At 39.2% G+C, this 115343-nt stretch carries 103 protein-coding genes and 1 tRNA gene (1 of these 104 running past the window's edge); 24 read left to right on the plus strand and 80 right to left on the minus strand.

Features of this window, described 5'->3' with window-relative positions; genetic code table 11:
- The 8 genes from AC0VYV_RS17055 to garR form a co-directional block, all read right to left on the minus strand.
- A protein-coding gene (locus tag AC0VYV_RS17055; RefSeq protein WP_475374006.1) for a GH32 C-terminal domain-containing protein crosses the window boundary here: on the minus strand, nucleotides 1–1550 show its 5' end (the start). The gene continues 4432 nt to the left of window position 1, outside the view; the window shows 1550 of its 5982 coding nt (coding positions 1–1550); its start codon is at nucleotides 1548–1550; its stop codon lies beyond the left edge, outside the window.
- Between the two features lie 93 nt (nucleotides 1551–1643).
- Nucleotides 1644–3860: a LamG-like jellyroll fold domain-containing protein gene (locus AC0VYV_RS17060; RefSeq protein ID WP_475374007.1), complete on the minus strand. Its 2217-nt coding sequence runs from the start codon at nucleotides 3858–3860 to the stop codon at nucleotides 1644–1646.
- An 80-nt stretch (nucleotides 3861–3940) separates the two neighbouring features.
- Nucleotides 3941–5539 carry an ABC transporter substrate-binding protein gene (locus tag AC0VYV_RS17065; RefSeq protein WP_475367851.1) on the minus strand — a complete coding sequence of 533 codons (1599 nt, stop codon included), beginning with the start codon at nucleotides 5537–5539 and terminating at the stop codon, nucleotides 3941–3943.
- Between the two features lie 105 nt (nucleotides 5540–5644).
- A complete protein-coding gene (locus AC0VYV_RS17070; protein WP_404681227.1) occupies nucleotides 5645–6562 on the minus strand; it encodes a carbohydrate ABC transporter permease in 918 nt (305 codons plus the stop codon).
- 13 nt (nucleotides 6563–6575) lie between these two features.
- The gene (locus AC0VYV_RS17075; RefSeq protein ID WP_394176328.1) at nucleotides 6576–7532 is read right to left on the minus strand and encodes an ABC transporter permease; all 957 of its coding nucleotides are present in this window, start codon (nucleotides 7530–7532) and stop codon (nucleotides 6576–6578) included.
- 357 nt (nucleotides 7533–7889) lie between these two features.
- Entirely contained in the window at nucleotides 7890–9239 is a 1350-nt protein-coding gene (locus AC0VYV_RS17080; RefSeq protein ID WP_475374008.1) for a GntP family permease, read from the minus strand.
- Nucleotides 9240–9258: 19 nt separating this feature from the next.
- Nucleotides 9259–10686 carry a four-carbon acid sugar kinase family protein gene (locus AC0VYV_RS17085; protein WP_475372809.1) on the minus strand — a complete coding sequence of 476 codons (1428 nt, stop codon included), beginning with the start codon at nucleotides 10684–10686 and terminating at the stop codon, nucleotides 9259–9261.
- Entirely contained in the window at nucleotides 10679–11587 is a 909-nt protein-coding gene (gene garR, locus AC0VYV_RS17090) for a 2-hydroxy-3-oxopropionate reductase (RefSeq protein WP_475374009.1), read from the minus strand. Before garR ends, AC0VYV_RS17085 begins: the two co-directional genes overlap by 8 nt.
- Before the next feature lie 205 nt (nucleotides 11588–11792).
- Here garR and AC0VYV_RS17095 point away from each other — a divergent pair, with 205 nt between their 5' ends.
- The gene (locus AC0VYV_RS17095; RefSeq protein ID WP_430241659.1) at nucleotides 11793–12413 is read left to right on the plus strand and encodes a GntR family transcriptional regulator; all 621 of its coding nucleotides are present in this window, start codon (nucleotides 11793–11795) and stop codon (nucleotides 12411–12413) included.
- Between the two features lie 65 nt (nucleotides 12414–12478).
- Here AC0VYV_RS17095 and AC0VYV_RS17100 read toward each other — a convergent pair whose 3' ends face one another.
- Nucleotides 12479–13348: an alpha/beta fold hydrolase gene (locus AC0VYV_RS17100; RefSeq protein WP_475374010.1), complete on the minus strand. Its 870-nt coding sequence runs from the start codon at nucleotides 13346–13348 to the stop codon at nucleotides 12479–12481.
- A 293-nt stretch (nucleotides 13349–13641) separates the two neighbouring features.
- Between AC0VYV_RS17100 and AC0VYV_RS17105 the strand changes: the two genes are divergently transcribed.
- On the plus strand, nucleotides 13642–15003 hold the full coding sequence (locus tag AC0VYV_RS17105; protein WP_475374011.1) for a trypsin-like peptidase domain-containing protein: 1362 nt from the start codon (nucleotides 13642–13644) through the stop codon (nucleotides 15001–15003).
- Between the two features lie 137 nt (nucleotides 15004–15140).
- Here the strand turns inward: AC0VYV_RS17105 and AC0VYV_RS17110 are convergent, their stop codons facing one another.
- The 11 genes from AC0VYV_RS17110 to AC0VYV_RS17160 all read right to left on the minus strand — a co-directional run bounded on the left by AC0VYV_RS17110 (nucleotide 15141) and on the right by AC0VYV_RS17160 (nucleotide 33613).
- Nucleotides 15141–17303 carry a GDYXXLXY domain-containing protein gene (locus AC0VYV_RS17110; protein WP_475374012.1) on the minus strand — a complete coding sequence of 721 codons (2163 nt, stop codon included), beginning with the start codon at nucleotides 17301–17303 and terminating at the stop codon, nucleotides 15141–15143.
- Between the two features lie 510 nt (nucleotides 17304–17813).
- Entirely contained in the window at nucleotides 17814–18578 is a 765-nt protein-coding gene (locus AC0VYV_RS17115; RefSeq protein WP_430241667.1) for a DeoR/GlpR family DNA-binding transcription regulator, read from the minus strand.
- Nucleotides 18579–18805: 227 nt separating this feature from the next.
- Nucleotides 18806–20152, minus strand: coding sequence for a sulfatase family protein (locus tag AC0VYV_RS17120; RefSeq protein ID WP_430241669.1), 1347 nt, complete (start codon nucleotides 20150–20152; stop codon nucleotides 18806–18808).
- Between the two features lie 243 nt (nucleotides 20153–20395).
- Nucleotides 20396–21022 carry a YesL family protein gene (locus AC0VYV_RS17125; RefSeq protein WP_430241671.1) on the minus strand — a complete coding sequence of 209 codons (627 nt, stop codon included), beginning with the start codon at nucleotides 21020–21022 and terminating at the stop codon, nucleotides 20396–20398.
- A gap of 262 nt (nucleotides 21023–21284) precedes the next feature.
- Entirely contained in the window at nucleotides 21285–23996 is a 2712-nt protein-coding gene (locus AC0VYV_RS17130; protein ID WP_430241673.1) for a glycosyl hydrolase, read from the minus strand.
- Nucleotides 23997–24137: 141 nt separating this feature from the next.
- Nucleotides 24138–25658 carry a sulfatase family protein gene (locus AC0VYV_RS17135; RefSeq protein WP_475374013.1) on the minus strand — a complete coding sequence of 507 codons (1521 nt, stop codon included), beginning with the start codon at nucleotides 25656–25658 and terminating at the stop codon, nucleotides 24138–24140.
- A 160-nt stretch (nucleotides 25659–25818) separates the two neighbouring features.
- The gene (locus AC0VYV_RS17140; RefSeq protein WP_475374014.1) at nucleotides 25819–28476 is read right to left on the minus strand and encodes a family 78 glycoside hydrolase catalytic domain; all 2658 of its coding nucleotides are present in this window, start codon (nucleotides 28474–28476) and stop codon (nucleotides 25819–25821) included.
- A 51-nt stretch (nucleotides 28477–28527) separates the two neighbouring features.
- Complete coding sequence (locus tag AC0VYV_RS17145; RefSeq protein WP_224882546.1) at nucleotides 28528–29355, minus strand: carbohydrate ABC transporter permease; 828 nt, start codon at nucleotides 29353–29355, stop codon at nucleotides 28528–28530.
- Nucleotides 29355–30266 carry a carbohydrate ABC transporter permease gene (locus AC0VYV_RS17150; protein ID WP_224882545.1) on the minus strand — a complete coding sequence of 304 codons (912 nt, stop codon included), beginning with the start codon at nucleotides 30264–30266 and terminating at the stop codon, nucleotides 29355–29357. The genes AC0VYV_RS17145 and AC0VYV_RS17150 overlap by 1 nt, the downstream gene beginning before the upstream one ends.
- A gap of 80 nt (nucleotides 30267–30346) precedes the next feature.
- Nucleotides 30347–31690: an ABC transporter substrate-binding protein gene (locus tag AC0VYV_RS17155; RefSeq protein ID WP_430241679.1), complete on the minus strand. Its 1344-nt coding sequence runs from the start codon at nucleotides 31688–31690 to the stop codon at nucleotides 30347–30349.
- 420 nt (nucleotides 31691–32110) lie between these two features.
- Nucleotides 32111–33613 carry a hypothetical protein gene (locus AC0VYV_RS17160; RefSeq protein WP_475372818.1) on the minus strand — a complete coding sequence of 501 codons (1503 nt, stop codon included), beginning with the start codon at nucleotides 33611–33613 and terminating at the stop codon, nucleotides 32111–32113.
- A gap of 140 nt (nucleotides 33614–33753) precedes the next feature.
- On the opposite strand from AC0VYV_RS17160, the gene AC0VYV_RS17165 reads away from it, so the two are divergent.
- A complete protein-coding gene (locus AC0VYV_RS17165; protein WP_475372819.1) occupies nucleotides 33754–34617 on the plus strand; it encodes an AraC family transcriptional regulator in 864 nt (287 codons plus the stop codon).
- 386 nt (nucleotides 34618–35003) lie between these two features.
- On the opposite strand, the gene AC0VYV_RS17170 is transcribed toward AC0VYV_RS17165, so the two are convergent.
- Entirely contained in the window at nucleotides 35004–35885 is an 882-nt protein-coding gene (locus AC0VYV_RS17170; RefSeq protein WP_430241685.1) for a LysR family transcriptional regulator, read from the minus strand.
- A 41-nt stretch (nucleotides 35886–35926) separates the two neighbouring features.
- Complete coding sequence (locus AC0VYV_RS17175; protein WP_283153774.1) at nucleotides 35927–36904, minus strand: formylglycine-generating enzyme family protein; 978 nt, start codon at nucleotides 36902–36904, stop codon at nucleotides 35927–35929.
- Nucleotides 36905–37088: 184 nt separating this feature from the next.
- Here AC0VYV_RS17175 and AC0VYV_RS17180 point away from each other — a divergent pair, with 184 nt between their 5' ends.
- Nucleotides 37089–37880 carry a sulfite exporter TauE/SafE family protein gene (locus AC0VYV_RS17180; RefSeq protein WP_475372820.1) on the plus strand — a complete coding sequence of 264 codons (792 nt, stop codon included), beginning with the start codon at nucleotides 37089–37091 and terminating at the stop codon, nucleotides 37878–37880.
- A 963-nt stretch (nucleotides 37881–38843) separates the two neighbouring features.
- Here the strand turns inward: AC0VYV_RS17180 and AC0VYV_RS17185 are convergent.
- The 13 genes from AC0VYV_RS17185 to AC0VYV_RS17245 form a co-directional block, all read right to left on the minus strand.
- Complete coding sequence (locus AC0VYV_RS17185; protein ID WP_224882753.1) at nucleotides 38844–39608, minus strand: DeoR/GlpR family DNA-binding transcription regulator; 765 nt, start codon at nucleotides 39606–39608, stop codon at nucleotides 38844–38846.
- Between the two features lie 81 nt (nucleotides 39609–39689).
- Nucleotides 39690–41171, minus strand: coding sequence for a rhamnulokinase (gene rhaB / locus AC0VYV_RS17190; RefSeq protein WP_475374896.1), 1482 nt, complete (start codon nucleotides 41169–41171; stop codon nucleotides 39690–39692).
- Nucleotides 41168–42394, minus strand: a complete 1227-nt coding sequence (gene rhaI / locus AC0VYV_RS17195; protein ID WP_283153771.1) for an L-rhamnose isomerase — start codon at nucleotides 42392–42394, stop codon at nucleotides 41168–41170. The genes rhaB and rhaI overlap by 4 nt, the downstream gene beginning before the upstream one ends.
- 31 nt (nucleotides 42395–42425) lie before the next feature.
- Complete coding sequence (locus AC0VYV_RS17200) at nucleotides 42426–42791, minus strand: sensory rhodopsin transducer (RefSeq protein ID WP_283153770.1); 366 nt, start codon at nucleotides 42789–42791, stop codon at nucleotides 42426–42428.
- Nucleotides 42792–42813: 22 nt separating this feature from the next.
- Nucleotides 42814–44880: a bifunctional aldolase/short-chain dehydrogenase gene (locus tag AC0VYV_RS17205; protein WP_475372822.1), complete on the minus strand. Its 2067-nt coding sequence runs from the start codon at nucleotides 44878–44880 to the stop codon at nucleotides 42814–42816.
- Nucleotides 44881–44972: 92 nt separating this feature from the next.
- On the minus strand, nucleotides 44973–46292 hold the full coding sequence (locus AC0VYV_RS17210) for an MFS transporter (protein WP_224882532.1): 1320 nt from the start codon (nucleotides 46290–46292) through the stop codon (nucleotides 44973–44975).
- A gap of 410 nt (nucleotides 46293–46702) precedes the next feature.
- Complete coding sequence (locus AC0VYV_RS17215) at nucleotides 46703–47212, minus strand: pyridoxamine 5'-phosphate oxidase family protein (protein ID WP_475372823.1); 510 nt, start codon at nucleotides 47210–47212, stop codon at nucleotides 46703–46705.
- Nucleotides 47213–47308: 96 nt separating this feature from the next.
- Nucleotides 47309–48058 (minus strand): SDR family NAD(P)-dependent oxidoreductase, encoded by a 750-nt coding sequence (locus tag AC0VYV_RS17220; protein WP_475372824.1) that lies wholly within the window; start codon nucleotides 48056–48058, stop codon nucleotides 47309–47311.
- A gap of 367 nt (nucleotides 48059–48425) precedes the next feature.
- Nucleotides 48426–49901 (minus strand): argininosuccinate lyase, encoded by a 1476-nt coding sequence (argH, locus tag AC0VYV_RS17225; protein ID WP_475372825.1) that lies wholly within the window; start codon nucleotides 49899–49901, stop codon nucleotides 48426–48428.
- Between the two features lie 17 nt (nucleotides 49902–49918).
- On the minus strand, nucleotides 49919–51604 hold the full coding sequence (locus tag AC0VYV_RS17230) for an ABC transporter permease (RefSeq protein WP_303535400.1): 1686 nt from the start codon (nucleotides 51602–51604) through the stop codon (nucleotides 49919–49921).
- A gap of 3 nt (nucleotides 51605–51607) precedes the next feature.
- A complete protein-coding gene (locus tag AC0VYV_RS17235; protein WP_475372826.1) occupies nucleotides 51608–52690 on the minus strand; it encodes an ABC transporter ATP-binding protein in 1083 nt (360 codons plus the stop codon).
- A gap of 26 nt (nucleotides 52691–52716) precedes the next feature.
- Entirely contained in the window at nucleotides 52717–53808 is a 1092-nt protein-coding gene (locus AC0VYV_RS17240) for an extracellular solute-binding protein (RefSeq protein ID WP_159784216.1), read from the minus strand.
- A gap of 18 nt (nucleotides 53809–53826) precedes the next feature.
- Nucleotides 53827–54990: an ROK family transcriptional regulator gene (locus AC0VYV_RS17245; protein WP_475374015.1), complete on the minus strand. Its 1164-nt coding sequence runs from the start codon at nucleotides 54988–54990 to the stop codon at nucleotides 53827–53829.
- A gap of 349 nt (nucleotides 54991–55339) precedes the next feature.
- On the opposite strand from AC0VYV_RS17245, the gene AC0VYV_RS17250 reads away from it, so the two are divergent.
- Entirely contained in the window at nucleotides 55340–57874 is a 2535-nt protein-coding gene (locus tag AC0VYV_RS17250; RefSeq protein ID WP_475374016.1) for a PIG-L family deacetylase, read from the plus strand.
- Nucleotides 57875–57970: 96 nt separating this feature from the next.
- On the opposite strand, the gene AC0VYV_RS17255 is transcribed toward AC0VYV_RS17250, so the two are convergent.
- The 16 genes from AC0VYV_RS17255 to AC0VYV_RS17330 all read right to left on the minus strand — a co-directional run bounded on the left by AC0VYV_RS17255 (nucleotide 57971) and on the right by AC0VYV_RS17330 (nucleotide 72380).
- Nucleotides 57971–58822: a DegV family protein gene (locus AC0VYV_RS17255; protein WP_475365709.1), complete on the minus strand. Its 852-nt coding sequence runs from the start codon at nucleotides 58820–58822 to the stop codon at nucleotides 57971–57973.
- Nucleotides 58823–59307: 485 nt separating this feature from the next.
- Nucleotides 59308–59931, minus strand: a complete 624-nt coding sequence (locus tag AC0VYV_RS17260; protein WP_475365710.1) for a DUF421 domain-containing protein — start codon at nucleotides 59929–59931, stop codon at nucleotides 59308–59310.
- A gap of 206 nt (nucleotides 59932–60137) precedes the next feature.
- Nucleotides 60138–61073, minus strand: a complete 936-nt coding sequence (locus AC0VYV_RS17265) for an aldo/keto reductase (RefSeq protein ID WP_475374017.1) — start codon at nucleotides 61071–61073, stop codon at nucleotides 60138–60140.
- A gap of 230 nt (nucleotides 61074–61303) precedes the next feature.
- Nucleotides 61304–61376, minus strand: a tRNA-Ala gene (locus AC0VYV_RS17270).
- Between the two features lie 269 nt (nucleotides 61377–61645).
- Nucleotides 61646–62194: a tyrosine-type recombinase/integrase gene (locus AC0VYV_RS17275; RefSeq protein ID WP_475374018.1), complete on the minus strand. Its 549-nt coding sequence runs from the start codon at nucleotides 62192–62194 to the stop codon at nucleotides 61646–61648.
- Between the two features lie 775 nt (nucleotides 62195–62969).
- Complete coding sequence (locus tag AC0VYV_RS17280) at nucleotides 62970–64580, minus strand: hypothetical protein (protein WP_475374019.1); 1611 nt, start codon at nucleotides 64578–64580, stop codon at nucleotides 62970–62972.
- Nucleotides 64581–64732: 152 nt separating this feature from the next.
- On the minus strand, nucleotides 64733–64942 hold the full coding sequence (locus AC0VYV_RS17285; RefSeq protein WP_475374020.1) for a hypothetical protein: 210 nt from the start codon (nucleotides 64940–64942) through the stop codon (nucleotides 64733–64735).
- A 55-nt stretch (nucleotides 64943–64997) separates the two neighbouring features.
- Nucleotides 64998–67637: a phage tail tape measure protein gene (locus AC0VYV_RS17290; protein WP_475374021.1), complete on the minus strand. Its 2640-nt coding sequence runs from the start codon at nucleotides 67635–67637 to the stop codon at nucleotides 64998–65000.
- A gap of 83 nt (nucleotides 67638–67720) precedes the next feature.
- Complete coding sequence (locus AC0VYV_RS17295) at nucleotides 67721–68503, minus strand: helix-turn-helix domain-containing protein (RefSeq protein WP_475374022.1); 783 nt, start codon at nucleotides 68501–68503, stop codon at nucleotides 67721–67723.
- Between the two features lie 99 nt (nucleotides 68504–68602).
- Nucleotides 68603–69169 (minus strand): hypothetical protein, encoded by a 567-nt coding sequence (locus AC0VYV_RS17300; RefSeq protein ID WP_475374023.1) that lies wholly within the window; start codon nucleotides 69167–69169, stop codon nucleotides 68603–68605.
- 23 nt (nucleotides 69170–69192) lie between these two features.
- Complete coding sequence (locus AC0VYV_RS17305) at nucleotides 69193–69693, minus strand: hypothetical protein (RefSeq protein WP_475374024.1); 501 nt, start codon at nucleotides 69691–69693, stop codon at nucleotides 69193–69195.
- A 1-nt stretch (nucleotide 69694) separates the two neighbouring features.
- Complete coding sequence (locus tag AC0VYV_RS17310) at nucleotides 69695–70078, minus strand: hypothetical protein (RefSeq protein ID WP_475374025.1); 384 nt, start codon at nucleotides 70076–70078, stop codon at nucleotides 69695–69697.
- Nucleotides 70079–70125: 47 nt separating this feature from the next.
- Nucleotides 70126–70341 (minus strand): hypothetical protein, encoded by a 216-nt coding sequence (locus tag AC0VYV_RS17315; protein ID WP_475374026.1) that lies wholly within the window; start codon nucleotides 70339–70341, stop codon nucleotides 70126–70128.
- Between the two features lie 3 nt (nucleotides 70342–70344).
- Nucleotides 70345–71034: a hypothetical protein gene (locus AC0VYV_RS17320; protein WP_475374027.1), complete on the minus strand. Its 690-nt coding sequence runs from the start codon at nucleotides 71032–71034 to the stop codon at nucleotides 70345–70347.
- The gene (locus tag AC0VYV_RS17325; protein WP_475374028.1) at nucleotides 71034–71285 is read right to left on the minus strand and encodes a helix-turn-helix domain-containing protein; all 252 of its coding nucleotides are present in this window, start codon (nucleotides 71283–71285) and stop codon (nucleotides 71034–71036) included. Before AC0VYV_RS17325 ends, AC0VYV_RS17320 begins: the two co-directional genes overlap by 1 nt.
- 261 nt (nucleotides 71286–71546) lie before the next feature.
- Nucleotides 71547–72380 (minus strand): hypothetical protein, encoded by an 834-nt coding sequence (locus AC0VYV_RS17330; protein WP_475374029.1) that lies wholly within the window; start codon nucleotides 72378–72380, stop codon nucleotides 71547–71549.
- A gap of 1020 nt (nucleotides 72381–73400) precedes the next feature.
- Here AC0VYV_RS17330 and AC0VYV_RS17335 point away from each other — a divergent pair.
- Nucleotides 73401–73607, plus strand: a complete 207-nt coding sequence (locus AC0VYV_RS17335; RefSeq protein WP_475374030.1) for a helix-turn-helix domain-containing protein — start codon at nucleotides 73401–73403, stop codon at nucleotides 73605–73607.
- Nucleotides 73608–73883: 276 nt separating this feature from the next.
- Here the strand turns inward: AC0VYV_RS17335 and AC0VYV_RS17340 are convergent, their stop codons facing one another.
- The 5 genes from AC0VYV_RS17340 to AC0VYV_RS17360 form a co-directional block, all read right to left on the minus strand.
- The gene (locus AC0VYV_RS17340; RefSeq protein WP_475374031.1) at nucleotides 73884–74702 is read right to left on the minus strand and encodes a hypothetical protein; all 819 of its coding nucleotides are present in this window, start codon (nucleotides 74700–74702) and stop codon (nucleotides 73884–73886) included.
- Between the two features lies 1 nt (nucleotide 74703).
- Nucleotides 74704–75135: a hypothetical protein gene (locus AC0VYV_RS17345; protein WP_475374032.1), complete on the minus strand. Its 432-nt coding sequence runs from the start codon at nucleotides 75133–75135 to the stop codon at nucleotides 74704–74706.
- Between the two features lie 66 nt (nucleotides 75136–75201).
- Nucleotides 75202–75972, minus strand: a complete 771-nt coding sequence (locus tag AC0VYV_RS17350; protein WP_475374033.1) for a helix-turn-helix domain-containing protein — start codon at nucleotides 75970–75972, stop codon at nucleotides 75202–75204.
- 166 nt (nucleotides 75973–76138) lie between these two features.
- Nucleotides 76139–77047 carry a tyrosine-type recombinase/integrase gene (locus tag AC0VYV_RS17355; RefSeq protein ID WP_475374034.1) on the minus strand — a complete coding sequence of 303 codons (909 nt, stop codon included), beginning with the start codon at nucleotides 77045–77047 and terminating at the stop codon, nucleotides 76139–76141.
- Between the two features lie 370 nt (nucleotides 77048–77417).
- The gene (locus AC0VYV_RS17360) at nucleotides 77418–77594 is read right to left on the minus strand and encodes a hypothetical protein (RefSeq protein WP_430241709.1); all 177 of its coding nucleotides are present in this window, start codon (nucleotides 77592–77594) and stop codon (nucleotides 77418–77420) included.
- Between the two features lie 184 nt (nucleotides 77595–77778).
- Between AC0VYV_RS17360 and AC0VYV_RS17365 the strand changes: the two genes are divergently transcribed.
- Nucleotides 77779–78372 (plus strand): Crp/Fnr family transcriptional regulator, encoded by a 594-nt coding sequence (locus AC0VYV_RS17365; protein ID WP_430241711.1) that lies wholly within the window; start codon nucleotides 77779–77781, stop codon nucleotides 78370–78372.
- Here the strand turns inward: AC0VYV_RS17365 and AC0VYV_RS17370 are convergent.
- Nucleotides 78369–79079, minus strand: coding sequence for a DUF4386 domain-containing protein (locus AC0VYV_RS17370; RefSeq protein ID WP_430241712.1), 711 nt, complete (start codon nucleotides 79077–79079; stop codon nucleotides 78369–78371). The two genes, AC0VYV_RS17365 and AC0VYV_RS17370, sit on opposite strands and share 4 nt — an antisense overlap.
- A 243-nt stretch (nucleotides 79080–79322) precedes the next feature.
- On the minus strand, nucleotides 79323–79631 hold the full coding sequence (locus tag AC0VYV_RS17375; RefSeq protein ID WP_098444795.1) for a YggT family protein: 309 nt from the start codon (nucleotides 79629–79631) through the stop codon (nucleotides 79323–79325).
- 123 nt (nucleotides 79632–79754) lie between these two features.
- Here AC0VYV_RS17375 and AC0VYV_RS17380 point away from each other — a divergent pair, with 123 nt between their 5' ends.
- On the plus strand, nucleotides 79755–80747 hold the full coding sequence (locus tag AC0VYV_RS17380; protein WP_430241715.1) for a potassium channel family protein: 993 nt from the start codon (nucleotides 79755–79757) through the stop codon (nucleotides 80745–80747).
- Here AC0VYV_RS17380 and AC0VYV_RS17385 read toward each other — a convergent pair.
- The 3 genes from AC0VYV_RS17385 to AC0VYV_RS17395 all read right to left on the minus strand — a co-directional run bounded on the left by AC0VYV_RS17385 (nucleotide 80738) and on the right by AC0VYV_RS17395 (nucleotide 84244).
- A complete protein-coding gene (locus AC0VYV_RS17385; protein ID WP_283153760.1) occupies nucleotides 80738–81148 on the minus strand; it encodes a YugN-like family protein in 411 nt (136 codons plus the stop codon). The genes AC0VYV_RS17380 and AC0VYV_RS17385 overlap by 10 nt on opposite strands.
- Before the next feature lie 183 nt (nucleotides 81149–81331).
- Entirely contained in the window at nucleotides 81332–82693 is a 1362-nt protein-coding gene (locus AC0VYV_RS17390; protein ID WP_475372830.1) for a glucose-6-phosphate isomerase, read from the minus strand.
- A gap of 387 nt (nucleotides 82694–83080) precedes the next feature.
- On the minus strand, nucleotides 83081–84244 hold the full coding sequence (locus AC0VYV_RS17395; protein WP_404683130.1) for an iron-containing alcohol dehydrogenase: 1164 nt from the start codon (nucleotides 84242–84244) through the stop codon (nucleotides 83081–83083).
- A gap of 309 nt (nucleotides 84245–84553) precedes the next feature.
- On the opposite strand from AC0VYV_RS17395, the gene AC0VYV_RS17400 reads away from it, so the two are divergent.
- Complete coding sequence (locus AC0VYV_RS17400) at nucleotides 84554–84784, plus strand: DUF378 domain-containing protein (protein ID WP_194219039.1); 231 nt, start codon at nucleotides 84554–84556, stop codon at nucleotides 84782–84784.
- A 41-nt stretch (nucleotides 84785–84825) separates the two neighbouring features.
- Here AC0VYV_RS17400 and yugI read toward each other — a convergent pair whose 3' ends face one another.
- On the minus strand, nucleotides 84826–85242 hold the full coding sequence (gene yugI, locus AC0VYV_RS17405) for a S1 domain-containing post-transcriptional regulator GSP13 (RefSeq protein ID WP_098444801.1): 417 nt from the start codon (nucleotides 85240–85242) through the stop codon (nucleotides 84826–84828).
- 312 nt (nucleotides 85243–85554) lie between these two features.
- On the opposite strand from yugI, the gene AC0VYV_RS17410 reads away from it, so the two are divergent.
- Nucleotides 85555–86895, plus strand: a complete 1341-nt coding sequence (locus AC0VYV_RS17410) for a sodium-dependent transporter (RefSeq protein ID WP_475365714.1) — start codon at nucleotides 85555–85557, stop codon at nucleotides 86893–86895.
- Between the two features lie 202 nt (nucleotides 86896–87097).
- The gene (locus AC0VYV_RS17415) at nucleotides 87098–87925 is read left to right on the plus strand and encodes an alpha/beta fold hydrolase (RefSeq protein ID WP_475365715.1); all 828 of its coding nucleotides are present in this window, start codon (nucleotides 87098–87100) and stop codon (nucleotides 87923–87925) included.
- A gap of 24 nt (nucleotides 87926–87949) precedes the next feature.
- On the opposite strand, the gene AC0VYV_RS17420 is transcribed toward AC0VYV_RS17415, so the two are convergent.
- Entirely contained in the window at nucleotides 87950–88279 is a 330-nt protein-coding gene (locus tag AC0VYV_RS17420; RefSeq protein ID WP_430241725.1) for a hypothetical protein, read from the minus strand.
- Between the two features lie 414 nt (nucleotides 88280–88693).
- Between AC0VYV_RS17420 and AC0VYV_RS17425 the strand changes: the two genes are divergently transcribed.
- The 6 genes from AC0VYV_RS17425 (at nucleotide 88694) to modB (ending at nucleotide 93628) form a co-directional block, all read left to right on the plus strand.
- Complete coding sequence (locus AC0VYV_RS17425; protein ID WP_475365716.1) at nucleotides 88694–89413, plus strand: LiaF domain-containing protein; 720 nt, start codon at nucleotides 88694–88696, stop codon at nucleotides 89411–89413.
- Between the two features lie 17 nt (nucleotides 89414–89430).
- Nucleotides 89431–90477, plus strand: a complete 1047-nt coding sequence (locus tag AC0VYV_RS17430) for a HAMP domain-containing sensor histidine kinase (RefSeq protein ID WP_430241729.1) — start codon at nucleotides 89431–89433, stop codon at nucleotides 90475–90477.
- Nucleotides 90464–91102 carry a response regulator gene (locus tag AC0VYV_RS17435; protein WP_430241730.1) on the plus strand — a complete coding sequence of 213 codons (639 nt, stop codon included), beginning with the start codon at nucleotides 90464–90466 and terminating at the stop codon, nucleotides 91100–91102. The genes AC0VYV_RS17430 and AC0VYV_RS17435 overlap by 14 nt, the downstream gene beginning before the upstream one ends.
- Before the next feature lie 94 nt (nucleotides 91103–91196).
- On the plus strand, nucleotides 91197–92078 hold the full coding sequence (locus tag AC0VYV_RS17440; protein WP_475374035.1) for a vanadium-dependent haloperoxidase: 882 nt from the start codon (nucleotides 91197–91199) through the stop codon (nucleotides 92076–92078).
- Nucleotides 92079–92217: 139 nt separating this feature from the next.
- Nucleotides 92218–92976 carry a molybdate ABC transporter substrate-binding protein gene (gene modA, locus AC0VYV_RS17445; protein ID WP_475374036.1) on the plus strand — a complete coding sequence of 253 codons (759 nt, stop codon included), beginning with the start codon at nucleotides 92218–92220 and terminating at the stop codon, nucleotides 92974–92976.
- Nucleotides 92969–93628: a molybdate ABC transporter permease subunit gene (modB, locus tag AC0VYV_RS17450; RefSeq protein ID WP_475374037.1), complete on the plus strand. Its 660-nt coding sequence runs from the start codon at nucleotides 92969–92971 to the stop codon at nucleotides 93626–93628. Before modA ends, modB begins: the two co-directional genes overlap by 8 nt.
- 22 nt (nucleotides 93629–93650) lie before the next feature.
- Here the strand turns inward: modB and AC0VYV_RS17455 are convergent, their stop codons facing one another.
- Nucleotides 93651–94370, minus strand: coding sequence for a hypothetical protein (locus tag AC0VYV_RS17455; protein WP_475374038.1), 720 nt, complete (start codon nucleotides 94368–94370; stop codon nucleotides 93651–93653).
- Nucleotides 94371–94538: 168 nt separating this feature from the next.
- Between AC0VYV_RS17455 and AC0VYV_RS17460 the strand changes: the two genes are divergently transcribed.
- Nucleotides 94539–95123: a YiiX/YebB-like N1pC/P60 family cysteine hydrolase gene (locus tag AC0VYV_RS17460; RefSeq protein ID WP_475367882.1), complete on the plus strand. Its 585-nt coding sequence runs from the start codon at nucleotides 94539–94541 to the stop codon at nucleotides 95121–95123.
- Between the two features lie 154 nt (nucleotides 95124–95277).
- Nucleotides 95278–96648: an N-acetylmuramoyl-L-alanine amidase gene (locus AC0VYV_RS17465; RefSeq protein ID WP_475374039.1), complete on the plus strand. Its 1371-nt coding sequence runs from the start codon at nucleotides 95278–95280 to the stop codon at nucleotides 96646–96648.
- 46 nt (nucleotides 96649–96694) lie between these two features.
- Here the strand turns inward: AC0VYV_RS17465 and AC0VYV_RS17470 are convergent, their stop codons facing one another.
- The 3 genes from AC0VYV_RS17470 to AC0VYV_RS17480 form a co-directional block, all read right to left on the minus strand.
- Nucleotides 96695–97432, minus strand: coding sequence for an STAS domain-containing protein (locus AC0VYV_RS17470; protein WP_430241742.1), 738 nt, complete (start codon nucleotides 97430–97432; stop codon nucleotides 96695–96697).
- 246 nt (nucleotides 97433–97678) lie between these two features.
- A complete protein-coding gene (locus AC0VYV_RS17475) occupies nucleotides 97679–98275 on the minus strand; it encodes a sulfite oxidase-like oxidoreductase (protein ID WP_475374040.1) in 597 nt (198 codons plus the stop codon).
- A gap of 122 nt (nucleotides 98276–98397) precedes the next feature.
- Nucleotides 98398–99720, minus strand: coding sequence for a Na+/H+ antiporter family protein (locus AC0VYV_RS17480; RefSeq protein WP_475372836.1), 1323 nt, complete (start codon nucleotides 99718–99720; stop codon nucleotides 98398–98400).
- A gap of 359 nt (nucleotides 99721–100079) precedes the next feature.
- On the opposite strand from AC0VYV_RS17480, the gene AC0VYV_RS17485 reads away from it, so the two are divergent.
- On the plus strand, nucleotides 100080–100562 hold the full coding sequence (locus AC0VYV_RS17485) for a divergent PAP2 family protein (protein WP_194219610.1): 483 nt from the start codon (nucleotides 100080–100082) through the stop codon (nucleotides 100560–100562).
- A 16-nt stretch (nucleotides 100563–100578) separates the two neighbouring features.
- Nucleotides 100579–101388, plus strand: a complete 810-nt coding sequence (locus AC0VYV_RS17490) for a cobalamin-binding protein (protein ID WP_475374041.1) — start codon at nucleotides 100579–100581, stop codon at nucleotides 101386–101388.
- 46 nt (nucleotides 101389–101434) lie between these two features.
- Here the strand turns inward: AC0VYV_RS17490 and AC0VYV_RS17495 are convergent, their stop codons facing one another.
- The 5 genes from AC0VYV_RS17495 to AC0VYV_RS17515 all read right to left on the minus strand — a co-directional run bounded on the left by AC0VYV_RS17495 (nucleotide 101435) and on the right by AC0VYV_RS17515 (nucleotide 104948).
- Nucleotides 101435–102022: a 3D domain-containing protein gene (locus AC0VYV_RS17495; RefSeq protein WP_430241796.1), complete on the minus strand. Its 588-nt coding sequence runs from the start codon at nucleotides 102020–102022 to the stop codon at nucleotides 101435–101437.
- A 123-nt stretch (nucleotides 102023–102145) separates the two neighbouring features.
- Nucleotides 102146–102463: a YuiB family protein gene (locus AC0VYV_RS17500; protein ID WP_194219021.1), complete on the minus strand. Its 318-nt coding sequence runs from the start codon at nucleotides 102461–102463 to the stop codon at nucleotides 102146–102148.
- 227 nt (nucleotides 102464–102690) lie between these two features.
- A complete protein-coding gene (locus AC0VYV_RS17505) occupies nucleotides 102691–102831 on the minus strand; it encodes a YuiA family protein (protein WP_194219020.1) in 141 nt (46 codons plus the stop codon).
- 217 nt (nucleotides 102832–103048) lie between these two features.
- Nucleotides 103049–103531 carry an NUDIX hydrolase gene (locus AC0VYV_RS17510; RefSeq protein WP_475365725.1) on the minus strand — a complete coding sequence of 161 codons (483 nt, stop codon included), beginning with the start codon at nucleotides 103529–103531 and terminating at the stop codon, nucleotides 103049–103051.
- A gap of 214 nt (nucleotides 103532–103745) precedes the next feature.
- Nucleotides 103746–104948: an NAD(P)/FAD-dependent oxidoreductase gene (locus AC0VYV_RS17515; protein WP_194219018.1), complete on the minus strand. Its 1203-nt coding sequence runs from the start codon at nucleotides 104946–104948 to the stop codon at nucleotides 103746–103748.
- Between the two features lie 371 nt (nucleotides 104949–105319).
- Between AC0VYV_RS17515 and AC0VYV_RS17520 the strand changes: the two genes are divergently transcribed.
- Both AC0VYV_RS17520 and AC0VYV_RS17525 read left to right on the plus strand, forming a co-directional pair.
- Nucleotides 105320–106327 (plus strand): NAD(P)/FAD-dependent oxidoreductase, encoded by a 1008-nt coding sequence (locus tag AC0VYV_RS17520; RefSeq protein ID WP_475374042.1) that lies wholly within the window; start codon nucleotides 105320–105322, stop codon nucleotides 106325–106327.
- Nucleotides 106328–106351: 24 nt separating this feature from the next.
- Entirely contained in the window at nucleotides 106352–106480 is a 129-nt protein-coding gene (locus tag AC0VYV_RS17525) for a hypothetical protein (protein WP_276511800.1), read from the plus strand.
- Between the two features lie 49 nt (nucleotides 106481–106529).
- Here the strand turns inward: AC0VYV_RS17525 and AC0VYV_RS17530 are convergent, their stop codons facing one another.
- Nucleotides 106530–106721, minus strand: a complete 192-nt coding sequence (locus AC0VYV_RS17530) for a hypothetical protein (protein WP_430241755.1) — start codon at nucleotides 106719–106721, stop codon at nucleotides 106530–106532.
- Nucleotides 106722–106912: 191 nt separating this feature from the next.
- On the opposite strand from AC0VYV_RS17530, the gene AC0VYV_RS17535 reads away from it, so the two are divergent.
- Nucleotides 106913–107734, plus strand: coding sequence for an SDR family oxidoreductase (locus AC0VYV_RS17535; protein WP_194219015.1), 822 nt, complete (start codon nucleotides 106913–106915; stop codon nucleotides 107732–107734).
- 55 nt (nucleotides 107735–107789) lie between these two features.
- On the opposite strand, the gene AC0VYV_RS17540 is transcribed toward AC0VYV_RS17535, so the two are convergent.
- From AC0VYV_RS17540 to AC0VYV_RS17570, 7 genes are all read right to left on the minus strand, one after another.
- On the minus strand, nucleotides 107790–108758 hold the full coding sequence (locus AC0VYV_RS17540) for a sugar phosphate isomerase/epimerase family protein (protein ID WP_475372838.1): 969 nt from the start codon (nucleotides 108756–108758) through the stop codon (nucleotides 107790–107792).
- Between the two features lie 21 nt (nucleotides 108759–108779).
- On the minus strand, nucleotides 108780–109820 hold the full coding sequence (locus tag AC0VYV_RS17545) for a Gfo/Idh/MocA family protein (RefSeq protein WP_430241761.1): 1041 nt from the start codon (nucleotides 109818–109820) through the stop codon (nucleotides 108780–108782).
- A gap of 4 nt (nucleotides 109821–109824) precedes the next feature.
- Complete coding sequence (locus tag AC0VYV_RS17550; RefSeq protein ID WP_475372840.1) at nucleotides 109825–110853, minus strand: Gfo/Idh/MocA family protein; 1029 nt, start codon at nucleotides 110851–110853, stop codon at nucleotides 109825–109827.
- A 24-nt stretch (nucleotides 110854–110877) separates the two neighbouring features.
- On the minus strand, nucleotides 110878–111597 hold the full coding sequence (locus AC0VYV_RS17555; RefSeq protein WP_430241764.1) for a ThuA domain-containing protein: 720 nt from the start codon (nucleotides 111595–111597) through the stop codon (nucleotides 110878–110880).
- A gap of 22 nt (nucleotides 111598–111619) precedes the next feature.
- Nucleotides 111620–112447, minus strand: a complete 828-nt coding sequence (locus AC0VYV_RS17560; RefSeq protein ID WP_098444829.1) for a carbohydrate ABC transporter permease — start codon at nucleotides 112445–112447, stop codon at nucleotides 111620–111622.
- Nucleotides 112448–112483: 36 nt separating this feature from the next.
- A complete protein-coding gene (locus AC0VYV_RS17565; RefSeq protein ID WP_430241766.1) occupies nucleotides 112484–113830 on the minus strand; it encodes a carbohydrate ABC transporter permease in 1347 nt (448 codons plus the stop codon).
- A gap of 150 nt (nucleotides 113831–113980) precedes the next feature.
- The gene (locus tag AC0VYV_RS17570; RefSeq protein ID WP_226615069.1) at nucleotides 113981–115294 is read right to left on the minus strand and encodes an ABC transporter substrate-binding protein; all 1314 of its coding nucleotides are present in this window, start codon (nucleotides 115292–115294) and stop codon (nucleotides 113981–113983) included.
- Nucleotides 115295–115343 lie beyond the last annotated feature (49 nt).

The raw sequence follows: 115343 nt of genomic DNA on the forward strand, positions 1-115343 counted from the left end.
CCATTCTGGTATAAAACAGCTTCTCCAGTGGTGCTATCGTACGTTGCGACAATGTAAGACCACTCATTTAAAGGGAGTAGTGTATCTGACATCACTTCATGCCAATCCTCACCAGTACCAAACTGTAACCCCCACGTGCCATGTCGGAAATTCCCTAGTATGAATCCTTCTTTCTTTTCCCGGTTATGCTGATTCACGATTGCAGATAACCGACCTTCGTCTCCATGTTCAAAATTTCTTGGAGCTACCCAGGCTTCAACCGTTAGCGCTTCTTTAGGCACTGGTAGTTTCGTAGGGCTATGCGTAATCCAGGTAGAGTACCCATCAAATAATAAAGAACCGTTTGAAATGCCGTCTTTCCACAGCGGATCCTTGGCTTCCTGAAAGACTCCCTTACTGAGATGGTAATCAATTAAGTTGGTTTCTCCTGTGACTTGCTCTACAGTATCCTGACCAGTACCTTCATCTAAACTCCAGTGAGCCATTAACCCATCAGTGAAAGGAGAATTGGTTGTTCGAAAGTCATCAACATTGATATGTCCAAACGCCCCTTTAGCATTATCGACGATTTTGATAACCACTTCTTCACCAATGTATTCTGAAACATCCCAATAAACGCGCTGGTACTTTTCCGTATCTCGTCCGGTTTCTTTTCGCAACTCTTTTCCATCAGAAGTTCTTACGAGAGCAACATATAGATTCTCATCGTCATTCCCTCCTCCAATAAGAAAATCGATTCCGCCATTTTGATCGATCGTAAATGGCTCTGAGTGCAGCTCACCTACTTGATCGTCTCCACCATCGTTAAAATTCCATAAATGGTAGCGCCCCTCATGCAAAAATTCATCGCCTTCACTCCATTCATCTTCATGAACAAGGCTTTCTGGGCCAAATGCATCTCCGCTTACAATTTCCCATCCCCTTATTTCGTACGGAGTTAGTGCCGTATATTCGAAATCATGATTATAAATAGAAGGCTCCACATGGTCATGTAAAGAAGGGGTCGCAGGAACATTCACATCATCAAGATTGATATGCCCCGTTGTCGTTGAATCAACAACTTTAATCCTAACAACTGTGCCTATATGAGCTGAGGCATCCCAACTCTTCTTGGAATATGTATCTGTCCCAGTCCCTGTTTCCTTCATTAATTCTTCTCCGTCTGATTCTCTAACGAGAGAGATCGATAAGTGATCCGCGTCCGAATCTCCCCCTGTAAGAAAATCAATCTGACCATCTCCACCAAGAGTAAAGGTTTCAGACTGCATGATCCCAACTTTAGTGTCGTCTCCCCGCCCTCCCCATATATGCCAGAAGTTCTTTTGATCAAACGTTTGCTTATCCCAATACTGCGATTCATCTGTCACATCTTTCTCATTGAATGCATTACCGCTTATAATTGTCCACCCGGTTAAATCTCCAGTTTCAAAACTTGGATTTGTAATGGTCGTTTGAGCTTGAACAGGGTTCGAAATACTGATTGGCATAAGGCTACTGATTACTAATAAGACAGTCAGAGAAACCACTTTCAACCTACAGCGATTGAACATGAGTTTGTAAAGCTCCCTTCAAAATAAGTGACTTATCCATTCGGGCAACTAAGGTGACTAGCTTTCATCAATATGACTCAAGGACAAAAAGTCTTAAAATCCAGGCCCCATCTCCCAAACTTCCATCGACTTCACTTTTATGTGATCATTCGCCCACACCGCTATACCTAGTGCTTCAATCTCAGGGTATGCTCTCGTCGTTATACTTTTTAATTCATTGGCATAGCACTCTATGATGGAACAATCGACGTAAATATGAAGCTTTAACTGTTCTCCATTTAGTAGAAGTTCCCCACCTTGAGATTGGACCAGGTTTGAATCATTTGTTTTCTTTTTAACATTCAACGTCTCTTCTTGACGGTTATAGTATAGGAGCGTTTCGACATTCCCACGATCAGACTTTAAAACCTTTACACCATATTCACTCGCAACCGCATCTTGAAATTCAACACAGATTTCAAGCATATTTCCTTTCACATTAGCTAAGATATCATTGCTCTCTTCAACAGATTGATTCTCTAATGAAACAAGTTTTTTCTTGCGAAGCTTTATTAATTCTTCGATCGGTTTAACGCCTAATCTTCCATCGTCTCGTAACCATAGTTGCAGAGGAAGACCTCCATTATGTGCCCATCCTGCTTCATATTCAGCTTTAAGCGAACGCCTTCCCTGGGCGATTGTAAACAAAAGCAAACGACCGGTTTTTGGATCAATCATGGCACTTGGTCCTGTGAAATGAAAATCGCCTACATCAATGAGCTGCGGTTTTTTCTGATCTGGTATAAAGCGATAACCCTGTTTATCCCATGTCCCAATCCAATAAAACACTTCTACATCAGCATTTCTTCCAACAGGACTAATAATAAATAGATGCTTTCCCTCGCCAAGCGGAAGTAAAATCGGCAGTTCCCACACTTCACCTAGGAAAGGAAACTCTTGATCCTTATCATCATATAGAAGGCCTTTACATTCCCAATCTACTAAGTTATCAGAAGTAAATATAATGGCTGCTCCACACACCCCCTCTATACCAGTCCCAACAATTTGGTACCAGAGGTCTTCTTCTTTCCATACAAAAGGATCTCGAAACCCATCATGATGCAAGCCCAATCCTTTAGGCTGAACCGTTACGGGAACGGGATGCTTTCTCCATTTCTTTAAATCGATATCTTGATCTTCCCTAAACGTACTTCTTGCAAGACCTGTCATCTGATTTGGCTTCTTTGATGAATGACCTGCTGTAAAGTACAAAACGGGTAATCCATCTTCATCATAAGCGGCGTTTCCTGACCAAATCCCGTCCGGAGCTAAATCATCCGCTTCCGTTTCAATGGCAATAGGTAAATCGCGCCAATACACGAGATCATCACTCACCCAATGTCCCCACTGGATGTTACCCCAATAAGGGCCCTGTGGATTATGCTGATAAAACAGATGGTATTTCCCTTTGAAATAAAGTGGCGCATGTGGTTCATTCATCCAGTGACCCGGTGGTGTTAAATGAAACTTAGGTCGGAATGGGTCATGATCATAAATGTTTCGATCGATCGCAATTTCTTCATAAGGTAGGTGTGGAATCTCTCCTTTATAAGGTAATAGATAGTTAGTGAAGCTCGTTTTTATTTCCGAGTCATTTAATGCTCGATTATAAATCTTAATATCATCGATTAAACCACTGAACATATTCAATGAAAACACGCTTTCAATCGTAAGCGCATCATTGCTTTTACCTATCAAGAGCGCATCATGACTCACCGTCATAGAAACGTTTTGAGCGATTGTTTTCTCAGCGACTTTTTCACCATTAAGATACAATTGAATACGCCCTTCTTTACCGTTAAAGCTTGCTGCAAGATGAGACCACTTCAACTTTGGTAATGGACAATTATCTGCCCAAACTTCGATCCACTCATCTTCTACACCAAGTTGTAATGACCATTTCCCATGGCGATGAACACCAAGGATAAACCCTCGATTCATCTTTCTGTTATGTTGATTAACAATACCTGTTAACCGTTCATCCTCAATCCCGCCGAATGAACGTGGGGCTAGCCATGCCTCAATGGTAAACGCTTGTTCAATTGTAGGGACCCCTTCTTTACTTTCAACCCATGTTGAATAGCCATCAAATAAAAGTGCGTGGTTGTTGATTCCTTTTCGCCACTGAGTTTCATGAACAGGTGAATCGGAACGATCATTAAACACATAGTGAATAGGATTTGTACGAGAGCCGTCATGGACGTGCTTCCCTTCTCCTTCAGAGAATCCCCAATAAGCTATCAGTGATTTTTCCAACTCAACATTCAACATATTTAACACTCCCAGTTTGTAAAGAAAGTTAGAACATCTCAATCATGTTCTAACTTTCTTCATCATGCCTATTCTATTTTCTACTGATTCTTTTTAAAGCGATCCAATCCATCTTGGTATATTTCCATTAAGCGACTTAGACCCATGTCTTCAAGCTGCTTATTGTAGCTATCCCACTCCTCGTTTACGCCGCCTTCCATTAGCCACTGAGCTTTCTTCTGATTCGTAAATTCTTTAATATCTACTTCTAGACGATTAATTTCATCTAGTTCATCAGGACTAAAGAAGATTTGCGGGTAATTCTCTTCTTCAAGAAAAGGCGCATAGATCGAATTCAAATCTTCCAAACGCTGTTTTGCACGCGGTTCCATTTCAACAGATTCCTCAAAGTCTTCTTTCAAAATGGCTACTGGTCCATTTGGTGCTACCTTTTGTCTTAATTCACCCATCACCACATCATCGGGTTGTTCTTTCAATACGAGTTTTCCATCCTTTTCTTCAAAAATGGTACCAATTGGCCCCCAGTTAATTTGAGCTGACATTTGTGTTTCATATAACTGATCTACCCAACGCATCGTGATTTCTGGATTTGCATTTGCGGAAGTGATCGCAAACTCTCCACGAGAGTAGTCTGAGTAGTTGGATCGCCCAACAACTTGATCTCCATTCGGACCTTCAAACGGTGGTAAGAGGACATAATCATCTTTCAATTCTGGACCGACTACTTCTTCCGATTCCCACCAAATATAAGAACCATATTTTTCGTTTTTCCCTTTAGCAAAGTACTGAGAGACATCTTGAGTAAATGATTCTTTATCAATCAAGCCTTCTTCCATCCACTGATGATAATAGTCTATGGCTTCTTTATATTCCGGTTGAACAGCTGTATAGATCACTTCTCCATCTCTTACAATGCGATGATCAACGTTATCTGGCATATTAAATGCTGCAAACATATCGCCGAAGTTTCCAGTCCAGAAGTTGAACATAAAACTTAAAGGAACTTCATCCTGCTTACCATTTCCATTTGGATCTTTCTCTTTGAAAGCAACTAGAACATCGTGATACTCGTCAAGAGTCGTTGGCATTTCCAATCCTAACTCGTCTAACCAGGATTTATTAATCGTCATAAAGTTTGGTACAGCTCCAAGTCCAGCTTCCTCAGCACGAGGCAGCGTATAAATATGTCCATCAGGAGCAGTTACCATGCTCTTAAGTTCTGGCCTCTTCTCAAACAACTTTTGAATATTAGGCGCATGCTCTTCAATTAAATCCTCTAGTGGAATGAGCGTGCCATTCTGTCCATACTTCACAATGTCCAAATCCGTAAATTTCGCTGAATAAAAAGCGTCAGGCAAGTCACCACTTGCGAGCATCAAGTTTTTCTTTTCTTCATAACCATCATCCGGAATATTACTCCATTCAATTTTTACATTCGTCATATCTTCTAACGTATTGAAAATTTCCATCTTGTCGTATTTCGGTGCGAGCGGTGCTTTTGGTGATACAAATTCCAGGGTGACTTGATCATCTACAATTGGAAGCCCTTCTTTATTGAAATCAGCCGATTCGGCTTTCCCATCAGAACTACTATCTTTAGAAGAGCAAGCACTTAATACAAGAATGAAACAGAGTAACAAACATATGAAAGGAAAAGACCAACTTTTTCGTTTACCCATCACTAAATTCCCCCCGAATGGTTTTAATTTACGGCAATCACAAGCAATTTCAGTAAAGCCATTTGATCGGCGATCCACCTCCTAATAATGAAGTAAAGCAAATGGTTAACCTTTAATACTTCCAATTAAAGCTCCCTTTACGAAATACTTCTGTATGAAAGGATATAGAATTAACAGCGGTATAGCAGCAACAATAATGACACCATATTTGATTAAATCAGCAATTCTTTGCTGAGCAGCAAACGATTCAACATCGCCAACCATACTGGCAGAAGCTTCATTTTGAATAAGGATTGATCTTAAGATTAGCTGTAACGGATATTTGTCTTCATTATTTAGATAAATTAAAGCATCAAAGAACGAGTTCCAATGTGTAACGGCATAAAACAATACCATTACAGCGATAATCGGTTTCGACAGTGGTAACACGATCTTTAAGAAGAATTTCGTATTTGAGCACCCATCCATTTTGGCTGATTCTAACAATTCGTCTGGAATCGTCGACTGAAAGAACGTTCTTGCCACAATCAGGTTCCAAACCGCAACCGCCTTTGGAATAATGAGGGCCCACATCGTATCTACCATACCAAGGTTTTTAACGACTAAATAAGTTGGGATTAATCCCCCTGAGAAAAACATGGTGAAAACAAACAGAATCATGAAGAAATTTCTACCTACTAAATCTTTTCTCGAGAGCGCATAAGCTGCCATGAGGGTTAACGTAACATTCACTAATGTTCCAACGACGGTGTACAGCACCGTATTTTTATAACCTGTCCAAATCCGATTATCTTGAAAGATTCGTTCATATCCTTCAAAGGTGATTCCCTGAGGCCAAAACCATACATCGCCATTGTAGACGCTATCAGGGTTACTAATCGAAGCGATGATAATAAAATACAGCGGGTACAAAACGACGAGTGAGAGTGTCGTAAGAAAGAGGAAGTTGATGAGATCAAATATCTTATCCTCTTTCGATTTTCTTGACCATAATTTCGAACGATTCATCACAAATTGAGTCATAACTTACTCCCCCTTACCATAGCCCTGAACCGGATAATTTCTTGGCAGCCCTATTAACTGCCCACAATAAGATAAAGTTAATCACTGCGTTAAACAATCCAACCGCTGCCGCAAAACTGTACTGAGCACTCTGTAAACCTACTTTATACACATAAGTTGGGATAATCTCTCCTGCTGAGACATTCAACGGAGTTTGCATTAAATACGCTTTCTCAAATCCGATGTTCATTAGATTTCCTACCGATAGAACTAATAAAATCATCGCGGTAGGCAAAATCGCTGGAATATCGACATGAAGGATCCTCTGCCATTTATTTGCTCCATCCATAATTGCTGCTTCATGAACTTCTGGACTAACACCAGCTAACGCTGCAAGATAAATGATCGCTGCCCACCCTGTCTCCTGCCACAAGCCTGAAGAAATGTAGAGTGGTTTAAACCAACCTGCCTGTGACATAAAATGAACAGGTTCGGCACCAAAAATCATGAGGAAATTGTTTATTAAACCGTTCGGTGAGAAGAAAACATACACCATACCTACAAGAACAACGACCGAAATAAAGTGAGGAGCATAGATAACAGTTTGAACGAATTTTTTGTAACGCTGATTTCTTAACTGATTTAAAAGAAGAGCAACCATGATCGGTAACGGAAAGCCAAATAATAATTGCAGCACACTGAGCTCGAGGGTGTTCTCTAACAGAGTCCAGAACTGAAAGGAATTGAAGAAACGTTCAAAGTGCTCAAAACCAACCCAGGGACTTCCTGAAACCCCCAATGTGGGCATATAATCTTGAAACGCAATGAGGACACCGTACATAGGGACATAGTGGAAGACAATGAAGTAAATTAACGTAGGAAGTAGAAATAAGTACAATTCATAGTTATGTAAAACCTTTTTCCAGGAGCTGTTGACCTTTGGGACACTACGGACATTTCTTCTAGGTAACGCTCTAAGTTTCGTCTCCATAATCTCTCCTCACCTATAATTAATCGTTTACGTAATCGATTACTTTTTCTAGTAAAAAAAATGAATGTTCCTTGATTATTCACTTAATTGGTTCATTATCGAAGAAGAACGACTCATTTAATCGTTTACGTAGAAGCTTTGATTGACTTTATTGTAAGCGGTTTCTTATTGAGTGTCAACTGGTTTTTAGAAAATTGAAATAATAGCAGTTCAACATTTCACTATGAAATGAGTAAATTCTATCAACTGTTTTTCACTCACATTAATGAATAAAGTTCCTATTAGTGAAGCAATCACTACTTTACGATAAAGTCAAAGCAATTGATATCAGTTCAAAAAGCAGGGCAAGTGCCCTGCTTAAATACCCGGTAAAATGCCGGAGAATAAACTAAGAAGATATACCATTCCAAATGCGCTTAATCCTGCTATAAAACCTCCAATTGTCCACGCTTTAATTGTCTCAGATACGGTCAATTTACCGAATCGACTAACGACCCAGAATCCAGAATCGTTAGGAAGCGAAAGTCCAACCCCTCCGGCACAAATCGCAAGACCTAATAAGACAGGTGAAACGCCAAGGTCAAGAGCCAGCGGTCCTAGAATACTTGAAGTGGTGACAAGCGCCACGGTTGTTGAACCTAATGAAGCTCGTAGGATTTGAGAGAAAATAAAGGCTAGCAATAGAGCAGGAATACTCCAGTTCTGCATCGTTTGAATTAAATGGTCTCCTATCCCACTTTGATTGATGACAGCTCCAAAAGCACCACCGGCACCAGTAATAAGGAGAATGACACCTGCCGAATTAATGGCTTCCGTGTACAGAGATTGTTTTGGTGCATTTATATAAGGCGTTAATACTAAAATGGCAACGATTACACTTATAAACAGCGCCATGTTTTTATCTCCAACAAAAGCAAGTGCTGAAGCAAAAGTTGTTCCTGGAACCAGTAGCTGTGAAACAGTATTCGCTAAAATGAGAGCGATTGGTAGGACTAGCATCGCGTAAGCTAATCCTGTACTAATTTCCTTTGACGGTTCTTCTCTTGCTACTGCGACTTCTTGTTCAGCCTCATCATCAGGTTTCGACTGAACGCGCTTTCCAATAAACATTCCGTAGAAATAGCCGCCTACTAATGTTGCAGGGATCGCGCAAACTAATCCATATATGATAAATAGTCCTAAATCTGAACCAGTATTTTCAGCAACAACGAGTGGCCCGGGCGTAGGAGCAATCATGCTGTGCGACACAATCAGCCCTACACCAAGCGCTGTTACAAACGTCACAATTGAAATACCCGTTTTTCTTGATAAACTTTTGATTAATCCCGTTAGGATAACAAATGCGGCATCAAAATAAACTGGAATTGATACAGCGGTCCCGGTAAGAGCCAGACCAGCTGCTGATTTTTTTGCTCCAAAAACTTTAAGTACAGATTGGGCAATTTTCTCTACGGCCCCTGAAGAAGCTAGAAACTGTCCAAAAATTACACCAAGTCCAATTAGAATTCCAACGCCAGCAAGAGTATTACCAAAACCGCTCGTGATAATGCCGGGAATCTCAATAATAGGGATTCCAATGATTAGCGCTGTTCCGAATGCTACACCAATCAGTGCAAGAAAAGGCTCAAGCTTAAATTTTAAAATAAGAACAAACAAAGCAACGAGAGAAAGTAGAAAGATTAAAATAAGCATGTTGCCAGTTACCATCATGTCAACTCCTTAAAGGTTATACAGTCTCTATATTCTGAACAATGTCTCTCAGCGTTGTAACCGCCCCAACATTTCCAGGGAAAATAATGTAAGGAAGGTGAGGAAATTTGCTCTCTTCATCTGTTTCCCAAACAGGAATACCGGGCGCCGCTTGTCCTAGAACTGTGGCTCTCTTCACTTGGAGACCATTTGTTCCAACATCACTAGACGTAATGCCGCCCTTCGCAATAACATATTTAGGTGCAATGGAGAAATCTCTTACAATACTCGTTACAGCATTTGATATCTCAACTGAAAGTTTAAGCTCCTCTTCCTTCATTCCATCACCAAGGTCTAACCGTTCTCGTCTCGTATAGATCACAACCGTTGTTCCTTCTGCAATCTTTGCTTCAGCTTCTTTCCTAACACGCTTTACTTCGGATTTAAACGCTTCAGCTTCCAAAACAAGGTGGCAGTCAAATTCAATGGCGTGAACTTGAGAGAGTTCTTTTAAAGCATTAAGTTGATCAGTAGATTTCTGTACGTGAGAACCCACAACAATAAGTCCTCCAGTCGTAGCGTTTTCCGCAATTAATTGTTCCTTTGTAAGAAGTGGCTTTGTTGGAATATCACCAATTATTTTTGTGAATGTGGCTGCCGTTCTGAAGATAAAGCGTTTTCCATTTTTCATAGCCTTCATTAGGGCAATCGTGAATACCTTAATATCTTCTTCTTCCACAGCATTAACGACCACTTTCCCAAAATCAGTCACGGCTGATAATTGCTCTACCATTCTATCTATTCGTAGTTCACGAATATCTTCTAGAGAGATCGTCTGAACGTCCTCTTTCTTAAACCTTCCAGATGTTTTTTCTTCAACCCACTCTGTTAAGTTGCTTGATTTAAAACCAAATGTGCGATCTTTCGCAAATTCCGTTTCACCTGCTGGAATGAGGACGCTCTCATTTTGAACATAGTGAACATTATGGATTGTCAAGCGCCCGCCTTCTTTAAAAAACGGGATAATCACTTCACCGTCTATCGGTTTATCGCTCTCCTCAATACGGTCTTTCATCACTTCTGTCTCAAGTGGATAGTGCCCTCGTAAAGTCGAATCCCCTCTACTAATAATGAGATAAGATTTATTTAGATTACTCGCAACGTGGCTAACACGTTCTGCAATCGTTCGATGAAGAATTTCTGTGTCATTTTCTGACAATGCCCGGGAGTTCGTTAGAATGAAAAATATACTAGTATCTTCTTCAAATCCTTGTTTGATTGTCTGTTCTGTCCAATCTGTATAGACGGACACCCCATGAACAGTCTGTACTCCAGTAGGATCATCATCTAGTACAACAATCTGATGGTTAAAATCAGATCTCTCTTTCTTCCAAAGATCAGAAATGGACTCGTAATCAATTGATTTTAATTTCGGAAGCTCTTCTATTACTAGCTGGTTAGACATGCTCCTTCACATCCTTTATTACAACTGTATTTGCCAAACGCTCATAATACTGCACTAGTCCACCGTGATCATCACCAGCTTTTCCATCTCCTTTAAGAGCACTAAACATTTCAAGAACTTGACTTGAAAGTGGGAGTGGAACGCCTATTTCATGTGCTGTTTCCATCACGTTTGTTAAATCCTTCATATTAATGTCAATGCGACCACCCGCTACGAAGTTTCTTTCTAAAATGAGAGGGACTTTCGCATCTAGTACCGCACTACCAGCAAGTCCACCACGAATCGCATGATACATTTTTTCTATATCGATTCCTGCTTTGGTAGCTAGTACAAGTGCTTCAGACATAGCCGCTATATTTACGTTAACGATAATCTGATTTGCTAATTTAGCTGTAGCACCGCAACCATTCCCACCAACTAACGTAATATCTTTACCAAGAACTTGTAGGACAGGCAGTACTCTCTCAAATACTTTCTCTTCCCCACCAACCATAATGGCCAATGTACCATCAATCGCTTTTGGCTCCCCTCCGCTTACAGGTGCATCGAGCATATGAACACCATAGTTATTCAATTCATTTGCCAACTCTTCAGACACAACAGGAGAAATGGAACTCATATCTACGACGACAGTTCCTTCTTTTGCTCCCTGAATGATTCCGCTTTCATTTGTAATAACGGATTTTACGTGGTTGGAATTAGGAAGCATCGTGAAGATAATTGAGCTCTCTTTAGCAACTTCTTTTGGTGATAGAGCACCATTTGCCCCAAATACAACACATTCTTGTACAGCTGTTTCATTAATATCAAAGACAGTTACTTTTGCACCTGACTTCACTAAATTTTTCACCATCGGTTTACCCATAATTCCTAATCCAATAAATCCTATATTTTCATTCATCTTAATCTCTCCTTTTTTTACAGCGCTTTCATTTCTTATTTTGAGTGTACACGTTTTTTTATATTTTGTATACATTTTATATAAAATTGTATACAAAAATATTGATCACTTTTCATTTGGAGAGTTTCACTCTATAATTCAAGGTAGAGAATTGGTAAATAAATAGTTCATTAAGAAACTAAATTGTTATTAGCAGGAGTTTATTATGAAAAAAAATGCTTCACAATCGGCTTATCAGCATGCCTATGAGAGTATTCGAGATAAAGTGTTAAACGGAGAGATTGCAGGCGGCACAAAGTTGACAGAAGAAAAGCTGGCTAAAGAACTTGGTGTGAGTCGTACTCCAATAAGAGAGGCAATTCGTAAGCTTGAGCAAGAAGATTTGATTCAGGATAAACGAGTCGTCCTCCCAACTGAAAAAGATATGAGAGAAATCTTTCAAGTCCGTATTCTTTTAGAAGGGTTTGCTGCGCGCGCTTCGGCTACATATATGAGTGAAGAAGCGATTGAAGAGCTACAAAAATGTGTAGACATCGGACGAAATGGTAGAACCGAAGAAATTATGAAAGCTAACAAAGCATTTCACGAAATTATTTTAGACACGAACAACAACAAAGTAATGATTAAAATAATGGATCGAATGCAATCGATCATATACCTCTTTCGTAAAACTGTTGTCTACCATAAGCGGCCACATTTGATTGATGAACATGATCAGATTTGCCAGGCAATCAGAAACCGGAATCCAGAAGAAGCAGAAGAACTAATGAAGAAACACCTTGAAGCGGATCTTGCTTTTTTCTTGCATTTTATGGGGCAGGATTAGGCTAATACTTCAATGACTATTAGAGTAGCAAAAAGGCTGCCCCCTAACAGGGACAGCCCTCCTCATCATCTCTTACTTTTTAAAAAGTCGCGCATATAGTGGTTAACCACTTCCGGTTTTTCGTGATGCGGGGCATGGCTTACGCCTTCCATTCGGTGAATTGTAAGATCACTAACATACTCTTCTAACCCGTCCAGATTGCTGTTTTCAAAAGCGGGATCTGCATCGCCCCAAATGATTAACGTTGGCGAATCAAACATTTGATACGGAAGTTCCAATGGCTTTTGTACGTGCTCTTCGAACGGATAGAAAGAAATAGCCCGGTAATAGTTAAGCATTGACTTCATCGCATCCGGCTGTGTCCAAGCCTCTATGTATTTCTCCTCATCCTCTTCGGTTAAATAACCTTTTTTCTTTCCAGGAATCGTCATCATCTTTCTTAATCGCTCTGCATTATTTTCAACCAGCGCTTCATGAGAATCAGGTCGCTGGAAAAATGCCATATAACTACTATCTTCTCTCTGCCCTGGGTTCTCTGCTAGCTCTCGTCTAAATGTATACGGGTGAGGCGCATCGAACATGATTAGTTTGTTCACATATTCAGGTGAGGTGTAAGCTAACGTCCAAGCTACCGCTCCGCCCCAGTCATGGGCGATTAAAACGCAGTCCTTCTCCCCAAACGCTTCAATCAACTGTTTTACATCCTCGACTAGAATGGACATATCATATGAAGAAACCCCTTCAGGTTTGTCAGATACGTTGTACCCTCTCATATCAACAGCAACGACACGGTAATCTTTCGAAAACTCTTCCATTTGATGATGCCAATTGTACCAGAAATAAGGGAAACCATGGAGAAACAGCATCAGTTCGCCTTCTCCTTCTGTTACGTAATGAAGGTTGACATCATTCACTTTCACAAAGCCATCTTTCATCATTTCATCCACCCTTTCTTATAAAGACTTCTAACATCGAGACACTTTACTCCTCTTCTATTTGATGCGCAATTAGGAGGTCTCGTTTTCTGGATAAATAGGAAATATAACCTAATAAGAGTGGGGTAAAAGTGTGATGAAATTCCTACTAAACTGAGCGAGTACAAATTCAAATGATCGTCCGTTCTCTTTCGCTGTTTCTACATTACTTCCTATATATTCTATTTTTGACCCCTCTCATACTTTTAATTAAGGTATAATAATCAACAAAGAATATGAAGGAGGAGATGATTATGTTTTGTCTAAAGTGCGGGACGAAAAACATAGAAAATGCTCGGTTTTGCAGCCAGTGTGGCCACTCTTATACGAGATATCAGCAGAGAAACCGATGGTGGTTGACCGGTATCATCCTTACCTTTTTATTAATGAGCGGTGTCTTTATTTACGCTTTCGTTCTTGATAAAGAACGAACGAAAGAAACGATTCAAACCCCAGTCGAAAAAATCGCTGAGTCTACGAAACTAGTAGAAGATGAAAAAGAAGCAAGTGCAACCACATCACCAAACGTTACTCAGAAAAAAAGCACGACAGAACAGAAAGTTCCTTCCCCTCAAACATCCACAGAAAAAGATAAGAAAGAAATCATACGTGAAGCACAAACAAGAGTGTATACCATTTTAACGGAGGATAGTCTCGGGTCTGGCTTCTTGTTTCAGGATAATGGAACAGTTGTAACCAATGCTCATGTGGTGGCTGGCTATATTGATGTCATCTTGCGCGATCAGAATGGCCAAGAAATGAGTGGCAAGGTGATTGGCATCTCTAATCAGTATGATGTCGCTTTAATTGAAGTACAGAATTTAAAAGGTACTTCTCCTTTGGAGATGGAAATGAAAGAATCAGAAGTTGGAACAGAAGTAATCGCACTTGGAAGCCCCCAAGGGTTAGAAAACACAGCATCAATCGGATATCTCACCGGGCTTGACCGTTCATTTGCATCCGAATTTCAATACGAAAACGTCTACCAAATCGATGCCCAAGTTTCACCCGGGAGCAGCGGAGGTCCATTGTTAGATGGAAAGACAGGAAAAGTGATTGGCATCAACTCCGCCCTTTTAACGAGCGATGAGTCGATTGCCTTCTCAATCCCAATATACACAATGACGGATCTCTTAACAAACTGGTCGCAATCGCCAATGGATGAAAATGAAGTCGCCAGCACCTTTAACTTCTACAATGAGGTTTCAGCGTATGATGAATATGCAGAAGAGGAAGAAGACACGTACGATGTTCCATATGATGAAGCAAGGCTCGCTAACTTTATCATCAATTTTAGAGGGAACTATGAAACGGCATTGCGAGACGAAAACTTTGGTTATATTGAAGACCAGCTTTTGTATGACAGTCAGGCCTATCATGAAATGGCTAACTATCTAGACGAGATAAGCGGTCAGGGAATGATCTTTAAATTCACGTTAAATGATGTAACCCATATTGACATGCAGACTGATCAAGCGATCGTGAGCACCTATGAAGTTTTTGATTTTATGAATGCAGCTGGGGAATGGAGCATATATGAGCGGATCAAAGACTATTATGTCGTAACAGATGAATATGGGGATTATAAGATTAAGCATATTGAGATATATCAATGAAAAAGAACTCACCAAATTCCCACTTCTTTAGATAATTATGTAGATTTAACATACCAGGTAGAAGAAGCAGGCTTAAAATATTTCACGTAAATATCCAATGAGAAAAGCCACCTTAAAACAAAGTGGCTTTTCTCATTTTAGTCTAAATCTATGAGTATTGCATTTCCAGATTCGCTTACTTTAATACTGGCTGTCGTTTTACCTTCGAATGTACTCCCCGCTCCTTCCGGAATAAAGAAACTCTCTATACCATATTGGACATCATGATCAGAATAGGTGGTGCCATTCACGATAATATCGTCATCAGAAGGTTCATATGATTTATTCCAATCACCTTCGATTTTGTAATACCCTCCATACTCATAACTTCCATCCGAAGTAGAAGCGAGAACAACTTTTATTTTCTTGTTAGCTGGAAGAACGGCACCTGACAACGTTGAAATATCGTAGCGAAGCGTCACATAATCCCCTTGTAACATCGAGCGGGGATCAACAGGTGCAAGAGCAAGACGAATCTCTTTCCCAGATTGAAGCGCTACCTCATTTTTGACGCCATTATAGGTGACGAACGAAATCATCAGAATGACAACCAACCAGATTAATTTCCATCTACTTGCGACGAAAGTGGGTTCTTCATCAGTCGTTTGTGTGTACTTTCGTGATACCGTTCGCGTAATGACTAATACAAGAAGACCAGCTACCAATAGCGTGATCGATTTATGAACGAGCGACCATGCGATGTCATAGTACTTGTAGAACAGAAACGCATACCATAACACGAGCCCTATCCAATAGCGAAATGGGTTCGACTGCCAAGGTTTGTAAAAGACAAGTAGCGTGGATAGAAGAAGAAACACACTATTTAAAAGCCAATATAACCACTGTCCTTCAAAGAAGAACGTTAAGATAAACAGTGGCACGATACTATAAACGAGCGCGTTGCGATTGAACCATCCATCACGTCCGAGAATATGAATCAATCCGTTACCAACGATAAGAACGAGCAACAGTAGCGGTTCGTAGGAATCCAACGAAATAAGTGATTCTTCCATTTTAAAGAGAAATAAAAGAAGTACTCCGTTTGCGAGCAGATAGGCATACGAACCAATCCAGGGGTTCGCAATGAGTTTAAGTACGACTCCAATCATACCGAAAGAGATGAACATAACAATGATCGTTTCAGGTTGAAAACGATTGGAAAAGGCATCTATTAAGTTAGCTAATGCTAAGATTGATAACCCAGACAGCAGGAGGATATTTGATAAAAACGGGATTTTCTCTTTTAATGCGAGACCTGGTACTAACAATAAAAAAAGAGATGAAAACATAAGTGCAAGTGCGTTGTCCCAGCTGAAGATTAGATATATGATACCTGAAAAGGCGGAGATTAACATCACTGTACTGACTACAGTCACAACAAAGAGTAAGGATGATTTAAACACGCGCTTCCGAGTTTCGGAACCCTGTTCACTTAGTTCTAATCTAGGAAGATACTTAACAGTCAGAAAAACAATTAACCCAACAACAATTAGTAAGAAAAACGGCAGAAGATCCCCCAACGTATCGCCTAACCCTTCTAACATTTTCCCGAATAAAAATAATCCTAGTGCAATCCCCGATAAGATAAACAGTTCCTTTTCTTCACGATGTTTCCAAAGAAATACGCTGATTAATCCGTAGCCGACATAAAGCCATGCCATAATCGTGCTGTATTCCCAGTAGCCAAAACTAGAAGCGATAAAGACATATTGAATGAAACAAAAGCTACCGAACATGATCCAATTAGAACGGAGCCATGAGGAACGCGACAGAAAAAACCAAGCCTGAGTGAATAGTAAATAGATGAATACTAGAATCAGGGCTGTCTCTGGCTCCCAATCTGGAAAATAGGATGATGGAAACACATAGAAATAAAAAGCGAGCTGACTTAATAAAAAACCTAAGACATAAAACGCTTTATATCCCGTAAGTGCACCAAATACGAGCGCTGGAACCAGCGAGATCAGATACAGGAGATACGAATCGGCATGTGAATTATACGTTTGACCAATAAGCGCCACGCTAACTCCAAACGCAATCGTTCCAGTCAGCCAGAGCCATCTTTCTAGAAATCGGTGTGAATGCTGAAAACGACTAAGGATTGTCGCTACAATAAAGAACAACAACATCAGTCCAATCGCAAGCCCGATCTTTTCCACCCGCTCGATTCCTTGCCAATTCGATGCGAAGAAATAGATGATGCTACTGATAAGCAGCGATAAGCCTAGTAAATAGCCTGTATGAATCCGCTTTATATTCATGAGCTCTTCCCCCTTTAACTTACGTTGTGTCAGTAAGACCATATTATATGAAGTATATGTTATCTAATTTGTTACTAACTCAAGTATACTAAAAATCTCACAGTCTTTATCCTTATATTACGAAAGTGGCAAAATGGATCATCTGGCTTTCTCTATTAGTAGTGGAACCTCTTCCATTATCTGTATGAAAAACCCTCTTGCTGGAGCAAGAGGGTTTTTCATAAATATCATTTAATTAAATGTACATTGATATAAAAACAATAGATTCATCTTCACAATTTTCTTCAACAAGGAGCTAACTCGTTTTTTATTCATAATCCGTATACCCATTTATTTGAGGATAATATTCTTCAGAAAAATTGCACCCCTTTGTTGCCACAAAAGACAAAGGAGTTGTGATAACACAATATATATAATCGAAATCAAATATCCTGAATACGTTTAGCTTTCCAATTTAATCTCACATATATAGATTGATAAATTCACTTTGACTCTAAGTCTTTCTTATAATTATGTCCCGACACGAATCACATTCATAGAACGTTCCGATAATTTCTGAAAGATTTCGTTATCTATTTTTTGATCAGACAGAATATGATCAACTATATCCAATTCCGCAAATCGAGAGAATGCCTGAATCCCAAATTTGCTATGATCCACCATTACAAAATTGATCTCCGCACTTTCTAGCATTTTTCGCTTGATACGTGCTTGTTGTTCATTGGATTCACTGATACCTCTTACTAAGTGAATACCTTTACAAGATATAAATGCTTTATTGACATGGTAATCATCTAAAGATGATTCTGCTAGAGGCCCTAAATAGGCCATTGACCTTGTATTTAGTATTCCACCGGTTGATATGATTGTAATTTCTTTCTTCTCACTTAATTCAATTGCAACTTTAACTGAATTCGTAACCACAGTTAAAGGAACATTCGGTAAGGCTTTAGCCATGTAATATGCTGTAGTACTCGCATCTAAGATAAGGCTATCCCCTTCAACTACATGTTTTACCGCTTCAATACCAATATCTTTTTTCTCTTGGACATTGATAACCTTTCTTTCTGAGTAAGGAATCTCATGAGAGCTTTGGTTTATTTTAACGGCTCCTCCATGACTTCTTCTTAATTTTTTATCCTTTTCAAGCTTCTCTAAATCCCGCCTTATCGTTTCTTCCGTTACAGAAAACATTTGACTTAATTCACTTACACGAAGGCTATTTTTTTCATTGACGGCATCTACAATTTTTTGCTGCCTTTCTGCCACAAGCATAGGAAATCGACCTCTCTATTTTCGCCATCTTTCTTGTAAAGTAGTGTTAATGTCTTATTATTTCATCTGGCTTCTTTCACTTTAAGAGAGACATATTGTCTTCCCATAGTTAGATGGCAAAGTTTTTGATCACAATGAAACCTAGTATAATTACAATCTAGAAAAACGTATGCCTTGTAACATATAAGACACTTAACTATCATTGAAGATATACACACGCGTCAACATCACAACTTGAATGGGATCGTTCCTTCTTGGTCAACTTCATATCCCCACTTGTTAATATAGGCTTCTCCAGGTAAAAAATCATCATTTCTCTGTTTTAATAACCGCATTAATCTTTGATCCAAATCTTTTTGAAGCTGTTCATATTCATGTAGATCAACTAAATTTTCTGTTTGCAATGGGTCCTCTTTATTGTCATACAAGAGCCATGGCCCGTTCAAATCCTTTACATAAGTATAACGTTCTGTCCGAATTCCTCGATACTCTCTCCCATTATTGGCTCGAACAAATTCCCCAAAAGGGTGTGGACACATAATCAATGCTTCATCAATTTGAAGTGTCATTTCTCCACGGAGATGTGGGGCATAATTGGTCCCTTCCACCGTCTCAGGAATAGGCAGATCGCATAATCCAAGCAAGGTAGGCATAATATCTGGTGTGTTAAATGGAATGCTAACTTTTCTTGCATTATCATCGAATTCACGCGAGTATTGAAGTAAAAACGGCACACGTATCGATTCATCCCAAGGTCTTTGCTTTCGTGTTTCTCCATGAGAGTGGAGCATGTCCCCATGATCGGACGTGTATATAAATATTGTATCCTCTAATATCCCTTTGTCTTTCACTGTTTGCATTAAGTCACCAATACAATCATCTAAGGCAGAAATGTGGGCATAATAACCTGCTAACTCCTCCCTGGCCTTTTCTTTATATGCTTCTGGGATATTTTCCTTTAAAGTTATTTGTTGTGGATCATACATATCCTGATAATTTTTCGGAGCGGTTTTATAAGGATCATGCGGCGGTCCCCACGACAGGACAAGTATAAAAGACTTATCATCATTATATTCAGAGATATAACGTTGCGCTTCTTTGGTCTGAGCGAATGCATCGTAACCTTCCCATTGCTTTAACACACTTTCATTGTCGTAATATTTTGATTCATTGTAATCGTGAGTACAATTCAACACACACCAATGATCAAAACCCTGTCTCCTTTCTCGGGGAATAAACTCACTTCTATTTGGGCCATCTAAATGCCATTTTCCAATGTAAGCTGTACTATAACCTCCATCTTTAAAAGCTTTGCCTAGAGACACGGCTTGATTGCTTAATTGAGCATCATTTAAAAATACCCCGTGAGTTAATGGGTATTGTCCGGTCATTAAACTTGCACGATACGGCGCGCATACTGGCATGCAAGATACAGCTGTGGAAAATTGTAGTGACGTATCTGCTAATTTATCCATATTTGGTGTCTTAACATTGGGATCATTCTCATATCCTACAGCATCAGCTCGATGTTGATCACTGAAGATATATACAACATTAGGTTTTTTTGCGTTCATACCAGGTCCTCCTCGCATATTATACGCTAGCTCTTTATTTAACTATGATTTCCCAAGCGATTAATCTCAAAAAATTATGTCATTTACTGACAGAAAGTGATTTCTGGATAGTAGTTTTAAGGTTTAACCATCATTTAAATTATCAAATAGAAAAAGAAGCGGTTTGTCTGCTAACTTTTCCTATGGACAGGACAAGCAATCCGGGAGATAAAAAAGAGAACTATTCATCCTCAGCTATTATTTTTAATAATTATTTTCTTTCTCTTCTAGTCTTCGAAATGCATCATAACCAATAAACATTATTGAAACTATTAAAATACTGACAGAAAAATATGGAAGCAAAATCGGAAACTTAACATTCATAACTATAAGAAGAAAAGACGTTATAAGCATGAGCACAGTATGAATAGGATAAGCAATACTTACAAAAATGGCATTCTTTAAATATTGAAAAGTTTTTGAGTTAAAATGTACTAAAACCGGAAATAGGAATATCACAATAAAAAAATAAATAAAAATCAACGAGAACAGTAGAATGAACAACAACGTTGATAACCAGCCATCAATATTTTGAACAATTCTTAAATCGAGATACAAGATCAAACCTATAATAACAACTAAATATCCTAATACATTTGATCTTATAAATTCACTTCGATATGATTTCCAGAAAGTTTTAAAAATAGGTATATGTGTATCACCTAATCGCCATTTTCTAGCCACTGCAAAAATACCTGTGGTTGCTGGAAAAATACCAAGAAACACTAGTCCTGCAATAGTAAACGCTAGCCATAGAATATTGATATATGCTATTCTCATAATCCATTCAGAAATTCGGTATAAGACTCCCATTAAGCCGTTCATTTCCATAAGGTTATCTCTCCTTAAATACGTTAGTTATCTCATTTTACCTATATATCAAAGAGTATCTAATATTTTGGGATTATTATTTATATAGACCAGTGAGCTCCCTCCCATGGTTTTGTTAACTTTTAATTTAGGGGAAACTCACTTCTATTCTATTAATATACCAAAATTATCCAAATGTTTTACTAACCAATGCTGTTTGTCGTACAACCTCATTTAAAAGAACTGTGTTAAAAGGCATGGGGGTCTTCAGCCATTATTGTGTCTAGTAAATCACCAACTTAGCAGGACCCATCAAACCAGCAGGAGCTGGATGGATTCGATTAAAATCACTATTAACTGCAGCTCCAAGCGTATTCGTTACCTCGACTATTAGTATGTTTTTCCCTTCCTGCAATACATTTTTTGGCACCTTCCAAACATACGGAGGGCATATCTTTATAGACAACTTATGGTCGTTGATTCTCATTTTAGCCGTTTCATGAACTTCACCAAGATCTATGCTTGCATGACCATTATAAATCCTTTCCACCAATACGCTATTCATCATAAATTCACATTCATAAGATATCGTACCACAAAAAGATTCGAATCCTTCTTGCGTAATCCAGTTTCCAGGATGCGGAAGGGCGTTACCATCGTCTAAGGATGAGATAGGGCTGGTGATATGAGTGCTTTTCCAGTCAGTTAGGGGAAGAGCGTACTCTTCAGATGCATGTACTAGGTTATCTCGATCATCTGTAGTTATAAAATCATCATATTTAATATTACCTATCGGCACGTCGCGATCGTCAAGACCATTCGGACGGAATACAATAAATACTCCCTCATAAGGAGCTAATCTCATCGAAATAAACGTTTTCTCACCGACATGATGGTAAACAGGCAATTTAATGACTGTACCGCTCATCGCATCCCATATTTCTGGCGTTCCGGAAGCGCTAAAAATAACCGTATCCTCAAATACTGATTGTAAGCTCTCATTATTGACAAAGAAGATATCAAGTTCCCTCCCTTGATAGTGGCAAAAACGAAGTTCAGGGAATTCATTCTTCAATTGCAAGCTTCTCAAGTATGGATAGTGATCAAGAATATCAGTCAAATTGCATAAACTAACAGGTACTTCCTTCTCGGTTAAAGATAAAATTAATGAATTTATCAGAGGATGATTTCCCCTACAGTCTTTCTTTACTCCGCACTCTACCTGAAGGAGAAGTCCCCCAGAATCGCGAAATTGCAGAAGTCTTTCGAGGACCTCTACTGGCAGAGTTTCTATTCCAGGCAAAATAACACATGAAAACTGATGCTGAGCAATACATAACTTACCTTCTACAAGACGACACCGATCATGATTCATTAATAAATCCATTGAAAGGATGTCAAAATCATATTGATCTTTCATTAGTTCCTTAGTAACCTTATCAAGCAAAGTTTCATCACCAGCCCAATGAGACTCAGCCGGATACAATACAGCGATCTTTGATACGTGCTCTGAACGCTTTAGCATAAGGCAAGATCTGTTAGCATAGTCGGCCCATTTTCTAAAAAATTTCCACTGCGGGTTATTACCGCCTGCATAAAAATGTGGTGGACAATCTACATCCGGAAAGATAGGAGAAAATGCATGCGGAACATACCAATTTGTACCGCGTACGGTCATCCAATCTGTCAACCATTTCATCTCCCGAAGACCAAGGTCCCAACCATAAGCTCCAAAATTCTCACACATAACCAAATCGGTTCCTATTTCAAGATGGGCCTGAGATTGTGCCAGCTTACCCAGTGTGTAATGAAAAAAATCAGGATTTGAGGCTTCTCGATAGTGAGAAAATTGAGGGTAATTTTCTTCGTAAGGCTCCAACTTTTGCTCTGAATCAACTTGACGCAGTACGAAATCATAGCCACCCATATCAAAGTGGCGAGTTGCACGAAAGTAATGCCCAACTCCATACCCATGGTGCATGTGAGCTTGGTTATCTTCAACTACATGCCCAATAAAACTTACTCCTTCTGTATGGCACCAAGATTGGATTCTTGCAAAAAAATTCTGAGAGAATAGTTGGGTAATCGTATCCATAAAGTCGAAACGCACCCTAGCAGCACGACCGTCAGTATGCTCGTACCACAGCCACTCAATTTCATCGAATAAGTCATATCCTTTATTTTTGTAAAACGCCTCACGCATAGATCGTGTCCAAGGCATACAAGGGGTATCTTCACCAAATAAAACATCATAGGAAGCAAAATTTTCAAAGCTTGTCTCATCGCCAAAGAATCCTTGGATAATATCACCAAAAATATGACCGTAACGTTCCTTTGTTTTCTCATATGTTAAATTAATAAAACAATCGGTAACATTTGGATCAAGGTAATCGACCATTTTATCATACATTCGACCGCTCCACGATGGTTTTATACCTATTACATGGATCATCCAAGATGACGGTTCATTTACCTCCGAGGACTGCCATGACAACAAATCCTCTATTTCATTAAAACGTATACCCAAACTCCATTGGAGAACACCTTTTGTATCGTAAGGTACACACATATATTTAAATATCATTTCCCAATCATTAAAGTTATTTTTGTCAAATTCGTCTTCCAAAGCACTCCAATATATAGACTCTTTAACGAGCACTTTCATTCGAGCCTCAGGCATACTCTGGAGCACTTTACCACCTGCAATACCTGATGGATAATATTCTTCATCAAATATCCAGACCTTCATACCTCTTTTCTTCGCTTCATCTATGCAAATGTCAAGATCTCTCCACCAACCATCTCCCAAATAATCACGATGCGGACGTGATTCAATAATAAATCCTCCACACCCACCTTCATCCATGGCAGCAATTTCTTGACGAATTGAAGATGCATCCTCTCGTGGGTCGCCATGCAACCATAGCAATGGAAAAAGACTACTCGGCGGAGAAGTTGAGGTGAACTGCTCTTTCAATTCTATATAATCTTCCATATACCTACTCCCTCCTACGTTGTAAAACCCCAAAGTTATAACTTGCTAAAAAATTCGTTAATATAAAGATCAGTTTAAATCTATTAGCACATAATATATTTTATTCATCTGAATATTCAGACATTAGATCCAGTAATTGATTTAACTTTGCAACGGTTCTAACCCCACTTTTCCTCTCAGACTGTTAAAAGCTGGAGATTTTGCCCAAACAACTGCCAAGTGCATTAACAGTTCTGTCTTCAATTGTTCTCGGATTCTGGCAAATTCATCATTTGAATATAAATTAACAAACTCTCTAGGATCTTTTACTATATGATAAAGTTCCCCTTGAATTTCATGGGAAGCCTCTCCAGCATCCCCAATTGCACCTTCTAAATAAAGAATCAGTTTCCATTCACTTGTTCTCCACATATATGCTGGAGCAGCATGAACCGGTACTCCTTTACCATGAAATTCACAAAACGAACCCTTCCGTAACTGATCATCCAGTAAGTTAAGACCAGGAAGCATCGGATTCCGTTTCAAGCCTGCAACGGTAGATAACGTAGGTACGAGATCTGTCAACTCGGCTGGCCTATCATCTGTGATTCCACGTTTGTTTTGATGAATAAAAGAACCTGATAGAATAAGCGGAACACGTACACTGCTTTCATATAAGCAATATTTCGAAAAACGGAAACGTCGTTCACCCAACATCTCCCCATGATCCGAACAGAATACGATCAAAGCATTGTCTAGCGCACCATGCTCCCGCAAACTTTCTAAAACCTGACCGAAATAATGATCCAGCCATGAACAATTTGCCCAATATCTCAACGTTGTGCGCCGGCGTTCTAGTGGGCTCATTGCCTCCCATACATCTCGCTTCTCATGATAATCCTCAAGACTTTCAGGGTTCAGAGCATCCGTTGATGAGAGATGCGTATCCGCTTCCATATCCCAGGGTGGCTGCTCTATGTCAGGGATGGATTCAAGGCTATAAAGATCCTCAAATTCTTTAGGAACATTAAAACCTGCATGTGGTTTCAAAAACGACAAATACAAAAACAATGGTCTTTCTGTATCTATCCTGTCTTCTTCAATAAATTGCAAACATTTTTCAGCTACCCACCCATCGCGATGATAGTTCATTGGAATTTCGCTGGTGCGGCCGATATACCCATTTGAATTCTCTTCTCCCGCTCCATAATCTTTGGTTTCATCCGTGTAGGCTTGCATCCGCTCCGGATGCGTTTCCCCCATCATGACAGCACCTTGTTCGTAGTGACCATTCGATCGAGTCAACCCGACTGCGCGATGCTCGAATCCCCGTGTGGATGGTTCCTCAATTTCATCTGTATTATGATTCCAATGAGTCTTACCAAATCCTGCGGTCTGGTAACCTGCTTTTCGCATGAGCTCCGGAAGAGGGTCTGCAGGTAAAGCCTTTTCATCTGTAATACCATCATAGTTAGTTCGCACGCCTAGTTGTGACGGATATAAACCATACATCATGGAATAGCGGCTTGGGACACACATTGGCGCTTGGCATGTCGCTTGGCTGTATACAATTCCATCATCAGCTAATCGATCAATATTTGGAGTATGAATATGTTTATTGTATCTTCCTATACAATCCCATCTTTGTTGGTCAGTCATTAAAAATATAATATTTGGCTTCAAGTCTATCAACCCCTTTACAATAGTAAAACGAACACTTCTAATAGATTATTTCACTTATCTTTCAGACTGTAATTGTATATTTTTTGAGATATTATAGATCTTAAAAGAGTTATGTTTGAACTAAAAAAGTTACATAGAAATATCTTATTGAACTTTATATTTAAATAATAAAATTATATTCACCTGATCCTAATTGTAATGTGATATTTCCCTCGTCAAAATTCCAATCCAACAAACCTTCCATATCAATTATAACCGAGTCATCTCTCTCTATTATTTCTCTATTACTTATCCCCTTCAATATGACCGTTGCCTTTGTATTAGGGGGTATAGCCAAACTGATCTCCATACCCTTTGAAAGCTTTTTCCATTCCGATCGAATTGTGCCATACATACTTTCGTAGCTAGCTTTAACCCAACTTAACTCTTTTTCAAAACTAGGGCTTATATTAATATGTTTGTAGCCAGGTTGACTTATTGTTGTATCTATACCAGCAACTGAACGATATAACCAGTCTCCTACCGCTCCATAAGCATAGTGATTAAACGAATTCATATCATCACTCCAAAAAGAACCATCCTCTTTGATGCCATCCCAATGTTCCCAAATTGTCGTAGCTCCTTTATTTATTGAATAAAGCCATGAGGGATAATCTTTTTGAAACACTAATTTATAAGCTAGATCACTGTATCCAAAACGTGACAATACGTGACATATATATGGCGTTCCGACAAACCCAGTTGTTAAATGAATATTGTTTTCTATTATTAAATTAGCTAATGCGTCCGCTACTTTTGGACGATCTTCTATTTGCAGGAGGTCAAACATTAGAGCCAATACATGCGCAGTTTGAGTATTGGCTATTAAACTACCATTTGAAGTGGTGAACTCATTGCGGAAATGGTCAAGAATATTATGATGAAGAAGTACGTACTTTTCTGCATCTCCATTGTAATTTAATAGGCGAGCTACTTCTCCAAGCAAGTGTGTTGAATAAGCGTAAAATGCTGTTGCTATCAAATCCTTAGGAGTTGCACCTTCATAACTATCCTCTTTCGCATCTAAACCAAGCCAATCACCGAAATGGAAACCAGTATTCCAAAGATACTCGTTCTCTCCTTGATTTCGTATATACTCTATCCAATCCTTCATACTTTCATATTGTTCCTCTAGTATTCGTTTATCTCCATAACAGACATAGAGTGTCCAGGGGCCTATAACTGCTGCGTCCCCCCAGGCTGATGAAGAATGGTCTTCATCACGAAGTACATGTGGTATGACATGAGGCACCCCTCCATTTGGTAATTGGTCAGCCTTTAGATCTCGCAGCCACTTCGTGAAAAATAAAGCTGTATTCATGTTGAAAGAAGCTGTTCGCATAAAAACATGAGCATCCCCAGTCCAACCTAGTCTTTCATCTCTTTGAGGACAATCGGTTGGAACATCAAGAAAATTGCCTTTCTGACTCCATACAATATTTTGTTGCAATTGATTGATCATATGATCTGAACAAACGAATGTTCCTGTAATTTGATTATCTGAATGAATCACTTTAGCAGTAAAATCATTCAGATCAAATTCTCCTGGCCATCCTTCTATTTTCACATAGCGAAAGCCATAGAAAGAAAAATAAGGCTCGTATTCCTCTTCCCCGCCACCTTTTAACACATAGTTTATAGTTTGTTTCGCCGCCCTTAAATTACCAACATAAAAATTCCCCTCTTTATCAAGTACTTCTGCATGTTGTAGTGTGATTTTTTTCCCACGTACTCCATTCACCTTAAAGTGAATCCACCCTACCATATTTTGCCCTATATCTAACACCGTTTCCCCCGAAGGTGTTCTTATAATGGAAGCTGGATTTAATTCTTCTATGACGCGTGTAGGCATATTTTCTTGAGCTATCAGTACGTCCTTCGAATGGTCGATGACCTTTACTCCTGCCCAATCTGAGTCTAGATAATCTGACTGGGTCCATCCCTCCCTCTCTAACCGTGCATCATAGGTTTCCCCGTGGTAAATCTCTGACATTAATACCGGTCCAGTAGCGACTTTCCAATGCTCATCCGTTACAACTATATCTTCAGTGCCATCCTCAAAAATAATATGTAACTGGCATAATAGTGCTAATTCTTGACCATATATATTTCGCTGATCTTGAAAGGCTAGGTTACCTTTATACCATCCATTTCCAATATGGGCCCCTATAGCATTCACTTCATTATTCAATAACTCAGTAACATCATATGTTTGATATTGTAGCCTCTTATTGTAAGAAGTCCATCCAGGGGTAAAAAGCCAATCACCTATCCTCTGTCCATTAAGATGGATTTCATATAAACCTAGAGCAGATGCATACAACCTCGCTTTTCTAACCTTCTTATTAAAAGTGAATGTCTTACGAAGCATGAGACACGAATCGATATTGGTGGATTTAGGAAAGAACTCTCCTGTTATCCAACTCCCTGACCATTCACTTTTGTCCAAAAACCCCATTTCCCAAAAGTTCACATCACTCCACTCAGATACTTTCGAATCATTGCACCAAACTCTGACACGATAGTAATATCTTGTACGAGATGACAAATCAGGCCCCTTATACAAAATATGAACTGATTGATCGGATTCTACTTTTCCTGAATCCCAAAAGACTGACGAAAGATTCCGATCATTTACAGCAACTTGAATTTGGTATGCTACTTGAACAACACCTCTATAATTGGAACTTATTTTCCAACTAATCCTTGGTCGTTTCACGTCTAAGCCGATTGGATTTTTTCTGTACTCACACCTCAGACTTTCTACTTTATAATCCATCTATTCTCTCTCCAGACTCATTAAGTAAATGTTTTTTGAATTTAATAATCATTAGTTTTTCATACCAGTTGACGCTAAACTTTCAACAAAGAAGCGTTGAGCAGATAAGAAAATAATAATTACCGGTAAAGCAGCTAATAAGTTTGCAGCCATCAAAACGTTCCACGGTGCAGAAGAATATTCTGAACCCATTTCTGCTAGTTTTAATGTAAGTACCCAAAGATCTGTATCTTGTGTTAAAACTAGTGGCCATAGATACATATTCCAGGCAGTTAGAAAAGTTAGACAAGAGAAGGTAGCTACGATAGGTTTACTTAAAGGGAGAAAAATTGAAATAAAAATTCTAAACCAATTCGCACCATCCATTTTTGCTGACTCAACCATCTCATCAGGAATTTCAGCTAAAAACTGTCTAAATAAAAACGTTCCAAAACCAGTTTGCGCCATCATAGGAATAATGAGGCCTTGATAAGTATTAATCCAATCCAAATTCTTAATAATCACAAAAGTCGGAACGAGACTAACATGATTAGGTACCATCATGGAAATCAAAAGTAGAATAAAAAATACTTTTTGACCCTTTGATGGTATTTTTGCTAATGCAAAGCCGGACAATAAACACATAATGGCTTGTCCAATTAAAACCGCACTAGTAAATATAGTACTATTAATAAAAGTCTGTAGTCCTAATTCATCCCAAGCCAACAAGTAATTAACCCATTCTATAGTAGAAGGAATAAACTCTGGTGGGAAAAGATACACTTCTTCCGAAGGTTTAATCGAAGTAATGAATAACCATATAAAAGGGAAGAACATAGCAAAACCTAACAGCCATGCTAATAAAACGACGATCTTCTTTTTTATCCACTCTAAGTTCATTATCCTTCACCTCTTTTATTCAATGAAAATTGCACCCATGTTATTATGAGCGAGATGACAATTAAAACTGTACCAAGAGCAGATGCATATCCTAACTGAAGCTCAACAAATGCTTTTTCATACAAGTAATAAATAAGAATATTCGTAGAACCATATGGACCGCCCTGGGTTAATACCGAAATTGCATCAAACGATCCAAAAAACGTCCAAATCATATTTAATATAAATAAAATTAATGTCGCATTTGAAACCATTGGCCAAGTTATATAAATCATTTTCTTCCATGAACTAGCACCATCTAAAGAGGCTGCTTCGTATAAATGCTTGGGTACGCTCTGTAAAGCTGCCATATAAATGATAAGTGTAGCAGGAATATGTTTCCATATGATAACGATTGCTACAGCTATTAATGCTGTACGATCATCCCCTAACCAATCAACAGAAGGAATGCCGAACAAATTTAAGAAGTAATTTAAAATCCCAAAGTTTTTCGAATAAATCCATTTCCAAATAACCGCTGAAGAAACCAAGGATATGATAATAGGAAAAAAATACATAGTCTTTAATATATTTACTCCCACCATCTTACGATTAATCAAGACTGCCATTAAAAAACTAATAATAACGGCAGTTGGTACTGAATATAAAATGAGTAGAATGTTTAATTTCAATCCAGTAACTGCTCTCTCATCATGAAAAAATTTAATGAAATTGTCTATTCCTATAAAAGTTGGCGATTCTACTACATTCCAATTATAAAATGAAAGGACAATAGCAAATACAATTGGAATAAAAGTGAAAATTGAAAAAAGAAGCAGATTTGGAAGATGAAATAATAGTGCCCACCAATTATCTCTATTCTTAAAACCTTTTTTCATATGAGTAAAATATTTTTCAGACGTACTGCTCACTGTGATCACTCACCTCAATCAATTTTTAATATTAGGTACTGGGAGCATTCCCCAGCACCTAGTTTCATCATAAATTTCTCCTAATTATTGAGTCCCTTAGTTGCTTTATCTGCAGCACTCTTCATCACCTTTTCTAAATTTGCTTCTTCACTCAATAAATATGTTTCTAAAGCTTCATCGATTGCACTTTTAAATGTACCACCCGCTTCGACCGGTAAAGGAGGTGAAGTAACGGAATACTTTAAAGTGTCAGTAAAAACTTCATTTGAGTAAGGGGGACCTGGTAGGTCAGTCCAAAACGCGCTATCATATAGTGACTTTATCGGTGGAACTACAGAATAATTCTCTGCAAATATCTTCATGCCGCCTTCAGCATCGTAAATGAACTCCATGAATTTCCACGCTTCTTCTTTATTTTTTGTGCCAGATGATATTGAGAATCCAACAGCCCCTGCCCCGACTTTCTTTTCACCGTTGATATAAGGTAGTTCTACAACATCCCAATCGTCTTCCAAACTATTTCTTACCATTGGTACCTGGGCCCTAACTCCAGTGTGCATAGCTGCTTTGCCAGCTAAAAACGGAGCATTGTCGCTCCCCATATCGTTTTGAACCGACAAAGGGACAAATATTCCCTCCTTCGCAGGTTCTAAAAGCGCTTTCCATCCCTTTATTGCTTCAGGGCTATCAAAAACTGCCTTATCTCCTGCATCATTAACCAGGTCCCCTCCGAAGTTTTTTAATACCGGTTGATAAACAGACAGCCACTTATATCTAATATTTGCTCCATAAGTTGTTATATTACCACTCTCATCTTTTTTAGTTAGTTTTCTAGAAACATCAATAAACTCATCGTAATCCCAGTCGCTTGTTGGATAAGGTTCATTGGCTTCATCAAACAACCTTTTGTTATAAAAAATAACTACAGCATCAGCTCCTAGCGGTAGCATATGTACCTCATCTTTCGTTTTGCTACCAAAAGACTTACCCGTATTTAAAAATGCTTCTTCAAATGAATCTTTCTTTAATTCAGAATCAGACTCTAGCATTTCATCTAAGTTCAAAGTAACTCCAGCATCTGCAAAAAAGGTGACCATTCCTCCCCAACTTGCCATGATATCAGGTAGATTATCTGCTGCAAGATTAGTTGTGATCTTCTGTCTATATTGTTCTTCTTCTGTGGGCCAAGGTTCGAGCTCAACATTAATATTTGGATTCTTTTCCTCAAATGCGGCTATCACTTTCTCAGCCTCATCAGTTAAATAATCTCTTATTGCTATTCTTAACGTACCAGTTTCAGATCCTTCCACTTCTGAGTTATTAGTGTCATTTGATCCTGAACAACCACTAAATATGAGTAGCATCACTAAAATAAAACTAGTTAGTCCCAGGTTTCTAACAGATTTTCTTTTAAAACCTTTCATTCAAATCGCCCCCTTATAAATTTTTAATATTGATAACCTTTCCCTAACATATTTCACAAAAAATCAAATAGATTTAATAATTATGGAAGCGCTATCAATTTATTCAACACTTATGATCATGTTGAATACCCAGCTAGACCCACACTCTAATTAAAAGATAAAAATTCCAGTTGAACCGCATACCCCCCTTTAATATAATTAATTTTCTTAATTTTTGTAATATTCCTACATCTATTAGCTATTATATTACACTCAAAACCCAACTAAGTCAACACAAACAAAGATCATTAATTTTGTTTGTGTTTGTTTTCATGGGGTGAGCTTATCTTTCTAAATTTCTCATGTGCAACTAGTCTAGCCTATTTGATCTTATACTTCATTCTATTGAAACTATGAATTGTAATTACATCTTAGTTTAATTTAAATAACAACTGTTTTTATTTTCATTAAATCTCCTACTTTTTTAAATAAACTTGCATTCTTCCCTACTGACATTGCACAATGGTGAGTTGGAGCTTCTTCAAACCATCTTTCAAAATAAGTATCAGGATCATTATTAAATTTCACATGTGTTTGTGTGTTTCCTATTTTCATTACCTCGTCATTAGTTGCTTCTCCTTCACTGATAATCATTTTTAATTTTCCATCCCAAGTTTGTGTCAAACCAAGCGTTGTAATAGGACCAGATTTAACTTTAGCCTCTACTGAAACACCACTTCCTTGTTTACCATGGTACAACCCCATACCTCTCAGCACAGGTTTGCCATTAGATATATCCAAGTGAAATGGACCATCATGTCCCAATAAAATCGTTTCATGTACGTAGTCTGTGGTAACTACTTCACAAAAACTTCCACCTACTCCAAGAATGTCACACATTTTCATCGCAATATTTGTTTTTAGATCACCCTCGCCAGCTGCCGGAACATTTCGCGCAGTAAGAAGAGAATTACCTACAATAAATCCACTTTGCAGTTTCTCATAAGCATTGGCAGGTGCTCCGTGGTAATAATAAGTTAAACCATCTAGCTTTCTTTCATTCACTAATTTCTCTTGAGCGGCCGCTACACGATATGACCAATTCAATGCTTCCTTAGTCGGTTTCTTTGCTAGTTTTTCTGAAGGAGAGTCTTCACTTATTAGAAACATATCCTTCACTTGTTTTTCTTTCTGTCTTATCTCTGCATCTGTTACCTTCTGCATTATTTCATTAAGGTCACACATTTCCAAAACATCCACTTGAATGCCCGTTTGCGCTTGAATCATGGTAAAATCACTATATAAATCAAGCATCCCATTATAGGTATTGCCTAAAAAACCAAATTTCGCATTATTTAATACACATTTTACATATGCGGCCTGAATCCAGTCCTTAATTTCTTTCCAAGCACGAATTGCCTGTGGATGACTTTTTGTTACTTCGTTTGCAACAGAAATATCCGATGACTTGTCAAGGCCTAACAAGCCACTTACTACTTTGTATTCAATACCCGAACGGTTAAAAGCGTTTGCGAATTCTGGAACAGGGCAAGCTCCACAATTAGCTAACCATTCTTCAGTATTTGTTTCTTTGTAATTTAATTGATCAGTCGGCTGTAAACTTAGAATAATTACTTTTGCGTTCGATCGTTGGTGAATCGGCAGGATCATAGAACTCGTTGCATAGGTGGCTGCATGTACAAATATAATATCTACATTATTTGTGTTAAAATAATTTCCAGCCTCTCTTCCTTTATCTGCTGAGTCAACCAATCCGAAGTTATAAATCTCACCCCACTCGCTCATATTAGCTTCAAGAAATTTACCGTAACCCATCAACCTTTTTTTTAGACCAGGGAACTGCTCCCAATATGCATTAAGACCGGTTGAATAGAGACCGATTTTAGGTTTATCATATTTTATTAATGTATTTACTTGAGACATCTTTACCCTCCTTATTATCTGAATTATCATAATTGTACGCGTTTTCATTTGTAATAACATCGACTTATATTGTGAAAAAATAATAGTATCTTGGTGGAATTAACTTGGATATTACATAATTTAAAAAAGGGGGAATTACTTTGTCTGCTTGGTTAGAAGATGGTTCTTTTGATTGGACGGAGGATTCTTTGAGGCTCTCACTAAACCCGTCAAAACATACTGTAAATTCTTATTTATACATTCAGGAAGTTGGACACTTTAAAGCATATTCATCTTACTTTACAGAGAGACATAACCTTGAGTCCTATTTGATTATTTATACACGAAACGGTAAAGGGAGGCTGTTCTATCAAAATGAAGAATATTTATTAGAACCAAATACAATATGCTTTATAGATTGTAGAAATCATCAATATTATCAAACTAGTAAAGAACTATGGGAATTTTACTGGGTTCATATTAACGGGAGTCAAGTAGAGGATTATTATTTAGATTTTTCACAAGATCACAATGTATGTACTACGGTTAAAGATAATACAGCTCAAAATATCATTCGTACCATGATAAATTTACAAAAGCATAAGACTAGAAGTCTTGAAATCATTACGGCTAGGGAAATCGTAAATCTTCTAACGCTATTAATGATCGAAAAGACACGATCAAATTACAACGATGAAACCAAAATACCCACATACATTTTTGATATACAATCGTTTTTTGAAGAAAATTATTCAAAAAAAATAACCTTAGATGACCTTTCTAGGAGATATAAATTAAACAAATATCAAATAGCGAAAACATTTAAATCCTCCGTAGGTATTACTCCTATTGAGTATTTGATCGAAACAAGAATAAATAAATCTAAGGATTTATTAAAGTATACTGATTTACCCATTAATGAAATTACGTATCAAATTGGGATTGATAATGTTACCCATTACATTAATTTATTTAAAAAAAGAGTAGGTACAACGCCTTTGAAATTTAGGAATAGTTGGAAATAATATATCTGTTTTTTCATTTAGGCTATTCAGTTTAACCTTCCACTTTATTAATATTCAACGTTAAATATTCTTGTTTTCCTGTACAATCTTAGGGAATTAATTTGAGTAGCTTTGTTACAACTTAAGAAATATCAGTTGTATTGCCTCTATATTGAATTAATACTTATGTCCATAGAAATCATTATGAGAATTAATTAACATTGTCGAAATATAAAATTCTCTTTTTAATAAAAAAGGTTGAACCAAATTTACATGGTTCAACAAAAGTAACAAGTAGCCAGGATACGTACTTTCTCAAAGAATTTTATTCTATGTCTAATTCTGTTCCTTTCAAACAGATTATAGTTTTTTACTTATTAACTAGTATTTGTCCCCATACTAATGGATTACTTTAATATAAATTTTTCAAAATTTGACTGTGATCTTTTTTTGAAACGATGTAGCTTTTGCACAATCCACAAATCTCTCATCAAGGTGAAATCTTTTACCGGAATTTCTCTCAATGTTCCATATTTCAATTCTTTTTGAATGGTAATTCTAGGGAGAATACTAACACCTAAGTCAGCTTCTACAGCACTTTTAATGGACTGCATACTCCCTAGTTCCATCTCATCAGTGATCTTATGAAGTATTCCTCTCTTTCGGAGAGCATTTTCCACAATCAGTCTCGTCCCTGAATCTTTCTCCCTCCATATCATCTTTTCCCCTGCCAGGTCGTCAATACTGATGACATCCTTCTTGCTCCATGAATGCCTGAAGGAACTCACGAGAACCAATTCATCATCAGCAATTTTTTGGATATTATATTCTTTACTCTTCACTTCACTTTCAACCATTGCAATATCAATTTCATTGGCGTCTAACTTGGATAACATATACGGTGTATTCCCAATCAACAGGCTGAATTTTATATCTGGATAAAGTTTGCTAAATCGTCCCAATAAACCGGGCAACAAATATTCACCGATTGTTAAACTGGCCCCAACATTCAATACTGTTTCCTGATTTCCAAGGACTTCTTGCATCGCTTCATGAGAAATATGATCTAACTCAATGATTTCTCGGGCATAGGGATAAAGTACCTTTCCGGCCTTCGTTAACTTTAATTTCCCATTATTTCGGTCGAATAGCGACAAACCATATTGATTTTCCAATTGTCTGATTTGCCTGGTAACAGCAGGTTGGGATACGAACCCCAATCGCGCCGCTTTACTAATGCTTCCTTCGTCTACCACACGGCAAAACATTCGTAAGCTTTCTATATTCATAGGTTACTCACCTGCAGCTCTTATTATTGAATAAGATACCTTTAACTATTCGCATCAACTACACACCTAAATCCCATATTTCCGCTAGAGCTGTCGATCGTGTTGGAACTTCGTGCAGCTACTCTGTATCGATTACAATATGATGGATGGCATAGATACGAGCCTCCACGTATTACTTTCGCTTCACCTTTTACTGGCCCTCTCGGGTTCACTATAGAAATTAAGTCAGAGGTTTTTGCAAACCAGTCAGAGCACCACTCCCATACATTTCCTGCCGTGTTATATAGACCATACCCATTCGGTGGAAAAGACTGAGATGGAGCTGTTCCGACAAATCCGTCTTCTTCTGTGTTAACTTTTGGAAATTCTCCTTGCCAAATATTACAGTAATGCTTTCCACCAGGAGTCAATTCGTCTCCCCATGGAAATTTCTTCTGCTCTAACCCACCACGAGCTGCCATTTCCCATTCAGCTTCTGTAGGTAACCGCTTTCCTGACCAGTTACAAAATTCCATGGCATCATTCCAAGAAACGTGAATGACCGGGTGATCCATTCGCTCTTCAATAGAAGATTCCTTCCCTTCCGGCTGGAACCAATACGCGCCTTCCGCCGCATACCACCAAGGGGTTGAAGGCAACTGCTGTACTTTCATTTCAGTATCTTTAGGAAGGAATTTATAGAATACAAATGACCAACCGAATATTTCAGCTTCTGTACGGTATCCTGTTTCTTCGACAAACTGTGCAAATTCTTCGTTCGTCACTGTATGAGAATCAATATAATAAGGGGATAATTTCACAGACCGAGTAGGACCTTCCCCATCGGATATAAAGCCTTCCTCATCATTTGTCCCCATCAGAAACTCCCCGCCCGGGATATATATCAACTTATTACGGAATTTAATCCGCTCTCTTTTAGAAAATTCGCGTTTTTTTACGTTTTCTCCTTTTCCTAAGTCACTCTGTACTTCTGCTCGACTTCCAGTACAGCAGGAGTGATGAAGTTTCTTTTCATTCATAAGTTATCCCATCCCTTATCAAATAGAAGTAGTAACAGATTAGTATCGTAATTATTAAAATTGTATCACGTAACAAAAAAATGACGGCTATTCTATTTTGTTATACCATATTACATTTACTGAATTTACAGTTTGGACCCGAAGTGAGAAAATTTAATAGAAAATCAACTAAGGGGGAATTCACTTGGACATAGGTATTGGGGTGTTAATTCTTATAATCGGAATTCTGGCAGGCGGCTATGGTACAATCGTCGGCGCCGGTGGAGGATTTATTTTTGTCCCGGCTCTGTTACTAATCTTTCAAATGAATCCGGTACTTGCTTCCAGTACAGGGATGGTTATTGTACTTATAAACTCTCTTTCAGGTGTCATAGGATACGCTAGGCAAAATCTAATTGATTATAAAACTGGTCTTACTATAGGAATAAGTGCGTTACCAGGATCAATCTTGGGTGTTTGGTTTCTTCATAGGTACTCCTCCCAATATTTTTATGTCATATTTGCAACTATACTTGTTGCTCTTGGCGTCTTTTTATTCAGTAAAACTTTAAATCGCTCCCCTAAAATACCGCCTACACTATTGGAAAAAGAAGAGAGTGATGAGCCTGATGGTGTTGGTCACCCTTCATTCAATTGGTTCATTCCTCTAGGCATAACAATGGGGATCCTTTCAAGCTATCTTGGAATCGGTGGTGGATGGTTACTCGTTCCGATACTTATCTATGTTTTCAAATTATCAACTCATCACGCAACGGCGACTTCCATCTTTTCATTATGTCTCTACTCCTCCGTAGGCGTCTTATCCCAATTTTTCTATGGGAGTATTGACTGGGTATCTGTCATGTGGGGGGGGAGCGGTGTAATAATTGGCGCACAGCTAGGAGTTATTTTATCTCAACGCATCCCCGGCAAAATTATTATTCAGATGCTTTCTGTTTTATTAGTAATTATAGGAGTACGATTATTCTTCAATTAATATAGCTGGTGTTAAAAAACCAGAAGGAAAATAAGTAGCTAGCTCGTTTCTTCATTAAAGTGATCCGTAACTTTTAAAACTTTGCCTTCCTCTAATGAATGACTACCAGTCACCTTTTTTACAAACTCCTTAATCGTCTTAATGTTCACCTCAGACTCCCAATATTCGGAAATTTCGGGGGTTGCATTAACCATTACTACATCCGGATCATCAGCAGACTTATTTAGCAGCTTTTCAACAATCTAATTCATTTAATCATTCTTCTTCTCGTTGTCCTGAATTAACTCACCAGGACTGCTAATTGATACAAAAGATGACTTAGGCACCATCTCTATTATTCTCCTGGGAAGGTTTCATCCATTTTTTTTTATATTCTTTATAATCACAAACAACATTAAACCGCAGATTATTATGGCTAACAAATCCTCGAATAATTGTCTTGCTTTGTCACTCAATTCACCGCAACTATTCCCTCTCTCTCGCATTAACCTGCACTATGCCCTAACCTTACCCTTCCTAATGTTATTAGGCTTCCTTTTTTTATTATCCTACTTTCTCTAAGTAAAGAACGCTTAGGGTCTCCCACGTTGATCAATCATAACAGTGTCTAGTATGTCAGGGCACTGGCCCTGGGGAAGCTTTTTTACTCTCGCATAACGACTAAATGAGAGTTGTTTTCTACGCGGTTCCAAGTATGAACCTTCCCATTTGGAATTTCGGGGCTTTGTTCCTTCAGCTTATGCTTTGAGCCAACTAGCTTGCTGTCTACGCTTAACATCACCGTTACCCGCTAATGTCCAAGACTCGATATGAGCGATTTGCTTAATCTTACTCACCGGGGATTCCCGCCCACTATATGATGCACCCTTTGCGTGGCGCTACAACCGCCCCAGTGATTCCCGGTAATTCCAAATGGAACTCCAGCCAACTGACTGGAGTTCCATTTGGACCGTATTTAAAGATCTAAGTATCTACACGGACCACATTCATTGCACGTTCGGATAATTGTTGAACATAATCATTATCCAGCTTTTGATCGGAAAGAACGTGATCGATCATATCCAACTCCGCAAAACGAGCGAATGCCTGGATACCGAACTTGCTATAGTCAACCATCACAAAATTAATATCCGCAGTATCTAACATTTTCCTCTTAATGCGAGCTTGCTGTTCATTCGATTCACTAATTCCTCGGCTTAGATGGATACCCTTACAAGAAATGAAAGCTTTGTTGACATGATAATCCTCTAGCGAAGCTTCAGCGAGTGGACCAAGATAAGACATTGATTTAGAATCTAGAATTCCACCTGTTGATATCACAGTGATTTCTTTCTTTTTGCTAAGTTCCAATGCTACATTAAGAGAATTTGTCATAACAATAATAGGCACATCGGGCAGTGCTTTAGCCATATAATAAGCTGTTGTACTCGCATCCAAAATAATGGTGTCGCGTTCCACAACATGCTTTACTGCTTCAAGAGCAATTTCTCTTTTTTCTTGTACATTCGTCACTTCCCTTTCAGTATAGGGAATCTCTCTAGCACTTTGGTGAAGTTTCACTGCTCCGCCATGGCTTCGACGGAGTTTTTTCTCCTTTTCCAGTTTTTCTAAATCACGTCGAATCGTCTCTTCTGTCACAGAAAATATTTGACTTAATTCAGAAACACGAAGACTTGTTTTTTCATTTACGAGCTCAACAATCTTTTGCTGTCTTTCTGCCACAAGCATCAGCATTCAACCTCTCTTTAAACCATTAACTCTTCTATTCTCACTCTTTATTTTATCATTTGATTTAATTTATTTCTCCTCTTAAATCGTAGGTTGGCTTTCACCAATGTAGTGGCAAAACTTTTCATAAGCTGTCTTCCAGGATTCCTGACTTTCCGGGAAGTAATACGCCATTTTCGTTGCTTTCAATGCTATTTTTCTTGCTTCATCAATTCCCGTAATTCGACCTAGAGCCATTAATTGAACAAGAATATTCCCTATGGCACTAGCTTCTGTAGGACCCGCCCAGACGGGTTTACCTAAGGCATTAGAGGTAAATTGACACAACATCTTATTTTTTATCCCTCCGCCCACCATATGCAATCCAAAAAATTCTTTTTCCGACAGTTTTTCAGTCCGTTCAAAGACATATCGGTATTTCATTGCCAGACTTTCTATAATGCACCTGACAATTTCTCCTCGAGATTCAGGAATCGGTTGATTTGTATTTTTACAATACTCTTGAATTTGTTGCGGCATATTTGATGGGTTTAAAAACAACGGATAATCTGGGTCAATGAAAGATCGAAAAGCTGGCACTTCTTTAGCTTCTTCCATTAAACGCTCATAATTCGTACTTTCATGATGACCCCATATTCGTCGACATTCTTCTAGTATCCAAAGCCCCATGATGTTTTTCAAAAGGCGGAAGCGTCCTCCCACTCCGCCTTCATTTGTAAAATTCAATTCCAATGCCTCTTTATTGATCACCGGTTCTTTTACTTCCGTACCCATTAAAGACCATGTCCCACAGCTTAAATATGCAAACGACTCATCTAATGCTGGAACGCCAGCTACAGCTGATGCTGTATCGTGCTCCCCAACAGCGATAACGGGAATTGGAGAAATCTCCAGTTCTTCACACAGGTCTTCTTTTAAATGTCCTATAATGGTACCCGGCCCTACTACTTCTTGAAAGATTTTCTCAGGAAGCCCTAAAGTATCTAGTAACTCGCTATCCCACTTCATTAAATTAGGGTTAAAAAGTTGTGTAGTCGTCGCATTCGTAAATTCACTTTTCTTTATCCCAGTTAAAAAATAGCGCAGAAGATCGGGAATCATCAGTAACGACTCAGCTTTTTCTAGTAACCACTCATTCTTTTCTTTCATCGCCATCAATTGATAGATCGTATTAAATGTTAGGAACTGAATTCCTGTCTTTTCAAACAGCTTCTCCTGAGTAATCCAATCTTCATGAACTTTTTTCATAACCCCATCTGTTTGATGGTCTCGATAGTGATAGGGATTCCTTAGGAGCTCTCCATCTTTACCCAGTAGTCCGAAGTCAACAGCCCAGGTATCAATCGCGATCCCCTCAAGCTTCGCCCCAGTTTCAACCGCCTTTCCTATCGCAAGCTTAATGTCATGAAACAAACGAAGAATATCCCATTGGAATCGTCCGCTCACTCGGACAGGATCGTTAGTAAAACGATGAATTTCTACCAGTTCAAGTAGATCACCCTTTAGCTCAGCTAGCACCGCCCTGCCGCTACCAGCGCCAATATCAACCGCTAAAACGCTCACCAACTTGCACCGCCCTTACCGCGAGAAAGGATTTTTTCTCCATAACCGCTTTCCTGGTAAGCCTTCATTGGATCAATCGGTAAACCAGATTCTTCTCTCATCGCTTTAAGTAGAGGGGCTACATCAAATTCAAACGCCTGCCTTACCGCATGCTCAGCACCTAACACATCATTTCTTTCTTGAGCTTCCTTAACGTCAGCTAAGTTGATTAGGAGAGCTTTAGCATAAAGTGTTTGAATATTCGTGATTGAGCGAATCATAGCTGGGATCTTCGGTTCCAAATTGTGACACTGATCAAGCATATATGCAATATTATCCGCATTTTTTCGAACGCTTGGATCATTATCCTTCTGTGCTAAAACGATTTGAGAGAAAATCAAAAACAGTTCATATGGATTATGGGCGGCTGCTATGAGATCATCATCCGCATACTTTCGGCTATTAAAGTGGAACCCGCCTAACCTTTGTTCATCTAGTAGATATGCAACAATATGTTCAATATTCGTTCCTTGGGGGTGGTGCCCAGTATCTACTAATACTTCTGCCTGTGGACCTAACTTCTGAGCCATATTATAGGCCATACCCCAGTCAGCTAGATCAGTGTGATAAAAGGCTGGTTCAAAGAATTTATACTCAATCAACATTCTCATATCATCGTCCATGGACTCATACATCTCACTCAAACACTCTTGCATCCAATGCTTCCGTTTCCTAAAGTCAGCTTGCCCAGGGTAGTTTGTGCCATCAGCAAACCAAAGACTCACATCTTTAGAACCAATCGTTCTAGCGATTTCTACACACTCTAAAAGATGATCTGTTGCTTTCCGACGAATCGAAGCATCAGAATTGGTGACGCTACCAAATTTATAATCGTCGTCTTGAAACAAATTTGGATTTACTGCCCCTAGATGAACATTATGGTCGATAGCATACTGCTTTAACTTCTTATAATCATCGACTTTATCCCATGGAATATGAATAGCTACGCCCGGACAGTTTCCTGTGAGTTTATGGACTTGCGCTGCATCTTCAATTTTTTCAAAAGGATCGCGTGGAATTCCTTCTTGTTGGAAAACTTTAAATCGTGTACCTGAATCCCCATATCCCCAGGAAGGTGTTTCTATGTTTAATTTTCTAAGCTTCGTTTTCACTTCTTCAAGGTTTATTCCTCTATCTTCTTGTTGCTCTTCAAATAAATGATAGTATCGATCAGAATTCCCCATTATCTCTCACCTCTCCAATACTCAGTATCTATTAATCCGCTGCGTATGCTAAAGTTGTCATTAAAGCGTTTTCAGATTGAGTCGTATCTAGTCTACTATATTGCACGACAATTGGTAGGTCACTCGTAACTTCAATTGCATATGGGACCCCTTTTGGGACAGATTCCCCATCTATATGGAGGGAATCTGTTTTTAAGTGCTTTGTACGATTTCCATGAATCTCATATTTTATGTTTTTGATCGGTTCTCGATCTTCAAAGTACAGGTGTATGTCCAAGTGCACAGTCTCCTGGTTACGGTTTAACACACAGATCGCCTCGTGACTTTCTAAAGATCCAGAACTTTTAGGAGGAATATAGGCATCTGGGATAATCCACGATTTCTTTCCGATTGGCATTGGAAAACCTCCATTCAATGATTTAGCGAGTAAAGGCTGCTGGGACTCCGCCATCAACCGTAATCATACACCCTGTAGTTTTCTCAGCATTGCTTGATGCGAAAAACGCGATCGATTCAGCGATGTCTGAAGGCAATATATTAACGTTCAAAATGGTTCGCTTACGGTAGTGTTCTTCTAATTGATCTGGTTCAATTCCATACGAAGCGGCTCTTTCTTCTTTCCATTTCGAATCCCAAATCGCAGAACCTTGAATCACAGCATCAGGTAATACCGTATTTACTCGAATACCGTATTGGCCTCCATCAGCAGCTATTGTTCGGGCAAGATGAGCCTCAGCAGCTTTAGCAGTACTATAAGCAGCAGCATTCTTACCGGCATACACAGAATTTTTCGAGCCGACAAACACCATATTTCCGCCTATTCCTTGCTCCTTCATGAGCTTAAAAGCTTCTCGAGCAACGAGGAAATATCCTTTTACTAATACGTTCATATTCATATCCCATTTTTCAACAGTCGTTTCTTCAAAAGGACTTGAACTGGCCAACCCAGCGTTGTTGACGATAATATCAAGGCCACCGTACTTCAAAACGGATTGTTGTATCGCTTCAGCCACTTCTTCTTCTTTCGTAACGTCCATTTTTACAGCAATCGCTCGTCCAGCTCCATACTTTTCTTCCAGATTAGACGCTACCTGTTCAGCGCCGTCCACATTGATATCTGCCACTACGACATGCGCTCCATCCCTGGCAAAACGCTCGCATGTTGCAGCGCCAATCCCACCTGCACCGCCTGTTACGAACGCAACTTTTCGAGAAAACTCAGCCTCTGCTGGCGAAAGGCTTAGTTTATAAAGTTCCAATGGCCAATATTCGATATGATAAGATTCATTTGCATTAAGTGATACAAATTCTCCAAGTGCAGTGCTTCCTTTCATCACAGCGATTGCTCTATGATAGAGATCTCCGCTCACTTTAGCTGATTTCAGGTCTTTTCCAGTATTAATCATTCCAATACCTGGAATGAGAATAACTCGCGGGGATGGATCAGACATTTTGTCCTCTTCGGAACGATTTGTCTCAAAGTATTGAATGTATTCCTCTTTATAATCCGTTATTCCTGCTTTAATCAACTGGATAAGATCTTCCGTACCTTGATTTTGGGGATCCCAGTCAATAAACAACGGAACTCTCTTCGTATGAACAAGGTGATCCGGACATGCAGCGCCTATTTGTGAAAGATCTTTTGCATCTTCACTGTTAACAAAATCCAAAACTTCCTTATCATCGGAATACGTTAGCAGCATGGTTTTATTCTCACTAACTTCTCCTCGAATGACTGAGAGAATGTGACTTAAAACCTTTTGATGTTCGTTATCATTTAACGACTCATGCTTTTGACCACCAAACATCGCTTTTTGTTTTTGCTTTTCTGTTATATAACTTTCAGCTTCTTGAATCACGGAAATTGTTTTCTCATAACTTTCTTGTGATGTCTCTCCCCAAGTGACAAGTCCATGTTTCTCCATTAAAACTAAATCAGCCTGAGGATTCTGACGAACAGCTTCTGAAATCATTTTTGATAACGTAAATCCTGGTCGAACGTAAGGGACCCAAACAAATCGATCGCCGAATATTTCATTTGCAATTTCTTTACCGTTATGTGCACAGCAAAGACTAATAATAGCATCAGGATGTGTGTGATCTACGTGTTTAAAAGGTAAAAAGGCATGCAATAACGTTTCGATAGAAGAACGTGGATGTTTACTATCAATCATACAATGAGACAAATATCCCACCATCTCTTCATCAGTCATTTCATCTCTTTCCATCAACGGGAGGATATCGTCCATCTTTAATCCAGTAAAGTCCTTTTCTCCCATCGTAGCGAGATCGGAACCACTGCCTTTCACCCACATGACTTCCACATCTTCGCCTTTGAAATCGCTCTCAATCGTTTTCATGGACGTATTGCCTCCACCAAAATTACATACTGAACGATCACTTCCTAATAAATTAGAGCGATAAACAAGCTCTTCAACACCGTTTCGATCATTCGCTTCCTGGCTATCCCATCGGTTCTGAATCATTTTTTCTCCTCCAAACAAGCAATTTTATAAATTCATTATCTATACCATATCAAACTTTTGTTTATTTTTGAACACTTTTGTTTACTTTGTTTTTAATTAAAGTTCCTATTTTCTTCTATTACCACGGTTTCTTTTTGGCCAAAGCGCTCTTCCTCGATTTCTTCAAGGGTTTTACCTCTAGTCTCTGGGGCAAGAATGATGCCAATCAAGAAATGGATTACTAAGAAAACAATCATAACGATTCCAGCCGCTTGAAACCCGAGGTTGTCCATAACTGTGGGAAGTAGAAACGACCATATTGCGATACCAAACCGAACTAAGAAGAACATAATGCCCTGCGCTCCCGCACGATACTTCGTTGGGAATAACTCACTAGCCCATAAACCATAAAACGCTTGAGCACCAAAGCCAGCGGCACATCCCCATAAAATGACGAAAGCAAATAACGAAAACCAATTCATTGGCATGAACGTCAAGATAATCCACGCCACGATTCCCATAACAGCGCCTAAACCAAATAAAAACCGACGGCTATACTTATCTCCAAATTTCATAAAGACAAAGAATGTCGTAGCCACTGTTAACATCCATAAAAATGCTTGAAGTAAATTAGCTTGTCCGCTTGATAATCCACCTACATTTTCATATATGTAAGGCATAAAATAACCCATTGCACCTGCAGTTAAGTTCCAGAAAAGATAGATTCCCACTAATAAGAACAAAGCTTCGCGATTCACTTTGAGAGTAAACAATTCTTTCAGAGAGCTCCGTGACAAGCTTCCAGATAAGCCACTTTGCTTCTCACGTTCTTTCCCCTCTTTCCAAATTTTAGATTCAGATAGCCCCTGTCGGATATACCAGGTAATAAATGCAATGATAAGTAAATGTACAAATATAAGCCGACTACCCATTAAACCTAATGGAGCAAGAAGAACGGCGAGTAAAAATGTTACTGCCGGTCCCACCGACCAGGCAAGCTGTGCTGTTCCAACATGAGCGGCACGTTTTTCATGTGGAGCTTCTTCTGCAATATACGTCCATGAAGCTGGCACACCCGCTCCTACTGCAATACCAGTAATAATGGTTCCTATTAAAAGCATAGGAAAATTGAACGAAAGAGCGATCAACAACACGCCCAGCATATAGGCCAATAAATCATAAGTATAAATAAATTTCCTTCCATATTTATCACATAAATAACCACCAACTAATGCACCAACCGCAGCACCAAAAGCGTTAGCACTCAGGGCACTCAATAACCCTATCGCCATGCTGTCCAGTGTAAGATAAGCTTGCCACAACGTTAAACTACTTGCCGCAGCGATGATCGAACCGGCTTCAATATAGTTTGCCATCGCAACGGATATCGTCGCCTTCCAACCGGTTGTACTTTTACTACCTATTTTCGCCATATTTTTCCTCCTCTTCAAATTAGCAAGCGCTTACAAATAAAGGTGTAAACCTCAGAAAAATAAACCAGTATAGGTTCTAAAGGCTAACTGCAATTATCTGTTTCATTTTTCTGAATATAAACACTTATTTTGCCTGTATTGAAATAGTAAACAATAAAACCAAATAAGTCAACATAAACAAATGTATTTATTTTTGTTTATATTTGTTTTGGATTAGCGGGACGGTTCTAGCGATTCACTGTTGCATAGCAGATTGTATGGGAGTCATACTAAAGCCTCCCCCTAGTTTACTTGTTTTCTGAAATCATCCATATTTAAAACCCCCTTGCTTGCGCAAGAGGGTTTACGTTAAACAAATTCGTTAGAGATTTTTTACTGACCTCGAATCAATAGAATCATTTCTGCTGATTCTAATTCCTATTAAAGTGTACCGTATCTTTTAAATCATTGCCTTCTTCTAATGATTTACTGGTTGTCACCTTTTTCACAAACTCTTTGACCGTTTTAACATTCACTCCCGACTCCCAATATTCAGCGATTTCCGGCGTGACTTTAACCAGTACAACATCCGGATCATCAGCAGAAGTATTTAATAGCTTTTCAACAACCTTATTCATGTACTCTTTCTTCTTCACGCTATCCTGAACCAATTCAGCAGTGCCGCTAATCGACACATAAGATGATCCTGCATACGCTAAGTTTACGGCAGGAGTAAGCTTAATATCCTCATATTTATCCGTATCTTTTTTGGTAATAAACCAGATCTCTTCCTGATCCAATTCGACTTCCTGTGTTTGCATAGGACGAGACATCAGCTTGCCATCTGGAGAAATAGTAGTTAACATTGCTACTTTCTCATCTTTGATCAAATCTTTAATATTTTTAAGGGTTTTCTGATTTTCTGAATGTTGGTTTGTCATTTGTAATTCCTCCTTCAGATAGTGAAACTTGATTTCAAAAAAATAGCTTAGAGACTCTCCTAAGTTAGGCGTTATCTGCTACTAAATTAGGAAAAATTATACTCCAAAGGTGTTCCCACCATTTACATTGATATTTTGTCCAGTAATAAAGTTAGCCTCGTCACTTGCTAAAAAACGCACCATGTAGGCAATATCTTCCGGTTTCCCTAACCGGTTCAAAGGAAGGCCGTCAATATAACTACCTGCGCTTGCCTCGGAAACGTCACCATGGCGCTCAACCGGAGTAAAACCTGGATGCACAGCATTGACTGTGATGTCATGTTTCCCTAGCTCATTTGCCCAGGAGCGAGTCATTCCAATGACCGCAGACTTTGCGGTAACATAATTCGAAAAATCGCTATTGCCTAATTCCACAACTTCGCTTCCAATATTAATAATGCGCCCCCACTTTTTTTCTTTCATAGGCTCCATAACCTCTTTTAAAAGTAATAAAGGGGCCTTCACGGTAAAATGCAGCTGATCCAAGTAATCTTCCCAAGACACTTCTTCCAACGAAAATTCTGGCTGTGGACCAGTGGCGTTATTGACGAGAATATCAATCGGTTGCTGGAAAGTCTCTCGTGAAACAGCTACCAACTTTTCAACATCTTTTTGATCTGTGATGTCTGCTTGAATAGCGACTGCTTCTCCACCAAGCTCTTGAATATCATGAACAACCGCTTCTGCTTTTTCTTGATTGCTACTGTAATTAATAATTACCTTTATTCCAGATTCAGCAAGTTTTTGGACAATCACTTTGCCGAGTCCTTTTGAACTCCCTGTTACTAGGGCAACTTTTTTACTCATCATGTCCCCCTATCATCACGCTAATTTACTCGTTTCTTTTCATGAGACAAAAGACCAAAAACCTGTCCTTCTGTCTCTACCATTCACCTATACTTTCGTTTCCCGCTTACCCACAAAGTTACACGTTTTTCAACGATCAGTAATTCCACACTAACAAAGCCCTTGTTTCCAAGGACTTTTGCAATCTGTAGGAGTGAAACATAACGCGGATTTTTTCTCCTAGTCACGTTCTTTCAACAGGATCAGTTATGGGGATCCATCAACTATCAAATATTTATTCTTTTACTCAGGATTTAAAAAAATAAGTGCAAAAAATCCCTTCATTACTACGAGCAATCACATTAGAACCCGCTTAACTACTGCTCTATCAACTTTTCAAATTCTCTTTAATCGAATTGATCTGGGTGGAATACGTTTCTATCTTCTCGGTGAGGTTCTTCAACCGCCCTTTACGATCCAACACCATCCGCTCTACAACTTGTGGACTTGGCCCACCTGTTACGCTCCTTCTCTCAATAAACGTAGAAGGGTCACAGATATTTTTCCAATCTTCTTCTAAAAGTTGCACGCCGCCAATCCACCCATTTACTTCAGAAACGCTCACTTCATATAACTCTTTCTTTGCATCATTTGCTTTCTTACTTACGTAGCTCGAAATCTGGTGTGCTTTTCGAAATGGCACACCATAATCTCTAGCGAGGACGTCTGCTAACTCAGTAATCGTAATCATATTTGTTTTGGCTTGCTCAAGTGCTCGTTCCTTGTTGAATTTCATTGTCGTAATGACAGCTGTTAATAGCTTGGTAACACGATTCGCTTTATGGAACCCGTTATATAGGTGCGGTTGCAAATCATCTTCTGTATCCACAATATCTCCATATGGCGTGTTGTGAATCATTTGGATGACGCTTAGTCCTTCGCCAACTGCGCTGCTAGCGAGTGCTCTTGAATGTTCCAATGATACCGGATTTCTTTTCTGCGGCATAATGCTACTTACCTGGACATAAGCATCAGAAACTTTAAGTAATCCTACTTCATTAGACGCCATACGGAGAAGCTCTTGAATCCACCTGCCCATGTTTGTCATCAAACTAACTAATGTTAAAGCTGTTTCTAGTAAATAGTCTCCTGTCCCAATCGCATCATAGGAATTTTCCATCACATCATCAAACCCTAGTAGCTCAACCATTCGTTCTCGACTGATCGGAAATCCAGTGGTTGTAATAGCAGCCGCCCCCATCGGAGAACGATTGACTGTTTGATACGCTTGCCACAAGCGGTCCACGTCTCTTGATAGATTATCGGATATGGCTAGGAGATAGTGACCAAAGGTTGTTGGCTGCGCAGGCTGCGTGTGCGTATGGGCGGGCATGATCGTATGAAGATGGTCTTCCGCCTGAGTGACAAGCGATTGGCCTAACCTTCTTACATTACTCAAGAGATCGAGCATATGATCTCGAATTACGATCCGATACATCGCTTCACCCATATCATTTCGACTCTTCGCGATATGCATCTTGCCTGCTAAATCGTCACCAATTACCTTCGCCACTTCGGCCTCAACAAGGAAAAAGAAATCTTCGTATTCTGGCACATAGTTTAGTAGTTTCTTCTCCATCTTTGCCACTTTATTTACGCCGTCCAATATCTTCTTTGCTTCCCCTGCGGTAATAATTTTTTGTTCTTTTAGCATCGTTGTATGCGCGCGATGAATCATAAACATCGCATCAAATAAGTAGTCACGCTGATCTTTGAAAACCGGTTTAAGCAGTTCGTCTACGTAGGTTTTCCCGGGAAAACAAGCGCCATCTTCTAGCTCAAAATCTTCCTTTCTTTTATTCATGGTTTCACCTCATTGTACTAGAGCGTATTTTCTGATTTAACTCCGAAGAATTTATAAGAAATAATCATTACTATCGCAATAAGACCAACCTGAATCATGCCATAGGCTGCAGCCTGACCAAGATTAAACATCCTTAGTTGATTCATAATCTCAATGGAAATTGGGCGATTGTCTAACGTATACAACAAGACAGACGTCGGAAACTCTCCAACAGCCTGAACAAAAGCTAGCAGAGTTCCGCTTAGAACTCCTGGCATAATAATCGGCAAGACAACTCTTCTGAATGTATACAACCATCTCGCTCCTAAATTCTGTGCGGCTTCTTCTATCGAATCATCCATTTGCTCCAGTACAGCGTTCGTCGACCGCACGACGAGTGGTATAAAACGAATAAAATATGCGAGAGGCAAGATCCAGAATGTACCGACAAGTACTTGACCAAACGAGAAAATCGACTTACTGTTAAACGCTAAAATAAGATTCATTCCAACAACAGTAGCTGGTAATGCCCATGGAAGCATAACAAGAATATCTAGTAAATTCTTACCGAAGAATTTTCTTTTCACAAGTGCATAAGAAGTAATTATTCCGAATACAAAACATCCTAAGCATGCAATGAAAGCCATGATTAAACTATTACGAACCGGATCCCAGATATTCGGATCCTCAAACAGTAAACGATAGTTTTCAAGATTGAAAGAAGTAGGATACTTCTGCCACGTCCACGCGCCTTCTGGAACAAAAGATAGTATCGCTAAAACCGCATGTGGCAGTAAAAGCACAATCATCGCTACTATTCCAAGTGACACCATCACCCATTTTAGGATTGGGTTATTGACCTCACTTCTGTGAGCACCAATCCCTTTTGATCCCATTCGATAGTCTTTTCGATTTTGGAACCAACGCATAAATAATAAGAAGGTAATCGAAACGGCTGAGAGAATAACAGATTGCGTTGCCGCCATTTCCAAATCGCCATTAATTTTAGAAAAGTAGATTTGGAGACTTAGCACTCGATACCCTCCAGCAAGTAGAAACGGAGCACTAAAGGAAGCCATCGAAACCATAAAGACAAGCAGGGATGCTGCAACTAAAGCGGGTGTTAATAATGGAAATGTGACCTTCCAAAATACTCCTAAACGTCCTGATCCAAGATTGGCTGCTGACTCTTCCAGCGACGGATCGACATTATTAAGTGCTGAAGAAACCGTCATATAGAAATACGGATACATTGTATAAGCGTGAACGAGAAGAATTCCCGTCACACCGCCTATGCTAAATGGAACTTCCTCTAAATTCAGTAAGTCTTGAAGCGCTACCGGGATAAGTCCCGCTTCTCCGTAAAGCCACATAAATGCCATTACTCCAACAAGTGAAGGTAAAACAATTGGCATGATCGCTATTCCTGAGAAAAAGGAACGACCAGGAAAATTATACCTTGTAAAAATAAACGCAAGTGGTACGCCAATACATGCACTTAGTAAAACAGATAATAAGGATATGTAAACCGAGTTCCATAGTGCTTCTAAATTCGCTTGTGCTTTAGGGCCAAAAAAGTCCACATAGTTTTGTAGAGTAAATAACCCATTTTTCTTAAAGCTTTCTATAAACGTTTCAACTGTTGGATAGAGAACATATCCAACGAGGACCAGGATAATCGGTATAAGAAGAAGGATCGTTTTTCTTTTCTCTGCGTTTAACAACCTCTATCCCTCCTTTGCCACTGGAACGATTCGAACCTGATCAGGTGGTAGTTGAACATAAATATCAGATCCTTCTTGTAGATATGTACTCGGTCCCCGGTTTAAATCGGTTACTTTTAATGTGGCGTGACCTTCATTAACTTTGATGAAGCTATGAACCGACTCACCTGTGAATTGAACAAGATCCACTTTTCCTTCTAAAACATTCACACCTTCTATATTTGTTTTTGATAAGATAATGGCTTCTGGACGAACGGACATTTTAAAGTTTTCATTCTTACTGAATACTTCCTCGCCAGGGGGATCCGCATGAACAAGAAGATTCAAATCCTCACAAAGGAGACCTCCATCCCTTTGCTTCACTTCAAACAAGTTCGTTTCGCCAATAAATTCAGCAACAAAATCATTTACCGGTTGATTGTAAATTTCAGTTGGCGTTCCAATCTGTTGGCAATTCCCCACATTAAAGACAGCGATTCGATCACTCATCGTAAGGGCTTCAACCTGATCATGCGTGACATAGATTGTGGTAATGCCATACTCACGCTGCAGACGGAGAATTTCATTTCTCATTTCATCTCGTAATCTCGCATCAAGATTACTTAATGGTTCATCAAGCAATAAAATATCCGGCTCAATGACGAGAGCCCTTGCTAAAGCGACGCGCTGTTGCTGTCCACCGCTTAACTGACTCACTTGACGTTCAATAAATTGCTTTAATCGCACTTTCTCTAGCACATCTTCTACTCTTCTTTTCACCTCAGCTTTACTCACTTTTCTTACTTTTAACCCAAAGGCCACATTTTCAAAAACGGTCATATGAGGGAAAAGGGCATAGTTTTGGAAAACCATGCCCGTGTTTCTTTTTTCTGGTGACACTGTCGTCATATCACGATCATCGAATTTCACTTTCCCAGCTGAAGGATAATAAAATCCTGCGATCATCCTAAGAGTTGTTGTTTTTCCGCAACCACTAGGTCCAAGGAAAGTAAAAAACTCCCCTTCTTTAATCGTGATATCCAACTCTTTCACGGCAGTGACATCGCCAAATTGTTTTGTAATATTAGATAAGGTTACTGCTGTCATAACCAACAACTCCTCTTTCTGGAGATCTACTCTTCTTTTTGCTTTTCACTGTTTTTAATATTGTTGTCCCAGTATTCCATCCACTCATCAGACTTCTCCTGGAAAACTTCCCAATCGATCTCCATCGCATTGATTTCTGTTTCTTCAATCCACTCCGGAAGATCACTAATATCATCACGCGTTGGAATTCTATAATATTTCTCAGCTAGTAGCTTAGCTGCTTCCTCAGAATTAACAAACTCATAAAAAGCTTTCGCTGCTTCTGGATGCGGCGCACCTTCAACAATCGCAATTCCTTCTGTTAAGACCGGCGTTCCACTCTCAGGAATCACATAGCTAAACGGATACCCCTTCTCTTCAGCTAGCATAACGGTATCCGGCATATTCCAAACGGATAGATTACCTACGCCTTTCGCTACCTGATTGTACATAATCTCTGGATTGGCAGCATACTCTTTCGTATTCTCGTCTAATTTCTGCAGCCACTCATACCCAGCATCAGGGCTATCCGTCTCTTTGTAGTCCTTATAGATGATAGAAGAATAAATCGTACGCATTGTACCTGAAGCAAGTGGATAACGAATGATTAATTCATCTTTCCATTTCGGATCTACGAGATCATCCCAATCTTTTGGAGCCTCTTCTTCGGAAATTTCTTTATTATTATAAAGAATCACTTCAGGTGTTTGAGAAGTGCCTGTCCAATACCATTCTTCATCATGGTACATATCATCTAAAGAACCGGCATAGCTTGGCTCATATTTCTGTAAAAGCTCATCCGTCTTGGCTTCATCGAACATCACTTGAGGCGCCCCCCACCATATATCCGCTTGCGTATTATTTTTTTCAGAGCGAACCCTGTCTAGGATTTCCTGTGAACCAAGGTCGAGAAATTCCATATCTACATCATATTCCGCTTCAAATTGTTTCTCGAATTCACTCAAAATATCTTTACCGTGCGGGGAATAGACGACAACCTTGTCTTCCAAGTCACCTTCACTTTCAGAGCCAGAATCTCCATCACTACTCGCTTCTTCATTCCCTGCCATACACCCTGTTAGGATGATGCCGAACACTAGCATGGTAATTAACATCATCCATCGAAATTGACGTTTCATACGTTCATTTCCCCCTTCTCATAATTGGATAATTGAATCATTTTCTTCAAGGAATAGCGCCGCTGCCCCAACAATACCGGCTTCCTTTCCAAACGTTGACGGAACAATTTTGCAGCTCTGTGGTGTGAAATGCTCTACAATTTCAATTAACGAATGCTTATAATCCTCAAATGACTCGCTTACACCACCTCCTATAATGACGAGATCAGGATCGAATAAAGACACATAATTAGCGATGCCAAATCCTAAATGTTCGATTGCATTTTCAACCACTTCACTCGCATCCTCATCCCCTTTTTTCCAACTAATAAAAGCTTCTTTTGCTGTTAACGGCGTGTTCTTTATTTCAGAAAGTTTATTCCCGATAGATGAACCACTTGCGACACTCTCAAGAAATCCATAGCCCTCATAAGTGGGATGATAGCTTTTTGCACTTTGAAAATCTGTCACTAAATATCCCATCTCGCCCGCACTGTAACGACTACCTCGAAATAGTTTTCCGTTAATGATCATCCCACTGCCTATTCCTGTACCTATCGCGATAAAAATAAGATTTTGTAGCGACTTTCCGGCACCAAGCCACTGCTCACCAAGAACGCTCGTATTGACGTCGTTTTCAACATAGATTGGAAACGGAAAGTACTCACTCGCTATTTTCCGAACGGGATACCGCTTCCAACGTAAGCTAGGAGCATCCAATACAATGCCATGTTCCACGTTCGTTACACCTGGGACACCGATGCCCATCCCAAGGATTTTCTCATTACTTAACTGTAAATCATGAAGCATACTATTTACGTCCCTTTGTAAGCGCTTAAACAAATCTTTTTCAAGGTATTCACTTGTGGAAAATTCCCGATAAGCATGAACCTCTCCGTTTAAACATGTCACCCCAGAAGCTACTTTTGTGCCACCGATATCAACGCCAATCACATAAGCTGCTTTAGGATTAAAAACGAGATGAACAGGCTTTCGCCCCCCACTAATCGTCGATTCCCCCGGTCCTTTCTCCTCGATCCAGCCCTCTTTTAACAATTGTTCAACGATCAGTGAAACAGAGGGTTTACTAATTTGAATCCTTTTGGAAATCTGCGAGCGAGAAATCGGTTCAAAATCTCGAATACACGTCAACACAAGTTGTTTATTTATATTTTTGATATATGCGGCATCGCCTTTTTGCATAAATGTGTACTCCTTTATAAAAGATAAAAAACAAGCAGAAACATCTTTAGTTAGTTAAGATTACTTACTAACGATTACTTTCATTTATAAAGGCTGATCAAATAAATGTAAAATACTGTTTATCCTCTTTCTCACAAACTGAGAGTTATAATGCTCAATAATGCTTCTAATTGCTGTCTTATAATATGAATTTAGAAAATTTTATTTATTTTGTTAAATTGTGACTATATAACCATTCAAACGGTACAAAAGTAGGTTCCATTTATTGGATGAATCTGCTTATAATGGTTTTAAGTTAGTTATATTCTATTACTAACTAAATTCATTCAGGAGACGAAGGAGGATTTATTTGAAGAACCTGGGGAAGATTTTATTATCGTTGGTTTTGATCCTTTCTGCCTTTGGTACAAGCTCCACACTTAGTTTTGCAGAAGATTCATCTACACAGGATGCAAATTTAGCATTGTGGGAATCTGTCGTTCCATTAACTACGACAGCAAGTTTTATGAATACTGGTGCACATCCTGATGATGAGCGTAGTCATTTCCTTGCTTATTTATCACGTGGACAAGGTGTGGACACGTCGTTCCTACTCTCCACTCGTGGTCAGGGTGGTCAAAATGAAATCGGTAACGAGCTTGGCGATGGACTTGGCATCATCCGCACAAACGAACTGCAAGCTTCATCTAAAGTCCTTGGAATCGAAACCTTTTTCTTAAACGAAGATTTTGAAGACAGCATCAAAGACTTTGGCTTCTCTAAAACACCTGAAGAAACGCTGAACAAATGGGGAGAAACGGAAACCTACGAACGACTCATTCACGACATCCGAACATTTAAACCAGACATCATCATGCCCTCTTTTCGCAACGTTGACTCCCAGCATGGTCATCACCGCGCCATGACATTGCTTACCCAAAAAGCATTTGAAGATGCAGCCGACTCTTCTGTCTTTCCTGAACAACTTGAAGATGGCTTAACCACCTGGCAAGTAAAGAAACTCTACCTCCCTGCTGAAACAGAAGAACAAACTACAACTTCTATCCAAATCGGAATCTATGACGAACACTATGACATGACTTACCCGCAACTTGGTGAAAAAGCGCGTTACTTACATGAATCCCAAGGAATGGGAAGAGATGTTGGAGATGGCCCAGAAACCGTAAATCTACAGCTAGTTAAATCAACAGTTGGCGATATTCCGGAACAGGAAGAAAGCATCTACGAAAACATTCCCTATGATTTCACGGATTACGCTAACACCCTTTCAAAAGGCGGCAATAAATACAAACAAAAGCTGATCCATCTCCAAAAGGATCTTGAAAAGGTGAAAAGTGCCTATCCAAACCACGAGAACGTACTTACTCAAGCTGAAAATGCGTACAAGAAGCTTCAAAAGCTCATGAAGCAGATGGAGAAAGACAACAAGCTATCTGATGATTTAAGAAACACTCTAAATCATAAGCTTCAAGTAAAAGAAGAACAGCTAACAAACACGATGTTTACAGCTGCACAGTTGGAAGTAGATGTTGAGGTTGCCGATCCACAACTAACACCGGATGATACAACAAATGTAAGCGTTTCGATTACGAATAATGGCACATCTAAAATCAACGATCTATCCTCTACCCTTTCCATTCCAGAAGACTGGGTCGTAAACGGACAGCATCATTCTTCCTCTTTAACACCGGGAGATCAGGTAAAGTTTGATTATAATGTAAAAGCTACGTCAAGAAACTATTATGATGCCTACACACCGGATGCGATAAAAGCAAATATTCGTTTTAAGGTGAAAGGACAAACTGTTACAAAAGCCTTCACTCCAAAAGAACGCGTTGCCCTACTACCAGAGGTATCTGTGAAACCTTCTCCTGAAAACTTAGTGATTAACACAAAAGACATTGAAGAAAACGTTACGATGAATGTAGAAGTGGAAAAATTTGCGGAAGGTGCTCTTGAAACAGACGTCTCCCTTCAGTTACCAGAAGGATGGACAGCTGAACCTGAATCGCAGGAAGTTTCATTTGGATCTGATGAACAAATGAAAACCATTTCGTTTACACTAACGCCTCCACAAAATGTAGAAGAAGGCGAATTCCAGATCGTTCCGCAAGCTCAGATTGGAAACGAAACACTTAGTAAAAACGTCCAAATCATTCAGTACGATCATATTGGCACAAACTATTATGTATCAGATGCCGCGGTTAACGGCGTAGCCTTCCCGCTCGACTATCCTGAGGATCTTAAAATCGGATATGTCGATAGCGGATTTGATAAGGTGGCAGATCAGTTGTCGAATGTAGGCATGGATATTACCCAATTAACCGAGCAGGACTTAGCATCAGGAGATCTCTCTCAATACGATACGATCGTCACTGGAATCAGAGCGTATCTTTCAAGAGAAGACTTGCTACAGCATAACGAGCGCTTACTCGAATACGGCAACAATGGCGGTCACCTTGTCGTGCAATACAACAAACCATGGGATAACTGGGACACGAACACTACCGCACCATATGAACTAGAAATCGGCCAGCCTTCGATCGAGTGGCGCGTCACAGATGAAGATGCTCCGATTAACGTATTAAAACCAGAAGCGACAATCTTTAATTATCCAAACAAGATCAAGCAATCAGACTGGGATGGCTGGGTCCAAGAAAGAGGCCTCTACTTCCCAATGAACTGGTCAGATGAATTTGAAACTTACGTAAGCGTCGCCGATCCAGGGGAAGACGCATTTGAAGGCGGAATTTTGAAAGCAGACTATGGTGAAGGAACTTACATTTATACGAACTTAGTATGGTACCGTCAGATTCAGAATCAGGTTCCTGGTGGGTATCGGATTTTTACTAACTTGGTTAGTTATCCTTATTATGAGGAGTGAGGTAAATAAGAAAACCGCCTGGAGATTTTCCAGGCGGTTTTTTTATCGTCATTAGATGTATCGAATTTTTTGCACTCAATACTAGTCTAGCTTTTATTATTGCTCTAATCCTGCTATCCCGAAGCCCCCGGCTCCAGAATGAGTCGAAATCATACCGCCCGCTTGGATCCAACGTATATTCTGGAATCCGTTTTCTTTGGCGACCTCATCCATCCGCTGTTTGATCCGTTCATCGAGTCCGATGGAGTAGATAAAATAGAGCTGCTCTCTATCGATGTTGAATTCATTTAAGTAATCACTCAAAAGTTTTTCACTAGCTCCACTCATTTTCCCGCGATACTTCTTTGTAGACATAAGCTTTCCATCCTTCAACTCGATGCATGGCTTTATTTTCAATAGAGCTCCAATCAGGGAAGCCATATTGCTTACCCGTCCTCCCGCTTTAAGAAAATCAAGGCTGCCTGGGATGAAAGCCAGTCTTGATTTAGGAACGATCGCCTCTATTTTTTCAACTAAACGCTCCGCTTCAATGTCAGGTTCTTTTTCTAAAACTTTAGCGGCATCCAATACAATTGCAGCTAATCCGCCAGTAACGTTCAAAGCATCTATGAGAAAAATGTCTTCAAATACTTCCGCAGCAATAACAGCATTTTGAAAAGAAGAAGATGCTTTTGATGTATAACCAATATGTACAATGATGCAATCTGGGAACTTCTCTCTTATAGTCGCAAAAAACTCTTGATACTCATGAGCATTTGTGGAGGTAGTAGAAGGGATTTTCTTCGTGCGTTCGTAATAGTCATAAATATCCTGGACCGGCAATGAACCGTCTAAATAATCCTTTCCATCCATAATGATGTGCATGGGAACGACTTGAACATCGTACTTTTCAGCTAAATCAACTGGTAAGTCGGCACCGCTTTCAGTCGATAAAATTATCCTTCGCATTCTATCTCCCCCTTGGTTATGTTTAGTTCCGTCTTCACTTTTCCTGCATTATGCTTTAACTATACAGGAGAAACCGTATTAGCATTGTGATAACTTTTATTTTCCGAACTTTTAGTGCACAATTTGGGGATTTGAATACGACTGCAGGTGTGAGGATCTGTGAAAGCCGGCTTCTATTAACTAAACCTCAAAACCACTCAGACCCGATCCCCAAAAATGGAATCAGACCCTTCTAATATTCAGCTATTAAGAATCGTGGGGGAGGTTCTCGTGATGCTTCGCCCATTCATTTTTTGATGATTTACTCAGCATTTCAATATGAAAATAACTCCTAAGCCCCTTTTCCACTGTTTCTGCTCGATAACCTTCCCTTTAATTTGAGAAGCTTTAGTTGATGGTCAAATTGTTTAATCCTTAGCTATTCTATTTTAATGTTCCAAGATTTCCTTTACCATTGTCTACGGTTAAGGAGTAATCATCGTCTCTTACCGAAGCATAAAAATATGCTTTATACTTGAAACACCAGCTGCTTTGATTTCTTTTAATAACCATTCTTTATCTTTATGAATAAGTTCTAAATTTTTATATTGTATTTTCCCCTCAATGACTACTGCAATAGGGAGACTACTATAATCTACATGACAATTTAAGATTTTGGGTGTCACAGGCATGGACTCTTCTTTTGGAAGTACACTTATTTCTCCATTTGGTTCAAGAATAGCGTATTGGATATTGGTAATGTCAGCATAGCCTTTACTTCTTATACTTGATAGTAATTCTGACAAAGAAAAGCGACTTTTTTTAAGATTCATTTTGATTAACTTGCCATGTTTGATCAAAATCGTTGGCTCTCCAATGACAAATCGATTGAGGTGTTTGTATAGACTTAATTTTGATAGTGAGATATGTATGATAATAATAATCGCAATCCCTATTAATGCTTGAGTAACCCCTTCGACTTTGATTGCTTTAATCGCCAGGGTAACAATAAAAAATAAGGCCGTTAAGTCATGAGGGGTAAATTGAGCCAAGGCGGACTTCCCCATAAAGCGTATAACCACAATGGTCACTAAAAACAATATGAGTACTGTTACGATAAACGAGAGCATAGAGACACCTCTTTACTTATCATTTTTTATGTTAGCTTCCATATACCGTATCTCTCATATTGTTACCATCTTTGTCCTTAAACTTTCCATTTCCAAGACTCTAATTTCGAAAATGGGAATGAACGAAAATTTATTGCTGCTCCTAAATCAGACAGTGCTACATTAAAAAAGGCACCTAAGCAACATAGTTTTTTAATTTGTTAAATTTACCAAGGTAGCTTCGAATCCTTTATTTCTTCCGCCCAAATATCCTTTAACTTATTGATCATTTCTATCGATAAGCTACCTTCTGATGCAGCTATATTCTGATTGAATTGATGAATATCTTTTGCTCCAGGGATAATAGTAGACACTTCTTGATAAGAAAGAATAAATTGCAGTGCTGCTTGTGCCATTGAACGATCCTTCCCCAGAATACGACGAACTTTTTCGACTAACCTTCCTCTTCTCTCAATTTCTTCTGCACTCCATCTGCTTCTAATTCCGCTAAATCTACTATTTGCATCATACTTTCCTGTCAGCCAACCTGAATCAAGAGGAACCTTGGTAATCACGCCAACCCCTTGACGTTCAGCTGATTGTATCGCAGCCGCTGGTTCTTGATGAAAGAGATTAAACATAACCTCAATAACCTGACTATCCGTTTTATTTAATAGTTCATCCATCTCTACTCCAGTATCGACCGAAGCTCCATATGCTCTGATTTTCCCTTGCTTCTTTAGATTTTCCAGTACTTCAAACTGTGGGCTGTTTCCATTAAGAGTTGAGAATGGCGGATTATGAAGAAGTAGACTATCAAGATAATCAGTATGTAACCTTCGTAAACTATCATCTACTGAGCTCATCAATTTTTCAGGTTCGAAGTTTTGTTCACCATTCGAATGATGGCCACATTTACTGCTAATGACCATCTGGTCTCTTTTTCCTTTAAAAGCTTTTCCAAGAAGTTCTTCACTTTTCCCATCTCCATAGTTAGGAGCAGTATCAAAGAAAGTACACCCTGAATCCATCGCGTTCTTTACTAAATGAATCGCTTCATCCTCTGTCATCTTTCCCCAGTCTTTTTCATTACCTAGTTGCCATGCTCCAAATCCAATCTCCGACACTTTTATTCCTGTATTTCCTAAGTTGCGGTGTTTCATGAAATAGTTCCACCTTCTCCTCATTCATACTTCCGCTGAATGTTTAATTTAGTTTTTAGTAGGTTTAACAACTAATATATCGTGCAGGAGTGATTTTCCCTAGAACATTCTAAGTTACTACTTTAAAATTAATTACCTAAGATATGGGATGAGGGCTATTATTGATCGTATAAGAAAGAGCCTTCCATATGTTCGATTTGAACGATGAAAGGCTCTTTCTATTATAGTGATGGAGCATAGCGGGCTCGAACCGCTGACCTCTACACTGCCAGTGTAGCGCTCTCCCAGCTGAGCTAATGCCCCGTATGTAGCAAGGTATTATGGAACCTTGGACTTTGTACATGTTTTTGTACTAATTGATATTGTACACAGTCCAATGCGTAACCGTCAAGGTTTATTTCTTGAATAATAAAAAAAGTCCCTCCTTGCTCCACAACGGGAAACAAAGAGGGTAAAAGAGATTATGTGTATTTAGAGGTAATAGGAGACCCCCAAATGAACGCATTGTGAGTGTCACTCACGAACGACAAGTAGAACACTGCTTACTTTAAGAGGTTACTGCACTACCTAATCTACAATGAGAAATCTTTTAATGCTTCATCTTGTGTATCTTGATTCATCCCGATATATCTAAGTGTAACTTTTGGTGAAGAATGATTAAGTAAATCCATTAAAATTGTAATTTCTTGAGTCTTCTTGTGAAAATGATAGGCGAATGTTTTCCTCATTGTGTGAGTACCAATTTCCTCAAGCTCTAATATGTCTGCAACATTGTTCAATATGCGGTAGGCTTGCACTCTGGATATATGCTTATCTCCTTTTCGTGAAGGAAATAAATATTCATTGTCCTCCAAACCTTCACAATACAAGTCAATCTCATTCTTCAAGTTTGCTCCAATAAATTGACGCTTCATTTTGCCGGTCTTATCTTCATTTACTTTTAAGTGTGTCTTGTTCTTCACGTCCTTAACTCGTAACTTCACAAGGTCACTTATTCGTAGAGCTGTGTTGATACCAAGTATGAATAAGAAACGGTTCCTCTTGCCTTGTGCGCCACGGTTTAACAATTGTTTGAAGTCCTCAATGATAGCAACGTCCCTAATTGGTTGAACAAATTCCAATGCACACACTCTCCTTCAATGTAAATAACGCATTTACGTTATACTGTTATTTTTTAATTTGAGTATACTAATGTAACACAATGAAGTCAATGTTCGTTCTTATTGTTAGGAAGAGTGCTCTCCCTCAAGTTTGAAAAAAATTGTGTGTATTTTTAGGGAGTCCGTTGCAGGAGATATTGGGGGTAGCTCCCCCGTGGGGTGGGGGTCTACAAACTTTCTACTTTGACTCACTCGTGTTGTCCTCCTTGCGTGGACTCGTGTGTCTAAAATTGAGTTGTGTGCCTGTATACCCGTGTAGTATTCATGCAGTCTGAATGTAACACATTGGAATAGTGATACATTAGAGTCTTGTTGTATCAAGGGTGATTCAATCTATGAATACTTCATTTATGTATTTCTTTATACATTGTATAGCTTCATGCCTTGATACATAAGGGTATATCAATGTATATCTCAATGAACCACAATGAGTCTGATTGAGTGCTATTGTCTACGATAATGTATAACAATGTGGAGAATACGAGGCGCACACAGAGTCCTCAATATAGGGACACCATTATAAACACATTGTCAGTTCCATTGTCATCAGCAAGGGTATTTCAAGGGATGGTCTCAAGCATGGAGTTACCTAACAATTTGACGCAATGTGAACGCATTATTCCGTATAATAACTACACTTTCTCACACATTGGCATTCCACAAGGTAATAGAAAAGGTTCATTCAACACAGGTCATACCACACAATGTACGTGCGCTCACAAAGTTATACCATTAACTAGATTATCCCTCTAAAAAAGTCTATTAGAGGACGAAGAAGCTCACCTAAATTTGATTTATCAGCATTGTCCAATTGAGAATATGTCAAAAGAATTGAAACCACAGCTATAAATGCTGCTATAACTGTAAAAGCCAATGTAAATAAGGTTAGCCAAAACGTTCTCTTCCGAAGAGAATTATTTGTTTTAACTTCAAGTAATCTAGTTACGTCATCTATGGATTTAGCAAAATATTGGGAATGGTCATAAGTTTTATCAATTAAATATTTGGTATTATCTACAATAAAGTCGAACCAAGATTTCTTGGAAAACCTAGGTCTTGCAAGTTCAAACTCCGTTATATTACTTTTAATATTACGTTTGATTTTTTTAAAATCATCTTCTCCAACTTCATTCCTGAATCGTTTTAGAATGTTAAGATTCCGTTCCAAATCATATCTAATATTTATTAGTTTTTTGTAATTTGGTCTCTCCTTCTTGATTGATTTATAAATATTCTTTTGTTTAAGCGCAATTTGTTTACTAAGCTCGATTACGTAGGTTCTTATAACCAACAAAGACAATAAGTTTGTTGAAAAATCTTCAGTTTGTGCTAATACTTGATTACCTAAATGTCCGTACATTCGTTCAGTAGGAAGATTAGAATTACATGTAACTTTTATTGAGCTGTCCAACATATCGTATTCAGTGCTAGGAAATACTTGCCAATATCCATCTTCCGATAATTCAAAAGAATCATATCCTGTCATGCATATAGAATTCCAAAAATCATTTCTTTTTTCACTTTCATTTCTTTTATATGTACAAGATTCTTGTTTAATTGTAAAAATTTCAACGCTTGGTGACACAACATTAAGGCTATTAAAATATAACTCAAAGTATTTACTAACTTCTTTCAAGACTCTCCATTTTATCTCTAATAGCATATCTTCAATGTATACTGATTTTATAAAGGAACCCGGATACATTCTTTGAAATAGTTTTATTCTGCGTTTTTTATAATATTTTCTATTCTCAGGAGAAAACACTTCTCCATCCTCAACATTTTTCTCTACGCATTCTTTAAATTCTTTCAAAAAGTTTTCAGATGGAGTAATAATAAACTCTAAAATGATTGAAGATGAAGAAATTTGGATTCCACGCACTCTCAATTCACTTATAAAATCATTTAATTTATCTTCCTTATTAAATGGCAGGCTTCCAAAATCACTCCACCATCCACCATGGATGTTCTCCCTAACTCCATTACAGAACTCGTCTATTCTTGTAATATCATTAGTGGAAAATGTTTTTGGTTCATAGCGCCTAAATAGCTTTTTTAATCCTTTTTGCAGATTGTCTACATTTTCAATTGGAATATATTCAGCAACATTTATTGAAAGTAAATCAACCTCAATCCCATCCGGTATTTCATTTGTTACATCTTTTCTTTTATAAGTCTCTTCAAATTCTTTAATTACTTTTGACAACAACTTGGGAATTAATCTCGCGGACTCTTCGTCAACAGGTATCTTCCTAATTAATGGAACAACTTTATCAGTGAATTTCCTAGACATTTTTCCCACCAGTGTGTATCTTTTTCTACTGTATGGATTTTTTATTTTAATCATTTCATATCCCCTTGTATTTCACCTGACTTAATACTAAATTCGACAATCTTCCAACCATTACCTTTTCTATTAATTATAGCGCTTGAGACAGCGATTGTGTTGCATTTATCTTTTACATATCGCATGAGGAGCCATAACACTCCTCTCATTGATTACAAATACTTATCAAATTTCAGCATGTGACCGTGGAACCTGTATTGAACAAGAATTTCTTTCTCCTCCATATTGCAATCCAGAGAATAATAAACTCTAACCACAACAATCCCACGTTGTCTGCCGTATTTCTCAACCCTGAACCGCTCCACACCTTCCATTCTCATAATGTGTGGTCTTAGCTTTATCATAATTTGTTTAATACTCATACATAATCTCTCCTTTTAAATTAAATAAGAGGAGTCACGTGGACTCCCCTCTAAATTACCTTGTAGTACGTCTCTTTCTTTCTTGCATTGAAGCCAGTTCTCTTGCAATGCGTTTCACGTCTGCTTCTTCTCTCACAACAAGCTCTGCAATATTGAAGGTGTTTTGAACTCCACCGTTACCGTGTTTAAGTTCATCCTTCATATTGTCAGAGATAGCACGAGCAAACGGAGCCATATAACGTTTGTGTTGAATTGGAATAACTGCTTCCGCTCCACGTTCTCCAACTCCTTGTCCTCCACCAAGTAATGAAGCACCGTTGAAAATGTTACCCTTTGCATTCCAGTTCACATTGAAGTCAGGGTATGGAATCCCCATGACTCCTTTTTTCATGGAAACACTAACTTTCGGTAACTTAGGTTTAGGAATAGTAATCTTCATTTTGTTGAAAGCACCTTTGATTGCGTCAATGATTTTCAAAACGGTATTCTTTGCACTCTCAATTGGTTTTGTAATAGCATTCTTCACACCATTCCAAACGGTTGTAGCAACGGATTTAATACCATTGAAAGTTGTGGATAAACCTGATTTGATTCCGTTGAATACAGAACTCACAGTTGATTTGATTCCGTTCACAACACTAGTAATAGTGCTCTTGATACCATTCCAGACACTAGAAGCGACTGATTTAATGCCGTTGAACGTACTAGTAATACCGGACTTCATTGAATTGAATGTTGCCTTTATGGAGTTCCAAATTCCAGTAGCAACTTTCACAAGGAGGTTTTTCATTGCGGTGAATGCCTTACCTGCTAAACTTCCAAGTTTCTCAACAATAGAAACTGCTTTGTCCTTACCGTACATGAACTTGAGCACAATGTTATCCCATTGACCTTTCACAAGAGAAACGAGTGCTTTTGCCATGCTCTTTACAACTTTGACAATCTTACCGTAGAAGGATAGGTTCATGAGTCCCCAAATGAGTTCAATTGCTCCCATGAAGAGTTGCTTTACTCCCTCCCACATTTTGCCGAAGTTACCTGTAAAAAGTCCTGCAAATACTTTCACAAGTCCCATAATAACGTTCAAAGCTCCATTGATTACATTCTTGATTGCACTCCAGACACCTTTGATTATCATGAGAACTAGTTTCATTGCTACGTCAATGATTGGAGAAATAGCATTCCACACATTTTGAACCGCTTGGAGAATCATTGCTCCATTTTCATTCCAAAATTGTGTGAGCGTTGCAAGTTTCGTTTTCACATATTCCGCAACTACCGTCAAAGCATTCACTACAACTTCTTTAATCTTCATGAACGTGTTATTCACAAGGTTCCTAAATGGTTCAATCTTTGCATAGGCAATTGCTAAACCTGCGACAAGTAATGCAATTCCTGCCACTACTGCCAACACTGGAGCCGATACCATACCGAATATCGTTATTAATGCTCCAACACCTTGGGCAACCAACCCGACTCCAATAAGGATAGGAGGGATAATAGCAGCTAGTGCACCAAATGCCACAATACCTGCTAACAATGCAGGGTTTAAGGATGCAAATTTGTTCACAAGTCCCGTTATTTTATCCATGAATGTTCCAAGAGCCGGTGCAAGTATCTTTGAAATCTGTATTCCTGCATTCTCCATGGCACTCTTGAAGGTATCAAATTTACCCATGAGAGTATTTCCCATAACGTCTGCCATTTGTTGCGCTTGTCCTTTGGAGTTTGTAAGTTCATTAGTAAATCCCTTCATGTTCTCGGAACCTACGTCAAGAACTGCCATCCATCCTGAAACAGCTTCTTGTCCGAACATTGTTGCAAGCGTTTGTGCTTTTTGTTCGTCCGTCATACCTTTTGTTCCATCCTCAATTTCTTTAAGCACAGAAGGCATGTCTTTCATTTTGCCATTAGCGTCAAAGATTGCCATTCCAAGACCGTCCATGAGTGTACTTGCTTCCTTTGAAGGATTTGCAAGACGTAGTAAACCTCCACGAAGAGCAGTTCCTGCTTGAGAACCTTTCACACCTGCGTCACTCATCTTTCCAATCATGGCACTTGCTTCCTCAACACTCCATCCCATTGCATTAGCCACAGGAGCTACATACTTCATAGCGTCACCAAGTTCTAACATGTCTGTATTGCTTGAACTTGTTGTTTTAGCAAGTACGTCAATATACTTAGCAGAGTCAGTTGCCTTTGCTCCAAATCCACTAATAATATTTGAAGTTATATCTGAAGCAGTACCAAGGTCGATTGCTGAAGCTGTTGCAAGGTTCAACATGTTAGGCATTGCAGACATTATTTCATCCACTCCCCAACCTGCACGAGCTAGAAACTCCATACCTTCTGCACTCTCCGTTGCGCTCCAACGTGTTGTAGCTCCCAACTCCTCTGCCATTGAACTCAATTTCTTGAAGTCAGAACCTGTTGCACCACTCACCGCACTAACTTTTGCCATTTGTTGCTCAAACTTAGCGCCTGTGACAATTGCACCGGCTCCCAATGCTAACAATGGAGCAGTCACACTTGCGGAGAGTTTTGCACCAACTCCAGTCATGCTTTTGCCCATTGAAGTCATTTTACGTCCTGTTGATTGCAAGTTATTTTCAACCGTGCTCATACCACGTGTAAACTCACTTATGTCAGAACCTACTCTGACCATGAGTTCTGCTAATGTTGCCATAGTCTTCATTCCTTTCTCTTCTTATAATTGAAAAAGAGCCTCCCACAATTGGAAGACTCTTTAACGCATGGAGCACACAAGGCTCCTTTTCTTTATTTAATTGGTTCATCATAGTACCGTAATTTTTTCCTTTCCGGTCTCTCTAACCCATCTGCTTTATACTTTCGATAGGCTTTTCTTATTCTGTCAGAACTAATCCCAGTCGAATAAGAGACAGCACTAATTGACCAACCTTCTTCGTAATACGTCTTGAGAACTCTTTCATAATGTTCTTCAAGCTCTTTCCCTGACTTTGCATATTTGCTATCAAAGAAAAGAGCACGTTCACCCTTCTTAAAGTCCTGCTTCACCATTTTCAAGAACTCTTCTTCACTTACGTTTTCAAGTTCGTCAATTTCATACACAAGAGTTACACATTTAGGAGCTTCATTATTCCTTTCCGTTTCATCTTCAAAGAATTGAATTTGAAGGGAACCGTCTTCAAGGTATTTGAGACTTTCAAACGACACACAACTTGAATTTAATTTCATTGAAAGCAATAACTCTTCAATCTCCGAAAACCTCAAGTCAAGAATGTCTTCAATCACTCGTTTATAAATAAAACCTTCTTCCTGAAGACCTGCCCTAATATTGCGGACAGTTGAAATATTAACCTTTAACTTTCTTGCAATGTCTTTTTCACTCTTTTTTGCTTTCAATAGAGTAAAAACTTGCGTCCTCAGAGGAGTTTTATTGTTTCGGTCTTGAATATCTCCCTTTGCGATACCAGTTTGAATCCAATGTCCCACGGTACTTCTTGGAACACCTGTTGCTTGAGTAATTTGAAAATGAGTTGCACCTTCTTGATACATTTTATATACCTCATGTTTTTTCATATGTTGATAATCTCCTTTCAAGAGCAAATTGTTGATTGCGTGTATTTTGACCGTTGTTTAGAATGACTCCACATACAATTGAACAAACAAAAAGAAGTGTTAGCATGTGCCAACACCTCCCAAATTTGCAGAAAGAATGGAATAATCAAAGCCGTGTTTCCTGAAAAGTAAATCAAAACTACTAAACTCCCCAACATGAGGAAAATGAATGACCTCACAAATCAGTTTCACAAGGTGTGCTTCTTCTCTATCGTTGCATTTGTGCAGAACTTCATTATCTTTACAAACATGCCACGTGTCACCAATCTTCTCTGTTTCAATGAAGTCTTGTTTACGTTTTGTGTTCCGTCTGTGACTCGTTGCCTTCAAGTTTTCCCGTGTATTATCAAGTGAATTATGATTCAAATGGTCAACATGCAACTCACTTATATTCTCAAGGCTCATAACCAACCGGTGCAAGTAAATATGAGTTTTTTTACCGTTTACCGAATAAGTTGTATGCACATAATATTTACCGTTTCGATTATTACGGTTCGTAGACCAAGTACCTGGAATAGCTGACACTCTTTCAAAGTCTTCAATACTAACAAGTGCTGTTTTAATGCCTTCAACAGATTGCACAAAAATTTCAACTTGATTTCCTATTTTTCGATAAGCGTTCTTCATCACATAATCTCCTATCTATTTATTTAGTTGTTTTTCTCTCTGTTTTTCGGTTCATCCAAATCCAAGTCTTCCATACTCTCAAGCATTTCCTTACGTTTCTGTTCAGTGTCGTATATTTCATCTTCAACTTTGACTGTGTGACTGTGTTCCTGCTTAAACTGTCCTGTTATTTGAAAGAACACCTTAACAGCTTCAAGACGAATCTTTTCACTCTTTGACTTTCCTGCTAAATCATGGAGTGTTTTAAACATGAGTCCCATTTGTTCTTTATTCCAAGACTCTAGCAGTTCCACCATATACCGTTTAAAAGCTTCCTTCTCTCGTATTTGTGCACCGTGTGAAGTGCTTTTGATTCCAGCCAGTTTATAACATTCTGAAATAGTCATTCCATTCATTTCACGTCCTGCCATAAGTACAGCAAGCTTATATTCCCTCTCTGTTAGCTTTCTTGAATTATTTGTCCGAATTGGTGCAAGCTCTGAAGAGATTTGGTCAATTGTCAATCTTTCAATTTCTTCACTCATGTTATTTCATCTCCTTTTTTCTACGATAACGAATCCCACTTATCGTGTTTTCACAAGCTCTCCCTTTGAACTGCCTGAAGTCTTCCTCAAACAAATCAATAAACTTTGCGTATTCCTTTTTCATCGTAATGAAATCTGCATGTACACCAAGAGGAACGTTTAACACTTCCTTTGAATCGATTAACACGATTACCGTACAATCAAGACCGCCTTCCACAACTTGAAACTCATATTCATAGCTGAAAACCATAACTTCACTCTCCCTAATAATATTTTTAAGTTCATCTACTTTCTTTTGTAGAGAATCAAAGGAGGACTCAAGTTCCTGAATTTGCTCCACAATCCTTTCTATCTCCTTCAACTGCCTTTTCTTTATCCACAACACTCAAAACCTCCCATAATAAAAGGCTCCCCGTGTTGGAGAGCCGTGTGTTATTCCTTTTCCTTATATCCGTCCTCAAGTAATTCAAGAGCCGTCTTATCTTTATCGTTTTCCTCTTTGGCACTCTCCTCTTCTTTTTCCTTCTCCTGGTCGTCTTCCTTTTCGTCCTCAAGGAGTAGGAATCCAAGACGTAATTTAAGTTCTGCCGGTAGTTCGTCAATCTTTCCCTCTTCGTTTAATTGTCGTAAGCGTTCATTGTTCATCATAATTTATTTACCGCCTTTCTTTTTATCAAGTTCAAAGAGTTTCAATCTTGCTTGATTAGCGTCTAATACAATTTCTCCCGTTTTGATATACAGCTCTAATGTGAATGAAGGACTTTGACTTGTTGCTTTTTCCACGTCTTCTTTTGTTGGGAATGCAACGTCAACGTCACGTCTACCATAAGAAGAGAACCCTTGTAATTCTTTCTTGTTTAGCTTCTTTGGATTATCGAAGAGGTCTTTATTCCCTTCCCTGTAAATTGCGTCATTCAATTCTTCAAGTTCTGCCTGAAGTTCATGCACATTGGAATACTTCTCATGAATCTGCTTCATATACTCAAGTTTCATCCTTACAAATTCTTCTCTCAATGCCTTAACTTCATTTTGCATTTCTTTGTAACGTTCTTCACGGTATTCAACCAATGCAAGAACTTCTTCATGCTTTTCAGCTTCAGCAAATTCTTCTGTCATTTCAATCTGTTTATCGTAAAAACGTACCTCATCATAAATTTCAGAGATTTCTTTGTCTACTTTTTTAATGTCCGGCAAGGTACTTCCACGTTTTGTGAGTTCATATTTCTTTTGATGAAGAGGTCGAATACTCTCCTTCAATTCGTTCCGTGTTTGCTCCATACTTTTCACATTGCCTTTGATACGTTCAACCGCTTTCTCGAAATTCTCTACTTTTTTGTTCATTACATAATCTCTCCTTTTTTGTCTGTATGATATTGGTCAATCAATTTAAAAAGCGTCTCCCGCTCAACTACTCGGAAAACGCTTTGTTCTAACTTATCTAAATGTTTAGGACTTAATTTTTTTAATTGTCCATGTTCCCATTTGAACACTGTGGCTTGAGATACTCCTATCAAACTTGCAAATTGACGTTGAGACAAGCACATAATGTATTCTCTGATAGGTTTTATATCGTTAGGTTCTAGTTTTCTCATTGCATTCTTTTCCTCCTTGCTAGTAATCAATTGAACACCATGAAACCAAAATAAAATAAGACTCACTAAATGAGTCATTCTCTTTCTTACTTATATAAGTAGCTGCACCTATTCCTGTACAACCTTATAAGTAAAAGATAAACAGCTTTGAACAAGGATACCGTCATATACTAGCAAAACTGAATATCTTTCTTCTTACTTACATAAGTGGCTGAAGTTACTTCCATACAACCATGCAGTCACAATCTCTTATAAACAATGTTATTTTCCATGTATCAAGAAAGTATCAACAATATCCTCACTCGGTTCTCCATCCATGCGATAAAACACAAGGGGATTAACCGTGTAATGTGCTTTTCCTTGTTTAGTGGTTTTAGAGAATACAATATAATCATCAAATTGCATTTTAGATATTCTTCTACTCAATTCTCTTGGAGTATATCCTAATAAATCAGCAAGTTCCCCCAACGAGAATGCCTCAACTTTACGTGGGTCAATCTCACTAGGATTTTTACAGATAATATTAGACTTATAATGAATAAACGGAAGAATCATGTACATTATCCCTAAATCTGAAGGGGTTAGTTCCGAGTAGACTTCACGTACCTTAGTCGAGAATACTTTGACAACCTGTTTACTGCGTGTAGAACCACGGAAATGATACTTCTCATTAACCTTATATCCATTATCCAACTCAATAAGCATATCGTTATCAACAAGTTTCTTTACTAGTTTTAGTCCAGTAGGCTTTGAGATACCAAGAATTTTAGCAATGTCCACCTTCTTCATTGGCTTTTCCTTTTCATGTGTACTCCTATATAAGATACCAGTGTAATCTGCGAATGTTTGTAGATACAAATAATAACCAAGGTCTTTAACAGTCAAGTCACTTTCACCCAATCTAATTTCCTCCCTTACAGAATCAACTTTGTCCATTCGTGCAAAAGTAAACATTCGTTGACGTGATTTCCTTTTCTCTTGAATCTCCTTGTAACTCTCTGCTTGCTCCCTGGATACTACACGGTCACCCTCTGCAAACTCCTTCAAAATCTCCATTTCATCTAAATCAACTATTGCTAACCTTCTTTTATCCATTTCAAACTCTCCGTTCTACCCGTACTCAAGAAATAACTCTTGGTACATAATAGAGCGACTGATAATGCAATTTCACAACCAAGGTGGTTTGAACCTTTACCTTATCTAGCAAGTGAGACGCTTATAATAATTTAAAACCTCTATTTGTTAGTATTATCTACAAAGAAACACAAGGTTGACCTTATGTCATGTGTCCAAAACTTTACCTTTTTGATAAGTTATGTGTTCAAAAGTTTACCTCCTAAAAACCGCCTCCCCCCTTACTCTCCCAAGGGATACAGCCGTTTTACGTCTGAAATTACTTCTTATCTTGATAATATAACCTCTCTAACAAAGATTGTTTAAAAGGGTTTGTGCAAAAGGTACTAATAATGAGGGGACTTGTTGCGCAAAAGGTACTATGTCAAAAAACATGGTAAATCACATTAAAACTCCATTTTTCTCTAATTCACTCAAATTTACTACCATATCCATTTTACTACTTCTTCTTATTCTTGAGAGACCTGTGAAACATAGGGTAAAAAGCTAACATAAAGTGCCTAAATATAGGGTAAAAAGTTAACATTGCAAAATAGCTACTAAATAGCCTTTTTAATTGATAATACTCGTTATTACTCACGTTTACTCGTTAACTAATCAAACATTTCTTCTTAGTCTTGACTGTGTTTAAGTTCAAGTGATATTCAACTCACTCCGTTCGTTGGTTGCTACGCAACGATATTTTCACAAAAAGGAGTCTTTATATAAGTTCATCCACAAAAATAATAAGGATAACCGCCGGCTTTTATCCATTGATGACAGCTCGTGGGGTCATTACTTCTATTGTTGTAATTGTTTTAAGGAGGATTGTATTACTTGTAAAGGAGTCATGAACGAAGTGAATGGAGGAGCGAAGCGAGTCACGTATTAAACACGTGCACGGTCATAATGTATATAACAGTTTTAGAAGCATATTGTGACTGCTTTACGCAATTACGCAAACAGGTTATACTCTTTTGTAAAAAGGAGTTTGTTACACATATGAAAATACACTTTGAGTTAGATAAAATAATGAAACAACATGATATTACAGGGAAGGAACTTGCTAAAGCTACTGGACTTAGAGAGTCCACAATAAGTGAGTTGAGACGTGGAATGAAAACTCAATTGAACAAGGAGCACTTTGCAAAACTTGTTGAGCATTTTCAAATTACAGACTTCAATGAATGGTTTTCAATAGATGAGTAATACAACGATTACGCAATGCCGTAATTCCGTTATAAGGCTTGTTAGTGGCTTCTGAATGCAATTACACGCTGGCATACTAGAAAACACCGTATAAGGCAATTGTGGACGTTCTAGTGATATATTAGTGAGTGTTCCATTGATATATTTTTCAATGTATTTTGGATATATTAGTTAAAATATATTTTCCCCATTTGGACAATTGGGAACCACTGACTTTTCAAAATCTGTTCCAAGTAAAAAAAAGAAGGCTCCATGTAGGAGTCCCTCTGCGTTAAATTACATAAATGGAAGTGATTGTAGTAAAGTTACAATTTGAGTACCAAAAGAATAAACCGCACTACCTGAAGTTGCAATTTCACCAATTTGTTTAATCTTATCCACCGCTGTTTTTACAATAATCTTTTTAGGTTTATCAGATTCAGCTTCTTGCACCGCAGCTTCCAAAATTTCAACTGCTTCTTCTTTATCAGAAGCGGAAATAGTCTCATCCTCCATGAGTGCTTGAGCAAACTTTTCACTGACTTCTTTTAATTCCTCTACTGATTCATTATAGGTTTGATTTGCTTTAATTGTAGCCTCACCTTCAGCATGGTTCAACTGACCTCTAAAACTCTTAATATTATATTGAGTGCTTGATTTTTTATCCAATCCCATATCTATCGCCATCTCCCCTAAATAAGTTGTTATATAATCGACAAGAGGTTTTACAACTTGTTGATTAAAATTGCTAACAGCGTCCTGAATTTTTCGTCCGTCGTTGTAACCATAAGCAACGTTATAATATTCAATATCATTTTCTGCAATGTATTTTAATAATTGATAGATAAAAGAAATTTCTTCTGAATATTCTACAGGTATTTCAAATTTACTAAGACCATTTCTATTTTCAATAATATCTTTAATATCATAATCTGAAGTATGATTACTTTCAATAAATTCACATATTGTTGGTGATTTATCAATAAATGTTAGGAATCTAATTAAATTATCATTTGCTTGTTGAAAATGCGACCTTAGGAACCTACTAGCAATTCCTCTAAAATTCATAGATAATTTTTTGTACTCATTTTCAGTAAGTCTAATTTGTTCATTCATATTAGTTCACCCCACAATATGGACAATACACACTTGCCATTTTCTGGTCTATATTAACTTTAATCACTCTATTACAACAATTTAAATCTATCTTTTCTAAATTATCATCTTCTGTAAGTAATTTAGGCGTTTCCTCCTTAGGTTTGTTCAATTTCATACTTAATCCCGAGCCTTTCATTTTTCTACTAGATTTTTTAAAGGAATTGTATATTTCTTTCTCTACAAAGTTTTTCATTAAAGTTTCAGCATGTTCCATTACTTCAGGCGGTAGGAAGTTAGATGGTTCATCGACTAGTCCACAAGACGGGCAGTATAGCTCTATGGTATCTTCAGACTCTATATCTCCCCCCATAGCTTTGAAACGTTCACTACAATACGGACAAACCAAAGAATAAAACCCCTCGCTATCAGTAGGTATTTCAATAAAATCCACGCTTATCCTCCCCTTTCAATCTCTTTTCAAATATACCATACTTTGGAATATATTGAATCTATCAATCTATACACCAAGCCAATCATATATAGGTGTTACTCCCGCATTTCTCCTTTGTTCAGCAGAAATTTCCCTTTCATTGTCCTCAATAGCGCTCCTCATGCTTGTCCACAGGTATCCAAACAAGGAACCTTTCACACGTCCTGTTTTAATAGAATAGATAACACTTTTAATAACATTTCTAGTCGTCTCCATATCTACTTCATAGGGAATACTAGAGTAAATCTCAAACGACTTGTGAACCTTGTACCACAATTTGAGAATGACATTGTTATTGAAGAATGGTTTTACAAGGTTTAAAAACCACGTAGGGACTTGATTTGATATGTATGAAGAATCGTGGGCTATATCGTTATCTTTTAAATGATTACTTGCTTTAATAGAATCTGTTTCAACTGCTTCAACCGGCTCCAAATTGTATGTCGTGACTAACCCCGTGCTCTCCTCACGATGGGACAAGACGTTAGGACACATAATGGTTAAAGACGCTCCAAGCCCTCCCGTAATTTTCCTCAATTGCTTCACACGTTTAATAATACCAAGCTCAACAAGTACTTTAAGTGACCGTTGCACGGTTTTATATGATATTTTCAATGTGTTAGCAATGGTTTGCACTTTAAGATATGAAACACCTTTAAACTTGACGCTATACTTTGAGAGCAACACAAATACTCCTCTTGTGTTCTCGTTGAGGTTAAATGTTGAAAGGACTTCATGAGTAAACTCATTGAGTTCTCCCAATGAATTAAACACTTCATACTTCCTTAGTTCTAACACTGGTTTGTCTCCTTCCATTTGGAAAGAGAGCCATACAGGAACAAGGCATGCTCCGTTGAATGGGCATACTTGTCCATGTTATAATTGAATCCTAACCACAGGAGTCAATGCGTTGAGGTCAAACACGTCGCCAAACGTGCTCAACCGTTGGCTCTCTTTTTATTTGTTAAATCAAGTCTCTTAATGGATTCGTTTCGTCCATCGTTTCCTTTAATTCATGTGCAAAATAACCAATATAACCTTGTGTAACACTGATTTTTGAGTGCCTTGCTAACAATTGAACCTCTCTCAAATTCGCTCCATTTTTCAGGAGACTTTTAATGTAATAATTCCTCATGGTATGCGGTGAAAAATCCCCTTCAATCCCAAGTTTTTTCTTCAATCTTTTAAAGAAATTTTGAATACCATTTTTGGTGAACCTTTTACCTTCACGTGTAACAAATAATGGATTAGGAGCCTTATCAAATTTCCGTTCCACAAATAACTTCCAATCTAATAATTCTCGTGCTAATGAGTCAGACAAAGGAATACTTTGACGTTTTCGTGATTTACTTTCATTGATAGAAATGAGGTGGGAGGGAAAGTCTATATCTTCCCAATTCAACCGTTCAATTTCACTTAATCTCATTCCAGTACCAACCATGAACAATATGAGCACATAATTTCTCCGTGAGGTAAATGTGTCTTCACGTCTTTTAATACGTCTTAAATGTGATAGCACCAATTGAATATCTTCTGTTTTAACAATCTTTGGTGACGAGTCTTCTCTCATTAATTTGATTCCTTTTGTGAAATTCGTTTCAGATAAATTCTCCTCAACAATCCACCGAGAGAATGAACGAAGCAACTTCAACTTTGAATTAACCGTTTTGGGTTTGTTTCCGTTGTCAGCACAATCCATCAAGTATTCTTTGATTTTCCGTGGAGTAATGTCTTCAAGTTGTTCAATGTCTTTAGAGAAGAGCCACACATTAAAATGCTTAAACAAATTCACATAAGAAGTCAGACTGGATTCCTTTAAACCTTCAAACTTTCGTTCCACAATGAACTCTTTTTGTAATGTTTCTAACAACACAAAAAAACCTCCTTAGACTCATGTACAGAGTCCAAGAAGGTTTGTATTTAATCCATATTATGACCTTGATTCGACTTTCAAGTAAAAGCCTTGAAATGTCTACGAGTCGTAACCCAATGAAAGAGTAAAACACTGCCAGTGTAGCGCTCTCCCAGCTGAGCTAATGCCCCGTATTATGACAGCGATTTCCTGTCGACAAGATTTATTTTATCATAGCTTTTATTGTGAGGGCAACTTATTTTTTGAAATATGCGAAAGTACATAAATCTCATTTCGAAATGGCAGCCTCTATATCAAAAGCCCCTTAACATCATACCAATGTACATAAAGTATAATGTACACAAAGTATTTTGAGGGGCTTTTACTCATTCTAAAACTTTTCTTCTTCTTCCCCTGCTTCTTCTTTTAATTCCAACTTCCTTTTTTCCAACTCCAGTTTCTTTTCCTCTACCTCTAACTTCTTCTTTTTCAAGTCAAAATTCATTACAAAATATAAAAAGATAAACGTCATCCCAACGATTACGGATATAAATAAAAATAGGTCCAAACAAATCTCCTCCAATATTTAGCTTCGTTCATTAAGTATACTTATAAAAATAAACATCATGTTCATTTTTCTTTATTCAACCTGCAATGTTGGTTGAATAAGCTGTTTTAAACTGCCTTACCTCTACCTGTTTAGTGATGCTATACTAAAAGATATATACAATTTTGATAAGGGAGATGAATTCATGAAAGATATCCTTATCCAATATATGAAACGGTTTTCGGATCTCAGTGAATCCGAATTAAGAAAGCTGACAATCGATATTCCTGTTGCTACGTTTAAGAAAGGAACGGTCCTTTTACATCAAGGTGAAGTTCCTGACAAATGCTATTTTGTTTTAAAGGGATGTGTACGGCTTTACGGTGTCGATAAAAATGGAAAGGAGAATACGTTCAATTTCTATACGGAAGAACAAAGTGTCACGATTTTTAATCAGCATACTCCCGACAAAATTTCTCCATACTCTCTTAGCTGCTTGGAAGACTGTACGCTTATTGTAGGTGATTTATCTACTGAGCAGGAAGCTTACGACATGCATCCGGTATTAGAAGAACTGACTCGCAAAATGATTGAAGAAGATATGGGTGCTATGAGGGATAATTTCGCCTCCTTCATTTCTTCGACGCCAGAAGAGCGCTACCACAATTTGATGGAAAAAAGACCCGATTTAATTGACCGGGTTCCCCAGTACCAACTAGCAAGCTACCTGGGAATTAAGCCAGAATCTTTAAGTCGTATCAAGAAGAGGTCCTTATCTAATCTCAGGATTGTAGATTAGTCCATTGTTATTTTTCTTCCTTTTACGAATAACCAGATCCCAAAACCTAATTCACCGATGACCATGGGAGCCATCAGAATTAATTCTAGTAGCCCAATAACGTTTTCAATTTGTGGGATGAAATTGTACATGAAATGAACTAGCGAGTAGCTGAAGCCTGCTAAAACAACTAGAATACTAATCACTTTTGGTATCATTATTGTTTTCATTGCGATCAACCCGACTACGATCAGATGAAGGCCAAAAATGATTAATCCAAATGACCAAATGGCTTCAAAAGCTGTGATGGAATCCCTCGCTTGCTGTGCCACGCGCGATGACGTACCTAACTCTGAATTTTGAACAACACTATTGGTTATCACTAGATGTGAAACCGCATTGGCTAGAATGGCTGTGTAAAGGAAACGAAGCCAGCCGGCTAATAATGCGTAACCAGGATGAAACGGCTTCAAGAAAACATAAAAGCCCCACGAAATAATTAAATCCATAATGATAATGATGAGCCATCCAAGTACCTCAAGACGAAACAAGACTTGAGATGCTTGGATGTTTTTTAATGTTGTTACTGCATCTCCCTCAATGACTAATGAGCTATGAACATACCCTTGAGCAAAAAATGCAGCAAATGTCATGATAAGTAATGCAATTGCTGAAAAGACTGCTGCTTTTTGCTGCATGTTTTGATTAGTTGTTGTCTTTAATTCCATATAAGAGCCTCCTCGACTTTGAAGTTAAATCTATTGTATTTCGTCTGAGGAAGACTTTCATTGACTTAAATCAAGAATATACTATTTTTTAAAATTTGGGCAGGTAAATAGCTTAGTAGTTCGATTCTATTTTACTTCAAAATAAAACCCTCTTACGGTTGCAAGAGGGTTTCTTCTTGTTCTATTACATAATAAAAGTCGTATAACCAATAAAAGAAACGCTGTCCCAGCGTTTCTCATCTCTTATCTTCTCTCCCGACTCGTTAATCCCATTGCCACAAACCGTACAATGAGTGATGCCACGATACTATACACAATCAGTGCAAACACTGCAGAGAATTCAACGACATATTGTCCAGCGAATTCCGTCGTTGGAAAGATGTTTCGAAATGGATATAATAATGGCGCTGAAAAGTCATAGATCCACTGCACGAATGGAGCTGTTGGATTTGCGCTGAATAGTTTCAGCAATATGCGAATTCCAAGAATCGCTTCGATAATGCCAAAAATCAGGCGTACGAGCGATACGAGGAATGATGATAGTGCTCTCATGTTTCTTCACCCTTTTTTAAACTGTCATATCCTTTCTTTACCCTGTTGCGATTGATCACACACGTGTCGTTTTTTTCCAGTGATTGATGGGCATAATGGATGTGGAGAAAGGAGCGTTTTACTTTGAGATTACGTGACTTAGTTTATTATATATCCCGCTATCCGCCTGTATTACAACTAGGTGCACTGATTGTGCTAATTCTTATAACGATGGGCTTTATCATGCATCTGGTGGAGCCGGAAATGTTTCCGACCGTTTTCGATGGGGTGTGGTTTGCGATCGTGACGGCTTCCACGATTGGGTACGGTGATACATCACCTGAGACGGTGAGAGGGAAAGCTTTTGCGATGGTATTTATTATGTTTGGCGCTGGCTTTATGACGTTTTATATGGCGAAGCTTGCTTCTTCCTTTGTGATGACGCAGGGGGCGCTTGGTCGTGGAGAGCGAAGTTACGAGCGAGCCAATCATGTAGTTGTGGTTGGTTGGAATTCGCGCAGCAGACATACGATCAAGGCGCTGTTATCCAATCAGCCTGAACGATCCATCGTGCTCATTGATCATTCGCTTACGGAAAACCCACTTCAAAAAGAAGGCATTCATTTCATTCGTGGAAACCCTGGTGAGGACAGCACATTACGAAAGGCGAAGATTAGCGATGCGCATACCGTTCTTATCACAGCGGATCAGTATAAAAGTGAAATTGAAGTGGATATGCAGACAATCCTTACCCTTTTAACGGTTAAAGGGATCAATCCTTCGGTGTATACAATTGTGGAAATTCTTTCGCCTGAGCAAATTGTGAATGCTGAGCGAGCTGGTGCGAATGAGGTAATCGAAAGTGCCCACCTACTCAGTACGGTTATGACGAATAGCGTTTTCTCTCACGGGATTTCTACTACTTTGCTTGAGATGCTAACGCATTTAAAGCCTAATCAGCTTGATTTCATGAGTGCTGAGTCGTTTAGTGAAGAGTCCTTTTGTGATGTAGCACAGCAACTAAATGAAAAAGATATCCTGATGATTGGTGTAAAAAGAGGGAGTGAGCTCGTCATGAACCCCTCCCCTTCATTTCTTATTGCATCTGATGATCTCTTACTCGTGATTCACACATAAGATGAGAGCGCGGCGTCTAGTTCTTTCACGTATCGCTCTCCGTATTTCAGCCATTCTTCATCAATTTCAGCATCTTTATTTGTGGGCTCTTGGAACTGATTAAACGATGCTGAGATATTCCCGATATTGCCTTCAGGATCAACACCTGCCTGATACATATGAGAGAGCATGAAAGGCTGTCCAATTTCAACAATTGCGCCATCCGCATCAAGCTCTTTTTTTACAGCTTTGATTGGTACTCTTAGAAAAAGATATCCGTCTTCATCATCGATTTTATAGTCGAAATAGCCGTGATCGTATTCCCAGCCGCCTCCATAGCTATAGCCTAATTGGCGGAGCTTGTCTTCCATAATACTAAGTTCGATCGTTTTCCCTTCAAGCACGGAATTCATTGGAATCATGTGCGCTTCCTCCCTGTTTACGTAGTCTACGCTTATCGTGTCCAATGAGGGAGATTTCATGAATAAAAAAGCGCAAGCGCTCGATTAGTTCCGACAAGTGCTGGAGCTAGACTTCACTGAATTTCATTCTTACTTATCTTTGAATAAAAAAAGAGAGCGCCGAGGCACTCTCTCTTGTTCGTTCTATTCGTTTGTCTTAAGGCGATCCTCAAGCTCAGCTTTTTCTTTTTCGAATCCTGGTTTACCAAGAAGCGCAAACATGTTTGTTTTGTATGCTTCTACTCCTGGCTGATCGAATGGATTCACGCCAAGTAGGTAACCGGAAACAGCACATGCTTTTTCAAAGAAATAAGCAAGGTAACCGAAGTGGTAAGGCGTCATTTCAGGGATGTTCACAATCAAGTTCGGAACATCACCATCTGTATGAGCAAGCATTGTACCTTCGAATGCTTTCTGGTTAACAAAGTCCATTGTTTCACCAGCAAGGTAGTTCAGCTTGTCTAGGTTCTTGTCGTCTTCTTCGATTGTGATCTCATGACGCGCTTTCCCAACGTTCAATACTGTTTCAAACAGGCTACGACGGCCGTCTTGAACATATTGACCCATGGAGTGAAGATCTGTTGAGAAATCAACGGATGCTGGATAAAGACCTTTGTTGTCTTTACCTTCACTTTCGCCAAAGAGCTGTTTCCACCACTCAGAGAAATAGTGTAGAGATGGCTCATAGTTCACTAGAAGCTCGATGTTCTTGCCTTTGTTGTAAAGGGCATTACGAACCGTTGCATACTGATAAGCCTGGTTAGATTCAATGTCAGATGTGTTCAAGTCATCTTGTGCATCTTGAGCACCTTTCATCATCTCTTCAATGGATATTCCGCTTGCTGCGATTGGAAGAAGTCCAACAGCTGTAAGAACAGAATAACGTCCACCAACATCATCAGGAATCACGAAGCTTTCGTATCCTTCTTCGTCAGCTAGTGTTTTAAGAGCACCTTTTGACTTGTCAGTAGTCGCATAGATGCGACGACGAGCTTCTTCTACGCCGTATTTTTCTTCAAGGAATTTACGGAAAATACGGAACGCAATTGCAGGCTCTGTCGTTGTACCAGATTTTGAAATGACGTTCACGGAAACGTCTTTGCCTTCAAGTACGCTGAAGAGGTCCTGTACATAAGTTGAGCTAATGTTGTTACCTACGAAGAAAACTTGTGGTGTTTTGCGCTCTTCTTTTGTTAGAACGTTATAGAAAGAATGGTTCAGCATTTCGATTGCTGCACGAGCACCTAAATAAGAACCACCGATACCAACAACAAGAAGCACGTCAGAATCTGATTTGATTTTCTCAGCAGATTTCTGAATGCGTGAGAATTCTTCTTTATCATAATCATGTGGAAGCGTTAGCCAGCCAAGAAAATCGTTGCCAGCCCCTGTTCCATTATGTAGCGCATCGTGTGCAGCCTTCACTGCATCCGCCATGTATGTTACTTCATGTTCGCCAACAAACGACAATGCTTTTGAATAATCAAAACTTACTTTTGAAGTCATAATTAGCCTCCAATTATCATTTTTTTGTTCTTCACTCACGTTTTACTTTAGCCCAAGACCCATTCGAAATCAAGAACACCGACCCATGTAAGCGATTACCTGGAGAGATTTCTTTTTAAAGTTACTTGAGCTCTTTAGAACTTGAACTATATTTCTCTTGGAGCAACAATGTGAGATGCTCGATTTTTAGCTCATTCGATTGAAACCAGAGTTGCAATCGCCTTTAAGCGGAGCTTAAAGGTCGCAATGTGTGAGGGAGGCGGTGGACAAATTCATTTGTACTAACCGCCTCCCTCACACATTGCGAAAATGAGCTAAAAATCATCCCCAGCTAAACAACACAACAAAAAGAACCGCTCCAAAACGGAACGGTCCTATCATTTCACCTTATAGAGAAGCCTTCAAAATCGCCATCACGTCGTCGCGCTCAAGGGATTTGAAATTACCAAACGCCCCATTAGCCATCGCACGGTCAGCGATAAGATCAAGCTGGCTATCGTCAATGTCGTAATCAGCAAGACGGTTTGGTGCACCAAGGCTGCTCCAGAACGCACTTAGCTTGTCGATACCTTCAAGCGCAACATCGCGATCTGATTTACCTTCTTCGCTTACGCCAAGAACTTTGACAGCAAGACGCTTGAACTTATCAACGTTCACGTCAAGGTTGTGTTTCATTAAGTTCGGGAAGAGAATTGCAAGGCCACCAGCGTGTGGAATATCATAAACAGCTGATACCGCGTGTTCAATGTTGTGAGAAGCCCAGTCGCCGCGAACACCCATCTGTAGAGATTGGTTGAGCGCTACTGTACCACTCAACATGATTGTTGCACGGTGGTCGTAGTTTTGCATATCTTCAAGAAGTTTTGGAGCTGTGTTCATCACTGTTTCAAGAACAGAGAACTGCATATTTTCTTGTAGCTCTGTATTTGATTCAGGGTGAAGGTACTGTTCAAGTACGTGAGACATCATGTCCACCATGCCGTAAACTGTATGGTTTTTTGGCACTGTGTACGTATTCTCAGGATCTAGAATAGAAAATTTCGGGTGTACAAGTGGATGTCCCCAACCGTATTTCTCTTGTGTATCCCAGTTTGTGATAACAGAACCTGGGTTCATTTCTGAACCAGTTGCTGCTAGCGTTAGAACTGTACCGAATGGAAGAGCTGCTTCAGGGAATGCTTTTTTCGTTACGAAGTCCCAAGCGTCTCCATCATATTTAGCACCTGCAGAAATAGCTTTTGTGCAGTCAATAACACTACCGCCACCTACTGCTAGGATGAAATCAATGTTGTTTTCTTTACAAATATCGACACCTTTATGAACAGTTGTTAGGCGTGGGTTTGGTTCAACGCCGCTAAGTTCAAATACTTCAGCACCGATTTCGTTTAATGTGTTCATTACGCTATCGTAAACACCATTTTTCTTGATGCTTCCTCCGCCATAAACAACGAGGACTCTTTTTCCGTATTGTGGCACTTCAGTTTTGAGCGCTTCTAGCTGCCCTTTACCGAAGATCAATTTTGTTGGATTTTGGAAAGTAAAATTATTCAATGTTATGTCCTCCTTTAATTCAAATCACGTTTAACTTCGCTTTTAGGCGCAATAAAAACTCACCCTTTATCTTTAGTAATGCAAGAAATTTAGGTGAGAGTAAATGACCACCAAAAGGATTGATTCGTGCAACTAACCATCAGAAATAAATAGCTTTGATGGAAGTTCCATTTTATTATGCCTCAATCAATTATTAAAATAAAGCAATCTGCTTATAGGAATTAAGTGGAGCCGCTATGTATAATTTGGTGAAGTTTTAATCATCTTATAGAAGAATCATTATGTTTCCTAATAAAAGGAGGTATTCTTATGAGCACATTACAACGATTTGCTCTTGCGTTAGTGATCATCGGAGCGGTCAACTGGGGCCTCATTGGATTTTTCCAATTTGACCTTGTCGCGGCAATTTTCGGTGGACAAAATGCTGCACTTGCTCGAATTGTCTATGGCCTAGTTGGGCTAAGTGGGCTATATTGCCTAACATTACTTTTCAAACCTACAGAAGAGCTTTCACATGATCCCGATCGCGCAACAACATAAAAAAAAAGAAGGCAGCCGCGGCTGCCTTCTTTCGTCATTACTTACTTCTTCAGACGCTTGTTCAATTGAGCTTGACGGTCGTTAGATTCTTTCAACCAGTCTTTAAGCTTATCTTCAAGCGTGTTGAAGCCTTGTGGAGAAGAAGTTTGTTGTGGTTTCTTGTTTCCGCCGCTCGGTGCTGCCGGGCGAGGCTTTCTTTCCGGACGCTCAGGTTTAGGCTGAGTAGCACGGATTGAAAGAGAGATTTTACCGGAACCTTCTTCAATGTTAAGGATTTTAACCTTAACTTCGTCTCCTACAGTAAGTTGATCTTCGATATTTTTTACGTACCCGTGAGAGATTTCAGAAATGTGAACTAGTCCTTGCTTTTGGTCGTCAATTGCAACGAAAGCACCAAAAGGCTTAATACCAGTTACCTTCCCTTCAACGATATCACCGACGTTATATTGCTCTGCCATGAAAACACTCCTAACAAATTTTTTCAACTTTACTAGTATAACATAGATTTCTAATCTAGACAAAACATCATACTAGCCTTTTCTAAGAATCATACCTTTCTATTGAAGGAATAGCAAGACAAGAATGTATTATAAAGCATTTACTTTCAAATTAAAATAAACAGAGGGAATGGCTGGTACTTCAGTAATATCAAGGTTTATAGCGTGTGGTAAATAAATACATGAATATTTGATATTGACTGAATTCTTTCCGCTCGCTATAGTGATAAAATGCCATTCAATTGGACTTACTATATTGTATGAGGTGACAAGATGAAATCAAATGATCAATGGTCGTCAAGATTCGGATTTATTTTGGCTTCAGCTGGATCAGCTATCGGGCTTGGTGCACTGTGGAAATTTCCATATATGGCGGGTACAAATGGTGGAGCAGCATTTTTCCTTATTTTTCTTCTTTTCACTGTTTTAGTCGGTGCGCCAATGCTTCTTGCAGAATTTGTTGTTGGGAGACACTCACAGCAAAATGCCGTTTCTTCTTATGAATCCATTTCTGGGAAAGCAAGCTGGAAATGGCTTGGTTATCTAGGCGTTATCGCCTCCTTCATTATTCTTTCCTTCTATAGTGTCATTGGAGGATGGGTGATTACGTACTTAACAAGAAGCTTCTCGGGGTCACTTACAGGACTTCAAAATAGCCGTTACGAAGAGTTGTTTGGGGAAGTCATTGGAAGTCCTTCAACCGCTCTTCTCACACAGGCTCTTTTCTTAGCGATAACAGTAGCCATTGTGCAATTCGGTATTCAAAAAGGGATCGAAACAGCAAGCCGTTATATGATGCCTGCTCTCTTTATTCTTTTTCTTGTGCTTGTTGGGCGTTCGCTTTCTCTTGATGGCGCAATGGAAGGGGTCTCCTTCTTTTTAAAGCCTGATTTCTCTATGTTATCAGCAGAAGGTGTTCTTGATGCCCTTGGCCAATCGTTCTTTGCGCTCAGCGTCGGGATCTCCTTAATGGTTACGTACAGCTCTTACCTTGATAGAAAAGCTGATTTAACTGGATCTGTAGTATCAGTCGTTAGCCTGAACGTGTTAATCTCATTTCTAGCTGGACTTGCCATCTTCCCTGCTGTTTTTGCATTTGGATTTGAACCGACAGAAGGACCTGGACTTATTTTCACTGTTCTTCCTGCTGTTTTTAATCAAATGGCATTTGGCGGTTTGTTTTTCACAGTTTTTCTAGCGCTTTTGCTATTTGCAACGTTAACATCAGCTTTTTCCTTGATGGAAATCATTGTTTCTACAGTAACGCGCGGTAAAGGAAATCGTAAGAAAGTTTCCTGGATCGCAGGATTCTGCGTATTCTTACTCGGGATCCCTTCCGCTTTGTCATTTGGTGTCCTTGGAGACATATCCATATTTGGCAGAACAATTTTTGATACGATGGACTTTCTGGCAAGTAACTTATTAATGCCAATCGGTGCCCTTCTTATCTCTATTTTCGTTTCTCGGAAGATGAAGAAAGAAATATTAGCTGACGAAGTGATGATGTCTTCTAAAATAGGGCGGGTCATTTTCCCACTCTGGTATGGTTTAATTCGTTACTTTGTCCCAGCTGCCATCACAATTGTCCTCGTTACATCTTTACTTTCATATTAATTTCTTTTATATGTATATTCTTTTTCTAAAGTGGGAATAACAGGAGTAGTAAGCTATCTATATTCCCCCTTTTGAAGACGAGGCCAACGCCTCGTCTCTTTTTTTGTCTTCTCATTCGGCCCTTCAACTTTATAAGAGTAGGATAAAGTATGACTAAGTAAGCCAAACTTTAAATAGCGAATGGAGGAGAGGTGATGAAACCATGTCTATCCCAAGTAAGGAACGGATACAAATCGACAACGTGACGTTGGCATATGAGTATTACAAACATACTAACCCTCATGTCCATACACTTGTCTTCATTCATGGCTTCCTTTCTTCTTCCTTTAGTTTTCGTAAGCTTCTTCCCCTTCTTAAAAAGAACTATCACTTATTGTGCTTTGATTTACCAGGCTTCGGCGAGAGCGAAAAGAACTGTGATATCCATTATTCGCTTCATGAGTATGCTGCTCTTACAAACCGACTTCTTGAACGGATGCAAATTTCAAAAGCTATCTTGATTGGACATTCAATGGGAGGACAAATTGCCCTTCGCGCGTGTATTCAACACCCAGAACGGATTGAAAAGCTCATTCTCCTATGTAGCTCAAGCTATATTAAATCTTCTTCATTAGGTATTCGATTATGCTCTTATCTCCCTTTTTTTCCGTTTTGTCTTAGCTTCTCAATGAGTGCCATCAATTTAAGAAAGAATTTCGAACATCTCGTTTATGACCATAAGCTTCTCACGCAGGAAGTCATCGATGGCTACACATCGAGTTTTAATGAAAAAGGTTTCTTTCTTGCACTTTCTCGCCTCATACGAGATCGAGAAGAGGATTTATCTACGAGCACATTAAATAAAATTAATTTCCCTATCCTCTTAATTTGGGGAACCGACGACCGTCTTGTGCCTATACGCGTAGGTGAACGCATGAAAAAAGACCTGCCAGATGCAGATCTTCTTATCCTCTCTCATACCGGACACCTTATCCCAGAAGAAAGGCCTGTGGAAGTGTCACAAGCCATTCACCAATTCCTACAAACATAACAAAAACCGCACCTTGGAGAGCGGTTATTTGTTTGCGACTAATTGTGGTTCTTCTTTTAATAAAATACTTAAAAATCCTGAAGTTACGAGAAAAGCTGCTGGGATAATATAAAAAACCGATAGAAAAATAATTCCTCCTGCTGCTGAAACGAGGAGACTAAACCCTCCTACAATAGGTCTTGTTTTCACAAAATAACAACCTAGTACAGCAAACGCTGGAAAAATAAAAGCAGTTAAAAACGAAATATCTTTGACTTGAATTAGAGGTATCACATTAAACCTTGAGAGCACTGCTGCGATAATGCCTAGAACACATCCAGCAACGGCCAGTTTAAACATGCGCTTTTGTTTCATTTTATTCCCTCTCTCATTTTGAACCATACTCTTCTTACATCTATTCGAGTTCGAAACGCTTCATCCTTCTCTTCTTTCATACTTTCCACTAAACGATTCCATTTTAACATGAAAATTCAGCCTTAAGACTGAGAAAAGTTCAATCGTAAGAAACTCCAATTCCCTCACATATTCCTATACACTCTAGATAGAGACGAATTGATAACAATTATTAATATTTCACTATTGTAACCGCGATCGTATTTGGAAACTAGTATCAAAACAAACCATTACACCACACTATTTCCCTAAAAGGAAATATATTCTTCCAGATTCAAGTTACTTCAAGTGACGATCCAGTGTTATTGCAGGAAACAAGCTATCAACTGTCAAATATGTTCATGTATAGGAGACAGAATGAATTGAGGAGATTAGATGAAACGTATACAAACTGGACGATTCCTCGCCGCGATTTTTTTCGTTGCTCTCGGAATCTTTCTTCTTCTTATAAATATCGGCATTATTTCCATGGAAATGACGGAGGCAATTGTCTTTTTTTATCCCTTCTTGTTGTTTCTGCTCGGTGGAAAGTACCTTTTTGATGCCCTCTTACCTTCAACGAGAAGGAAGAAATGGACAACCGGTGTGCTACTACTCACCTTTGGACTACTTCTGATCCTTGATCGTTTGGAGGTAATTGACTTTAGTTTCTGGAGTATTTGGAAACTATGGCCGCTTATATTCGTAATGATTGGTTTTAAGTTCCTGGGGAAATTTCGAAAAAGCCAGGGATTCAGTCTCGTGAAAGACCATTCCTATAATAAGCCAAATTGGCAGGTGCATACGATGAATGATTGGAGTTTTGTGTGCGATTATAACTTCGATTTTTCAACAACTCTTATCCCAGAGGAAGAAACCGTTATTACGCTATCAGGATTTGTTGGTGATATTAATATTATTTTCCCAGATGATATCCCATTTAAGATTGACGGCACAGCCCATGTACTTTCGGCTACAATTGATCAGCATAATCAGGACAACGTCGGAAAAGGTCACGGCTTAACTTACAAAACAGACGATTTCGATGACGCTCTCCAACGAATCGTATTCTATCTTGACTTCTCCGTACTTGATTTACGAGTTGATCGGATTTAGAGAAAGGTGCCATAGATGTGAATAAATCAACGCTCAGATGGAAATTACTCAAGTCGCTTCTTTATACTGCTTTATTTACCGGGGTTCTTTATTTCCTAGTTATCCAAATTGCACTGTTTTTCCAGCCTAATGCCGTATCTGTGCTATTCAGTTTACTATCACCGCTTTTAGTCATGCTTCTTGTGGTTCTGTTAGGAAGCTATTTCAGCTATAAAGATACACTCTCCATCAGAAATCGACTTGAAGATATCTCCACCCAAATCATCATTCTTTCGAGAGGCAAGTTCACTGAAAAAATGGAAATGACAGACAAAGATGAAATTGGTCGGATTAGTAATGAATTAAACGAACTGGCTGATAAGCTTCAGAAGCAAGTAACCTCTCTACAGAATTTAGTTAACCAAAAAGCGGATTTAGCTGAGAAAGCAAGAGGAGCAGCCATTATCGAGGAACGTCAACGACTTGCAAGAGACCTTCATGATGCTGTCAGTCAACAGCTTTTCGCGCTAAATATGATGTCTTCTGCTTCCATAAAGATGATGGATCGAGATATTGAAACCGCTAAATCACAAATGTTGGATGTCGCAGATCTCGCAAGTAAAGCACAAGTTGAAATGAGAGCACTTCTACTCCACCTCCGTCCGATTCACCTATCTGAAGATTCATTATGCGAAGGGGTGAGAAAGCTTGTCGATGAGTTAGAAAAAAAATCCGGGGTTACCTTTCACGTCACACTAAATGATCTTCCCGACCTTTCTAACGGAATTGAAGAGAATTTATTCCGAATCGTTCAAGAAAGCCTCGGGAATGCACTCCGGCATGCTGAAGCATCTGTAATTCGAATTACTGTTAAGCTTAAGAAAAACCAGTTTTTATTACATATAAAAGATAATGGAAAAGGGTTTGAAATGAATGAAAACAAAAAAGGAGCATACGGACTAGGTTCTATGCAAGAGCGATGCGATGAAATCGGCGGACAGTTCCGCATCTCTTCTCGCGCTGGTGAAGGAACCCTGGTTGAAGTACGTGTGCCGTTGGAGGGTTTGAACGATGCCAGAGATTAAGATGATGATTGTTGATGACCACGATATGGTCCGAAAAGGATTGAAAGCTTACCTTCTGACAGAACCAGATTTTCAAATCGTAGGCGAAGCTTCTAATGGTAAGGAAGCTGTCACTCTAGTGAATGAAATGGATCCTGATGTGATCTTAATGGATCTTATTATGCCAGAGATGACGGGCATTGAGGCAACAAAAGAAATCATGACCCTGAGGCCAAATGCAAAGATCATTATCATAACAAGTTTCTATGATGATGAGCAGGTGTTTCCTGCGATTGAAGCAGGTGCCTTTAGCTACCTTCTAAAAACAGCTTCTGCTGATGAAATTATCTCGACCATTCGTAAGGCTGTTCAGGATGAAAGCGTAATCGAACAGAAGGTCGCTCAAAAAATGATGAACCAATTACGCTCAAATCAAAAGAAGTCTTTGCATGATGATCTAACAAAACGCGAAAAAGAAGTTCTGCTATTAATAGGCGAAGGAAAAACAAATAATCAAATTGCCGAAGAACTATACATTGGATTAAAAACAGTGAAAACACATGTAAGTAATATTTTGGGGAAACTCGGTGTCAATGATCGAACTCAGGCTGCAGTTTATGCGATAAGAAACGGCATGGTTCGTTAACACGTAACCTTCTAGAATATGCCTTTTAGTTTAGCACCCCTCTTAACTGCCTCGCATTTACTATAGGGAGTAGTGATTGAAGGAGGAACTAGCTATGGCAGAGAATTATAAAAAATGGTCAGAGCTTCCGTATGCAGGTGAAAACGAGCCGCCTCATAATCCAGAAGAACCTTACGCTGGATCATGGCCGGATTATTATATCCGTAATAAACCACCAGGGCGTTTTACCACATTAAGCGGAAGACCCTTTCGACTGGACATCAAGCCACCAGCATCGATCGATTGGGACAGTGAGTTAAAAAAGGTCAAACATGCACAGAAAGACCTTAATCCGAAGCAAGCCACTTTAGCTGAATATTGGGGGACTGGTGTAGCCAGTAAACAATGGACTCCGATTATTGATAAGTTAATTGATACGTACAACGTAACAGCACCTCGAGCAGCAAGAATTCTTGCAGGCGTAGCAACCGGCATGAATGATGCTTTTACAACGGCTTGGTATTTAAAATACCGTTGGAATGTTGCAAGACCAAATCAACTGGATCACAATTTCAAATCCCTGCTCTGTACCCCAAGACATCCCACCTATCCATCAGGACATGCAACGGTAGGAGCAGCTACAGCAGAAATTCTTTCTTATTTCTTTCCTGCAGAGCAAGAACGATTAAGAGAACTCGCGAAAGAGTGCGCTGACTCACGACTCTATGCTGGAGTGCACTTCCCAGTTGATAATGAAGAAGGACTTCGCCTCGGAAAACAAATAGGTTCCATCGTCGCTGCTGAGTTAGAAAGTCAAGATAATGTTCGTGGGCAAACAATTGATGTATCATACCGAGAAAGTCATCACGCTAAATTAGCACCTCCGCCATACAAGCAGGCAATTGAGTATCCATTCGATTCGAAATGTGATTCTTCAACTAAAAATCCTTTTGTGCGAAGTAATACAAAACAACCTAAACCAAAACTCTTTTTCTAACGATTCTATCCCACATTTGAATTGGATCACTTTGCGATAAATCATAAAGTGATTCAATTTTTCTATGTCTTCTTACCGTACAAATAGAGGAAGTTTCGTTATAATAGATGGAAGATTAGCAGATGAAAGGATCTTACATATGAAGCATTTACTACTTCTTATCCTTATGGTGTTCTCCATTGCAGGATGTCAATCAAGCAAAGAAGAAACAGCCAATATAACGGTTGCCGCGGCGGCTAGTTTAAGTGATGCGATGAAAGAGTTAAATTCTCTTTACGAACAAGAACACCCTGATACAGAAATCACTCTAAATCTTGCATCATCCGGTGTTCTAGCCAATCAGATCAAGCAAGGCGCACCTATAGATGTCTACTTCTCTGCATCAGAGTCTTATTTCGATGATATTAAAAAGGAAGACCTGCTTGAAATCGAAACAAATATACTGCGAAATAAACTCGTTCTAATTAAAAGCCAATCATCTAAATTGAGTAGCTTTGACCAATTAGATGAAAGTCATAAAGGTCGTTTTGCGATCGGAACGCCTGAAACAGTCCCAGCTGGAGCCTATGCAAAAGAAGCGCTACGATACGCAAACAAGTGGGATACGATGGAAGATCAGCTAATCTTCAGTAAAGATGTGCGCCAGGTTCTGACTTACGTTGAAACAGGTAATGCCGATGCTGGTATTGTTTATGAAACCGACTATCACTCTTCTAGCAAAGTAACATTGGTAGAAGATGTACCTACCCAATCGTATTCACCGATCATTTATCCTGCTGGGATCGTCAAAGGAGCTAACGAAGAGGCCAGGGACTATTTCACATTCTTACAAAGCGATGAAGCATTAGCGATTTTTGAATCCTATGGTTTCCAAAGTGACGTGACCGCAAATGACTGAATTCCTTGATCCCATATTAATTTCACTTAAAATCTCTCTGGTCGCAAGTATCATCGTGACTGTCCTCGGTATTATCATTAGTCACCTAATGGCAGGAAAGAATTTTCGCGGGAAAAGTTTGATCGATACCGTTATTATGCTCCCGCTTGTGCTGCCTCCTTCGGTTGTTGGCTTTATTCTACTCGTCCTCTTTGGCGCTTCAAGTCCAATTGGTCAGTGGATTGAGACAATCTTCGAGCACTCACTCGTTTTCACGTGGCAAGCAGGTGTTGTCGCGGCAAGTGTCGTTGCATTCCCTCTCATGTATCAATCAGCTAAAGTCGGTTTTGAATCAGTAGATCGTGATATTAAGGATGCGGCACGGGTAGATGGAGCAGGAAAATGGACGGTTCTAAGAGTCATCTCAATTCCACTTGCTTCAAACGCTCTTATCTCTGGGATTACCTTAAGCTTTGCTCGTGCACTTGGGGAATTTGGAGCGACTTTAATGTTCGCCGGAAACCTACCTGGAAAAACACAGACCATGCCCACGGCTATTTATGTTGCCATTGACTCTGGTCAAATGACACTTGCTTGGTCCTGGGTAATCGTAACTATTACCATCTCAACGATCATGCTTTTTTTATCTTACCGAGTAGCGGTTAAAATATAAAAAACTCGCTTACGCGAGTTTTTTACTCTTCTGTATTCCTTTCTTCTTCCTCAGGCTCTAACGATGCTGGATAAAATTCTTTCCGCAAATGAATTTTCTCAATGGAAGGGGATTCACTCTTACCTTCCGTTCCATAAATCGTCACATCAGTAAAACCTTCTATAAGATAGATCGTTACAGGCTTCTCAAATGGATTCGACCCTTTTCTAACCTCTTCCACTTCAAAACCTAAACTCGCGAGGAGAAGGCGATTATCCTCAAGGTAACGTAACCCTTCTGGAAAATAATTCATCTCAACGGCAACATTATCTTTGAAAATAACTTCACCATTTTCAAATGTCATTTTCATTGGATCCTTGCGATCTGGCTCAACGCTCTTAGGGAAGTTCGATAAAAATTCCTCACGTGATAAACCTAGTAACTCCGGAGCATTTACAATCAATTCAATCGATGAAGGTTCAAAATCAATCTCTTCTTCAATCTGAGCTTCTTCTTCCTTCACATCATTCGGGACTTCATCCTCATTTTGCTGACTGTTTCCTGATGATTCATTTCCATTCCCGATCGCTTCATCAGTTGGCGCACCGCCAAAGGTCGGAACGCCCCAGACGACTATGTATAGCAATAGCCAAAAGCCGGCAAACATTGCTGCTCTTTTTCTAGAAGATGTTACAAAGGGTTTAATGATATTAGCCGTCATAAGAAGAAATGCGATAACCACCACTGCTTTTAAGAAATCCATCCTCATTCACCTCACAATTAACTATAGGATTATTTGTTCAGCAAATACAACCATTTTCTTCACTATTATCTCGAAACTGTTTTGGTCCTACTGTTCCAATGGTAAAAAGAAGGAGAAATGGTTTATGTATCTAACTACAAGAGTAAGCTCATTTATAGGAGGTTCATCATGTCAGCAAACCGTTACGTTAACTTAACCGTCAAAAACTACCGATCTGCTCGAAATGACATTCAAACAGGCGACCTTCTCCTTTGTAGTGGCTCTTACCCAGTTAGTAAAATCATTCAGAACGTATCCAAATCCCAATTCAGTCACGTTGCCCTTCTATTTCGGTGGATGGATCGCATTATGATGCTAGAAAGCGTGGAAAGTTACGGTGTACGCATCGTACCGCTATCTCATTATTTCCAAGACTATCGCAATTCAGGTCATCCATACAAAGGAAAGCTTTATCTTGCAAGGCATTCTCTCACAAAGAACTTAGACGAAAGTAAGCGTAATGCAATGCTAAGAAGAGGCGCTGATCTAACAGGTAAGCTTTATGACATAGAAGAAATCCTTAAAATCCTGGCAAGCGTCGTGATTGGCGACCTTGAATCGATACCAAATGACAAATACATCTGTTCAGAGTTTATTCAGGAGTGTTTCCAAAAAGCAGGCATCTCTTTCTCAGACGATGGCCGAGGCTTCATTTATCCAGAGCATATTGCAAGTGATCCAGCTGTTCAACCACTATATAAACTCACTCCGTAACATGAACCACTATAATTTTTTATTGAACAGTTACACTATTGACTGTGGTAAAAAGCCTATTTTCAAGAAACTTCTCCTAATTGTACGGTTTGTCCAGACAGATTGAATTGGTATAAATATACTAATAGTATCCGACAATGATGGAGGGAGTCACTTGACGTTAATCATAATTGATCCAGGGCACGGTGGTACAGACCCTGGTGCAACGTATAAAAATTATCAAGAGAAAAATTTCAACCTTGCTATTGCTCGTATGGTAAGAGATCGTTTATTTTCAAAATACGAAGTAGAAGTGGCATTAACACGCGAATCCGATAAAACCATTGACTTAAAACCTAGAACAAATTTTGCAAATGCGATCAAAGCTGATTTCTACCTTAGCATTCACCATAATGCTGCAGGTGGGAGCGGGTTTGAAACATATATCTTTAATGGCACTGTTCCAAATGAAACCGTCCAACTACAATCGACTATCCACAACAAAATTTCAACCGACATATTAAAGAAATACAACATCTTGGATCGCGGAAAAAAACGCGCCAACTTTCATGTCTTACGCGAAACGAAAATGAATGCATTGCTTATTGAAGTGTTATTTGTTGATAGTGAAAAAGACCTTAAACTCCTCACCAACCCTGCATTTATGACAGACATATCGACTGTCATTGCTGATGCAACTGCAACCGCCATGAAACTACCGTTAAAACCTAAGCCAGTCGATGGCACTTTATATAAAGTGATTGCGGGAGCTTTTAGCAAGCGAGAAAATGCAGAAACCTATCTGAACATGTTAATTCAAAAAGGCTTTGGGGGTTTTATAGCCACCACTGTCGTCAACAAGGAAACAATCTACCGCATTCAAGTTGGCGCATTTAAGGAAAAAGAAAATGCAGAAGTCTTAGCAGAAAAATTAAACAAAGCAGGTATAGAAACATTTATACTAGTTGAAAAAGGAAACCCTCCCGTGCCGGTTCCAGACAAAGGTTATAAAATACAGGGCAATGCGGTCTTATCAGCTGAGCAAATGGATGCTTATACAAGAACCATTAATCCTGGAGCACCAGATCTTGCTGCCCTATATTTGGCCCATAGTAAGAAATATTCCATTCGCGGTGATATTGCTTATGCTCAAGCACTTCACGAAACAAATTTCTTTCGTTTTACTGGCGATGTGAAACCAGAGCAAAATAATTTCGCGGGAATTGGAGCGACCGGAGGCGGAGCAGCAGGTGCCACCTTTCCAAATGCTTCGACTGGCGTTCTTGCTCATATCCAACACCTCTATGCATATGCTTCCACATCTCCTCTTCCGGCATGGGACGAAAAAGTTGATCCAAGATTCGATCTTGTGACACGTGGCTCTGCCACAACATGGCAGGCATTGAATGGAAAGTGGGCTGTTCCTGGTTCCAATTACGGTGAGCTCATTCTCTCTTTGTACAAAAAAATGCTCGAATCGGCATTAGTCAAACTTGAAAAAGAACAGGCAACATTGCAAACGACACTCAAAAACCTTGAAATTTAACATTTAGATGAAAGAGCGTTCCCCGCTTTAGGAGAACGCTCTTTTTCTATAACCGGCTATTCTTATACTTTGAAATAGCAGCCTGTACGTGTGGATGATAGGTTGTTTTTATGTAATCCGTTCCTGATGAAATCCACTTTATCGCCGTTTCTGCACGTACCCCAGTAATCATGATATCCACCCCAAGGAGGTTCAATGAGCCGCATAACTTTAACATCATTTCAGAAAACTCTTGATTGAGAGAGGTAACAGACGATAAATCGATAATAAGTGTATTCACTTTCATATCAGCTACTTTTTGAAGTCCTATATCAAGAAGGAATTGAAAACCTACTTCTTCCACAACAGGTTGAAGAGGTAATAATCCCAGTTGATCCATAAGAGGGATTACGTTCACTGCCATGTTCTCCATGCGATCAATCAGTTCTTCTTGTTTTTCATACAAATGAGTCATATCCCGGAATTCTACCATTGCTCCATACATTTTATCAGATTCTCGTAAAACCCTTGTTTGAATGGTTAAATACAGGTTATAAACTCCCCAGCTATACGGCATAGCTTCAATGAAAAACTCTTCTCCCGTTTCAATCGTCCGCTCCACATGGCGCACTTCTTCTGGCGCTAACGGGAAAACTTCGTATACATTTTCCCCTAACACATCTTCACGCTTAACTTTTAGAATCTTTTCCGCTACTTCGTTAATGTGTATGATGCGAAAATCTAAGTCGATCGCTAAAATACCACATGATATATGATTCAATATATGATCCTGTACTATACTCACTATATCACTCCTATTAGATCAGACTCATAAAACAAAAGGAGAAGATCGGCTACTCAATTCGTCCATTACATCTCTGTCAGTCTATTATGGGGCTTCAAGCTTTCCCATTCCTATTTATTATAACTATCTAAATTCTACATCCATCTTTATTTCCCTGTTTTTGTAAACGAATCGTTTTGTCTACTACAAAACTCTCACCATATCTAGTTACTTTCTGAACAAAAAAAACTGCCAAAAAGGCAGTTTTCAATCCCAAGCAAATCGCTGTTCTTTCCACGGGTTACCATACATATGATAACCATTCCGTTCCCAAAAGCCCTGCTGATTTTCTGACCGAAATTTAATTGCGCGAATCCATTTCGCACTTTTCCAGAAATACAGATGGGGCACTACCATTCTGATCGGATAGCCGTGTTCTGGGGTTAACAATTTCCCGTTATGTTTGTAAGCAAGAAGGCTCGATTCTGCAAGAAAATCTTCAAGCGGAAGATTCGTAGTCCATCCTTCTTCTGCCTCTAACATAACAAACCTAGCTTCCTTTCGAATGCCTACATGATCTGCTATCGTCCGTGTTGCAATGCCTTCCCATTCATTATCAAACTTCGACCAGCCTGTCACACAGTGAATATCATTTGTTTGTGACGTCTCAGGTAGAGCCATTAGCTGTTCAAAGGTTAGAACCGTAGGGCGCTCAACGAGGCCTCCTATTCTTAAATCCCAATTTGAAAGATCTTTTTCATAATATGGAACGTCACCAACGTGTAGAACTGGCCATCCCTTCGTTACGCGTTGATTAGGAGGAACACGATCGCTGTTTTGCTCCTTTACTTTACCAAAGTACATACGCCACCTCATTTCATAGCTGTTTTATTTAGTGTAACAGAATATACCGACCCTTCTTTTATAGAATGCTCTATAATAATCAAAAAGAAAAACACGGAGAGCACTCACCGTGTTTTTCTTAGTTAAAAGATCATAGCTGCAATCCAGCCAAATAAGATAAGCGGGATATTATAGTGTAAGAACGTTGGGACAACCGTATCCCAAATGTGATTATGCTGACCATCTGCATTTAGTCCTGATGTAGGGCCTAATGTACTATCTGATGCAGGGGAACCCGCATCTCCGAGGGCGGCGGCAGTTCCGACAAGCGCAATTGTTGCCATTGGGCTAAATCCTAATTCCATAGCAAGTGGAACATAAATCGCTGCAATAATTGGAATGGTTGAGAATGATGATCCGATTCCCATCGTAATAAACAATCCGACGATTAACATCAAAAGAGCCGCTAGCGCTTTATTATCGCCTATTAATCCGGATGCTTGTGTTACAAGCGATTGAACTTCACCCGTTTGTCTTAGAACTTCAGCGAACCCATTCGCTGCAAGCATCACAAAACCAATGAATGCCATCATTTTCATACCGTCTGTTAAAATCGCTTCAGATTCAGCCAATCGAATGCTCCCCGTAATATAAAGGACGATAATACCTGAAAGTGCGCCTAGAATCATTGATTCAGTTGGAATCTGAACAGCAAGGGTAACGACAACAGATAAAATGGCAAATAGGATGGAGCGATTTGAATAACTATATGTCTCAGATGTATCTTCCTGAGCAATAGATAGCTGTTTATATGTCCTTGGCTTGCGGTATGAAAAGAAGACCGCAATAAGGAGACCAACCACGAGACCTGCTGTTGGCAATAGCATAGCTGTCGGTATAGAGGAAAGTTCAATTTCCATGCCACTATCAGCCATATTCGACTGAAGAATTTCGTGAAATATTTTACCGAAACCAGCCGGTAACAGAATGTATGGTGCGGTTAGTCCAAAAGTAAGAACAGCTGCTACCGCTCTACGATCCATTCCAAGTTCATTTAACACCTGAAGAATAGGTGGGATAAGAATAGGAATGAACGCAATGTGAACAGGGACTAGGTTCTGAGAGAAACATGAGATGAGAAGAATGACAAAGAGAATAAGAACTTTAGCAAGTCCCTTCTTCCGATCTCCTCCACGACGATTAACCATCTTTAGAGCACGCTCAACAATTAATTCAGGAAGTCCAGTGCGAGTAAGACCTACAGCAAAGCTACCAAGCAACGCATAGCTCAATGCAACAGTCGCTCCTCCTCCAAGCCCTGAACTAAACGCTTCGATTGTATCATTAAGAGAAAGTCCTCCTAATAAACCACCGGCGATCGCTCCAATAACAAGTGCAATGACAACATGTATACGAAAAAGGCTTAGCCCTAGCATGATGAGAACTGCAAGAATAACGGCATTCATAACGTAACAACCTTTCAATTGATCCTTTAGTTTGGTAAATCACTAATAAGTTAACACGAAAGAGAAATCGTGTCAATGGAAGACGCTGGTGCTTCCCCATCTTACCATGTGTCAAATCACAACTTCACAGGGATATGGTATAATAGACTGACAATTTCATGTATTATATTCCTTGTTTTAAATGGAAGTTAGGTAAGGATTTCATCCCCTAAGATTGAATTGAACCACCAAATGAGCAAAGACTTGAAAGTTTATCCTCAACCGATCTCCATTACTTCAATCATTCACTCGATTGAAAGTAAATTTCTTCGGGTACACCATTCAGTAGGAACAGTTTAGAAAGGAAGATGTTGTCACTCATGGATATTTTGCTAAATTTCCCCCTTTGGGCAGCGTTATTTGGCGTTGTATTTGCCCAGTTTCTGAAAGTACCGATTTATTTTATTGCAACGAAACAAATTAATTGGTCCCTCTTCAACGCAACAGGCGGCATGCCAAGCTCTCATTCCGCCGCTACGACAGCTTTAGCGACTGGAGTTGCACTTGAGACTGGCCTTGATTCTCCTATATTTGCCGTAGCAGCGATGTTCAGCATTATTGTGATGTTTGATTCAACCGGTGTTCGCAGACAAACAGGAGAGCAAGCCATTGTACTAAACCAGCTTGTTCTTAATTTCAATAGATTCGTTTCTGAAGCGAAAAATTGGCAGCAAAAGCAAGAACGAGAGAAAATTGAAGAATTAAAAGAGCTATTAGGGCATAAGCCAATCGAAGTTCTCGTTGGTGGCTTGCTTGGAATTATTTCAACTTTAATTTTATACTATGCTTTTCAAATCGCTTAAATATAGGAGGACTTAAATGCGAATTGTTTCATTGTGTCCTAGTAATACTGAGCTATGCGCCTACCTTGGTTTAACAGATCAGCTTGTCGGTGTTGATGACTTTTCCGACTGGCCAGAACAAATCAGGAGTCTTCCACGTCTTGGTCCCGATCTTTCAATTGATTTGAAGCAAGTTGAAGCGTTGAAACCAGACCTTATTCTCGCATCACTGAGCGTTCCAGGAATGGAGAAAAATATTGAAGGCATGGACGAACTTGGTCTATATTATACAGTATTAAATCCCAATTCCCTTGAGGATATTTGTAACGATCTCGTTACTCTTGGAGAGCTTACAAATAAAAAGCAGGAAGCCCTCTCCCTTTCCAATCGTTTCAGAAAATTGATTCAGGAGTACAAGAAAATCAGTGATCAAATCCCAGAGAAGCCGGATATCTATTGGGAATGGTGGCCAAAGCCTATTTTCACACCTGGTAAAACAAACTGGCTGACTGAAATTAGTGAACTGGCAGGAGCGAGAAATTCTTTTCGTGATGTGGAACTCGCTTCTGTTCAAACAGACTGGGCAGATGTCGTAAAGCGAAGACCAGACCATATTTGTCTTGCCTGGGTTGGCGTTCGACAGAATAAAGTAAATCCAAAAATCGTTCAAAAACGTCAGGACTGGGACAAGCTTCAAGAAAGTCCCATTCATGTACTTGAAGAATGGCTTTATTGTCGCCCTTCACCACGTCTAATGACCGGCCTCGTCAAACTTGCAGCCATTCTTCATCCTGATCGCTATCCCTCTTTTGAAGGGGAAGATGCTTTCTTAGAAAATGAGAGGTAAACGCAAAACGTCGGAGAGTATACTCTCCGACGTTTTGTAGCTTCTGTTATTCTTTCTCACTCATTAACTCTTGTCTGAAAACTTGCATCGACTCTTCTTCATTCAAAGTTAACAACATTTCTTCCGTTAAGGTTCCATCACCTTTTTCGATCAGATATACGTCGAGTGTCTTTTTCCCCCACTCATTATAAACATCATTAACTGTGTCGTAATACAGATCAATTCTCTTCCCAGTTATCGCACTTCCTGTATCTGCTACAACCCCAAAGCCATACTCAGGAATAAAGAGTACACTACCAATTGGAAAGACGGACGTATCGGCAGCGATCGTAGAGTAGAGATCCCGCTTTACCTTTACGCCAGAATAGGTGATGCCATATGCAGGATGCTCAGGTGTTTTCCCTGTTGATTCCTCACCTGCCGTATAACCTGTAGCCGTTACGGTATGCGTTGGATACTGTGACCAATCCTGAGAGGTCGCTAGGCTTGTCCTATCCTCTTCACTGAGTACAGTCTGCTGAGGAAAAATCCACTTCGTTACATCTTGCATTGATAAACCCGATAATAATAAATAAGTTGATAGCAACGCTGCTGCAAAAAGACCTGTAAAGATCATCCCTTTTGCGATCAGCATGATAAATCGCACATTTTCCACTCCTCTCATGATCTATTCATTTCCAGAGAAGTGAAAACCTATTCATCAAGATAACGTGCTTTTACACATATAAAAAGCTTCTGCCAACAATTGGCGAAGCTTTTAAAACATCTGATATCCTCTTACACGAAGCATTCTGATCGCAACACCAGCGAACACAGCTCCAACAAGTCCAGCAGTTAAAATAATCGCATCGGCACTTCCTAGTGAAAGAAGATCAGTACCTAACGCTTTAAATGAAGAACCTGGTGAGGAAAAATATTGAAAAAACGTAACGTTATCAATAATCATGATAACGATTACAGGATAGACAACTGCCATAATCCATGTCGAGCGTAGAAGCATGTTAAGCAGGAATCCAATTCCAAAGAAAAGCACAATAAACAGCAGCATCGAAATAATCAGCTGTGGAATCGCCATCGTTTCACCCCCGAGTAATCATTGTTAGTTTACTGGATTGTCCCATTTTAGTCAATGAACAGAGGGTGAACAAAAGAAAAGCGCAAGCGACTGGTAGGTCCGACAAGCGCTGGAGCTAGATCAAGAAAAGCGCAAGCGTCCGGTAGGTCCGACAAGCGCTGGAGCTAGACCTCAATCCATACATTATTATTTTTGAACCAAAAGAAAAACTAAGCGCTCTCAAACGCTTAGTTAGTTGGATTTTGTTTTGCTCCACTTCCTCCACAGTTATCGCATGTTTCCGATCCACCAAGAAGTAGTTGAAAGTACCCCTTTCCCTGGCAATAAGGGCAATCAGTTGCTTTCGCCTTATTTTGTTGTCTTCTCACATCAACCACTCCTTTGTTGTAATTTTCTGATAATATATCAAGAAACGTTGAAAAAGAAAAACACCAAATTTCTCACTGACAGCCCGTGTAAGCGAATACATCCTTAGTTATCAGATTATTTCGTCATTTATCAAATCATTTCAACCATTAGTAGGTGATGTGAGCGAATCGGACCTTTCCATCTATAACCGAGGTGTTTCCATTCGTTTTAAAGTTTTCACTTTTTATTGAAGCTCGAATATAACAATTTGTAAGACGTGTACTGAAATTGATTTCCAGGATTCATCTCCGTTATAAACTGATCCATTCCATTCAGAAAAGAAGGAATCATAGACGACGTACGTGGATCAGTAAGCAGTTCCTCCTTTGTTAAAAATCGGGACTCTCCAATTTCATTTGTTTCAGACGTTAGCGTGCCTCCGGTTCTTCTCATATAAAAAACCACTAAGTTATCACTTACATCTTTGTTAATGACACCTGAACGAATTCCTGCTATTCCAGTCGTTTCTGCAACAATACCCGTTTCTTCAAAAATTTCTCGGACAGCTGCTTCATCAACCGTTTCACCCGGATCCACAAATCCAGCAGGAAAAGACCATCTTCCTTTTAATCCACCATACTTCTTCATCACGACGAGATACTTCCCCTCAAATTCCACAATGCCTGCTGCCGCCAACCATACTTTTCCTCTTTCGGTCAAATCGAAATCCACCCCTGGAATAAATAAAGTAGTACGTTCATAGACTTTACTATAGCCCCTATTCTATTGAATAGATTAGAAAAACTTGGCTGATCGTCATCTCCTTTATGACGATCGCCTTCGTTTTTCTTATTGCGCTGATCACAAATGAATCATTTCATAAGAGCAAAAAAAGGCAAAGACATGACGTCTTTGCCCTCTTTATCGAATGATCTTAAAATAGCTTAAGCTTACCTTTTTTCCAGACAAGCCCTGGCCCACCAAGCATGAAGAGATAGCGATTATCAATCACTTTTTTCATAGCAGACGCTGTGCTACCATAGAGCTTTTTATTCCCAACTTTACCAATCGCTTCGCCTTTACCAAGTGAAGCAACCGTACCTTTGATGTCAGGAGTAAAGCTCTCAAGCTCTTTCCCGCGCACAAGGCTCAATAAGTTCTTAGATACAGCTCCAGCAGCTTGGATCGCAACCTGAGCCGTCGGAGGGAATGGACGATTGATTTCTTCGTTAATAAGAAGAGCACAATCTCCAACAACGAAAACATTATCGTAATCCGGTGTACGCTGATCTTTACGAACAGGAACACGGCCGCGGTTTGTTTCGAAGCCAGAATTTGCAACGATGGAGTTACCTTGCACGCCACCAGTCCAAACAACTGTCGCCGCTTTTACTTCTTCATCCTCACCCAAAATAACGCCATCTTCTGTTACTTCTTTGATCATTGTGCTCGTACGGAATTCCACACCTTTACGTTCAAGTAGATTCATTCCGTATTCTACAAGCTCCTCATCAAAACCAGGAAGAACAGTTGGGGACGCTTCCACATTAATGATTTTAACGCGATCACGAGGGATATCGAACTCTTTGCACAGTTCAGGAACACGTTCAGCAAGTTCACCAACAAATTCAATTCCAGTGAATCCTGCGCCACCGACAATAATAGTTAGAAGATCATCGCGACGCTTAGACTCATTATTGTAGCTTGCGAACTGGTATTCAATGTGTTCACGAATTTTTCGAACGGAGTTTACGCTACGAATACTGAAGGCATTTTCTTTAAGACCCTTAATACCAAACGTAGCTGGTTCAAAACCAAGTGCTAGCACAAGGTAATCGTATTCAAGTTCACCGTTAGAAAGAATGACGCGCTTTTCATCCGGCTTTACTTCTACGACTGTGTCTTTAATAAATTTGATTTTGTTCATATCAATGACATCTTTGATCATAATTCTTGTTTTGTCATGGTGCATTGTTCCTGCAGCTGGTTCATGAAGCCATGTTGTTTGGTAATGATAGTCATGCTTATTCACAAGCGTAACTTCCACTTCATTTGTTCCCATCTCTTTTTGAAGACGAGCTGCTGTCATAATACCGCCGTACCCTGCACCTAAAATTGCGATTTTTGGCCTACTCACTTGAATCACATCCACCTTTTATCGGTATTTTTTTAGGACATATTGTAGATTTTCCTGCATTGTCCCATCGTGAAACGTCAATAAACGCTAAATATAAGGAATCTCTTTCTCAAAAATGAACAATATTGAATAAGATCAAGAGACATTGTTAAGTATTTCACGTTCTAGACCGTAAAAAATGGTGATCTAGCCCGCACTTTGTCATAAAATTTTCAAATCTGACGCTCCATTCTAATCATATTCTTTTTTTTTTCTTTTTCAACCTTTATAATGAAAGTTCTAGAGGTGTTTTCACCTTAGGGGTTTAGTTCCGTTTTTATTATGATTATAATAATGAAAGCACATTGAATAAATTATAGGGGGACTGACTTATGACTGACCAACATGAACTTTATGATATAACGATTATTGGTGGAGGTCCTGTTGGCTTATTTACCGCATTCTACGGTGGTATGCGCCAACTTAAAGTAAAGATTATTGAAAGTATGCCACAGCTTGGAGGGCAGCTCTCTGCACTCTATCCTGAAAAATACATTTATGACGTCGCTGGCTTTCCAAAAGTTCTCGCACAAGATCTTGTCGATAATCTTGTCGAACAGGCGAATCAATTTCAACCAGAGGTTGCTTTGGAGCAGTCTGTTGAAGAAGTAACAAAACAAGAAGACGGCACTCTTTACCTCCGTTCAAACACAGGAGAAGAGCATTATACGCGAGCGGTTATTATTACTGCTGGTGTTGGGGCCTTCCAACCTCGTCGCTTGAAAGTAGAAAGTGCTGATCTTTATGAAGGAAATAACCTTCACTATTTCGTAAATGATCTCACAGCATTTGCAGGACAAAAAGTTCTTATTGCTGGTGGAGGAGATTCCGCAGTAGATTGGGCTAATATGCTTGAGCCAATTGCTGAGGAAGTAACACTTATTCACCGTCGCGATAAGTTCAGAGCTCACGAACACAGCGTTGAACAGCTTATGAACTCTTCTGTAAACATTCAAACGCCGTATAACATTACTGAATTCATTGGTGACGGAGAACGCATTAACCAGGTTGTTCTCGAGCAAGTTAAAGGTGAAGAGAAAATAACGAAAGACGTGGATGCAGTTATTGTGAACTACGGCTTCATTTCTTCCCTTGGACCAATTAAAGAATGGGGCCTTGATATTGAAAAGAACTCCATTGTTGTTAATACCAAAATGGAAACAAACATTCCTGGTATTTATGCAGCTGGTGATGTTGCTACATATGACGGCAAAGTAAAGCTTATCGCCTCTGGATTTGGTGAAGCACCAACAGCTGTTAATAATGCAAAATCCTATATGGATCCTGATGCAAAGGTACAGCCGCTTCACAGCACTAGTCTTTTCGATAAAAAAAAGTAAGTTCAAGGAAAGTGAGGGGTACACATGGATGAGATTCTCTTTATCATCGTGATGATAGCAGGTCTTGGCTTCTCTCTTTATAAAAGTCTTAAAGATACGCCAAAACCGAACTGGAAAACCGTTAAACAAAACCTTTTCCATTCTTCTCACTAAGACGTTAAAAACCCCGTACACTTGTACGGGGTTTTTAATATGTATGTTTTCACCAACCAAGCCCTACTTTGGTTGCTAGAATTTCTTCACCTGAACCATTCAACGTAATTTCATAACGCCCTGAACGATTAGAGTATGTGAGCGTTTTTTCTTTAAATGCGACATTAGCTTGATAGCGCACTTCAAAATTCTCCACCTCTAAATCTCCAGATCCCTCTTCATGTATCTTTACAGTAAACAACAGAATCCCCTCCTTATACAGTCATTTTATCACCGTCAGAATTCTTGAGATATGACAAATAGTTTACACTAGTACCGTATTTTTCCATGAAAAATATTTTCTTAACAGCACATTCCTTGTGATTATTTTCTTCTTGAAGCGGGTAAACCCAAAATAGACTTAAAATAATCTGTTTACAGGAGGACTTATCAATGAGTAGATTACAAAATAAAACAGCGGTAATTACTGGAGCTGCAACTGGTATTGGACAAGCCACTGTTGAGCTTTTCGCAAAAGAAGGAGCTACGGTTTTATGTGCTGATGTTAATACAGAAGAGATGAGTAAAACAGCTGAGAAGCTAAATAACAACGGAGGTAATGTAAAAACTTTCCACGTTGATGTATCAAGTGAGGAAAGCGTAACGAGTTTTGCTAACCAAGTCAAAGAGGAATATGGCACGATTGATGTTCTCTTTAATAACGCAGGGGTTGACCAGGAAGGTGGAAAAGTCCACGAATACCCAGTCGAATTATTCGATCGTATTGTTTCAGTTGACTTGCGCGGTACATTTTTAACAAGCAAATACTTACTTCCACTCATGATGGATAATGGTGGATCGATTATTAATACGTCATCGATGTCAGGTCGAGCAGCTGATCTGGATCGTTCAGGCTACAACGCAGCAAAAGGTGGCATTACAAACTTTACAAAAGCCATGGCAATCGACTATGCAAGACAGGGAATACGAGTAAACTCTCTCTCTCCTGGTACGATTGAAACGCCACTTATTGATGAGCTTGCCGGTTCAAAAGAAGAAGAAATGGGTCAGAAATTTAGAGATGCGAATAAGTGGATTACACCACTTGGTAGACTTGGTCGCCCAGATGAAATGGCGAAGGTCGCTCTTTTCTTAGCATCTGACGATAGCTCTTATGTGACAGGTGAAGATATTACAGCTGATGGTGGGATTATGGCGTATACATGGCCTGGTAAGATGTTAATCGATGAACAATGGAAAAAGGAAACAGAGTAAGATAAAAAAGCAAAACCCCGATGCAACTGGCATCGGGGTTTCTTTATAAATAAACTTAAGCCCACCACATTTCAGTCGGCTGGTCAACAATTAAAACAGATTGAAGGTTCTTAACAGCCGTTTGGAAGCCTTCGTTAATAGACATAAGTGGATCTTCGTGTTCAATGCTTACAACATGGTCATAGCCATATGTACGAAGTGCGCTCATCATGTGAGACCATTCTTGATTACTATGTCCACAACCAACAGAACGGAACGTCCATGCTCGTGTCTTCACTTCTCCATAGGGCTGCATGTCTGTTAATCCATGCATGTTCACATTATCCTGATCGATATACGTGTCCTTCGCATGGAAATGATGAATCGCATTTTCTTTTCCAAGAATTTTAATGGCTGCGACAGGATCAATTCCTTGCCACCACATGTGACTTGGATCGAGGTTTGCACCGATTGCGTCACAAGTTAGCTCACGAAGCTTAAGCATCGTGTAAGGTGTATGGACAAGAAAACCACCATGAAGCTCAAGACCTATTTTCACATTATGATCCTTAGCAAATTGCCCCCACTCTTTCCAATAAGGAACTAGCTTCACTTCCCATTGCCACTTCAAAATATCTGAGTACTCCGCTGGCCATGGCGTTACTGGCCAATTTGGGTTTTTCGCGTCTTCGCTATCACCGGGCGTTCCTGAGAATGTATTCACTACTGGAACGTTCATTGCCGATGCTAATTTCACAGTCTTAACGAAAGTGTCGTGGCACTCCTCAGCAAATTTCTTATCAGGAGAAATCGGATTTCCGTGACAACTAAAAGCACTAATTTCGAGTCCTCTTGAATGAACTTTATCAAGATATTCCAAGCGCTTCTCTTCACTTTCGAGCAATTCATCCAGATTGCAATGAGCATTACCTGGATAACCTCCCGTTCCGATTTCCACCGCTTTAAGTCCAGATGCTTTCGCATGATCGAGCATCTCTTCGAATGACTTATCTGAGAATAGTACAGTAAATACACCTAGTTTCATAGGACCACTCCTCTTATGTTTTTAATCAAGTCGAATGCTTCTCCCAGTTGTACAGCTTTCATAAATTGCTTCAATTACTTGTGACACACGTCTCGCCTCTTCTGATTTTACGATCGGTTCCTCTAGTCCAAGACAGCTGTTCACAAAATTCGCAGCTTGAGGCAATCCTGGGTCCTCATCTCCTGGTACCCATTGACTGCTCGTATTTAAAAGCATGCCGTGCTGAGCTTTATTTAATTGAAATGGAAAAACATCGAGACCCCCATCACTACCGGAGATACTAACAGACTCTTTGTCCTCTGCAATGTTGGCTGACCAGGATGTTTCAAAGAGCATAGAAATATTATTATCAAAACGGATATATGCCGTGACATGATCATCCACATTAAACGTCTCGTGATCAAATGCTCCCCACTGGTTCACTTGTTCAGGCGTTTTGCTTAAACGATTGTATGTTGTTCCTGACACTTCAACAGGCTTCGCGTTGCCCATTAGCCACATACTTAAATCAAGAAAGTGGCATCCATAATCTATTAAGCTACCGCCGCCTTGAAGCTGTTTATTCGTAAACACGCCCCAGCCAGGAACCTTTCGGCGACGAAGGGCTTGAACTCTTGCAACCATTGGATCACCGATTTCATTCTCTTGAATAAGTTGACGTGCCGCACGCGGTTCCTTCATGAAGCGATAATGATAAGCGATGGATAAGATTTTGCCAGACTTTTTCTCTGCTGCAATCATCCGATCACATTCGGCAACTGTCATCGCCATTGGCTTTTCACAGAGAACATGAACACCTGCGAGTAGAGCTTGCTCAGCTAGATCCGCATGAAATTTATTCGGTGTGCAAATCGTAACGGCATCTACTTCATTTAGCATATCCTGTACATGCTCGTACACATTAGGAATATGACAAGAAAGCCCTACCTGCTGCGCTTTTTCATAATCGACATCATAAACACCAAACAACTCTACTTGTTCAGAGAGCTGCTGGTATGCTGGGATATGCCGGGACTGGGCGATGCCGCCAGACCCGATAATCCCCATACGTAATTTATTCACTTGATCACCTCAGGTTAACGATTTTCTTCGTTTCATTTGATTCTAGTGCTGCGAGAACCACTTGAAGAGAATTCATCCCTTCCATACCGCTTACAGGAACGTCTTTATCCGACACAATGCTATCTACGAACTTGTCGATAACCTGTGAACTCGATTGGCCGCCGCTATCATTTGTTTGAATACCACCAAGCTCATATTTCACCACTTCACCTGTCTGATACTGAACAACAAGCGAATTCACTGGATCGTCTTCAAGTCTAAGAATCGCTTTTTCGCCATAGATAATCGTTGAATTATCTTCACTCGCTGTATAAGCCCAGCTTGCAGCTAGCGTTCCAATAATACCGCTTTCAGATTTTAAAATACACACTGCATTATCATCAACTGTAGCAAACTCCTTCGCACTTGTTTCAACAAACGAGCCTACCTCTACGATCTCTTCATTTAATAAATAGCGGATAAGATCGGTCTTATGCACACCAAGATCTCCCATTGCTCCAATAAATGCTTTCTCTTTCTCGAAGAACCAGCTATCTTTCCCATCCACACTCCAACCTTCAGGTCCAGGATGTCCAAAAGCTGTTCTAAAGCTATACACTTTGCCAATTTCACCGCTTGCTAGAATGTCTCTCGCCTTTGCGTGGGAAGGAACGAAGCGTTGATTGTGAGCAATCATTAAGTTCTTCCCACTTGTGCGAGCTGCTTCAATCATTTCTTCAGCATCTGCACGTGATGTTGCCATTGGCTTTTCGCAAAGAACATGCTTTCCTGCTTTTAATGCAGCAATAGAAATCGGGGCATGAAGGTAGTTTGGCGTACAAACACTTACAGCATCAATCTCACTATTTTGCAGTAGCTCCTCATAGCTTTCATAGGACTTTGCTCCGTAAAGAACCGCTGTTTCATCTGCTCTTGTTTTCACAATATCGCACACAGCAGCAATTTTTATTTGTGTGTTTGCCGCGTATTCTGGTAAATGACGGTGTTTCGCAATACTCCCACATCCGATAACACCAATTTTTAATTCATTCATGGTTTCTCCTCCTCATTCAATCTCTTATTTAGACGCAATGGTTTCTAGCGGTTTTGCATTTCCATAGACTGGCTTTGGTATCGTCGTAGGTTTAGCCCAGGCTACAGCATTTTTCATAACCTGCTGGATCTCTTTATTGTAATAAGTTGGATATGTCTCATGACCAGGTCTGAAATAGAAAACCTTTCCTTGTCCTCTCTTATATGTACAACCGCTTCTGAAGACTTCTCCGCCTTCAAACCAGCTTACAAACACAAGTTCATCTGGTGCTGGGATATCAAAATGCTCACCATACATTTCTTCTCTCTCAAGCTCAATTTTCTCACCAAGTCCCTCCGCAATCGGATGGGTTGGATCGACAATCCACATTCTCTCTTTCTCATCCGCTTCACGCCATTTCAAATCACAGCCTGTCCCCATTAGCTTCTTGAAAATTTTAGAGAAGTGACCAGAATGAAGGACGATAAGCCCCATTCCATCAAGAACTCGTTGATGAACGCGATTCACAATTTCATCAGATACTTCTTCATGCGCGATATGTCCCCACCAGAGAAGAACGTCCGTGTTGTTCAGCACCTCTTCAGATAAGCCATGTTCAGGCTCGTCCAAAGTGGCCGTTTTCACTTCAAAATCCTCTTTTAGAAATTCAGCAATGGCACCGTGAATTCCGTTTGGATACACGCTTCTTACTTCTTCACTACTCTGTTCATGACGATTTTCATTCCATACGGTTACGTTTAGCATTAAAATCCACTCCTATTTTTATCTATTCTTTAACTGAACCTGATGTTAATCCTGACACGATTCTTCTTTGGAAAATCAAAACCATAATGACAAGAGGAACGGTTACAACAACGGTCGCTGCTGAAATTTCTCCCCAAGGGATCGTATACTGACCCTGAAACAGGGCAATTCCGACCGGGACCGTTTTAAACTTATCAGCCGTGTTAATCGTAAGGGCAAACAAGAATTCATTCCAGGCTGCAATAAATACGAGAATGGCTGTTGTAAAAATACCTGGTACAGCAAGTGGCATAATCACTTTCCAATACGTTTGCCATAGTGATGCTCCATCGATTTTCGCTGCTTCTTCAAGATCGAACGGAATTTTACGGAAGAACGTAACGAGAAGCCAGATCGATAATGGCAGCGTGATCGTTGTGTACGGGATGATTAAGCCAAGATAGCTATTTGTAAGACCTAAGTTTTTTAGAAAAATATAGATTGGTGAAATCGTCGCTACTTGTGGGAACATGGATACAGATAAGACAATCCCCAATATAATCGGTTTTCCTTTAAAATTCAGACGCGCGATGGAATAAGCAGCGAATGAAGCGACCAGTACGGTGTACACAGTCGTAATTGTCGCTACAACGGTACTGTTCCAAAGATAGCGAGGGAAAGGATAATCTACGAAAACGGATACATAGTTTTGTAGAGTTGGGTTATTCGTAAAAGGATTGAACGCTTTTTCACCAAAGAGCTCTGTTAGTGGTTTAATCGAACTTGCAAGCATCCATAAGAACGGAAACATGACAACAAAAACAAACACAACTAGGAAAACGTAAAACATCGGTCCCGCTTTCTTATTCATCTGGCTGTCCCTCCTTCTTCATGATAAAATACATTCTCATTTCTTTCCAGTTCCGTCGTTTATTAGTTCTGCACCGAGTAATTTAATAAAGATTCCAGAAATTATGGCAACACAGATGAATACAACTACTGAAATAGCTGAACCTTCACCAAAGTTTGTCTGAGTAAACATCAATGTATAAGCGAGCATCGAGATCGTTTCGGTTGAATTCGCTGGACCTCCGCCAGTTAATACATAAATTAAGTCAAACACTCGGAATGCATCTAGAGTACGGAATAAGAGAGCAACGAGAAGACTTGTTTTCAAAAGTGGTAATGTAATCGTTACAAACTGCTTCCACTTATTCGCTCCATCAATTGATGCGGCTTCATAGAGGGAAGATGGGATCGTTTGCAGTCCTGCTAGAAGAAGTAAAGCCATATATGGTGTCGTTTTCCACACATCAGCGAAGATAACAGAGAACATTGCACCTGTATCCGTAGTGAGAAGCATCGACATTCGATCGATCAATCCAACATCTTCAAAGAGCTTCGCTACAATACCGTTTTGACCATCATAAAGGAACTTCCACATGAGGGCTGCTACCGCTGTTGGAATCGCCCACGGAATTAGGATACTTGCACGAATTAATCCTCGCCCTAAGAAAGCTTTGTTAATAAGGAGAGCAATCGCTAGACCAAGTATGAGCTCAGCTAGAACAGAAATAAATGTAAATACACTCGTGTTCCAAAGAGACTTCCACATCCGCTGATCAGTTAAATTTTCTTTGTAATGCTCAAGTCCAATGAAGTTCGGTTCAACAACAATTTCAGTTAGTGCGGATGATAAACCAACAATCTTATCGCCTTTTTCCAAACTTCCATTTTCATTGATCGACATTAAATCATTATTGATTGTTTTAACGGAAGACGTAAAATCCTCTGCTACGCTTTCATCAATTTCAACGTACTTCATATCGTCAGGAATATTTTCAAACTTGTCTAGCTTTTCATTAATCACGTCATAATTTTCTGCTGCTTGCGGGTTTTCTTTAATACTGGCATCGAGATTTTCTAATGTTGTTTTCATCTCGGTCAGCTCTTCACTTGAATTTCCATTATCAATTTCAGAATTAATTGCCCCGACTAGGAAGGGATAGTTTTGCAAATAGCGGTCCAGGTCAATTTGATAATCGAGATGGACTTCTGATTTAGTTGGTTCATTGAGACGAAGGTCGAAAAGACTAAAATAAAATGACTGGAAAACTGGCCAAATAGAAATTGCTAGAATTAGAATCAGTGCTGGGGCAAGAAGTAAATAACCGACAACCGCATCGTTTTTTTTCTTCTTTTTGGGCTGTTTCTCCACTTTAATAGGCTCTTTTGGATCGATATCTGTCTGCATACCAACGCTCCTCTCTTTAGGAAAAAGTGTCTTGTTGCTCACTCAGTTAAGATCGCAACTAAACACCGCTTTTTGATACTATGAAATTTCTTTCAAAGAATATGTAGGAAAGACATTAGCCTTCGTATTGAAGGCTAATGACCTTCTCTATTATTTTTCTAGCTTTTCATTCATTTCTTTTTCCATTGCAGCCGCTGCTTCTTCAGGAGTTTCTTCTCCTGCGATCGCTTTAGAAATGTGAATTTGAATGATTTCAGAGATTTCAGGGTAGTTTGGTGCTACCGGACGTGAAACCGCTGCTTCAAGAGCTGTTTGGAATCCTTCTTCTCCAAAGAATGGGTTCGCTTCGATAATTTCTTCATCTTCGAACAGAGCAGGAATTGTTGGAGCGTGTGAACCTTTAATTGCATCAATTTTTTGTCCTTCTTTACCAGTCATAAACTTCAAGAACTCCCATGCTTCTTGAGGATGTTCAGAGAAATTATTGATGGCTGCCATCCAACCGCCAAGGGCTGAAGCAGAACCAGCGTCACCTTCAGGAAGTGGAGCTACTTCTACGTTTCCAACAATCTTAGACTGTTCTTCATCATTCGCAAGTGCGAATTGATATGGCCAGTTACGGATAAATGGAGATTGACCTTCAATAAATGCAGTATGAGATTCTACTTCAGTAAACGTATTGATGTTACCTGGAACGAAATCAGAGTTTGCGATTTCAACCATTTTTGAAATACCTTTGATCGCTTCAGGGCTATTGATAACAACTTCTCCATTCTCATCAATAAACGCACCGCCGTAAGAACCGACAAATTCAACTGCGTTTGTTACAAGACCTTCATATTGCTTCGCTTGCATGAGGTAACCAAACTTCGTACCGTCTTCACCTTTTAGCTCAGAAGCTTGAGTCATCAAGTCATCCCACGTTTTTGGAGCTTCAGATACTAAGTCAGAGCGATAGAAAAGCATACCAGTATCAATAAATTTAGGCATCGCCCACTGCTTTCCGTTAAATGTTGCTGCCGTAACTGGTCCCTGGTTGTAATCGTCCATGTTAATACCGTCTTTTTCAATAAAACGGTCTAATGGAAGCACATATCCTGCTTGAGCGAATTCAGCTGGCCAGATTACATCGATATCGAATACATCAATTTCTGATGATTCAGCGTTCAACATTGTGACATAAGCATCGTGCTGTGCTCCTGTGTCGGTCGGCATCTCGCGGAATTCGATTTCGATATTCGGGTTTTGCTTCATAAATTCCTCAACCATTACATCGGTTGCACCTGTTGCATCTTTACCACGCGCATAAACGAGTGTTACTTTCTCTTCGTCACCTGAACTTGCATTTTCATCACCAGAACTGTTGTTATTACTTGAAGAATTGTTTGAAGAACTACATGCCGATAGAACTAGGATAAGAGCCAAAACGATAAAAAGTAGTTTACTATTCTTCATAATTCGCATAATACTAAATCCCCCTTAGATTTGGTTGAAATCGATTTCAAAATTGTAA

The organism is Anaerobacillus sp. QJM3NY_17 (genome assembly GCF_056173665.1).

Bases quoted from the DNA above. Each gene is read 5' to 3' on its own strand.
- AC0VYV_RS17060 (WP_475374007.1), bottom strand. From the start codon at position 3,860: ATGTTGAATGTTGAGTTGGAAAAATCACTGATAGCTTATTGGGGATTC.
- AC0VYV_RS17065 (WP_475367851.1), bottom strand. From the start codon at position 5,539: ATGGGTAAACGAAAAAGTTGGTCTTTTCCTTTCATATGTTTGTTACTC.
- AC0VYV_RS17070 (WP_404681227.1), bottom strand. From the start codon at position 6,562: ATGACTCAATTTGTGATGAATCGTTCGAAATTATGGTCAAGAAAATCG.
- AC0VYV_RS17075 (WP_394176328.1), bottom strand. From the start codon at position 7,532: ATGGAGACGAAACTTAGAGCGTTACCTAGAAGAAATGTCCGTAGTGTC.
- AC0VYV_RS17080 (WP_475374008.1), bottom strand. From the start codon at position 9,239: ATGGTAACTGGCAACATGCTTATTTTAATCTTTCTACTTTCTCTCGTT.
- AC0VYV_RS17085 (WP_475372809.1), bottom strand. From the start codon at position 10,686: ATGTCTAACCAGCTAGTAATAGAAGAGCTTCCGAAATTAAAATCAATT.
- garR (WP_475374009.1), bottom strand. From the start codon at position 11,587: ATGAATGAAAATATAGGATTTATTGGATTAGGAATTATGGGTAAACCG.
- AC0VYV_RS17095 (WP_430241659.1), top strand. From the start codon at position 11,793: ATGAAAAAAAATGCTTCACAATCGGCTTATCAGCATGCCTATGAGAGT.
- AC0VYV_RS17100 (WP_475374010.1), bottom strand. From the start codon at position 13,348: ATGAAAGATGGCTTTGTGAAAGTGAATGATGTCAACCTTCATTACGTA.
- AC0VYV_RS17105 (WP_475374011.1), top strand. From the start codon at position 13,642: ATGTTTTGTCTAAAGTGCGGGACGAAAAACATAGAAAATGCTCGGTTT.
- AC0VYV_RS17110 (WP_475374012.1), bottom strand. From the start codon at position 17,303: ATGAATATAAAGCGGATTCATACAGGCTATTTACTAGGCTTATCGCTG.
- AC0VYV_RS17115 (WP_430241667.1), bottom strand. From the start codon at position 18,578: ATGCTTGTGGCAGAAAGGCAGCAAAAAATTGTAGATGCCGTCAATGAA.
- AC0VYV_RS17120 (WP_430241669.1), bottom strand. From the start codon at position 20,152: ATGAACGCAAAAAAACCTAATGTTGTATATATCTTCAGTGATCAACAT.
- AC0VYV_RS17125 (WP_430241671.1), bottom strand. From the start codon at position 21,022: ATGGAAATGAACGGCTTAATGGGAGTCTTATACCGAATTTCTGAATGG.
- AC0VYV_RS17130 (WP_430241673.1), bottom strand. From the start codon at position 23,996: ATGGAAGATTATATAGAATTGAAAGAGCAGTTCACCTCAACTTCTCCG.
- AC0VYV_RS17140 (WP_475374014.1), bottom strand. From the start codon at position 28,476: ATGGATTATAAAGTAGAAAGTCTGAGGTGTGAGTACAGAAAAAATCCA.
- AC0VYV_RS17145 (WP_224882546.1), bottom strand. From the start codon at position 29,355: ATGAACTTAGAGTGGATAAAAAAGAAGATCGTCGTTTTATTAGCATGG.
- AC0VYV_RS17155 (WP_430241679.1), bottom strand. From the start codon at position 31,690: ATGAAAGGTTTTAAAAGAAAATCTGTTAGAAACCTGGGACTAACTAGT.
- AC0VYV_RS17160 (WP_475372818.1), bottom strand. From the start codon at position 33,613: ATGTCTCAAGTAAATACATTAATAAAATATGATAAACCTAAAATCGGT.
- AC0VYV_RS17170 (WP_430241685.1), bottom strand. From the start codon at position 35,885: ATGAATATAGAAAGCTTACGAATGTTTTGCCGTGTGGTAGACGAAGGA.
- AC0VYV_RS17175 (WP_283153774.1), bottom strand. From the start codon at position 36,904: ATGAATGAAAAGAAACTTCATCACTCCTGCTGTACTGGAAGTCGAGCA.
- AC0VYV_RS17185 (WP_224882753.1), bottom strand. From the start codon at position 39,608: ATGCTTGTGGCAGAAAGACAGCAAAAGATTGTTGAGCTCGTAAATGAA.
- rhaI (WP_283153771.1), bottom strand. From the start codon at position 42,394: ATGGGGAATTCTGATCGATACTATCATTTATTTGAAGAGCAACAAGAA.
- AC0VYV_RS17200 (WP_283153770.1), bottom strand. From the start codon at position 42,791: ATGCCAATCGGAAAGAAATCGTGGATTATCCCAGATGCCTATATTCCT.
- AC0VYV_RS17205 (WP_475372822.1), bottom strand. From the start codon at position 44,880: ATGATTCAGAACCGATGGGATAGCCAGGAAGCGAATGATCGAAACGGT.
- AC0VYV_RS17210 (WP_224882532.1), bottom strand. From the start codon at position 46,292: ATGGCGAAAATAGGTAGTAAAAGTACAACCGGTTGGAAGGCGACGATA.
- AC0VYV_RS17215 (WP_475372823.1), bottom strand. From the start codon at position 47,212: ATGACAAACCAACATTCAGAAAATCAGAAAACCCTTAAAAATATTAAA.
- AC0VYV_RS17220 (WP_475372824.1), bottom strand. From the start codon at position 48,058: ATGAGTAAAAAAGTTGCCCTAGTAACAGGGAGTTCAAAAGGACTCGGC.
- argH (WP_475372825.1), bottom strand. From the start codon at position 49,901: ATGAATAAAAGAAAGGAAGATTTTGAGCTAGAAGATGGCGCTTGTTTT.
- AC0VYV_RS17235 (WP_475372826.1), bottom strand. From the start codon at position 52,690: ATGACAGCAGTAACCTTATCTAATATTACAAAACAATTTGGCGATGTC.
- AC0VYV_RS17240 (WP_159784216.1), bottom strand. From the start codon at position 53,808: ATGAAACGTCAATTTCGATGGATGATGTTAATTACCATGCTAGTGTTC.
- AC0VYV_RS17245 (WP_475374015.1), bottom strand. From the start codon at position 54,990: ATGCAAAAAGGCGATGCCGCATATATCAAAAATATAAATAAACAACTT.
- AC0VYV_RS17255 (WP_475365709.1), bottom strand. From the start codon at position 58,822: ATGCGAAGGATAATTTTATCGACTGAAAGCGGTGCCGACTTACCAGTT.
- AC0VYV_RS17260 (WP_475365710.1), bottom strand. From the start codon at position 59,931: ATGCTCTCGTTTATCGTAACAGTACTCATATTGTTTTTAGTGACCATT.
- AC0VYV_RS17265 (WP_475374017.1), bottom strand. From the start codon at position 61,073: ATGAAACACCGCAACTTAGGAAATACAGGAATAAAAGTGTCGGAGATT.
- AC0VYV_RS17280 (WP_475374019.1), bottom strand. From the start codon at position 64,580: ATGATTAAAATAAAAAATCCATACAGTAGAAAAAGATACACACTGGTG.
- AC0VYV_RS17285 (WP_475374020.1), bottom strand. From the start codon at position 64,942: ATGAGTATTAAACAAATTATGATAAAGCTAAGACCACACATTATGAGA.
- AC0VYV_RS17290 (WP_475374021.1), bottom strand. From the start codon at position 67,637: ATGAAGACTATGGCAACATTAGCAGAACTCATGGTCAGAGTAGGTTCT.
- AC0VYV_RS17295 (WP_475374022.1), bottom strand. From the start codon at position 68,503: ATGAAAAAACATGAGGTATATAAAATGTATCAAGAAGGTGCAACTCAT.
- AC0VYV_RS17300 (WP_475374023.1), bottom strand. From the start codon at position 69,169: ATGAAGAACGCTTATCGAAAAATAGGAAATCAAGTTGAAATTTTTGTG.
- AC0VYV_RS17305 (WP_475374024.1), bottom strand. From the start codon at position 69,693: ATGAGTGAAGAAATTGAAAGATTGACAATTGACCAAATCTCTTCAGAG.
- AC0VYV_RS17315 (WP_475374026.1), bottom strand. From the start codon at position 70,341: ATGATGAACAATGAACGCTTACGACAATTAAACGAAGAGGGAAAGATT.
- AC0VYV_RS17320 (WP_475374027.1), bottom strand. From the start codon at position 71,034: ATGAACAAAAAAGTAGAGAATTTCGAGAAAGCGGTTGAACGTATCAAA.
- AC0VYV_RS17325 (WP_475374028.1), bottom strand. From the start codon at position 71,285: ATGAGAAAACTAGAACCTAACGATATAAAACCTATCAGAGAATACATT.
- AC0VYV_RS17330 (WP_475374029.1), bottom strand. From the start codon at position 72,380: ATGGATAAAAGAAGGTTAGCAATAGTTGATTTAGATGAAATGGAGATT.
- AC0VYV_RS17335 (WP_475374030.1), top strand. From the start codon at position 73,401: ATGAAAATACACTTTGAGTTAGATAAAATAATGAAACAACATGATATT.
- AC0VYV_RS17340 (WP_475374031.1), bottom strand. From the start codon at position 74,702: ATGAATGAACAAATTAGACTTACTGAAAATGAGTACAAAAAATTATCT.
- AC0VYV_RS17365 (WP_430241711.1), top strand. From the start codon at position 77,779: ATGAAAGATATCCTTATCCAATATATGAAACGGTTTTCGGATCTCAGT.
- AC0VYV_RS17370 (WP_430241712.1), bottom strand. From the start codon at position 79,079: ATGGAATTAAAGACAACAACTAATCAAAACATGCAGCAAAAAGCAGCA.
- AC0VYV_RS17375 (WP_098444795.1), bottom strand. From the start codon at position 79,631: ATGAGAGCACTATCATCATTCCTCGTATCGCTCGTACGCCTGATTTTT.
- AC0VYV_RS17385 (WP_283153760.1), bottom strand. From the start codon at position 81,148: ATGATTCCAATGAATTCCGTGCTTGAAGGGAAAACGATCGAACTTAGT.
- AC0VYV_RS17390 (WP_475372830.1), bottom strand. From the start codon at position 82,693: ATGACTTCAAAAGTAAGTTTTGATTATTCAAAAGCATTGTCGTTTGTT.
- AC0VYV_RS17400 (WP_194219039.1), top strand. From the start codon at position 84,554: ATGAGCACATTACAACGATTTGCTCTTGCGTTAGTGATCATCGGAGCG.
- yugI (WP_098444801.1), bottom strand. From the start codon at position 85,242: ATGGCAGAGCAATATAACGTCGGTGATATCGTTGAAGGGAAGGTAACT.
- AC0VYV_RS17410 (WP_475365714.1), top strand. From the start codon at position 85,555: ATGAAATCAAATGATCAATGGTCGTCAAGATTCGGATTTATTTTGGCT.
- AC0VYV_RS17415 (WP_475365715.1), top strand. From the start codon at position 87,098: ATGTCTATCCCAAGTAAGGAACGGATACAAATCGACAACGTGACGTTG.
- AC0VYV_RS17420 (WP_430241725.1), bottom strand. From the start codon at position 88,279: ATGAAACAAAAGCGCATGTTTAAACTGGCCGTTGCTGGATGTGTTCTA.
- AC0VYV_RS17425 (WP_475365716.1), top strand. From the start codon at position 88,694: ATGAAACGTATACAAACTGGACGATTCCTCGCCGCGATTTTTTTCGTT.
- AC0VYV_RS17435 (WP_430241730.1), top strand. From the start codon at position 90,464: ATGCCAGAGATTAAGATGATGATTGTTGATGACCACGATATGGTCCGA.
- AC0VYV_RS17440 (WP_475374035.1), top strand. From the start codon at position 91,197: ATGGCAGAGAATTATAAAAAATGGTCAGAGCTTCCGTATGCAGGTGAA.
- modA (WP_475374036.1), top strand. From the start codon at position 92,218: ATGAAGCATTTACTACTTCTTATCCTTATGGTGTTCTCCATTGCAGGA.
- modB (WP_475374037.1), top strand. From the start codon at position 92,969: ATGACTGAATTCCTTGATCCCATATTAATTTCACTTAAAATCTCTCTG.
- AC0VYV_RS17455 (WP_475374038.1), bottom strand. From the start codon at position 94,370: ATGGATTTCTTAAAAGCAGTGGTGGTTATCGCATTTCTTCTTATGACG.
- AC0VYV_RS17460 (WP_475367882.1), top strand. From the start codon at position 94,539: ATGTCAGCAAACCGTTACGTTAACTTAACCGTCAAAAACTACCGATCT.
- AC0VYV_RS17475 (WP_475374040.1), bottom strand. From the start codon at position 98,275: ATGTACTTTGGTAAAGTAAAGGAGCAAAACAGCGATCGTGTTCCTCCT.
- AC0VYV_RS17480 (WP_475372836.1), bottom strand. From the start codon at position 99,720: ATGAATGCCGTTATTCTTGCAGTTCTCATCATGCTAGGGCTAAGCCTT.
- AC0VYV_RS17485 (WP_194219610.1), top strand. From the start codon at position 100,080: ATGGATATTTTGCTAAATTTCCCCCTTTGGGCAGCGTTATTTGGCGTT.
- AC0VYV_RS17490 (WP_475374041.1), top strand. From the start codon at position 100,579: ATGCGAATTGTTTCATTGTGTCCTAGTAATACTGAGCTATGCGCCTAC.
- AC0VYV_RS17495 (WP_430241796.1), bottom strand. From the start codon at position 102,022: ATGCTGATCGCAAAAGGGATGATCTTTACAGGTCTTTTTGCAGCAGCG.
- AC0VYV_RS17500 (WP_194219021.1), bottom strand. From the start codon at position 102,463: ATGGCGATTCCACAGCTGATTATTTCGATGCTGCTGTTTATTGTGCTT.
- AC0VYV_RS17520 (WP_475374042.1), top strand. From the start codon at position 105,320: ATGACTGACCAACATGAACTTTATGATATAACGATTATTGGTGGAGGT.
- AC0VYV_RS17525 (WP_276511800.1), top strand. From the start codon at position 106,352: ATGGATGAGATTCTCTTTATCATCGTGATGATAGCAGGTCTTGGCTTC.
- AC0VYV_RS17535 (WP_194219015.1), top strand. From the start codon at position 106,913: ATGAGTAGATTACAAAATAAAACAGCGGTAATTACTGGAGCTGCAACT.
- AC0VYV_RS17540 (WP_475372838.1), bottom strand. From the start codon at position 108,758: ATGAAACTAGGTGTATTTACTGTACTATTCTCAGATAAGTCATTCGAA.
- AC0VYV_RS17550 (WP_475372840.1), bottom strand. From the start codon at position 110,853: ATGAATGAATTAAAAATTGGTGTTATCGGATGTGGGAGTATTGCGAAA.
- AC0VYV_RS17555 (WP_430241764.1), bottom strand. From the start codon at position 111,597: ATGCTAAACGTAACCGTATGGAATGAAAATCGTCATGAACAGAGTAGT.
- AC0VYV_RS17560 (WP_098444829.1), bottom strand. From the start codon at position 112,447: ATGAATAAGAAAGCGGGACCGATGTTTTACGTTTTCCTAGTTGTGTTT.
- AC0VYV_RS17565 (WP_430241766.1), bottom strand. From the start codon at position 113,830: ATGCAGACAGATATCGATCCAAAAGAGCCTATTAAAGTGGAGAAACAG.
- AC0VYV_RS17570 (WP_226615069.1), bottom strand. From the start codon at position 115,294: ATGCGAATTATGAAGAATAGTAAACTACTTTTTATCGTTTTGGCTCTT.